The sequence below is a fragment of the Micromonospora sp. NPDC049662 genome (genome assembly GCF_040675055.1).
Lineage (GTDB): Bacteria > Actinomycetota > Actinomycetes > Mycobacteriales > Micromonosporaceae > Micromonospora.
Genome location: NZ_JBFAOC010000019.1, coordinates 1 through 101478 on the forward strand (window position 1 = coordinate 1; position 101478 = coordinate 101478).

At 71.6% G+C, this 101478-nt stretch carries 85 protein-coding genes and 1 pseudogene; 62 read left to right on the forward strand and 24 right to left on the reverse strand.

Annotated features, from left to right (window positions below; all coding sequences use genetic code 11):
- Nucleotides 1–83 precede the first annotated feature (83 nt).
- Nucleotides 84–1598, reverse strand: coding sequence for a cell wall anchor protein (locus AB0J36_RS16525; RefSeq protein WP_357131129.1), 1515 nt, complete (start codon nucleotides 1596–1598; stop codon nucleotides 84–86).
- Between the two features lie 306 nt (nucleotides 1599–1904).
- Between AB0J36_RS16525 and rsmD the strand changes: the two genes are divergently transcribed.
- From rsmD to AB0J36_RS16570, 9 genes are all read left to right on the forward strand, one after another.
- Nucleotides 1905–2468, forward strand: coding sequence for a 16S rRNA (guanine(966)-N(2))-methyltransferase RsmD (gene rsmD, locus AB0J36_RS16530; protein WP_357393003.1), 564 nt, complete (start codon nucleotides 1905–1907; stop codon nucleotides 2466–2468).
- Nucleotides 2465–2953, forward strand: a complete 489-nt coding sequence (gene coaD / locus AB0J36_RS16535; RefSeq protein ID WP_357393005.1) for a pantetheine-phosphate adenylyltransferase — start codon at nucleotides 2465–2467, stop codon at nucleotides 2951–2953. Before rsmD ends, coaD begins: the two co-directional genes overlap by 4 nt.
- 247 nt (nucleotides 2954–3200) lie before the next feature.
- On the forward strand, nucleotides 3201–3698 hold the full coding sequence (locus AB0J36_RS16540) for a hypothetical protein (protein ID WP_234590503.1): 498 nt from the start codon (nucleotides 3201–3203) through the stop codon (nucleotides 3696–3698).
- 111 nt (nucleotides 3699–3809) lie between these two features.
- Nucleotides 3810–4373: a YceD family protein gene (locus tag AB0J36_RS16545; RefSeq protein ID WP_355051548.1), complete on the forward strand. Its 564-nt coding sequence runs from the start codon at nucleotides 3810–3812 to the stop codon at nucleotides 4371–4373.
- Nucleotides 4374–4378: 5 nt separating this feature from the next.
- Nucleotides 4379–4552, forward strand: a complete 174-nt coding sequence (gene rpmF / locus AB0J36_RS16550) for a 50S ribosomal protein L32 (RefSeq protein WP_030335284.1) — start codon at nucleotides 4379–4381, stop codon at nucleotides 4550–4552.
- A 111-nt stretch (nucleotides 4553–4663) separates the two neighbouring features.
- A complete protein-coding gene (locus AB0J36_RS16555; protein WP_357131119.1) occupies nucleotides 4664–5650 on the forward strand; it encodes a phosphate acyltransferase PlsX in 987 nt (328 codons plus the stop codon).
- Complete coding sequence (rnc, locus tag AB0J36_RS16560) at nucleotides 5647–6558, forward strand: ribonuclease III (protein WP_357131116.1); 912 nt, start codon at nucleotides 5647–5649, stop codon at nucleotides 6556–6558. The genes AB0J36_RS16555 and rnc overlap by 4 nt, the downstream gene beginning before the upstream one ends.
- Nucleotides 6551–7408: a bifunctional DNA-formamidopyrimidine glycosylase/DNA-(apurinic or apyrimidinic site) lyase gene (gene mutM, locus AB0J36_RS16565; protein ID WP_357393009.1), complete on the forward strand. Its 858-nt coding sequence runs from the start codon at nucleotides 6551–6553 to the stop codon at nucleotides 7406–7408. The genes rnc and mutM overlap by 8 nt, the downstream gene beginning before the upstream one ends.
- 221 nt (nucleotides 7409–7629) lie before the next feature.
- A complete protein-coding gene (locus AB0J36_RS16570; protein WP_363660825.1) occupies nucleotides 7630–9849 on the forward strand; it encodes an MMPL family transporter in 2220 nt (739 codons plus the stop codon).
- Nucleotides 9850–9929: 80 nt separating this feature from the next.
- On the opposite strand, the gene AB0J36_RS16575 is transcribed toward AB0J36_RS16570, so the two are convergent.
- Nucleotides 9930–10772, reverse strand: coding sequence for an endo alpha-1,4 polygalactosaminidase (locus AB0J36_RS16575; protein ID WP_357131107.1), 843 nt, complete (start codon nucleotides 10770–10772; stop codon nucleotides 9930–9932).
- A 110-nt stretch (nucleotides 10773–10882) separates the two neighbouring features.
- Nucleotides 10883–11974 (reverse strand): CAP domain-containing protein, encoded by a 1092-nt coding sequence (locus tag AB0J36_RS16580; RefSeq protein ID WP_357131104.1) that lies wholly within the window; start codon nucleotides 11972–11974, stop codon nucleotides 10883–10885.
- Between the two features lie 374 nt (nucleotides 11975–12348).
- Between AB0J36_RS16580 and AB0J36_RS16585 the strand changes: the two genes are divergently transcribed.
- From AB0J36_RS16585 to AB0J36_RS16605, 5 genes are all read left to right on the forward strand, one after another.
- Nucleotides 12349–12543, forward strand: a complete 195-nt coding sequence (locus AB0J36_RS16585) for a hypothetical protein (RefSeq protein WP_007456482.1) — start codon at nucleotides 12349–12351, stop codon at nucleotides 12541–12543.
- Between the two features lie 372 nt (nucleotides 12544–12915).
- Entirely contained in the window at nucleotides 12916–16530 is a 3615-nt protein-coding gene (gene smc, locus AB0J36_RS16590; RefSeq protein ID WP_357173264.1) for a chromosome segregation protein SMC, read from the forward strand.
- Nucleotides 16530–17150 (forward strand): HAD-IA family hydrolase, encoded by a 621-nt coding sequence (locus AB0J36_RS16595; RefSeq protein WP_357173267.1) that lies wholly within the window; start codon nucleotides 16530–16532, stop codon nucleotides 17148–17150. The genes smc and AB0J36_RS16595 overlap by 1 nt, the downstream gene beginning before the upstream one ends.
- A gap of 313 nt (nucleotides 17151–17463) precedes the next feature.
- Nucleotides 17464–18519, forward strand: coding sequence for a hypothetical protein (locus tag AB0J36_RS16600; protein ID WP_363660826.1), 1056 nt, complete (start codon nucleotides 17464–17466; stop codon nucleotides 18517–18519).
- An 11-nt stretch (nucleotides 18520–18530) separates the two neighbouring features.
- Nucleotides 18531–19676 (forward strand): hypothetical protein, encoded by a 1146-nt coding sequence (locus AB0J36_RS16605; protein WP_363660827.1) that lies wholly within the window; start codon nucleotides 18531–18533, stop codon nucleotides 19674–19676.
- A gap of 244 nt (nucleotides 19677–19920) precedes the next feature.
- On the opposite strand, the gene AB0J36_RS16610 is transcribed toward AB0J36_RS16605, so the two are convergent.
- The 5 genes from AB0J36_RS16610 to AB0J36_RS16630 all read right to left on the reverse strand — a co-directional run bounded on the left by AB0J36_RS16610 (nucleotide 19921) and on the right by AB0J36_RS16630 (nucleotide 24864).
- A complete protein-coding gene (locus tag AB0J36_RS16610) occupies nucleotides 19921–20442 on the reverse strand; it encodes a DinB family protein (RefSeq protein ID WP_357131092.1) in 522 nt (173 codons plus the stop codon).
- A 45-nt stretch (nucleotides 20443–20487) separates the two neighbouring features.
- A complete protein-coding gene (locus AB0J36_RS16615; protein WP_355051558.1) occupies nucleotides 20488–20982 on the reverse strand; it encodes a universal stress protein in 495 nt (164 codons plus the stop codon).
- Nucleotides 20983–20991: 9 nt separating this feature from the next.
- Nucleotides 20992–22602, reverse strand: a complete 1611-nt coding sequence (locus tag AB0J36_RS16620; protein WP_357131089.1) for an MDR family MFS transporter — start codon at nucleotides 22600–22602, stop codon at nucleotides 20992–20994.
- Nucleotides 22603–22684: 82 nt separating this feature from the next.
- Nucleotides 22685–23125 carry a MarR family transcriptional regulator gene (locus AB0J36_RS16625; protein ID WP_357131086.1) on the reverse strand — a complete coding sequence of 147 codons (441 nt, stop codon included), beginning with the start codon at nucleotides 23123–23125 and terminating at the stop codon, nucleotides 22685–22687.
- 26 nt (nucleotides 23126–23151) lie between these two features.
- On the reverse strand, nucleotides 23152–24864 hold the full coding sequence (locus AB0J36_RS16630) for an alkaline phosphatase D family protein (RefSeq protein ID WP_363660828.1): 1713 nt from the start codon (nucleotides 24862–24864) through the stop codon (nucleotides 23152–23154).
- An 83-nt stretch (nucleotides 24865–24947) separates the two neighbouring features.
- Here AB0J36_RS16630 and ftsY point away from each other — a divergent pair, with 83 nt between their 5' ends.
- From ftsY to AB0J36_RS16735, 21 genes are all read left to right on the forward strand, one after another.
- Entirely contained in the window at nucleotides 24948–26129 is a 1182-nt protein-coding gene (gene ftsY, locus AB0J36_RS16635) for a signal recognition particle-docking protein FtsY (RefSeq protein ID WP_357131081.1), read from the forward strand.
- A gap of 6 nt (nucleotides 26130–26135) precedes the next feature.
- Nucleotides 26136–26999, forward strand: a complete 864-nt coding sequence (locus tag AB0J36_RS16640; protein ID WP_357131078.1) for an aminoglycoside phosphotransferase family protein — start codon at nucleotides 26136–26138, stop codon at nucleotides 26997–26999.
- Nucleotides 27000–27274: 275 nt separating this feature from the next.
- Nucleotides 27275–28684 (forward strand): ammonium transporter, encoded by a 1410-nt coding sequence (locus AB0J36_RS16645; RefSeq protein WP_357131075.1) that lies wholly within the window; start codon nucleotides 27275–27277, stop codon nucleotides 28682–28684.
- A gap of 25 nt (nucleotides 28685–28709) precedes the next feature.
- A complete protein-coding gene (locus AB0J36_RS16650) occupies nucleotides 28710–29048 on the forward strand; it encodes a P-II family nitrogen regulator (RefSeq protein ID WP_007456507.1) in 339 nt (112 codons plus the stop codon).
- Between the two features lie 17 nt (nucleotides 29049–29065).
- On the forward strand, nucleotides 29066–31342 hold the full coding sequence (locus AB0J36_RS16655) for a [protein-PII] uridylyltransferase (protein ID WP_357131072.1): 2277 nt from the start codon (nucleotides 29066–29068) through the stop codon (nucleotides 31340–31342).
- 512 nt (nucleotides 31343–31854) lie between these two features.
- Nucleotides 31855–33033 (forward strand): sensor histidine kinase, encoded by a 1179-nt coding sequence (locus AB0J36_RS16660; protein WP_357393022.1) that lies wholly within the window; start codon nucleotides 31855–31857, stop codon nucleotides 33031–33033.
- Nucleotides 33030–33686 carry a response regulator transcription factor gene (locus AB0J36_RS16665; RefSeq protein ID WP_357131066.1) on the forward strand — a complete coding sequence of 219 codons (657 nt, stop codon included), beginning with the start codon at nucleotides 33030–33032 and terminating at the stop codon, nucleotides 33684–33686. Before AB0J36_RS16660 ends, AB0J36_RS16665 begins: the two co-directional genes overlap by 4 nt.
- A gap of 109 nt (nucleotides 33687–33795) precedes the next feature.
- Nucleotides 33796–35349: a signal recognition particle protein gene (gene ffh / locus AB0J36_RS16670; RefSeq protein WP_357131063.1), complete on the forward strand. Its 1554-nt coding sequence runs from the start codon at nucleotides 33796–33798 to the stop codon at nucleotides 35347–35349.
- Nucleotides 35350–35428: 79 nt separating this feature from the next.
- Complete coding sequence (locus AB0J36_RS16675; RefSeq protein WP_357131060.1) at nucleotides 35429–36508, forward strand: amidohydrolase family protein; 1080 nt, start codon at nucleotides 35429–35431, stop codon at nucleotides 36506–36508.
- Nucleotides 36509–36841: 333 nt separating this feature from the next.
- Nucleotides 36842–38248, forward strand: coding sequence for a proline--tRNA ligase (proS, locus tag AB0J36_RS16680; RefSeq protein WP_357131057.1), 1407 nt, complete (start codon nucleotides 36842–36844; stop codon nucleotides 38246–38248).
- Nucleotides 38249–38322: 74 nt separating this feature from the next.
- Nucleotides 38323–38970 carry a DUF402 domain-containing protein gene (locus AB0J36_RS16685; protein WP_357131054.1) on the forward strand — a complete coding sequence of 216 codons (648 nt, stop codon included), beginning with the start codon at nucleotides 38323–38325 and terminating at the stop codon, nucleotides 38968–38970.
- A gap of 230 nt (nucleotides 38971–39200) precedes the next feature.
- Complete coding sequence (gene rpsP, locus AB0J36_RS16690) at nucleotides 39201–39671, forward strand: 30S ribosomal protein S16 (RefSeq protein WP_355051573.1); 471 nt, start codon at nucleotides 39201–39203, stop codon at nucleotides 39669–39671.
- Between the two features lies 1 nt (nucleotide 39672).
- Nucleotides 39673–39906, forward strand: coding sequence for an RNA-binding protein (locus tag AB0J36_RS16695; RefSeq protein WP_013284588.1), 234 nt, complete (start codon nucleotides 39673–39675; stop codon nucleotides 39904–39906).
- Entirely contained in the window at nucleotides 39906–40463 is a 558-nt protein-coding gene (rimM, locus tag AB0J36_RS16700) for a ribosome maturation factor RimM (RefSeq protein WP_357131050.1), read from the forward strand. The genes AB0J36_RS16695 and rimM overlap by 1 nt, the downstream gene beginning before the upstream one ends.
- Nucleotides 40464–40474: 11 nt before the next feature.
- On the forward strand, nucleotides 40475–41248 hold the full coding sequence (gene trmD / locus AB0J36_RS16705) for a tRNA (guanosine(37)-N1)-methyltransferase TrmD (protein WP_357173285.1): 774 nt from the start codon (nucleotides 40475–40477) through the stop codon (nucleotides 41246–41248).
- Between the two features lie 143 nt (nucleotides 41249–41391).
- A complete protein-coding gene (gene rplS / locus AB0J36_RS16710; protein WP_030335223.1) occupies nucleotides 41392–41748 on the forward strand; it encodes a 50S ribosomal protein L19 in 357 nt (118 codons plus the stop codon).
- A gap of 181 nt (nucleotides 41749–41929) precedes the next feature.
- Nucleotides 41930–42799 carry a signal peptidase I gene (gene lepB, locus AB0J36_RS16715; RefSeq protein ID WP_355051576.1) on the forward strand — a complete coding sequence of 290 codons (870 nt, stop codon included), beginning with the start codon at nucleotides 41930–41932 and terminating at the stop codon, nucleotides 42797–42799.
- A 10-nt stretch (nucleotides 42800–42809) separates the two neighbouring features.
- The gene (gene lepB, locus AB0J36_RS16720; protein WP_357131043.1) at nucleotides 42810–43445 is read left to right on the forward strand and encodes a signal peptidase I; all 636 of its coding nucleotides are present in this window, start codon (nucleotides 42810–42812) and stop codon (nucleotides 43443–43445) included.
- A 55-nt stretch (nucleotides 43446–43500) separates the two neighbouring features.
- Complete coding sequence (locus tag AB0J36_RS16725; protein WP_357173335.1) at nucleotides 43501–44016, forward strand: NUDIX domain-containing protein; 516 nt, start codon at nucleotides 43501–43503, stop codon at nucleotides 44014–44016.
- Nucleotides 44010–44822 carry a ribonuclease HII gene (locus AB0J36_RS16730; RefSeq protein WP_363660829.1) on the forward strand — a complete coding sequence of 271 codons (813 nt, stop codon included), beginning with the start codon at nucleotides 44010–44012 and terminating at the stop codon, nucleotides 44820–44822. Before AB0J36_RS16725 ends, AB0J36_RS16730 begins: the two co-directional genes overlap by 7 nt.
- On the forward strand, nucleotides 44819–45142 hold the full coding sequence (locus tag AB0J36_RS16735) for a DUF2469 domain-containing protein (protein WP_018218957.1): 324 nt from the start codon (nucleotides 44819–44821) through the stop codon (nucleotides 45140–45142). Before AB0J36_RS16730 ends, AB0J36_RS16735 begins: the two co-directional genes overlap by 4 nt.
- A 36-nt stretch (nucleotides 45143–45178) precedes the next feature.
- On the opposite strand, the gene AB0J36_RS16740 is transcribed toward AB0J36_RS16735, so the two are convergent.
- The gene (locus tag AB0J36_RS16740; RefSeq protein ID WP_357173291.1) at nucleotides 45179–46339 is read right to left on the reverse strand and encodes a sulfite oxidase; all 1161 of its coding nucleotides are present in this window, start codon (nucleotides 46337–46339) and stop codon (nucleotides 45179–45181) included.
- Between the two features lie 413 nt (nucleotides 46340–46752).
- Between AB0J36_RS16740 and AB0J36_RS16745 the strand changes: the two genes are divergently transcribed.
- The 3 genes from AB0J36_RS16745 to AB0J36_RS16755 all read left to right on the forward strand — a co-directional run bounded on the left by AB0J36_RS16745 (nucleotide 46753) and on the right by AB0J36_RS16755 (nucleotide 56182).
- Nucleotides 46753–54822, forward strand: coding sequence for a LamG-like jellyroll fold domain-containing protein (locus tag AB0J36_RS16745; RefSeq protein ID WP_363660842.1), 8070 nt, complete (start codon nucleotides 46753–46755; stop codon nucleotides 54820–54822).
- Nucleotides 54823–54855: 33 nt separating this feature from the next.
- Complete coding sequence (locus AB0J36_RS16750; RefSeq protein ID WP_363660830.1) at nucleotides 54856–55302, forward strand: DUF4240 domain-containing protein; 447 nt, start codon at nucleotides 54856–54858, stop codon at nucleotides 55300–55302.
- Nucleotides 55303–55504: 202 nt separating this feature from the next.
- Complete coding sequence (locus AB0J36_RS16755) at nucleotides 55505–56182, forward strand: M23 family metallopeptidase (protein ID WP_363660831.1); 678 nt, start codon at nucleotides 55505–55507, stop codon at nucleotides 56180–56182.
- Here AB0J36_RS16755 and AB0J36_RS16760 read toward each other — a convergent pair.
- The 5 genes from AB0J36_RS16760 to AB0J36_RS16780 all read right to left on the reverse strand — a co-directional run bounded on the left by AB0J36_RS16760 (nucleotide 56103) and on the right by AB0J36_RS16780 (nucleotide 61601).
- Nucleotides 56103–57284: an aminotransferase class V-fold PLP-dependent enzyme gene (locus tag AB0J36_RS16760; protein ID WP_357393027.1), complete on the reverse strand. Its 1182-nt coding sequence runs from the start codon at nucleotides 57282–57284 to the stop codon at nucleotides 56103–56105. The genes AB0J36_RS16755 and AB0J36_RS16760 overlap by 80 nt on opposite strands.
- Before the next feature lie 44 nt (nucleotides 57285–57328).
- Complete coding sequence (locus tag AB0J36_RS16765) at nucleotides 57329–58372, reverse strand: tyrosine recombinase XerC (RefSeq protein ID WP_357393029.1); 1044 nt, start codon at nucleotides 58370–58372, stop codon at nucleotides 57329–57331.
- 128 nt (nucleotides 58373–58500) lie between these two features.
- Nucleotides 58501–59697, reverse strand: coding sequence for a DNA-processing protein DprA (dprA, locus tag AB0J36_RS16770; protein WP_363660832.1), 1197 nt, complete (start codon nucleotides 59695–59697; stop codon nucleotides 58501–58503).
- Nucleotides 59694–61214 carry a YifB family Mg chelatase-like AAA ATPase gene (locus AB0J36_RS16775; protein WP_357173308.1) on the reverse strand — a complete coding sequence of 507 codons (1521 nt, stop codon included), beginning with the start codon at nucleotides 61212–61214 and terminating at the stop codon, nucleotides 59694–59696. The genes dprA and AB0J36_RS16775 overlap by 4 nt, the downstream gene beginning before the upstream one ends.
- Nucleotides 61215–61241: 27 nt before the next feature.
- Complete coding sequence (locus AB0J36_RS16780; RefSeq protein ID WP_363660833.1) at nucleotides 61242–61601, reverse strand: YraN family protein; 360 nt, start codon at nucleotides 61599–61601, stop codon at nucleotides 61242–61244.
- A 146-nt stretch (nucleotides 61602–61747) separates the two neighbouring features.
- Between AB0J36_RS16780 and AB0J36_RS16785 the strand changes: the two are divergent.
- The 5 genes and pseudogenes from AB0J36_RS16785 to frr all read left to right on the forward strand — a co-directional run bounded on the left by AB0J36_RS16785 (nucleotide 61748) and on the right by frr (nucleotide 66735).
- Nucleotides 61748–62921, forward strand: a pseudogene (locus AB0J36_RS16785) (hypothetical protein).
- A gap of 388 nt (nucleotides 62922–63309) precedes the next feature.
- A complete protein-coding gene (gene rpsB / locus AB0J36_RS16790; RefSeq protein WP_357122240.1) occupies nucleotides 63310–64230 on the forward strand; it encodes a 30S ribosomal protein S2 in 921 nt (306 codons plus the stop codon).
- A gap of 134 nt (nucleotides 64231–64364) precedes the next feature.
- A complete protein-coding gene (gene tsf, locus AB0J36_RS16795; RefSeq protein WP_357122243.1) occupies nucleotides 64365–65192 on the forward strand; it encodes a translation elongation factor Ts in 828 nt (275 codons plus the stop codon).
- 162 nt (nucleotides 65193–65354) lie between these two features.
- The gene (pyrH, locus tag AB0J36_RS16800; protein WP_110562390.1) at nucleotides 65355–66122 is read left to right on the forward strand and encodes a UMP kinase; all 768 of its coding nucleotides are present in this window, start codon (nucleotides 65355–65357) and stop codon (nucleotides 66120–66122) included.
- Nucleotides 66123–66177: 55 nt separating this feature from the next.
- Entirely contained in the window at nucleotides 66178–66735 is a 558-nt protein-coding gene (frr, locus tag AB0J36_RS16805; protein WP_204943784.1) for a ribosome recycling factor, read from the forward strand.
- An 82-nt stretch (nucleotides 66736–66817) separates the two neighbouring features.
- On the opposite strand, the gene AB0J36_RS16810 is transcribed toward frr, so the two are convergent.
- Nucleotides 66818–67261, reverse strand: coding sequence for a hypothetical protein (locus AB0J36_RS16810; protein ID WP_357122247.1), 444 nt, complete (start codon nucleotides 67259–67261; stop codon nucleotides 66818–66820).
- A gap of 432 nt (nucleotides 67262–67693) precedes the next feature.
- On the opposite strand from AB0J36_RS16810, the gene AB0J36_RS16815 reads away from it, so the two are divergent.
- The 3 genes from AB0J36_RS16815 to AB0J36_RS16825 all read left to right on the forward strand — a co-directional run bounded on the left by AB0J36_RS16815 (nucleotide 67694) and on the right by AB0J36_RS16825 (nucleotide 71737).
- Nucleotides 67694–69154: a phosphatidate cytidylyltransferase gene (locus tag AB0J36_RS16815; protein ID WP_357173314.1), complete on the forward strand. Its 1461-nt coding sequence runs from the start codon at nucleotides 67694–67696 to the stop codon at nucleotides 69152–69154.
- A 104-nt stretch (nucleotides 69155–69258) separates the two neighbouring features.
- The gene (gene rlmN, locus AB0J36_RS16820; protein WP_357122252.1) at nucleotides 69259–70416 is read left to right on the forward strand and encodes a 23S rRNA (adenine(2503)-C(2))-methyltransferase RlmN; all 1158 of its coding nucleotides are present in this window, start codon (nucleotides 69259–69261) and stop codon (nucleotides 70414–70416) included.
- A gap of 31 nt (nucleotides 70417–70447) precedes the next feature.
- Nucleotides 70448–71737 carry a DivIVA domain-containing protein gene (locus tag AB0J36_RS16825; protein WP_357122255.1) on the forward strand — a complete coding sequence of 430 codons (1290 nt, stop codon included), beginning with the start codon at nucleotides 70448–70450 and terminating at the stop codon, nucleotides 71735–71737.
- Nucleotides 71738–71824: 87 nt separating this feature from the next.
- On the opposite strand, the gene AB0J36_RS16830 is transcribed toward AB0J36_RS16825, so the two are convergent.
- Complete coding sequence (locus tag AB0J36_RS16830) at nucleotides 71825–72049, reverse strand: DUF2631 domain-containing protein (protein ID WP_007456591.1); 225 nt, start codon at nucleotides 72047–72049, stop codon at nucleotides 71825–71827.
- Nucleotides 72050–72247: 198 nt separating this feature from the next.
- Here AB0J36_RS16830 and AB0J36_RS16835 point away from each other — a divergent pair, with 198 nt between their 5' ends.
- Complete coding sequence (locus AB0J36_RS16835) at nucleotides 72248–73828, forward strand: Rieske 2Fe-2S domain-containing protein (protein ID WP_363660834.1); 1581 nt, start codon at nucleotides 72248–72250, stop codon at nucleotides 73826–73828.
- A gap of 198 nt (nucleotides 73829–74026) precedes the next feature.
- Here AB0J36_RS16835 and AB0J36_RS16840 read toward each other — a convergent pair whose 3' ends face one another.
- The 3 genes from AB0J36_RS16840 to AB0J36_RS16850 form a co-directional block, all read right to left on the reverse strand.
- Nucleotides 74027–75622: an NAD(P)/FAD-dependent oxidoreductase gene (locus AB0J36_RS16840; protein ID WP_363660835.1), complete on the reverse strand. Its 1596-nt coding sequence runs from the start codon at nucleotides 75620–75622 to the stop codon at nucleotides 74027–74029.
- 102 nt (nucleotides 75623–75724) lie between these two features.
- Nucleotides 75725–77557, reverse strand: a complete 1833-nt coding sequence (locus AB0J36_RS16845; protein WP_363660836.1) for a HAMP domain-containing sensor histidine kinase — start codon at nucleotides 77555–77557, stop codon at nucleotides 75725–75727.
- Nucleotides 77547–78248 carry a response regulator transcription factor gene (locus tag AB0J36_RS16850; protein WP_357122268.1) on the reverse strand — a complete coding sequence of 234 codons (702 nt, stop codon included), beginning with the start codon at nucleotides 78246–78248 and terminating at the stop codon, nucleotides 77547–77549. The genes AB0J36_RS16845 and AB0J36_RS16850 overlap by 11 nt, the downstream gene beginning before the upstream one ends.
- Nucleotides 78249–78370: 122 nt before the next feature.
- On the opposite strand from AB0J36_RS16850, the gene AB0J36_RS16855 reads away from it, so the two are divergent.
- Genes AB0J36_RS16855 through AB0J36_RS16870 form a run of 4 tightly spaced genes read left to right on the forward strand, consistent with a single transcriptional unit; the run spans nucleotide 78371 to nucleotide 82014 of the window.
- Nucleotides 78371–78964 carry a hypothetical protein gene (locus AB0J36_RS16855; RefSeq protein WP_357122271.1) on the forward strand — a complete coding sequence of 198 codons (594 nt, stop codon included), beginning with the start codon at nucleotides 78371–78373 and terminating at the stop codon, nucleotides 78962–78964.
- Nucleotides 78954–80057 (forward strand): efflux RND transporter periplasmic adaptor subunit, encoded by a 1104-nt coding sequence (locus AB0J36_RS16860; protein ID WP_357122274.1) that lies wholly within the window; start codon nucleotides 78954–78956, stop codon nucleotides 80055–80057. The genes AB0J36_RS16855 and AB0J36_RS16860 overlap by 11 nt, the downstream gene beginning before the upstream one ends.
- 44 nt (nucleotides 80058–80101) lie before the next feature.
- On the forward strand, nucleotides 80102–80800 hold the full coding sequence (locus AB0J36_RS16865) for an ABC transporter ATP-binding protein (RefSeq protein ID WP_357123329.1): 699 nt from the start codon (nucleotides 80102–80104) through the stop codon (nucleotides 80798–80800).
- Nucleotides 80797–82014, forward strand: a complete 1218-nt coding sequence (locus AB0J36_RS16870) for an ABC transporter permease (protein ID WP_357122277.1) — start codon at nucleotides 80797–80799, stop codon at nucleotides 82012–82014. Before AB0J36_RS16865 ends, AB0J36_RS16870 begins: the two co-directional genes overlap by 4 nt.
- Here AB0J36_RS16870 and AB0J36_RS16875 read toward each other — a convergent pair whose 3' ends face one another.
- Complete coding sequence (locus AB0J36_RS16875; protein WP_357122281.1) at nucleotides 82015–82845, reverse strand: YhjD/YihY/BrkB family envelope integrity protein; 831 nt, start codon at nucleotides 82843–82845, stop codon at nucleotides 82015–82017.
- 51 nt (nucleotides 82846–82896) lie between these two features.
- On the opposite strand from AB0J36_RS16875, the gene AB0J36_RS16880 reads away from it, so the two are divergent.
- Nucleotides 82897–83448 carry a GNAT family N-acetyltransferase gene (locus AB0J36_RS16880; RefSeq protein WP_363660837.1) on the forward strand — a complete coding sequence of 184 codons (552 nt, stop codon included), beginning with the start codon at nucleotides 82897–82899 and terminating at the stop codon, nucleotides 83446–83448.
- A 409-nt stretch (nucleotides 83449–83857) separates the two neighbouring features.
- Nucleotides 83858–87808 (forward strand): CARDB domain-containing protein, encoded by a 3951-nt coding sequence (locus tag AB0J36_RS16885; RefSeq protein WP_363660838.1) that lies wholly within the window; start codon nucleotides 83858–83860, stop codon nucleotides 87806–87808.
- Nucleotides 87809–87866: 58 nt separating this feature from the next.
- On the opposite strand, the gene AB0J36_RS16890 is transcribed toward AB0J36_RS16885, so the two are convergent.
- The gene (locus AB0J36_RS16890; protein WP_357122292.1) at nucleotides 87867–88136 is read right to left on the reverse strand and encodes a hypothetical protein; all 270 of its coding nucleotides are present in this window, start codon (nucleotides 88134–88136) and stop codon (nucleotides 87867–87869) included.
- Nucleotides 88133–88375, reverse strand: coding sequence for a hypothetical protein (locus AB0J36_RS16895; RefSeq protein WP_357175076.1), 243 nt, complete (start codon nucleotides 88373–88375; stop codon nucleotides 88133–88135). The genes AB0J36_RS16890 and AB0J36_RS16895 overlap by 4 nt, the downstream gene beginning before the upstream one ends.
- 136 nt (nucleotides 88376–88511) lie before the next feature.
- Between AB0J36_RS16895 and AB0J36_RS16900 the strand changes: the two genes are divergently transcribed.
- From AB0J36_RS16900 to ispG, 7 genes are all read left to right on the forward strand, one after another.
- Nucleotides 88512–89393 carry a helix-turn-helix transcriptional regulator gene (locus AB0J36_RS16900; RefSeq protein WP_357175080.1) on the forward strand — a complete coding sequence of 294 codons (882 nt, stop codon included), beginning with the start codon at nucleotides 88512–88514 and terminating at the stop codon, nucleotides 89391–89393.
- Nucleotides 89383–89574: a DUF397 domain-containing protein gene (locus AB0J36_RS16905; protein WP_357175083.1), complete on the forward strand. Its 192-nt coding sequence runs from the start codon at nucleotides 89383–89385 to the stop codon at nucleotides 89572–89574. The genes AB0J36_RS16900 and AB0J36_RS16905 overlap by 11 nt, the downstream gene beginning before the upstream one ends.
- A 37-nt stretch (nucleotides 89575–89611) precedes the next feature.
- A complete protein-coding gene (locus AB0J36_RS16910) occupies nucleotides 89612–90070 on the forward strand; it encodes a hypothetical protein (RefSeq protein WP_357175086.1) in 459 nt (152 codons plus the stop codon).
- 149 nt (nucleotides 90071–90219) lie between these two features.
- The gene (locus tag AB0J36_RS16915; protein WP_357122308.1) at nucleotides 90220–90861 is read left to right on the forward strand and encodes a Uma2 family endonuclease; all 642 of its coding nucleotides are present in this window, start codon (nucleotides 90220–90222) and stop codon (nucleotides 90859–90861) included.
- Nucleotides 90862–91008: 147 nt separating this feature from the next.
- Nucleotides 91009–92220, forward strand: a complete 1212-nt coding sequence (dxr, locus tag AB0J36_RS16920) for a 1-deoxy-D-xylulose-5-phosphate reductoisomerase (RefSeq protein ID WP_357122311.1) — start codon at nucleotides 91009–91011, stop codon at nucleotides 92218–92220.
- Nucleotides 92220–93470 carry a site-2 protease family protein gene (locus AB0J36_RS16925; protein WP_357175089.1) on the forward strand — a complete coding sequence of 417 codons (1251 nt, stop codon included), beginning with the start codon at nucleotides 92220–92222 and terminating at the stop codon, nucleotides 93468–93470. The genes dxr and AB0J36_RS16925 overlap by 1 nt, the downstream gene beginning before the upstream one ends.
- An 8-nt stretch (nucleotides 93471–93478) precedes the next feature.
- Nucleotides 93479–94651 carry a flavodoxin-dependent (E)-4-hydroxy-3-methylbut-2-enyl-diphosphate synthase gene (ispG, locus tag AB0J36_RS16930; protein ID WP_363660839.1) on the forward strand — a complete coding sequence of 391 codons (1173 nt, stop codon included), beginning with the start codon at nucleotides 93479–93481 and terminating at the stop codon, nucleotides 94649–94651.
- A gap of 104 nt (nucleotides 94652–94755) precedes the next feature.
- Here the strand turns inward: ispG and AB0J36_RS16935 are convergent, their stop codons facing one another.
- On the reverse strand, nucleotides 94756–95343 hold the full coding sequence (locus AB0J36_RS16935) for a PadR family transcriptional regulator (RefSeq protein ID WP_357175093.1): 588 nt from the start codon (nucleotides 95341–95343) through the stop codon (nucleotides 94756–94758).
- 151 nt (nucleotides 95344–95494) lie between these two features.
- Here AB0J36_RS16935 and AB0J36_RS16940 point away from each other — a divergent pair, with 151 nt between their 5' ends.
- On the forward strand, nucleotides 95495–96334 hold the full coding sequence (locus tag AB0J36_RS16940; protein ID WP_357175097.1) for a GNAT family N-acetyltransferase: 840 nt from the start codon (nucleotides 95495–95497) through the stop codon (nucleotides 96332–96334).
- A gap of 65 nt (nucleotides 96335–96399) precedes the next feature.
- Here AB0J36_RS16940 and AB0J36_RS16945 read toward each other — a convergent pair whose 3' ends face one another.
- The gene (locus tag AB0J36_RS16945) at nucleotides 96400–96960 is read right to left on the reverse strand and encodes a hypothetical protein (protein ID WP_357175101.1); all 561 of its coding nucleotides are present in this window, start codon (nucleotides 96958–96960) and stop codon (nucleotides 96400–96402) included.
- Nucleotides 96961–97843: 883 nt separating this feature from the next.
- Between AB0J36_RS16945 and AB0J36_RS16950 the strand changes: the two genes are divergently transcribed.
- Entirely contained in the window at nucleotides 97844–101443 is a 3600-nt protein-coding gene (locus AB0J36_RS16950) for an ABC transporter ATP-binding protein/permease (protein ID WP_363660840.1), read from the forward strand.
- Nucleotides 101444–101478: the final 35 nt, after the last annotated feature.

Sequence of the window (101478 nt, forward strand, 5' to 3'; positions counted from 1 at the left end):
CCAGTTTGTGTACCCACCCCACTCCGCGGGGGGGGCGGGGCGGCGGGGCGCCCCCCCCCCCTCGGGCTTCAGCTCAGGTCAGGTCAGGCGGTGAAGGTCACCCGACGCCGACGGGCGATGACGAAGAGCACCGCGCCCGCGATCAGCAGGGCGACCGCGCCGGCGGCGATGCCGCCCGCCGCCGCACCGGTGACCGGGAGACCCGGCTCGTCGTCGCCGCCACCGCCGCCGCTACCGCCGCAGTTGCCCTCCGGCGTGTAGACAGCTTCCAGCTCCAGGTCCAGGTCCGGCAGGGCGACGAGCGCCGACTCGGCCTTGCCGGCCTTGAAGGTAACCGTCTCCGAAGCGCCGGCCGCGACCGTACGGGTCTCGGTCTTGTCGCCGTAGGTGAAGGTGGTCTTCACCGGCATGCCGCCCTCGGGGTTGGTGACGGTGAGGGCGAACTCCTTGCAGTCGGCCTTGGTGGTGACGGCCGGCAGCGGGCAGTCCTCGGGGCGCGCCCACGAGTAGGTGCCGTTCTCGATAACCTTGCCGTCGACCAGGACCTCGATCTTGCCGGCGTCGGCGGCGGGCACCACGATGCTGGTGTCGGCCTTGCCGGGCGCGACGGAGACCTTCTTGGTGAAGCCGTTCTCGCCCTTGACCTCGAACTCGACGGCGTACTTGCTGATCTTGCCGTCGTTGCTCAGCGACACGGCGACCGAACCGTCGCAGTTGGACGCGAAGGTCGAGGCCGGGGTGACGCAGCTCTTGCTACCGCCGTTGTACCAGCCCTGCGGGCCCTTGGAGCGGTTGCCCGGGGTGCCCGGCGAGCCGAGCTTCTTGTTGTCGTAGCGCTTGCCGCCGTCGACGATCTCGTCGATGACCTGGTCCTTGTCGCCCCAGATGAGGTCGACCTGGGTGTGGCAGTCCGGGATCTCGACGTTCAGCGTGATCTCGGTCTGGGTGGCGCTGACGAAGTCGCTGTCCGGCGTGCCGTACACGTACTGCGGGGTGGCGAACTGCGGCCGCGGCGCGAAGTACGACACCAGCGTGAAGTACTGCTTGCCCTCGCCGCAGAGCGGCAGGTCACCGTCGAGCTTGACGGTGGCGGTGCCCTTCGGGCCGTCGAAGGTGTGGCTGTACTTGGCCTTGTCGAGCTCGACGCACTTCGGGGCCGGAGCGCAGGACTGGTCGGCGGGGATGGTGATGCTGCCGTCGTTGGTGGCTTCCTGGCCGTTCTTCTTCCACTTGCCGAACACCACGAGCTTGGCGCTGGCGGTGTTGCCCGGCACCCGCTGGACGGCCTGCACGGAGCCGGCCTTCTTGATGACGTAGCCCTGCAGCGGCACCGCCTTGGCGCCCTCGACGGGCACGGTCACCGGCGTCGCCGGCTCCGCGGTCACCCGCTGGAGCGTCACGGCCTTGTCGCGCTCGCTGTTCTCCACGTTCCACGTGATCACGCGCTCGCCGGTCTGCTGGTCGCAGTCGACGGTGGCCTTGATCGTGGTGTGGTGCGCGCTGGCTGGGGCGGCCACCGCGACGACCCCGGTGAGGCCGACGATGGCGGCTCCCAGGATGGCCAGCGGTCGCCGGAGCGACAGCTTGGGACGGATCACGGGTACTCCTGGAGTGCTGAAGCGTCAGGGGTGTGGCACGGGAGAGACGGTGGACGGTCACCGCACGTCCGATTCGGAGAGGCGCCCTCCCGAGCCGTGGGCCGGCGGGTTGTCGCCGGCACCCGGCAGACCCTAGCGATATCGCCTCGCGTGAGACAGTGCTCAGGATTTGCTAAGACTGATGTTATGAACTTGAGATCATTGATATACGAGAAGTGATCACATGGTCCGCTTGGTGGTACCGACCGTGTCGGCCGTCGGGTCCGGCTGATCGCGTAGCGTCCTGGTCATGAGCAGGAGGAGACGGTGACCCGGATCGTGGCCGGGACGCTCGGGGGCCGGCGGATCGCCGCACCGCCCGGCGCCGGCACCCGGCCCACGTCCGACCGGGTCCGGGAGGCGCTGTTCAGCGCCGTCGAGTCCGAGGTCGACCTCGACGGCGCGCGCTTCGCCGACCTGTACGCCGGCTCCGGCGCGGTCGGGCTGGAGGCCCTGTCCCGGGGCGCCGGGCACGTCCTGCTGGTGGAGTCCGATCCGCGCGCCGCCCGGGTGATCCGGGAGAACGTGGCGACCCTGCGAGCCGGTGCCGCCGTACGCCTGGTGGCCGGCAAGGTGGCGACGGTGCTGGCCGCCGGTCCGGACGGCGGCGGGTACGACGTGGTGTTCGCCGACCCGCCCTACGCCGTGCCGGACGCGGAGATCACCGCGCTGTTGACGACGCTTGTCGACGGCGGCTGGCTGACGCCCGACGCCCTGGTGGTGGTGGAGCGCTCGCGCCGGACCAGGGACTTCGAGTGGGTGCAGGGGATCACCCCGCAGCGCAGTCGCCGGTACGGCGAGACCACCCTTTGGTACGGTCGCCGATCATGAGACGTGCGGTCTGTCCCGGCTCGTTCGACCCGGTCACCAACGGACACCTCGACATCATCGGCCGCGCCAGTCGGCTGTTCGACGAGGTGATCGTCGGCGTTCTGGTGAACCAGTCCAAGAGTGGCCTGTTCGCCGTCGACGAGCGGATCGAGATGCTCCGCGAGGTGACCGCGTCGTACGACAACGTGCGGGTCGAGTCGTTCCGCGGACTGCTCGTCGACTTCTGCCGGGCGCAGCAGGCGAGCGTCCTGATCAAGGGGCTGCGGGCGGTCAGCGACTTCGACTACGAGCTGCAGATGGCGCAGATGAACATCGGGCTGGCCGGCGTCGAGACGCTCTTCATGCCGACCAACCCCCTCTACTCGTTCCTCTCGTCCAGCCTCGTCAAGGACGTGGCCAAGTGGGGCGGCGACATCTCCGCGCACGTCCCCGACCCGGTCCGCGAGGCCCTCCAGTCCCGCCTGGGCCCCCCACCCCGGACCTGACCCCGGCCCTTCTCCCTCGCGCCGATCTTGCACTTACTGTTCCCGGATCGCCCCGTTTCGGGACGCTTTGCCGCGACCGAAAGTGCAAGATCGCCGCAGCAGGGGCGGGGAGTGACCATGTCGCGACGCGCCGGGTTGGGGTGGTGGGGGCTCGGGTGGGGCGGGCAGGCCATGATGGGCGCAGCGGGAAACCGGCCGTAGCCCGCATCATGGAGGTCGGCCGACGAACGACAGGGGTGAGGTACCGGTGGACCCGCTCGATCGCATCGACGAACTGATCGCCATGGTGGAGCAGGCGCGCTCCGTCCCGATGTCGCGGAACAACTGCATGGTCGACCGGGGCGAAATGATCGCCGCTCTGGACGAGATGCGCGCTGACCTCCCCGCCGACCTGCGTCGCGCCGCCGCGCTCCTGGAGGAACGCGACAAGATCATGGACGCGGGCAAGCGCGAGGCGGACCGGATCATCAGCGAGGGTGAGGCAGAACACGCCCGCCTCGTGTCGGTGAACGAGATCACCGTGTCGGCCGAGCACGAGGGCGCCCGGATCATCGCCGAGGCCCGTGCCGAGGCGCAGCGCCTGCGTGAGGAGGTCGACGACTACGTCGACACGGCGCTGGCCAACTTCGAGCAGTTCCTCACCCGGGCCCTCGCCTCGATAGAGCGTGGCCGCGACAAGATGCACGCGCTGCGGGAGATCGGCACCTTCGGTGGGGATGAGGCGGAACGCCCGCTACCCTTCTGAGCGGCACCTCACCAGCCGACATTCGCGCCTCAGGCGTCGCCCCCGGTTCGACGGCCGGGCGGTCGCCCAGGTAACCTTTTTTGTCGGCCTCTCACCGGCCGGAGTCTTACTATGCCCAAGCACTCGCCATCGACACTCGACCCCAGGTCGCCGCTGGTCCTCGACACGAGGGACCTGCCGCGCCGCCCTGGTGCGTTGCGTGAGGTCCAGCGGGTCGTGCCGGCACCGGTGGACCTCGGTGTGGAGTTGATCGCCGTACCGGAGGGCGCGGACCTCGACCTCGATCTGAGGTTGCAGTCGGTGTCCGAGGGTGTGCTCGTCTCGGGGACCATCACCGGTCCCGTCCGGGGCGAGTGCGGGCGCTGCCTGCGTGAGATCAACGAATCGATGGCCGTGACGATCCAGGAGCTGTACGCGTACGAGAACAGCACCACGGACGCCACGACCGACGAGGACGAGGTGGGCCGGATGCAGGGCGATCTGATCGACCTGGAGCCGGCGCTGCGGGACGCGTTGGTGCTCACGCTGCCGACCAACCCGCTCTGCCGGGAGGACTGCCCAGGACTGTGCCCCGACTGTGGGGCGCACTGGGACGATCTGCCGGCCGACCACAGTCACCAGCAGATCGACCCGCGTTGGGCGGGCCTGTCGCAAATGACCGTTACAGAGGAGTAAGAACCGTGGCCGTCCCGAAGCGCAAGATGTCGCGCAGCAACACCCGGTCCCGCCGGGCGAACTGGAAGGCGACCGTGGTCGCGACCGTCGCGTGCCCGCAGTGCAAGTCCCCGAAGCTGCCGCACGCCGCCTGCTCCGTCTGCGGCACCTACAACGGCCGCCAGGTTCTCGAGGTCTGACCTGGACGCCGAGTGACGCCCCCGACCCCAGGTCGGGCGGCGCGCGCATCCTGGCATTCGCCCGGTGCCCCGGCTCCCTCCGACGCCCGGCCCACTCCGGCCGGCGTACCGGTGGAGCCGGGCACCGCGCGGATCGCCGTTGACCTCCTCGGCGGGGACGACGCTCCCGCCGTCGTGGTTGACGGCGCTCTGCGGGCCATGCGCGCCGACCCTGACCTGCACCTGCTGCTCGTCGGTCCGACCGAGGTCGCCGACGGGCTGATCGCTGCCCTCGCCCCGGCCGAACGGGCCCGGATCACGGTCCGGCCGGTCCGCGCCGCCGTCGGTATGGCCGACCATCCCAGCGCCGCCCGCTCGGAGAGCACCGTCCGGGCCGCCGTCACGGCCGTCCGCGACGGCACCGCCGACGCCCTCGTCTCCGCCGGCGCCACCGGCGCCACGGTCACGGCTGCCGTGCTCGGCCTCGGGCGCTGGTCGGAGATCCGCCAACCCGCCCTGGTCGCCACCCTGCCCGCGGTCGCCGGGCCGGTGGTCCTGCTCGACGTGGGCGGCTCACTGGAGCCCCGCCCCGCCACCCTCGCCCGGCACGCCGTGCTCGGCGCCGCGTACGCCGCGGTGGCCCACTCGATCGCCGCGCCGCGGGTCGGCCTGCTCTCGGTGGGCACCGAGGCCGGCAAGGGCGATCGGGTACGCCGGGCCACCGACCCCCTGCTCGCCGTCGAACCGCTGCCCGGCGGGGCGCGCTACGTCGGGCTCGTCGAGGGGTACGACGTGGCCGTCGGCGCGCGCGCCGATGTGGTGGTCACCGACGGCTTCACCGGTAACGTGCTGCTCAAGGCGATCGAGGGCGCGTACGCGATGGCCGGCGGCCCACCCGCCGAGGGTGGCGCTCCCCGCGCGGCGGCCCTGCTGGGCGTCGCGGGGACCGTCGTCGTCTGTCACGGCTCCGCCCGGGCCGCTGACGTCGCCTCCGGCATCGCCCTCGCCGCTCACCTGTGGCGGCGGCGTGCCACCGATCTGGTCTCCGCGTTGCTCGACGGCGACGCCGCGACGGACCGCACCGACCGCCCCACCGACACCGAGGTACGCACATCATGAGCAACGACAAGCGGCGGCGGGCGTCCGTCGGTCACCTGGAAGCCGCGTTCGGCGTCAGCCTGGAGCCGGACCTGCTGCAACGCGCGCTGACCCACCGCTCGTACGCGTACGAGAACGGCGGCCTGCCGACGAACGAGCGACTGGAGTTCCTCGGCGACTCGGTGCTCGGCGTCGTGATCACCACCGCCCTGTTCCACAACCATCCGGACCTGCCCGAGGGGCAGTTGGCGAAGCTCCGGGCGAGCGTGGTCAACATGCGGGCGCTCGCCGACGTGGCCCGTGGCCTCGGCCCGGACGGTCTCGGCGCGTACCTGCTGCTGGGCAAGGGCGAGGAGACCACCGGTGGCCGGGACAAGGCGAGCATCCTCGCCGACACCCTGGAGGCGCTGCTCGGCGCGATCTACCTGCAGTACGGGCTGGACACCGCCGGGATCGTGATCCACCGCCTCTTCGACCCGCTGATGGCCGAGTCGGCCGGCCGGGGCGCCGCCCTGGACTGGAAGACCAGCCTGCAGGAGTTGACCGCCGCGCTCGGCCTGGGCGTGCCCGAGTACCGGATCGAGGGCACCGGACCGGATCACCTCAAGACGTTCACGGCCTGGGTCGTGGTGGCCGGCAACCGGTACGGCGGCGCGGAGGGGCGCAGCAAGAAGGAGGCCGAGCAGCGCGCCGCCGAGGCGGCCTGGCGGATGCTCTCGAACGAGCACGAGCAGGCCGACCAGGACAACGCGGCCGACCGGGACGCCTCGGCCCAGCACGAGCAGGCCGACCACGGCACGGCCGACCAGGGCGACGCGGCCGGGCCGTTGGAGCGCGCCGATCAGGCGACCCTGGCCGAGGAGGCCGACCACCTGGCGCAGGTCATGCCGGCCGACGTGGCGCAGGAACAGGGGTCCGGTCGTGCCTGAGTTGCCCGAGGTGGAGACCGTCCGGCAGGGGCTGGCCCAGTGGGTCACCGGCCGACGGATCGCCTCGGTCGAGGTCCGGCACCCGCGTGCCGTCCGGCGGCACGTACCCGGCGGCGCGCACTTCGCCGACGTGCTCGCCGGCCGGGCGATCCTGGACGTCCGGCGGCGCGGCAAGTACCTGTGGCTTCCGCTGGACAGCGGTGACGCGGTGGTGGGGCACCTCGGCATGTCGGGTCAGTTGCTGCTCCAGCCGCCCGGCACCCCCGACGAGACCCACCTGCGGGTCCGGTTCCGGTTCGCCGACGACGGACCCGAGCTGCGCTTCGTCGACCAGCGCACGTTCGGCGGGCTCGCGGTGAGCGAGGGCGGCGCCGACCTGCCGGCCGAGATCGCGCACATCGCGCGTGACCCGATGGACCCGGAGTTCTCCGACGCGGCGTTCGTCGCCGCGCTGCGACGCCGGCGGACCGAGGTGAAGCGGGCCCTGCTCGACCAGACGCTGATCTCCGGGGTGGGCAACATCTACGCCGACGAGGCGCTCTGGCGTGCGCGGTTGCACGGCGCCCGACCGACCGACGCGCTCACCGGTCCGGCCGCCCAGCGCCTGCTCGGCCACGTCCGTGACGTGCTCGCCGAGGCCATCAAGGAGGGCGGCACCAGCTTCGACGCCCTCTACGTCAACGTCAACGGCGAGAGCGGCTACTTCGACCGCGCGCTGAACGCGTACGGCCGCGAGGGCGAGCCGTGCCGGCGCTGCGGCACGCCGATCCGGCGGGAGTCGTTCATGAACCGCTCCTCGTACAGCTGCCCGCGTTGCCAGCCCCGGCCTCGGGGTGCCCTTCGGGGATGACCCGGAGCCGGCTCCGGGTCGGTGCCGGCGGGTCGCGGCCGGACGCTCCGGGTAGTTCCCCGGCGTACGTCCGAATCGCGGGTTGATGCCCGCCCGGCGGACCCGCCGCCCCCGGTCGGACGATTCCGGGGCGGGCCGGGGCCGTTCCCCGATGTGACCGCCTCGTCACCCCCCTAACGTCAGCACGGTCGGCAGGGGGTCGACGTGACAGGGGGGCACTGATGGGCAGCAGACCGGTGACGGTGCGGATGGCGCGGTGGAGCGCCGAGCATCCGTGGCGGGCGATCGCGATGTGGATCGTGTTCGTGGCGGTGTGCTTCGTTGGGGGCAACGCCGCCGGCCTCAGCGAGGCCACCAGCGGTGACCAGGCGATCGGCGAGGCCGGGCGGGCGAGCCTCATCATCGACGGCGGGGCCTTCGACGACCCGGCCGTGGAGAACGTCCTCATCACCTTCCGGGGCGGCGCCCTGGACCCGGCCGTGGCGAAGGCGGCCGCCGACGATGCCGCCGCCCGGCTGCGTACGGTCACCGGGGTTGCCGAGATCGGCGCACCCGTCACCGCGCGGGACGGGTCGGCGCTGCTGCTGCCGATCACGATGTCCGGTGACCCGGAGACGGCGTCCGACCGGGTGCAGCCGTTGCGGGACGCCACCGCCGGGGTGCAGAGCGCGCACCCCCAGGTACGCGTCGAGCAGGTCGGCGGGCCGTCGATCGGTCAGGCGCTCGACGACACCCTCGGCAAGGACTTCGAGCGGGCCGAACTGCTGAGCCTGCCGGTGACCCTGGCCATTCTGATCATCGCGTTCGGCGCGTTGATCGCGGCCAGCGTGCCGGTGCTGCTGGCGCTCTCGTCGGTCGCCGCGGCGATGGGTCTGTCCACGCTGGCCTCGCACCTGGTGCCGGCCACCGACACCACGTCACCGGTGATCCTGCTGATCGGCATGGCGGTGGGGGTCGACTACTCGCTGTTCTACATTCGCCGGGAGCGGGAGGAACGCGCCAAGGGCCGCTCCGGCCTGGACGCCGTGGAGATCGCCGCGGAGACCTCCGGGCATGCCGTGGTGGTCTCCGGGGTTGCGGTGATCATCGCGATGGCCGGGCTGTTCCTCGCCGGCGACGTCGTCTTCTCGTCGCTGGCCGTGGGTTCGATCCTGGTGGTGGCCGTCGCGGTGACCGGTTCGCTGACCGTGCTGCCCGCCCTGCTGGCCCGGCTGGGCCGCTGGGTCGACCGTCCCCGGGTGCCGCTGCTGTGGCGCCTCACCGCGCCGCGCACGGGACGGCACGGCGAGGCGCGTACGCCCCGGCTCTGGCCGACGGTGCTGCGTCCCGCGCTGCGGGCGCCGGTGGCGACGCTCGTCATCTCGGTCGGTCTGCTGCTCGCGTTGGCCGCGCCGGCGCTCGGCATGAAGCTGAAGTTCCCCGGCATGGAGGACCTGCCGCGCACCACACCGGCCATGCAGGCGTACGACCGGCTCACCGCAGCCTTCCCGAGCACCGGCACCAATCACGTGGTGGCCGTGCGCGCGCCGGCCGACCAGGCCGACCGGGTGGGCGCGGCCCTCACCGACCTGGCCGCCCGCGCCTCCGCCGATCCGCTGTTCGCCCCCACCGAGGCGGACGGCCCGAAGATCAAGGTGTCGGCCGACCGGCGGGTGTCGGTGCTGGACGTCGCCACCCCGTACGCCAGCCGCGACGACCGGTCGGTGCAGTCGCTGGAGAAGCTGCGCGCCGACCTGGTCCCGGCCGAGCTGCGGGGCATCCCCGGCATCGAGTACGCGGTGGGCGGCAGCGTGGCCGACAGCGAGGACTACGCGGCGCACGTCCGCGACAAGCTGCCGCTGGTGATGGGCTTCGTGCTGGCGCTCACGTTCCTCGTTATGACGCTCACCTTCCGCTCGGTCGTGGTGGCGGCCAGCTCGATCGTGCTGAACCTGCTCTCGGCCGGCGCCGCGTACGGGCTGCTGGTGCTGGTCTTTCAGGGTGACTGGGCCGAGGGACTGCTCGGCTTCACGTCGATGGGGGCGATCGTCTCCTGGCTGCCGCTGTTCCTGTTCGTGGTGCTGTTCGGCCTCTCGATGGACTACCACGTGTTCGTGGTGAGCCGGATCCGCGAGGGGGTACGGGCCGGGATGTCCAACCGGGACGCGGTCTCGTACGGCATCACGTCGTCGGCCGGGGTGGTGACCAGCGCGGCGATCGTGATGGTCGGGGTGTTCTCGATCTTCGCCACGTTGAGCACGATCGACATGAAGCAGCTCGGCATCGGTCTGGCGGCGGCGATCCTGCTGGATGCCACGATCATCCGGGGTGTGGTGCTGCCGGCTCTGATGACCATGCTCGGTGACGCGAACTGGTGGGCGCCGCGGTTCCTGCGCCGGCGTTCGGAGCCTGCGCCCACCGACCCGCCGACCTCCGCCCCGGAGCTGGTGCCCGTCTCCTGAGCAGCAGATCGTTCCCCGTGCCGGGCCGCGACTCGCGGCCCGGCACGTGCCTTACCGGCGTGCACGGGGGCGCCGGGCGGTCACGGCAGCGGGCAGGGCTCCCGCCAGGCGTCCAACTCCCGGTCCTTGCGGATCGACGCGAAGCCGTAGCCGACCGTGGTGACGCAGAAGTCGTCGGTCGTGCCGACGTACTCGACGTGGAAGACCGGTTTGCCGGCGTCCGCGAACGGCAGCAGCTTGGCGCACTGGTCGAGCCGGACGCACTCCTCGTTGACCACGAAGTCGAAGTCGGGTGCCAGGGCCGCGAGCTGCGGCACGTCGTTGACCAGCCCGGGGGAGAGGTCCAGCGAGCGGGCCAGGCGGGCCAGCCGGCGGTTGAACAGCAGTTGATCGTCGAACGCCAGGGGGAAACCACTGCGGTGCGCGTACCCGTCGGCGTCGGCCAGCGCCACCGCGCCGAAGCCCTTGCCCCGGCACAGCCGGAACCGGTCGGTCAGCACCGGCTCCAGCGCGTCCCAGGCCCGTACGTCCAGCCACCGACTGCCGGACTGTCGACCGGGAGCGCCGAGCGCGACGGCGGGCAGTCGGCTGGCGTCCGGGTCGGTCGGGCGCACCGTGCCGACCGCCACCTGGCAGATCAGCCGTCGGTCCCGGGCGCGCAGCTCGGCCGTCTGCGCCGCCGTGGTCGCCACCGGGTCGAGCAGGAAGACGTCCGCGTCCACCGTCTCGTCGAGCGGGCCGTCGAGTTGCCACTGCCACTGCCAGTGGCGGGACTGGGCGGCCGGCCAGGGGGTGGGCGCGCCGGGCGGGGTCAGCTCGCGCCGGCAGCCGTACGCCGGCAGCACCAGGACGAGCGCGACGGCGGCCGACGCGATCCGGCGTAGCGGGCGTGCGGCGCGACGTCGCCGCGGCCGGATCCGCATCGGCAGCTCCCGGGTCCCGGGCGGCCCGTCGCCGCCCCCACCGGCACGCCGCCGTGTACCCCGGCGTACCCAACCGGGTCAACGAGCGCGGGGGCGCGGACGACGCGCGGTCAGCGCGGCGCCGCGAAGACCTGCGTCCAGTACGGCCCGTCGCTGCTGGCGATGCCGACCCCGATCTCGGTGAACGCGCAGTTCAGGATGTTGGCGCGGTGCCCGGAGCTGTTCATCCAGGCATCCATCACGGCGGCCGGCGTCTTCTGGTTCCACGCCACGTTCTCGCCGTAGGTGCGCCACGCGTAGCCGACGCGGTCCAGCCGGACGCCCGTGTCGCTGCCGTCGCTGCCGGTGTGCGTCATCTTGCTGTGGTCGGCCTGGTCCTGGCTGTGCCGCTGCGCGGCGGTCATCAACTTGTCGTCGATGCTGAGCGCCTTGCAGCCGGCCTTGGCCCGCTCGGCGTTGACCAGGTCCACCACCTCGCGGGCCTGGTCGCTGACGGTGCCGCTGGCGGTGCTCGGCGCGGTGCTGCGATCGACGCTGCGGCGGGACGTGGCGGTGGTCCGCGACGAGGCGGGGGTGGGCTTGACGACCTTGCTCGGCGACGGGCTCGGCCGTGCCGGGCTGGGCGAGCTGGTCGCCGACGGTGGGGCCGGGGTGTCGCTGGTCGCCTGCTCGGTGGGGACCGCGGGCGCGGCGGCGACGGTGTCGTCGACGGCGGTCGGCTCGTCGGCCGTGCCGTTGCCGCCGGGCATCGCGAGCGCGCCGACGCCGATGCTCACCACGAGGGTGGCCGTCGCGGCCGCGCCGCCGATCATGAGCGGGCGACGCCAGTTCCGCGGCGAGCGGTGCCGTCCGGTGCCGGTCCGCCCGTCGCCGGCGGCCGCCGTGTTGCGGCCTCCGGTGGGGTACGCGTCGGTCCCGGCGCGCCACCCGTCCGTGACCTCAGTCGCCCGGGTGTCACCGGTCGGTTCGTCGCCTCGGGCGTGTCCCGGCCAGCTCGTGGTCGGCGCGTCCACGGGGGCGGCTTCCCAGCGGGGGGAGGGCTCGGCGGCGTGCCACTCGTCAGCGGGCTGGTCGGGGTCGTCCCCGAACAGGTACGCCGAGCGGGGCTCCGGGCGGTCTGTCAGCCAGTCCGGCTCGTCGGTCGGCCGCTCGGCGCGCCGGGCGGCGCCGTTCGGGTCCATCGGGTCGGTCCAGCCGTACACGCCTCTGCCTCCACGGGGTCGGTTGTGGGCCCGGGTGACGCTACGACTCGCCCGCGACCTGCGGCAACGTGGCTAAGGAAGAGTTAAGAGGAAGTCGGACGCCAAGGCGGTGACTTCCGGGAATACGGGCGTACAGTGAAGGCGTCCGGACAGAGCGTGTCCGTGCCTTGCGGCAGCCCCCCCGACAAGTGGACAGGTCGACGTGGAGATGATCTACGGCCTGCGAGAACTTGACGAAGGAGGGGTTTGCGGCTCAATATATAGGTGTCGCCAGTCGCGCCCGGTCATGCCCAGATACACCTGGAATGACAGCCGCGTACTTAATGGGCGCGCGCTTGGCCGGCCTTTCCGGCAGCGCATATCAAGGAGTCAGCATGGCGAAGGCCCTCTACGGCCACGTAGGTGCAGCGCCCGACCGGCGTCTGCTCGACGAGGTCACCCGACTGCGTGCCAGGGTTCAGGCACTGGAGTTCGAGATCACGCGTCTGCGTGCCGACAATGATCGGCTCGCGGCGGCTGCGGCGGAAGCGGACGACCTGCTCCGTCTCGCCGAGCCGGCGCTGACCTGATCTTCGGGGTTGGAAAACTGAATCGCAGCACCACCGCAAAAATGCGCGCCGACACTCGTGTGCCGGCGCGCAACGCTGTCCGGCCCCTTTCACGGCCGACGATTTATGATCTTGTAACTGGCTCGCTCTCAAGCGCTCCCGCAGTTTCGACAGAACGCCGGCTGGCACCTTTCGATCATGAGCGGTGTTTGTCTTTCCGCCACCGCCGCGACGAGACCAGGGCCACCTCCCGCCTGACGGGGAGCGCGGGTCGTCGCCCCGGCCGGGGCGGGTCGCGTGCCGGGCGGGTGCCGTCACCGGGTTAGTCTGCGGGTTCACCCAGGTCCCCGCAGCCGGCGACGGTACGGCGGCCACCGGACGAGGATCGAGAAGGTGTATCTCAAGAGCCTGACGGTGAAGGGCTTCAAGTCCTTCGCCTCCGCCACGACGTTGAAGCTGGAGCCCGGGATCACCTGCGTGGTGGGCCCGAACGGCTCCGGCAAGTCGAACGTCGTCGACGCCATCGCCTGGGTGCTCGGCGAACAGGGCGCCAAGGCGCTGCGCGGCGGCAAGATGGAGGACGTCATCTTCGCCGGCACCGCCGGCCGTGCCCCGCTGGGCCGCGCCGAGGTCACCCTCACCATCGACAACACCGACGGCGCGCTGCCGATCGAGTACACCGAGGTCTCCATCACCCGCCGGATGTTCCGCTCGGGCGAGAGCGAGTACGAGATCAACGGCAACACCTGCCGACTTCTCGACATCCAGGAGCTGCTGTCCGACTCCGGCATCGGCCGGGAGATGCACATCATCGTCGGGCAGGGCCGCCTGGACGGCATGCTGCACGCCAAGCCGGAAGACCGCCGCTCGTTCATCGAGGAGGCGGCTGGCGTCCTCAAGCACCGCAAGCGCAAGGAAAAGGCGCTGCGCAAGCTCGACGCGATGCAAACCAACCTGAACCGGCTCACCGACCTCACCGCCGAGCTGCGCCGTCAGCTCAAGCCGCTCGGCCGGCAGGCCGAGGTCGCCCGCCGGGCGGCCGCCATCCAGGCCAACCTGCGCGACGCCCGGCTGCGGCTGCTCGCCGACGACCTGGCCACCCTGCGGACCACGCTCGACCGGGAGATCGCCGACGAGACCGCGCTGCGGGAGCGTCGCGAGCAGATCGAGGGCGAACACGCCGAGGTGCAGGGCCGGCTCGGCGAGTTGGAGGCCGCCCTCGCCGAGGACGCGCCGCTGCTCGCGGCGGCGCAGGACACCTGGTACAAGCTGTCCGCGCTGCAGGAGCGGTTCCGCTCGATCGAACAGCTCGCCCGGGAGCGGCTGCGGCACCTCAGCGCCAGCGGCGACGACGAACGGCCCGGCCGCGACCCCGACCAGTTGGAGGCCGAGGCCGAGCGCGTCCGCGAGCAGGAGGAGGAGCTGCGCGCGGCGCTCACCGACGACCAGATCCGGCTGGCCGAGGCGGTCGAGCACCGCCAGGAGCTGGAACGGCAGCTCGCCGCCGCCGAGCGCGAGCTGGTCGCCGCCGCCAAGGCCATCGCCGACCGACGCGAGGGCCTGGCCCGCCTCACCGGCCAGGTCAACTCGGCCCGCGCCCGGACCACCAGCGCCGGTGAGGAGATCGAACGCCTCGCCGTCGCGCACGCCGACGCGCTGGGTCGCGCCGAACAGGCGCAGGCCGACCTGGACGAGGTCGCCGCCCAGTCCACCGAGGCGGACCGGGACAACGCGGACCTGGACGCCCGGCACGCCGAGGCGCTCGCCGTCCAGGAGCGCGCCCAGGCGGCCGTCCGGTCGCTGGCCGACGCCGAGCGGGCCGCGGAGAAGGACGCCGCCACCTGGAAGGCCCGCGAGGAGGCCCTGGCGCTGGGCCTGCGGCGCAAGGACGGCGCCGGGGCGCTGCTGGCCCGCGCCGGGGACGTACCCGGCCTGCTCGGCAGCCTGGCCGGGCTGCTCACCGTCGCGCCCGGACACGAGGCCGCGTTGGCCGCCGCGCTCGGCGGTCTCGCCGACGCGGTCGCCGTCAGCGGGGTGGACGAGGCCGTCGAGGCGATGCGGCTGCTCAAGATCTCCGACGCCGGGCGGGCCGGTCTGCTGGTCGGCAGCCCCGCCGGGCCCGGCATGACCGGATCGGCCGACGCGCTGCGCCCGAAGCTCCCCGACGGCGCCCGCTGGGCTCCCGACCTGGTGGAGTGCGCGCCCGACATCCGGCCGGCGGTGCACCGGGCGCTGCGTGACGTGGCGCTCGTCGACGATCTCGCGGCGGCGGCCGAGCTGGTCGCCGGCAACCCCGAGCTGCGGGCCGTCACGCCGGACGGTGACGTGGTCGGGGCGTACGCGGCGGCCGGCGGGTCGGCCAAGGCGCCCAGCTACATCGAGGTGCAGGCGGCCGTCGAGGAGGCCCGCGCCAACCGGCTCACCGCCGAGCGGACCGGCGCGGAGCTGCGCGACCAGCTCGTCGAGGCGCGCGCCGAGGTGACGACCGCGAAGGAGGCCGTGCAGCACGCCGCCGCCGAGAAGCGGGAGGCGGAGAGCCACCGCAACGCCGCCGCCCGCCGGCTCGCCGAGCTGGGCGCGGCCGCCCGTTCCGCCAAGGCGGAGACCGACCGGCTCGGCGAGTCCCACGCGCGCGCCGAGGCCGCCCGGCAGCGGGATCTCGCCACGCTCGACGAGCTCCAGGAGCGGCTGCGGCTGGCCGAGGAGACCCCGGTCGACGCCGAGCCCTCCACCGAGGAGCGGGACCAGCTCGCCGCCATGGTGCCGCAGGCCCGGCAGAACGAGATGGAGGTCCGGCTCGCGGTGCGTACCGCCGAGGAGCGCGTCTCCTCGATCGCCGGCCGGGCCGACTCGCTCGCCCGGCAGGCCACCGCGGAACGTGCCGCGCGCGAACGCGCCGCCGCCCGGCGGGCCGCGCGCGCCCGGGGCGCGGGCATCGCCCGGGCCGTGGCGGGCGGAGCGCGCGCGGCGCTCACCCGGCTCACCACGTCGATCGCGACGGCCGAGCAGCACCGCGACGCCGTCGCGCGCGAACGCGCCGCCCGCGAGGCGGAGCTTCAGGAGGTACGCGGAGCGGCCAAGCGCCTCGGTGCCGAGCTGGAGCGGCTGACCAGCCAGGTGCACCGCGACGAGGTGGCCCGCGCGGAGCAGCGGCTGCGGATCGAGCAACTGGAGGCGAAGGCCGCCGAGGACTTCGGGCTGGACGTGGAGACCCTCGTCGCCGAGTACGGCCCGAGCCAGCTCGTCCCACCGACCCAGGTCGACGTGGCCGCCGCCGAACGCGACGGTCTGCCGGTGCCCGAGCCGGTGCGCTACGAGCGGCCGGTGCAGGAGAAACGGGCCGCCAAGGCGGAACGCGAACTCGCCCTGCTCGGCAAGGTCAACCCCCTCGCGTTGGAGGAGTTCGCGGCGCTGGAGGAGCGCTTCAAGTTCCTCTCCGAGCAGTTGGAGGACCTCAAGGCCACCCGACGGGACCTGCTCACCGTCGTCAAGGACGTGGACGAGCGGATCCTGGAGGTCTTCGCCAGCGCCTTCGAGGACACCGCGCGCGAGTTCCAGCAGGTGTTCACGGTGCTCTTCCCCGGCGGCGAGGGCCGGCTCATCCTCACCGACCCCGAGGACCTGCTCACCACCGGCGTCGAGGTCGAGGCCCGCCCGCCGGGCAAGAAGATCAAGCGCCTGTCGCTGCTCTCCGGTGGCGAGCGGTCGCTGACCGCCGTGGCCATGCTCGTGGCGATCTTCCGCGCCCGGCCCAGCCCGTTCTACATCATGGACGAGGTGGAGGCGGCCCTGGACGACGTGAACCTGGGCCGGCTCATCACGCTGCTGGCACAGTTGCGGGAGAAGAGTCAGCTGATCGTCATCACGCACCAGAAGCGGACGATGGAGATCGCCGACGCGCTCTACGGGGTGACCATGCGCAGCGGGGTCACCCAGGTGATCAGTCAACGGCTCAACCGAACCGACGAGGACGACCAGCGGCCCGGCCGCGGCGAGGAGAACGGGTAGTGGCTCGGGAACGCGCGAAGGCGCTCCTGCTGGACTTCGACGGCGTACTGCGCCGGTGGGACCCGGCGGTGGCCGCCGACGTCGAGCGGGAGTACGGCCTCTCCGAAGGGGTGCTCACCGAGATCGCCATGCAGTGGGGGAGGCTCCAGCCGGTGCTCACCGGCCAGGTCAGCCACGCCGACTGGGTGAGCAGCGTGGCCGACGCGCTCGCCGAGCCGGCCGGCGGGCCGGACCGGGCCCGCGCGGCCGTCGAGCAGTGGCAGCGCTACCGGGGTGAGGTCGACGAAAAGGTGCTCGACTTCGTCCGGGAGGTGCGCGCCGCCGGCATTCCCGTCGGCCTGGGCACCAACGCCACCGACCTGCTCGACGCCGACCTCGCCGTGCTCGGCCTGGTCGGCGAGTTCGACGTGGTGGTCAACTCGTCCACCCTCGGCGTGCACAAGCCCGCTCCGGAGTACTTCCAGGCCGCCTGCCAGGCGCTGGCCACCCCACCGGCCCGGGTGCTCTTCGTCGACGACGAGGACTGGGCCGTACGGGGCGCCCGCGCCGCCGGGCTGTCGGCCCACCGCTGGGGCGGCCACGCCGACCTGCGCTACCTGCGGGCCGCGCTGGCGGCGTGAGGAACGATCAGCGCAGACCGGGGACCTGGGTGACCGTGAACGGCCAGGCTGGACTGGGCGCGTTGAGCTGACTGTTCCCAGTGCAGACGGCCGACGGTGGTCGGTGACTGCGACCGGCCCCCTCCAGCGGTCAGCCCGGGTACGTGTCCGGGCACGCCGGCAGGAACGGCCGTAGCTCCCGGCCCCGCATTGATTCGACTTGACCCGGTGACGCGGTGAACCTTCGTGATGGGCGCACCGTAGGGGAGTTGGACCCGGCCACCCGTACGAGAGGAGCAGAAACATGCCCCGACGCCCCAGAGCTTATGATCCGATGGCCTACGACGAGGTCATCGCCGACCCTGGCGTCGCCGATGCCCGCCTCGTGATGGCCTGGGCACACGCCTCCGGCAGATTGAATCCCAAAACCAGGAAATACACTGACCTGAACCAGAAAGTGTTGGACGACTTTGCCGATTCTCACGGGCTCCCCTCCGGCTACTACACACTGAAGCGGAAGGGTTCCGAACACCTCCTGCAGGACCATCCTGAGCGTGCCCCTGGCGGCGTCAACCTGGGAGCTGTGGCAGCTCAGCGAATTCGACCGCCCGCCGGATGGGGGCGTGTTTTCACAGCGGCGGCGTATCAGGAGGTCATTGATTTACCTGGGCTCGCCGATCCCCTGCTAGTAGCGGCCTGGGCGCATGAAACGGGTCGTCTGTCCCGCTTGGACATAGCCAGGGTGACTCCGGGGGTGGTGAACGATTTTGCCACCGCACACGGGCTACCCGCAGGCTCGTACACCCTCATCTACAGCGGCGAAGGCTCGGTCTACTCGCCGAAGTCTTACCGGCTGCAATCGAACCCGGATCTTTTTCCCGGCGGCGCGGACCCAAATTCTGCGGCACCCATCAGGATCCGCCCACCCGACGGCTGGGGGCGAAATTATGAAAGGCTGGCTTACGATGAGGTCATCGACAACCCAGAAGTCGCCGATGTCAAACTCCTCGTAAGATGGGCGCGGGCGACCGGCCGACTCCCCGCTTCGGGAACAATCGACAAAGTCGGCCGGGACATGTTGGTGGACTTCGCCGCCGACCACGGGCTCCCCCCGGCCTCATACACCCTCACCTACGACGGTCGCGGCAGCGCCGTATCGACGAAGTCATATCGGCTGCGGGCACACCGCGAGAATTTCCCCAACGGTGCCGATCGAGCGTGGGCAGCGGCGAAGAGGATGCAGTTTTCCCTCGCGGGGGAAAACCCTATGCGCCGGCCGCCTACCTGGACGTCATATTCAGCCCCGGCATCGTCGACGGCCGGCTCGCCTTGGCCTGGGCGCGGGAGACCGGCCGACTCGCTGACCCGAAATCTGGACTGGCGAACTTGAGACAGGGGGTGTTGAACGACTTCGCCACTGCCCACGGATTGCCCAACGGGTATTACACTCTCGCCAAAGTGGGTCGTGAATATTTCGTGGAGTCACACCCGGACCGCGCGCCCTATGGTGCCGACATGACCCAGGCGGCAGCTCAAAAAATTCCCCTGCCCGCCGGCTGGGTGAGAACCTTTACGCCCGCCGCCTACCAGGAAGTCATCGACAATCCATGCATCGTCGATGACCGACTCCTGCAAGCCTGGGCTCGCGACACCGGCCGGCTCGCCCACGCCAGCAGTTCAAACATGACCGTGGCTGTGTTGAACGATTTCACCGATGCCCATGGACTCCCCAGAGGTTCGTACACCCTGCCCAGAGAGGGCGGGAACTGCTTCCTACAGTCACACCCCGACCGCTTCCCCTATGGTGCCAACCCGGAACAGGCGGCGGCGGCCAGGATCAGTCTGCCGGCGGGCTGGCGACCGGGCGTTCCCGCCGAGGCCCGCCAGCACGACCAGGTTCTCGACCCGCTTGGCAACCGGCTGCCCGCACCAGGAGCACCCGCCCTTGCCTATTCGGCGCCCTCCGGGCAGTACGCCGCCGACCCTGCGCCGCAGGGCGACTATGCGCAAAATCCGTACGAGTTTGCGTCCTCGGCGCAATTCCAGTACGCCGGTCCAGGACCGGCAGGACCGGATCTGAGGTACCCGAGCGTAAATCCCTATGCGGTCGAGGCCCAGCCGCCGCTCGCGCTCCAACGATCCCATCCCTCCCACGACGTCAGTGGGTACACATCTGACTACGGGACGAGCGCGTCCTACGGCTTCAACCAGCCCACCACCGATGCCTCCCGATACACCGGATACTCCGAGAGCGGAGGTCCCAACCCTTCCTCCGCCGGCCCGAGCCTGTCCAATTACCACGACTACGCCCGAGTCGTCAGCGCGCCGAACTATCAGTACGGCAGCAGCAGCGTCAACCAGGAAGCCATCAGCTACACGACACAACAGATGGACTCCATGAGCATCACGACCAACAGTTGGCAGCATGACGTGGCAGGCGTCCAGTCATCAGCGCGCCCGGCGAACCAACAGGCCGACTACAGCTTCGACGAAGTGCGGCCACCGACTCCCGAACAGGGGCGCAGAAAACACCGCCGACGCCGTTAGCTGTCGAAGACCGTCGCAGGCGCACCCTGGCGCGGTCAGACGCGCGGCGGCGAGGTCGGGGCTACCCGGCCCCGACCTGGGCTGTCCCGCCGCCCGGACTCCGCCTCGGCTCGACCGCCCTTATGAAACAGGCCCTGGAAGCGGGTGGCTGGGCCCGCCTGGTGCCGACCTACCCGACCCCGCCGGTTCGTCGGTGCTGCCTACGCCGCTGGGCGCGCACACGCTGGCGGCCGGGCGGATGGGGTCACTCGCCGGTGACGCCGTCGATGCGTTCCCGGATCAGGTCGGCGTGGCCGTTGTGCCGGGCGTACTCCTCGATCATGTGCACGTACAACCAGCGCAGGTTGAAGGTGCGCTTCTTGCTGCCGACCTCGATGAACGTCTCGTCGAGGGAGTGCCCGGCGGCGACCGCGCGGGCCAGTGCCACCTCCCGGTGGAAGGTGGCGAAGTCCGCCTCGGCGTCGGCGGCGCTCACGTCGTGGTCGGCGTCCGGGTTCTCGGGCGTGAAGTACGGGTAGTCGACCCGCTCGCCGGCGAAGCACTCCCGGAACCACCACGCCTCCACCTCGGCGAGGTGCCGGACGAGGCCGAGCAGGGTCAGCCCGGACGGCTCGACGCTCGGCGTGCGCAACTGCTCCTCGGTGAGGCCCGCGCACTTGAGCAGCAGTGTCTGCCGGTGGTAGTCGAGCCAGCCGTCGAGCATCGTGCGCTCGTCGCCGACGTACGGTTCGGGGGTCCGGGTGAGCTCCGGTGCGGTCCACGTCATGGCGCGCATCCTGCCCGGGACGTGGGACAACACGCGACGGGTTATTCAGGGCACCACGACGACGGGCCAGTGCCCCTTGCGAACCAGCCGGGTGGCGACCGAGCCGACCAGCCGGTGCCCGGCCTGTTCGGACGCGCCCACCACGACCATGTCGGCCCGGAACTCGTCGGCCGCCGCACACAGCTCGGCGTACGCGTCGCCGCGTCGGCACAGCAGCGTCACCGGAATGCCCAGCTGCTCGGCCCCGCGTCGGCACTCCCGGCGCAGCTCGTCGGCCAGCTCGTCGTGGGTGCGCTGGACCGCGCCGGCGTCCATCCCGGGCACCAGGGAGGTGAGGCCGCTCGCCGAGCTGACGAAGACCACCACGAGCGCGGCGCCCTGGCGGCGGGCCAGCCCTGCGGCGTAGGAGCCGGCCCGCCCGGAGGTGCGGGTGCCGTCGACGCCCACCATGATCACCCTCGGGCCGTCGGTGCCGCGCTCGAAGGGAAGCGAGCTGACCCGGGGGCCGTACTCCTCGCGGTCCGGTGCTCCCACGCCCATGGCTCTACCTCACCTCTGCTCACCGGCGGGCACCGCGCCAGCGCCTACGACAGGATTCGATTCCCGCTCGCCCCCGCCGGAAACCGGGCTGCCGTTGTGCTGCCGCAGCGGCACTTCCTTGATGAAGAGCACGGCGATCAACGCGATCAGCGCGAACGGGGCGGCGGCCAGGAAGATGTCACCGGCGCCGTGGCCGTACGCGGCCTCCACCACCACCCGCAGCGGGCCGGGCAGGGCGTGCACGTCGGGCAGGGTGCCGCCGCTGCCGGAGCTGGACGCGGGGATGCCGAGCTGGGACAGTCCGTCGGCGGTGTAGTCCTTGACCTTGTGGGCGAGGACCGCGCCGAGGGCGGAGACGCCGATCGCGCCGCCCAGGCTGCGGAAGAACGCCACCACCGAGCTGGCCGCGCCGAGCTCGTGCGTGCCGACGGTGTTCTGCACGGCGAGGACGAGGTTCTGCATGGTGAGGCCCAGGCCGACGCCGACCAGCAGCATGTAGACGCTGAGCAGGGCGTAGCTGGTGTCCGCGCGCAGCGTGCCCATGAGCGCGAAGCCGACGGTGAGCAGCGCCGAACCGGCTACCAGGAACCGCTTCCAGCGGCCGGTCTTCGTGATGATCCGTCCGCCCACGGTCGAGGCGACCAGCAGGCCGAGGATCATCGGCAGGGTCATCAGGCCGGCCATCGTCGGGGACTCGCCCCGGCTGATCTGGAAGTACTGGCCCAGGAAGATCGACGCGCCGAACAGGCCCACGCCCACCGCGACGCTGGCGACGACGGCGAGGGTGATCGTCCGGTTGCGGAACAGCCGCGGCGGGATCATCGGCTCGGCGGCGCGGGTCTCCACCCGGATGGCGAGCGCGCCGAGGAGCAGGGCGCCGAGCACCATGGCGACGGTCTGCCAGGACGCCCAGGCGAACTGGTCGCCGGCCAGGGAGACCCAGATCAGCAGCACCGAGACCGCCGCCGTGATCAGGGTGGCGCCCCACCAGTCGATCTGTGCCCGGCGCTTGACCACCGGCAGGTGCAGGGTCTTCTGGAGCACGACGAGCGCGGCGATGGCGAACGGCACGCCGACGTAGAAGCACCAGCGCCAGCCGAGCCACGAGGTGTCCACGATCACGCCGCCGATCAGCGGGCCGCCGATGGTGCCGACGGCCATCACGGCGCCCAGGTAGCCGCTGTAGCGGCCCCGCTCGCGCGGCGCGATGATCGTCGCCAGGATCACCTGGGCCAGCGCGGTGAGGCCACCGGCGCCGACGCCCTGGAGCACCCGGCAGGCGATCAGCTCGCTGGTGCCCTGCGCCAGGCCGGCCAGCACCGAGCCCAAGACGTAGATGCCCAGGGCGAGCTGGACCAGTGTCTTCTTACTGGTCAAATCGGCTAGTTTGCCCCAAATTGGGGTGGTCGCGGTGGTCGCGAGCAGCGCCGAGGTGACCACCCAGGTGTAGGCGGACTGACCGCCGTGCAGCTCCGTGATGATCCGCGGCAGCGCGTTCGAGACGACCGTGGAGGAGAGGATCGCGACGAACATGCCAAGCAGCAGCCCGGAGAGGGCCTCCAGGATCTGCCGGTGGGTCATGTCGACGGCGGGCGCTCGGGACGCTGTCGCCTGGGTCATCGTGTGGTGCCTCCAGCCTTGACGCTTTGGTTGCCTCAAGCAACAACTGGGGAGAAGGTGACAACATTCCCCACGTCACGGGTCATCTCCAGGAATCGTTGAACCGGCCGAGGAGCCGAGCGAACTCCTCCACGTCCCGGGCCGGCCAGTCGTCCAGCGCCCGCAGGAACTCGCCCAACCGGGCGGACCGGGCCACGTCGAACCGTCGCTGGCCCTCCTCGGTGAGGCTGATCTGCGCCGCCCGCCGGTCACTCGGGTCGGGCTCGCGGTGCACCAGGCCGAGTGCCTCCAACCCGTTGATCTGCCGGCTGAGCGTTCCCTTGCCCACGCCGAGCCGCGCCGCCAGCTCGGTCAGCCGGATCGACCCGCTGCGCCGCAACCAGAGCAGCAGCCCGTAGGTGTTCGGTTCGAGGGTCGGGTGCACCTCGCGGGCGATCTCCCAGGAGACCGCCCGCCCGCGACGCAGCAGCGCGGTCAGCTCGTGCTCGACGGCCCGGATCGGTTCCGGCTGATGCTCGCTCACGGCCTAGAGAGTACGGCGAGGCCCGGTCACCCGTCGCCGGAGAGGCGGCGGCTCATCACCGGGCGTAGGTGCCCGTCGCTGGTCGTACCCTCGATGATCACCTCAGCCTGCCGGCCCCGGTGGGTCAGAGTGGCGACCGCATTGCCGAAGTAGGGCCCGGCCAGCTTGCGCCAGCGCACCCCCGGCCGCCGGACACCCGCCGAGCGGGCCAGCGCCCGGGTGGCCCCCGCCGGGCCCGACGACCAGCCCATCTTCATCAGCGGTCGGATGCCGGCCGGCACCTGGTTGTGGATCGGCGAGCAGGTGAGCTGGTGCACCGGCGTGACCACCGCGGGGTCGGCGAACCGGGCCCGGGCCACGTACGAGTGGTGCACGTCCCCGGAGAGCACGCTGATCGACGCCGGTGGGGCGTACGCCGGGCCGGCGCCGACCCGTGCGCCGGGCGCTCTCGGCGTGCCGGTGCCGATCCGGGCGAACGTCTCACCGAGCGCCTCGAAGGACCGTCGGAACGCCGCCCAGTGCTCCAGATCGAGAGCCCGGCGCAGCTTCTCGGCCGTCCGGGCCACCCACGGCCGGCGCGAGTCGGCCAGCTTCTCGTTCCACGCCTCGATGTGGTGGATGCCCTGGGGCAGCAGCCAGGGCAGCGAGGCGCCCACCACGAGGTGGTCGTAGACGCCGTGGGCCTGGTCCAGGAACCACGACCACTCACCCGGCGGCAGCATCGCCCGGCTGCCCGGCTCGAGCACCCGGCTGCACCTGTTGTCGAGCATGACCAGTCGGGTACGCCCCAGGTCGAGCGCGTAGCTCCACTGGTACTGCACGGCCCGCCAGCGCTCGGTGTCGTGTGCCAGGTCGGCCTCCTGGTCGACCCGGTGCCCGAACTCGCGCAGCACGCCGGTGGCGTCCTCGGCGGCGACGACCTTGGCGAAGACCGGGTCGGCGGCGATCTCGTCCGGCGCGAGGTTGCCCAGGTGCTGGTAGACCCAGTACGAGGCCAGCCCGCTGCCGATCCGTTCGGCCCACCACGGCTGCTCGCGCATCTCGGCACGCCACGACGCCGAGGTGTTCCAGTCGTCGATGATCTCGTGATCGTCGAAGATCATCACGCTGGGCACGGTGGAGAGCAGCCAGCGGATCTCCGGATCACGCCACGACTCCAGGTAGAGCTTCGTGTACTCGTCGAAGCTCACCACCTGGTCGGCCGGAGCGCCCTTCGGCCGCCGACGGCGTCGGCGCAGCAGCCGACGCACGGTCGGTGAGGTGACATCGGCGTACACCTGGTCACCGAGGAGCACCAGCAGGTCCGGCAGCGGGTTCGACTCCGGGTCCGCCATCGACCGCCGGGCGTACGCGTCCAGGGCGTCCGGCGGGAGCTTGCGGGTGGTGGCGTGCTGGGTGGTCTCGCGACACGAACCGAAGATCAGGTTGACCGGCTGGTCCAGGTCGTCGACCGCCCGGGTACGGATGACGCTGGGCGGGAAGCCGCTGCTCTCCACGGGCCACACCAACTCGTCGTCGACCAGCACCTCGTACGTGGTGGTGCTGTCCGGGGTGAGGCCCTCCACCACGACGAGGGCGTAGTGGTGGTCGTACGCCGAGAAGGTGGGCGCGGTGCCGGTGGCGCCGTCGGCGGTGCGGACGGTGACCACGGCGGGCGCGGCGGTCTCCACCCAGATCGTCGCCCGAGTGTCGACCACTCGCCGCAGAAGTGGGCCGATCAGGAGGTGTGCGGCGGGCATGACGCGAGCCTACCGCCGGTTTCCGGACACCGGCCGGGTGCGGTGGCTGGGACGGCGTCGCCGGCATCTGACAGGATTCCGGCATGGCCGAATATCTCGTCCTCGCTCTGGTCCTGCTCGGTGTGCTGATCGTCGGCACAGTCGGGCTGGTCGTGCCCCGTCTGCGGCGGCGGCCCGAGCCTCCGCTGCCGCGCACCGAGGTCGACACCCGGGCCGAAGAGGATCTCGCCGGTCCGCCGGTCGAGGCACCAGAGTCCGATCTGTCCACCGGTGTCCTGGTCGAGCCGCCGCCGGTGCTCGAACCGCAGGTCGAGGTCCCCGAGCCGACCGCCGGGCGGCTGGTCCGGCTCCGCTCCCGCCTGTCGCGCTCGCAGAACGTGTTCGGCAAGGGCCTGCTCGGCCTGCTCGCCCGCGACCACCTCGACGAGGACGTCTGGGAGGAGATCGAGGACAGCCTGATCACCGCCGACGTCGGCGTCGACGCGACCCGCGACATCGTCGACCGGCTGCGCGAGCAGACCCGCGTGCTGGGCACCCGCTCGGCCGGTGAGCTGCGCGCGCTGCTCGCCGCCGAGCTGGTCAACGCCCTCGACCCGAGCATGGACCGTTCGCTGCGCACCGCCCCCAAGGACGGCGTGCCGGCGGTCGTGCTGGTCGTCGGCGTCAACGGCGCCGGCAAGACCACCACGTGCGGCAAGGTCGCCCGGGTGCTGGTCGCCGACGGCCGTACCGTGCTGCTCGGCGCCGCCGACACCTTCCGGGCCGCCGCCGCCGACCAGTTGCAGACCTGGGGCGAACGGGTCGGCGCGGAGACCGTGCGGGGCCCCGAGGCGGCCGACCCGGCCAGCGTGGCCTTCGACGCCGTCAAGCGGGGCATCGACACCGGCGTGGACACGGTGCTCATCGACACCGCCGGTCGCCTGCAGAACAAGGTCGGCCTGATGGACGAGCTGGGCAAGGTCAAACGCGTCGTGGAGAAGCAGGGACCGATCGACGAGACGCTGCTCATCCTCGACGCCACGACCGGCCAGAACGGTCTGGAGCAGGCCCGGGTCTTCACCGAGGTGGTCAACGTGACCGGCGTGGTGCTGACCAAGCTCGACGGCACCGCCAAGGGCGGCATCGTGATCGCCGTACAGCGCAAGCTCGGCATCCCGGTCAAGCTCGTCGGTCTCGGCGAGGGCAAGGACGACCTCGCGCCGTTCGACCCGGCGCAGTTCGTCGACGCGCTGCTGGGCACCGAGCCCGCTGGACGGGACGCGTAGTCTCGGGTGACCAGTGACGATCGCGCGTACGCGGGCTGGCGTGATCCCGGCCATTCCTCGCAGCGCCTCGGGAGACCGTACGTGACTTCGCAGGAGATCCCGCTGCACGGCGGGAACGTGAGCACCGTGGTCCGGGTCGGCGACACGGTCCGTCGCAACGCCGGGCCGTGGACCCCGTCTGTGCACGCCCTGCTCCGGCACCTGGAGTACGTCGGCTTCACCGGCGCTCCGCGGGCGCTCGGGATGGACGAGCGCAACCGTGAGGTGCTGTCGTACCTGGAGGGGGAGTGCGGGGAGTACCCGCTCGCCCCGCACTGGGTGACCGACGAGGCGCTGGTCACCGTCGCCACCATGCTGCGGATGTTCCACGACGCGCAGTACGGCTTCGCCCCGCCGACGGGGGCCGTCTGGCGCTCGTTCGGCCCTCCGCCGCCGGACACCGAGGTGATCTGCCACCACGACGCCGCCCCGCACAACGTGATCTGGCGTCCGGACGGCACCCTCGGGCTGATCGACTTCGACCTCGCCTCGCCCGGCGCGCGGATCTACGACGTGGCGTACGCGGCGTGGACGTGGGTGCCGATCTTCGCCGACCGGGACTCGATCACCCTGGGCTGGAAGCACCCGGACCGCCCGCGCCGGCTGCGTCTGTTCGCCGACGCGTACGGGTTGATCCCGCGGGACCGGCACCGACTGATCCGCACCATCCGCAAGCGGATCGTGGATCACGTCGAGGGCATCCGCCGGATGGCCGCCGCCGGTGAGCCGGCGTTCGTCCGGATCGTGCACAAGGGGCACCTGCGGCGTCCGATGCGCGACCTGCGGCTGCTCGACTACGAGCGGCACGCTCTGGAGAACGCCCTCCGCTGAGCGCGGACCGGTCGATGCTCGGCCGGGCCCGTCAAGCGGACCGGTCGATGGGCCTGGCCGGTCAGCCATCGACGTGCGCCGTCCGAACGATCCACCATTGTCCATGCCGCCGACTGTGCGGACTCCGTGACACGTACGAAACAAGCCGTCACGAATTGGAAACCCGCACGGGACCCTGGGTGAAACAGCCGGCAACAAAGCTTCCGCGCAACCGGCCTACGGGCGACGCTGCCCCGGAAAGCCGCGAAGGAGGACTTCACCTTTAGGAGGCCAGCGTGCCTGAAGCACCGACGATCGACGGCGCCAATACTACGTGGCTGCTGGTTTCGACCGCGCTCGTGCTGCTCATGACCCCGGGACTGGCGCTGTTCTACGGCGGCCTCAACCGGGCCAAGGGCGTACTCAACATGATGATGATGAGCTTCTCCGCCATCGGGCTCATCTCTATTCTGTGGTGGTTTTACGGCTTCAGCGTCGCCTTCGGGACCGACGTGAACGGCTTCTGGGGCGACCCGGGCGCGTACCTCGGCACCAAGACCTTCCTCGCCGAGACCGACCTGTGGGGCGCGACGACGGAGAACCCCAGCGGCATCGGCATTCCGCTCTACGTGTTCATGGCCTTCCAGATGGTCTTCGCCGTGATCACCGTCGCGCTGATCAGCGGTGCCATCGCCGACCGGGCCAAGTTCGCCGGCTGGCTGCTGTTCGCGTTCGGCTGGGCCACCCTGGTCTACTTCCCGGTCGCCCACTGGGTGTGGGGCGGCGGCATCATCGGCGGTGACATCCACGCGCTGGACTTCGCCGGCGGTACCGCGGTGCACATCAACGCCGGTGCGGCGGCCCTGGCCGTGGCACTGGTGCTCGGCAAGCGTCTCGGCTGGCCCCGCGAGGGCATGAAGCCGCACAACATCCCGCTCGTCGCGCTCGGCGCCGGTCTGCTGTGGTTCGGCTGGTTCGGCTTCAACGCCGGCTCGGAGCTGACCGTCGACGGGGTCGCCGGTCTCGCCTTCATCAACACCCAGCTCGCCACCGCCGCCGCGGTGCTCGGCTGGATCGCGGTCGAGTGGGTCAAGGACCGCAAGCCGACCATGGTCGGTGCCTCGTCCGGCGCGGTCGCCGGCCTGGTCGCCATCACCCCGGCCTGTGGCTTCATCGCCCCGTGGGCGTCCGTCCTGCTCGGCATCGTCGCCGGCATCGTGTGCGCGCTCGCCGTCAGCCTGAAGTACAAGCTGGGCTACGACGACTCCCTCGACGTGGTCGGCGTGCACTTCGTCGGTGGCTGGATCGGCTCGCTCTGGCTCGGCCTGTTCGCCACCAACTCGGTCAACGCCGCGATCAGCGACGTGGTCGGCGCCTCCGACGGCCTGTTCTACGGTGGCGGCGTGACCCAGCTCGGTCGGCAGGCCCTGGCCGGCCTGATCGTCACCGCCTGGTCGTTCGGCATCGCCTGGGTGCTCGCCTTCGTCATCGAGAAGACGATCGGCTTCCGCGTCAAGAACGAGGCCGAGGTCGAGGGCATCGACATCGCCGAGCACGCCGAGAGCAGCTACGACCTGTCCCCGTCCGGCGGCGGCACGGGTGGCGCGTTCGCGATGGCCGGCATCGGCACCCCCGGTGGCGCGCCGAGCACCGCCGCTCCCGAGACCGACTCCACCGAGCCGGTCAGCGCCAAGGTCGCCGGTTAACGTTCCTTAGATGGAGGGGTTGGACATGAAGCTGGTGACCGCGGTCATCAAGCCGTACCAGCTGGACGCGGTGAAGGAGGCTCTGCACGCCCTGGGCGTGGCCGGGCTGACCGTCAGCGAGGTCCAGGGGTACGGACGGCAGAAGGGGCACACCGAGGTCTACCGGGGTGCCGAGTACACGGTCGAGTTCCTGCCCAAGATCCGGGTCGAGGTGCTCACCGACGAGATCGACGTGGAAAAGATCGTGGACGCCATTGTCGGCGCCGCCCGTACGGGCAAGATCGGCGACGGCAAGGTCTGGGTCACCGGTGTCGAAGAGGTCGTCCGGGTACGTACCGGCGAACGCGGCCTCGACGCCCTCTGATCCGGACCACGACTGACATGACCTCGTTGATCAAGAAGAACGCGTCAGGAAACGCCGAGAACGGTGACGCGAACCTCTTGATCAACGAGGTCGTCGGCGTACCCGGGGGGATCGGGGAGGCCGCCCGAGTGGGGCGGGCGGCCGCGTACGACGAGTTCCTGCGTGGGCTGCTGCCCGCGCGCGACGGTGTCGCGCTGATGGCCGTCGGGGGCCTGGGGCGGCGGCAGTGCGCCCCCTACGGCGACCTCGACCTGGTGCTGCTGCACGCCGGAGTGCCCGGCACGGACGAGTTGGCCGCCTCGGTCTGGTATCCGATCTGGGACGCCGGACTGCGCCTCGACCACTCCGTGCGGACCGTCTCCGAGGCCCTGTCGGTGGCCCAGGACGACGTCAAGGTCGCCCTCGGGCTGCTCGACGCCCGCCTGGTGGCCGGCGACCAGGCCCTGGCCGACGCCCTGACCCGCACCGCCGCCGACCACTGGCGACGGACCGCCGTGCGGCAGCTCCCGGGGCTGCGTGAGATCACCGTCGCCCGCTGGCAGGCGCACGGCGAGCTGGCCTTCCTCCTCGAAGGCGACCTCAAGGAGGCCGCCGGCGGGCTGCGCGACGTGGGGTTGCTGCGCGCGATCTCCGCCGCCGGGATCACCGACGCGCTGCGTCCCGCCGTCCGCGCCGCCCACCTGCGGCTGCTGGACACCCGTGACGCCCTGCACCAGCAGGTCGGCCGCCGGGTCGACCGACTGGTCGCCCAGGAACGCGACGGCGTCGCCGCGCTGCTCGGCCTGGAGGACGGCGACGCCCTCCTGCGGCGGGTGGCCGGGGACGCCCGCACGGTCAGCCACGCCCTCGACGACGCCTTCCGCGCCGCCGACCGGCTGCGCTCGGGCCGCTCCCGGGGTGGGAACGGCAGCCCGGTACGTCGGCCCGTGGCCCGGGACGTGGTCGAGCACGACGGCGAGCTGGTGCTGGCCCGGACGGCGATCGGCGCGCGCCCCGACCCGAGCCTGTCCCTGCGGGTGGCCGCCGCGGCGGCCACCACCCGACTGCCGATCGCGCGGGCCACCTGCGAGTGGCTGGCCGCGTACTGCCCTCCGCTGCCCGCGCCCTGGCCGGCCGAGGCCCGGGCCGCGCTCACCACGCTGCTGGGCGCCGGTCCCGGCCTGGTGCCGGCCTGGGAAACCTGCGACAGGTACGGGCTGGTGGACGGCTGGCTGCCCGAGTGGACCCGGCTGCGCAGCCTGCCCCAGCACAACCCGGTGCACCGATACACCCTCGACCGGCACCTCGTGCAGGCCGCCCACGAGGCCAGCCGGCACTCCCGCGAGGTGGACCGTCCCGACCTGCTGCTGCTCGGCGCCCTGCTGCACGACATCGGCAAGGGCCTGCCCGGCGACCACAGCACCGTCGGGGTGCCGCTCGCCGAGACGGTGGCGACCCGCGTCGGGCTGCCCGCCCCGGAGGTGGCGCTGATCGGCACGCTCGTCCGGCTGCACCTGCTCCTGCCGGACGTGGCCACCCGGCGGGACCTCGCCGATCCGGTGACCATCGCGTCGGTCGCCGAGGCGGTGGGCGACACCGGCACGCTCGACCTGCTGCACGCCCTCGTCCGCGCCGACGCCGCCGCCACCGGCCCGGCCGCCTGGTCGGACTGGAAGGGCCGACTCGTCGCCGAACTGGTCGCCCGCGTCCGTACCGCCCTGGACACCGGTGTGCTGCCCGAGCCCCCGGCCCCGGACCCGGCGCTGCTGGCCGGGCCGCTGCCGGTCGTCCACCTCACCGGAGACCGGGTGGCGGTGGCCGCCGCCGACCGGCGGGGACTGCTCGCCACGGTGGCCGGCTGCCTCGCCCTGCACCGACTGGAGGTGCTCTCCGCCGACGCCTCCGTGGTCGACGGCCGAGCGCTCGTCGAGTGCCGGGTGCAACCCCGCTACGGCCTACCGGCCGACCCGGTCCCGCTCCGTGCCGACCTGCGCCGCGCGGTCGCCGGCGACGTGTCCGTCACCCAACGGCTGCGGGGTCGTGCGCTCGCCGCCCGGGGCAGCGGCGCCGCACCCCGGGTCGTCTGGCACCGCGAGGCGGCCACCGACGCCGTCCTGCTCGAACTTCGCGCGGCCGACGCCGCCGGGCTGCTCTACCGGGTGGCCGGCGCGCTCGACGAGGCGGGTGCCCTGGTCCGGGCCGCACGGATCTCGACCCTCGGCGCGGACGTCGTCGACGCCTTCTACCTCGTGGGCGGCTGGCCGGACGACGCCACCCGGGCCCGCCTGGAGGCCGCGGTCCTGGCCGCCGTCTGACCAGCGATGCGCGCCGTGCGACGGCCAGCGTTGGCAGCGGTCGCCCGCGCTGGCCGTGTTGGGCCCGCGCTGGCCGTGTTGGGCCCGCGCTGGGCGTGTTGGGCCCGCGCTGGCCGTCGTGGGTCGGCGCTCGTCGTGGGCCCTGTGAAGCCTGGGGATGCCCGCGGCCCGCATGCGCCACTTCGCGGCTGATGACTCAGTGGCATCAAGATGCCACTGAGTCATCACGCTTGTTGTAGTGCCCGCTCCCCACACTCCGGCCGCCATACGCCGCGCCCGCTCAGACGCTGCCGGCCCCTCGGGCGCCTGCGGCGTCGCCGCGCTACCGCCAGCGGCGGCATCCGTGCGTCGTCGGCTGTCGGCATCTGTGCGTCGCCGGCTCGCGGGCCCACTCGGCGGCTGGGGCCGGGATTACCTGGGCGGGGTGAGGTCGTGGCTACGTTCGGGGACGTAGCGGCGGTGCCGCTCGTGGACGCACGTCAGGAGACGTCTGCGCGGGCAGAATGACGGCCATGCGAGGGAACGGGTGGCGTGGGCGGGACGCGGTGTCGGACGCCGTGCTTGCCCTCGTGCTGCTCGGCTTCGGACAACTCGCCACCGGGCTTGCCGGGGACAACCAGCCGGGATCGATGCCGGTTGACGCCCTCTGCCGGGCACTGATCGCACTCGCCGCGCTCGCCCTGCTGCTCCGACGGCGTGCTCCCGTGGCGACTCTCGTCGTGGTTACGCTTGCCACCTCGACGTACCTGGTGCTCGGCTACCCGTACGGGCCGATTCTGCTCGCGTTCCTGCTCGCTGTGTACACCGTGGCGGTGCGACTGCCGGTGCGTCCGGCGGCGCTCGCCGGCAGCGGCGCGTTCGTGGTGCTGCTGGCGCATGTCTTCGCCTCGCGCGGCCCCGCGCCGGGCTGGACCGGAGTGCTGCCCGCGTCGGCCTGGGTGGTCGTACCGTTCGCGGTGGGTGTGGTGGTGCGGGTCAGCCGGGAGGCGGCCGCCCGTACCCGAGCCGAGGAGGCCCGTGAGCGTGCCGAGCAGGGTCGGCGGCAGGCCGACGAGGAGCGGCTGCGCATCGCCCAGGAGGTGCACGACGTGGTGGGGCACGGGTTGGCCGCGATCAGCATGCAGGCGGACATCGCCCTGCACCTGCTGCCGAAACGGCCGGAGCAGGCGGAGATCGCGCTGACCGCCATCAGCCGCACCAGCCGGGAGGCGCTGGACGAGCTGCGGGTCACGTTGGGCGCGGTGCGGCGGGGCGCGGAGCGTGAGCCCGTGCCCGGTCTGGCGCGGCTCCCCGCACTGCGCGACCGCCTGGCGGGCGCCGGTCTCGCCGTCGACCTGCGCCTGGCCGGTGACCCACGGGAGTTGCCGGCGGCGGTCGACCTGGCCGCGTACCGGGTGGTGCAGGAGGCGTTGACGAACGTGCTGCGGCACGCCGAGGTGGCGCGTGCCGAGGTGACCGTGACCTACCGGGCCGACGAGGTGACGGTCGAGGTCACCGATCGGGGCGTCGGCGTCCCGGGCCGGCTCGACGCGGCCGGCGACCTCGAACCGGCCGACGGCCGGTCCGGCGGGCACGGGCTGGCCGGCATGCGGGAGCGGGTGACGGCGTTGGGCGGGCGGCTGAGCGTCGGACCGCGCTCGGCCGGCGGGTTCCGCGTGTGGGCCCGGCTGCCGGTGGAGCCGTCCCCGTGATCCGGGTACTGATCGCCGACGACCAGGACCTGGTCCGCCTCGGGCTGCGGGCGCTGGTGGAGAGCGAGGACGACCTGGCGCTCGCCGGTGAGGCCGCCGACGGGTTGCGGGCGGTCGAGCTGGCCCGGCGGGAGCGGCCGGACGTCGTCCTGATGGACATCCGGATGCCGGGCATCGACGGGATCGAGGCGACCCGGCGGATCGTCGCCGATCCCGACCTGACCGGTACGCGGGTGGTGGTGCTCACGACCTTCGAGCTGGACGAGTACGTCTTCGACGCGCTGCGCCACGGCGCGAGTGGGTTCCTCACCAAGGACACCCGGCCGCCGGAGCTGCTGCGGGCGATCCGGCTGGTCGCCGAGGGGGAGGCGCTGCTGTCGCCGTCGGTGACCCGCCGGGTGGTGCGGGAGTTCGCCACCCGGCCGTCGCGGGCACCCCGTCCGCACCCCCGACTGGACACGCTCACCGACCGGGAACGCCAGGTGGTGGGCCTGGTCGGTGAGGGGCTGAACAACGAGGAGATAGCCGCCCGGTTGGTGGTCAGCCCGGCGACCGCCCGGACACACGTCAGCCGGGCGATGGGCAAGCTGGCAGCCCGGGACCGGGCCCAGCTCGTCGTCTTCGCGTACCAATCGGGCTTGGTTCCGGGGTGAGGCCGGGCCGCCAGCGGCCGTGCGGCCGGGCGGCTACCCTAGCGGTGGCCGGACTCCGCAGTGCCGGCCGCGTTGTGCCCGCCGGAACACTGACAAACGGGATGTTCGCGTGTTTGACACCTTGAGTGACCGCCTGTCCGGGATCTTCACCAAGCTCCGCGGCAAGGGACGGCTCACCGACGCCGACATCGACGCCACCGCGCGTGAGATCCGCCTCGCGCTGCTGGAGGCGGACGTCGCGCTGCCGGTGGTCAAGGGCTTCATCGCGGCCGTCAAGGAGCGCGCCCGCAGCGCCGAGGTCTCCCAGGCGCTCAACCCGGCCCAGCAGATCATCAAGATCGTCAACGAAGAGCTGATCAACGTGCTCGGCGGCGAGGGGCGACGACTCCAGTTCGCCAAGCAGCCGCCGACCGTGATCATGTTGGCCGGCCTCCAGGGCTCGGGTAAGACCACCCTCGCCGGCAAGCTGGCCCGCTGGCTCAAGGGTCAGGGCCACCAGCCGCTGCTGGTCGCCGCCGACCTCCAGCGCCCCAACGCCGTCGGGCAGCTCCAGGTGCTCGGTGGTCGCGCCGGGGTCGAGGTGTACGCGCCGGAGCCCGGCAACGGCACCGGCGACCCGGTGCAGGTGGCCCGCGCGTCGATCGAGCACGCCAAGCGCGCCGCCCGGGACATCGTCATCGTCGACACCGCCGGCCGGCTCGGTATCGACGCCGAGATGATGCAGCAGGCCGCCGACATCCGCGACGCCGTCTCCCCGGACGAGGTCATCTTCGTCATCGATGCGATGGTCGGTCAGGACGCCGTCCGCACCGCCGAGGCGTTCCGCGACGGCGTCGGCATCACCGGCGTGGTGCTCTCCAAGCTCGACGGTGACGCCCGTGGTGGTGCCGCGCTGTCGGTTCGCGAGGTCACCGGGCAGCCGATCCTGTTCGCGTCCACCGGTGAGAAGCTGGAGGACTTCGACGTCTTCCACCCCGACCGGATGGCCAGCCGGATCCTCGGCATGGGCGACGTCCTCACTCTGATCGAGCAGGCCGAGCAGGCCTTCGACTCCGATCAGAAGGAGAAGATGACCGCCAAGCTGATGGGCGGCGAGCAGTTCACGCTTGACGACTTCCTCGACCAGCTCATCGCGGTACGGCGGATGGGTCCGATCGCCAACGTGCTGGCCATGATGCCGGGCATGGGTCAGATGAAGGACCAGCTCGCCGAGTTGGACGACAGCCACTTCGACCGGGTCACCGCGATCATCCGGTCGATGACCCCGGGCGAGCGCAACAACCCGAAGATCATCAACGGCTCCCGCCGGGCGCGTATCGCCAACGGTTCCGGAGTCACCGTCATGGACGTCAACCAGCTGCTCAACCGCTTCGCCGACGCGCAGAAGATGATGAAGCAGATGGGCGGCATGATGGGCCTGCCCGGTGCTGGCCGCCGCAAGGCGACCAAGTCGCCGAAGAACAAGCGCAAGGGCACCAAGGGCGGCGGTCGTCCGCGTACCGGCGCCGGGATGCCGGCCGGCTTCCCGGGTGGCATGCCGCAGCTCCCGCCGGGGATGGACCCGAACGACCTGGCGGCTGGCCAGGGCCTCCCGCCCGGCTTCAAGCTCCCGAAGATCGACTTCAACAAGCTCGGCAAGGGCGGCGACAAGGGTCCGCGCTGACGCGGACCTGCCCGCGCTGACCTCCCGGAAGAACGACCTGCTCGCCCCCGACGGGGAGTGATCGGGTAGGACTGTGCGCATGGCCCTTCATGTGCGCGGCGTGCTGCTCCCCGACGACGAGGTCCGGGACCTCTGGCTGGTCGGCGAACGGGTGACCTTCACCCCGGTCCCCGACGCGGAGACCGTCGTCGACGGCGGGTTCGTGCTGCCGGGGCTGGTCGACGCGCACTGCCACCTCGGCATCGCCCGAGGTGGGGCCCCGATCACCTCGCTCGACCAGGCCCGCGAACTGGCCCACATCGACCGGGACGCCGGGGTGCTGGCGATCCGGGACGCCGGCTCGCCGTACCCGTACCCCGAGTTGGACGACGAACCCGACCTGCCGCGACTGGCCCGCGCGGGCCGGCATGTCGCCCCGCCGAAGCGCTACCTGCGGGACATCGGCGTCGAGGTCGACGCCGCCGATGTGGCCGCGACGGTGGCCGCCCAGGCCAAGGCCGGCAACGGCTGGGTCAAGCTGGTCGGCGACTGGATCGACCGTGGCGTGGGCGACCTCGCGCCGGCCTGGGACGCCGACACCCTGACCGCCGCCGTGCGGGCCGCGCACGACGCCGGGGTACGCGCCGCCGTGCACACCTTCTCCGAGGCCGCCGTCGAGATCATGGTGCGCGCCGGGGTGGACTCGGTCGAGCACGGCACCGGCCTGAGCCTCGACCTGATCGACGAGATGGCCCGCCGGGGCACCGCGCTCGTCCCCACAATGATCAACATCGCGACCTTCGGCGGGATCGCCGAACAGGCGCAAGCCAAGTTCCCCGGGTACGCCGAACACATGCTCGCGCTGCGCGACCGCTTCCCCGAGGTGGTGCGGGCCGCCCACGAGGCGGGTGTGCCGATCTACGTGGGCACCGACGCCGGCGGCGGCATCGACCACGGGCTGGCCGCCGAAGAAATGCTGCTGCTGCACGAGCGGGCCGGCATGCCCGCCGAGGACGTACTCGCCGCCGCCTCCTGGGGCGCCCGGGAATGGCTCGGCTTTCCCGGGCTGGTCGAGGGCGGTCTCGCCGACCTGACGGTCTACCCCGAGGATCCCCGCCGCGACCTGCGGGTCGTCCGTGCCCCGTCCCGCACGATCCTGCGCGGCCGAGTGGTGCGCTGACCCGTCTGCGCTGGGCCGTGCTGGGCCGTGCTGGGCCGCGCTGGGCCGCGCTGGGCCGTGCTGGGCCGCGCAAGATCCTCACAGCATCAGGGATATTGCTGCTTCCGGCGTGGCTGAGGCAGCAACATCGGTGATGTTGTGAGGATCTTGGCGTGGGCTCACCACGAGTCGGACGATCGTCGGCGGCGAAGGCCAGCGCGGTCGGATCCGCGCCCGGCAGGCGGTCGCCGGCCCAGCCGAGCAGCGCTTGCAAGGGGCGCCATGCCGCCACGCGGAGGGCGTGACGCCTCCCGGGCGCGGTGACGCCTCGCCCGGCGCATAGGATGTGCGGTCATGGCACGCGTGCTCACTCCCCGTGCGGAGGACTTTCCCCGCTGGTACCAGGACCTGATCGCCAAGGCGAAGCTGGCCGACAACGGCCCGGTCCGGGGGACCATGGTCATCCGACCGGCCGGCTACGCCATCTGGGAGCGGATGCAGGCCGAGATGGATGACCGGATCAAGGCGGCGGGCGCGGAGAACGCGTACTTCCCGCTGTTCATCCCGGAGAGCTACCTCAAGCGCGAGGCCGAGCACGTCGAGGGCTTCTCGCCGGAGCTGGCGGTTGTCACCCACGGTGGTGGCAAGCAGCTCGCCGAGCCGGTGGTGGTGCGTCCCACCAGCGAGACGGTGATCGGCGAGTTCATGGCCAAGTGGATCGACTCGTACCGGGACCTGCCGCTGCTGCTCAACCAGTGGGCGAACGTGGTCCGGTGGGAGCTGCGTCCGCGGATCTTCCTGCGGACCAGCGAGTTCCTCTGGCAGGAGGGGCACACCGCGCACGCGACCCGCGAGGACGCCCGCGCCTACGCGCGGCGGATCCTGCATGAGGCGTACGAGGACCTGATGGTCAACGTGCTGGGCATCCCGGTGGTGGTGGGCCTGAAGACGGCCCGTGAGCGGTTCGCCGGGGCGACCGCCACCTACACCTGCGAAGGCATGATGGGCGACGGCAAGGCGCTCCAGCTGGGCACCAGCCACGAGTTGGGGCAGAACTTCGCCAAGGCGTTCGACATCAGCTACTCGGCCAAGGAAGGCGGCCGGGAGCACGCCTGGACGACCTCCTGGGGCACGTCGACCCGGATGCTCGGCGGCCTGATCATGGCGCACGGCGACGACAACGGCCTGCGCGTGCCGCCGCGGCTGGCGCCCATCCAGGCGTACATCATGGTTGTCAAGGACGGCGAGGGCGTCGCGGAGGCGGCGGCCAAGCTGCGCGACGGCCTGCGCGACGCCGGTGTCCGGGTCGCGCTCGACGACCGGACCGACACCGCGTTCGGCCGCCGGGCCGTCGACGCCGAGCTGCGCGGTTATCCGGTACGCGTCGAGGTCGGTCCCCGCGATCTGGCCGTCGGTAACGCGACGGTGGTTCGTCGTACCGACGGATCGAAGTCTCCGACGCCGGTGGCCGACGTGGTCGGCGCGGTGCTGGCGGCGCTGGAGGCCGACCAGCAGGTGCTGCACGACCAGGCGCTGGCCCACCGCACGTCGCGCACGGTGGAGGTGTCGACCCTGGCCGAGGCGATCGAGGCGGCCGCCACCGGCTGGGCCATGGTGCCGTGGTCGGCGGTCGGCGTGGCCGGCGAGGCCGAGGCGAACGGCCAGGGCGTGACGGTGCGCTGCCTGCTGCGGGCCGACGGCTCGGTGCCGGACTCGGAGGACGAGCCCGACCTGGTGGCCATCCTCGCCCGCGCCTACTGAGACGTTAGGAAGGGCCCCTTCCTACCGTCTGCGGTAGAGGAAGGGCCCCCTGCTTACAGTCCGGAGGTGTTGCCGTGCGGTTTGCACCGGGTCGGCTGATCATGCACCGCAACGTGCGGCACGGCCGGATCGGCTGGGTGCGCCCGGGGCGGGTGGTCAGCGACGACGAGCGGGGCCTGCTGGTGTGGATCGCCCGGGACTCGCCGGTGGCCCACGAGGTCACCGAGGCGGGGCTGAACATGCGGGCGATGCCGTTCGCCCAGTGGGTCTCGTCGTCGTACCGGTTGGCGCACGGCCACTGGAACGGTCCGCCGCTGTTGAAGTTCCTGCCCACGGGCGCGGCGCATTCGGTGTGGTGGTTCCGGGACGCGCAGGGTCGGTTCGCCCACTGGTACGTCAACCTGGAGGAGCCCGGCGTCCGCTGGGACGACGGCTCGGTGGCCGGCGTCGACGTGGTGGACCAGGACCTCGACGTGGTGGTGCGTCCGGACCTGAGCTGGCAGTGGAAGGACGAGGACGAGTTCGTCGAGCGGCTCGCCTTCGGCGACGACTACTGGGTGACCGACGAGAAGGCGGTCCGGGCCGAGGGGGAGCGGGTGATCGCGCTCGCCGAGGCCGGCGCGTTCCCGTTCGACGGCACCTGGGGTGACTTCACCCCGCCCGCAGATTGGGACGTGCCGGACAAACTGCCCCTAGGGTGGGATCGCCCGCCGGTGCGCTGAGAGGTGTTCCGGATCACCGGTGACGTGGTGTCCGGGTCCGATGCGAACGATCGGCGTCGGATCTGGCAGAATGGGTCGCTGGTATCCGGCGCGCGTCCGGCGCCCTCTAACCCGGGCACGTCGCCAGTCCACCGAGTAGTCTCCGGCCCAACCCCACTGTGCCGGTCGGCGCTCACCCATGCACACCGCCCGTAGTGGGCCGGTGAGATCGCAACAGGAGCGAAACAACTGTGGCCGTAAAGATCCGGCTCCTGCGGATGGGCAAGATCCGCAACCCGCAGTACCGCATCGTCATCGCCGACTCGCGCACCAAGCGTGACGGCCGGGCGATCGAGTTCGTCGGGGTGTACCAGCCGAAGGAGGACCCTTCGGTCATCGAGGTCAAGTCGGAGCGGGTCCAGTACTGGCTGTCCGTCGGCGCCCAGCCGAGCGAGGCGGTGCAGCGGCTGCTGGAGCTGACCGGTGACTGGCAGAAGTTCAAGGGCCTGCCGGCCCCGCCGCCGCTGAAGGTCGCCCCCGAGCGGGCCGACCGCAAGGCGGCGTACGAGGCCGAGGCGAAGGCCGCTGCCGGGCTGGCCCCGGAGACCCCGGCCAAGCCGGCCAAGAAGGCCGCCAAGGCCGCCGAGGCGCCGGCCGCTGAGGCCCCGGCGACCGAGGCTCCGGCCGAGACCCCCGCCGCCGACGCCGGTGAGCAGGCCTGACATGCCGCTGCGTCCCGCCTTGGAGCACCTGGTCAAGGGCATCGTCGACCACCCGGACGACGTCCGGGTCCGGATGGTCGATTCCCGTCGGGGCAAGCGGCTGGAAGTCCGCGTGCACCCCGAGGACCTCGGCACGGTGATTGGGCGGTCCGGTCGGACCGCCAAGGCGCTGCGTCAGGTGATCGGCTCCATCGGTGGGCGCGGAGTACGCGTCGACATCGTCGACTCGTACTGATGCAGCTCGTCGTCGGAAGGATCGGCAAGCCGCACGGTGTCCGCGGTGAGGTCACCGTGGAAGTGCGGACGGACGAGCCCGAAGCGCGGTTCGCCCCCGGTACAGTGCTGCGCACTGAGCCGGGGGCGGTTCCGCCGCCCGCGCCGGCGGACGGGCCGGGCGTGGTGTTCCGGGTTCCGGCCGAGCTGACCATCGAGGAGTCCCGGTTCCACCAGGGCCGGATGCTCGTCGCGTTCGACGGGATCCTGGACCGCAACACCGCCGAGGCGCTGCGCGGCACCCTGCTCGTGGTGGACAGCGCCGACGTCGAGCCTCCGGAGGACCCGGAGGAGTTCCACGACCACCAGTTGGTCGGTCTGGCGGTGGTCACCCCGTCCGGCGAACGTCTGGGCGAGGTCGCCCGGATCGACCACGCGCCCTCGTCCGACCTGCTGGTGCTGCGGCGGCCCGAGGGGCGTACCGCGCTGATCCCGTTCGTCCGGGCGATCGTCCCGGAGGTCGACCTGGCCGGTGGACGCGTGATCGTCGACCCGCCGGCCGGACTGCTCGATCTTTAGGACCACCGCGCATGCGCGTCGACGTCGTGTCGATCTTCCCGGAGTACTTCGCCCCGCTGGACCTGTCGTTGATCGGCCGTGCCCGGGCCAACGGCGTACTCCAGCTCGCCGTGCACGACCTGCGGACCTGGACCCACGACGTGCACCGCACGGTCGACGACACCCCGTACGGCGGCGGCCCGGGGATGGTGATGAAGCCGGAGCCGTGGGGTGCGGCGCTCGACGCGCTCGCCCCGGCCGGGGCCGCGCCGCCCCGGCTGCTGGTGCCGTCGCCGGCCGGCGTGCCGTTCACCCAGGCCCTGGCCCACGAGCTGGCCGCCGAGCCGCACCTGCTCTTCGCCTGCGGCCGGTACGAGGGGATCGACCAGCGGGTCCTGACGCACGCCGCCACCCGCATGCCGGTCACCGAGGTGTCGCTCGGTGACTACGTGCTCTTCGGCGGCGAGGTCGCCGTGCTGGTCGTCCTGGAGGCGGTCACCCGACTGCTGCCCGGGGTGCTGGGCAACGCCGGCTCGCTGGACGAGGAGTCGCACGCGCACGGGCTGCTCGAGGCGCCGATCTACACGAAGCCGCCGAGCTGGCGCGGCCACGACGTGCCGGACGTGCTCCGCTCCGGCGACCACGGCAAGATCGCGCGTTGGCGGCGCGAGGAGGGGCTGCTGCGCACGGCGGCCCGACGTCCGGACCTGCTGGCCGCGCTGCCCCCCGAGCGGCTCGACAAACGGGACATCGCGGCGCTGGAACAGGCCGGATTTCAACCACCGCCGGGGGATGTGGCAAAGTAGAGGGGTTGCCGCATCCGTCCGCGCCCGCGGGCGGCTGCGAGGATCCCCGACCGGGGTTGGCCCGCCGACCACCACCCGGGAATCAGAATCACCCATCCGCGCATCGAGTGACGGTGCGCCGTGAGCCTTACGAGGACGCAGCGATGAACATCCTGGACGCCCTTGACGCCCAGTCGAAGCGGACCGACCTCCCCGACTTCCGTGCCGGTGACACCGTCAAGGTGCACGCGCGGGTCGTCGAGGGCAACCGGTCCCGTGTCCAGATCTTCCAGGGCGTCGTGATCCGCCGCCAGGGTGACGGTCTGCGCGAGACCTTCTCGGTCCGCAAGGTCAGCTTCGGTGTCGGTGTCGAGCGGACCTACCCGCTCAACGGCCCGGGCATCGACCGCATCGAGGTCGTGACCCGCGGTGACGTGCGTCGCGCCAAGCTCTACTACCTGCGCGAGCTGCGCGGCAAGAAGGCCAAGATCAAGGAGAAGCGGGAGAAGCAGCCCAGCTGACTTCCCGCTCGCCACGCCGCCTGAGCTGCGCGTATGCCGTACCGACCGGACCGCACTACCCTGGTCGTACGGGCGCAGCCAGGCGGTGGCCCCGCCCACGAGGCGGGCAGCCGTCCACAACCGCCCGTGGAGCCTCGACGAGGCTCCCGGGCGGTGGTGTTTCTGCGGACCGGGGAGTGGCGTGGTGCAGACGCTTGACGAGGACGGCACTGTCGATCCGTGGCGGCGGCGGGTTCGCCGCACCCGGCGTCAGATGCCCCTCTGGCAGGAACTTCCACTGCTGCTGGTGGTGGCCTTCTGCCTCGCGGTGTTGATCCGCACGTTCCTGCTCCAGGCGTTCTTCATCCCGTCCGGCTCGATGGAGGACACTCTCCTGATCGGCGACCGGGTGCTGGTCAACAAGGTCGTCTACGACGTCCGTGACCCGGTGCGCGGCGAGGTGGTGGTGTTCCGGGGCACCGACCGGTGGGCGCCGCAGGTCGACCAGCAGCCCGAGCCCGGGTTCGCCGGCAAGCTCGCCCGGACCGTCGGGGACCTGGTCGGGGTGAGCCGCCCCGGCGAGAAGGACTTCATCAAGCGGGTGATCGGCGTGCCCGGCGACCGCGTCAAGTGCTGCGACTCGCAGGGCCGGGTCACCGTGAACGGGACCCCGCTCGACGAGTCGTACGTGCTCCGCGACTCGCCACTGGACCTGCCGCCCAACCCGCAGGAGTGCCGCTCGCGGCGCTTCGACGAGGTGGTCGTACCCCCGGGTCAGATCTTCGTCATGGGCGACCACCGTGAGGTTTCCCAGGACGCGCGCTGTCAGGGGCCGGTGCCCATCGACAACGTCGTCGGCCGGGCGTTCATGGTGGTCTGGCCCTCGTCGCGCTGGGCGGCGCTGTCGGTGCCGGCGACGTTCGACGACGTGGCCGCGCCGGCCACGGCCTCGTCCGGTGTGCCGCCGACCCGCCCGTCCCCGCAGGGCGGTGTGCTGCTGATACTCCCGCTGACGGTCGCGCTGAGGGGTTCCCGCGCGTTCCGGACGGTGACGTCCGGTCCGGCAACGTAGGCTCCTTGGCGTGATTGACGAGCAGACCGACAAGCCGCGTAGCTCCTTCTGGAAGGAGCTGCCGATCCTGCTGGGTGTGGCGATCCTGGTCGCGGTGCTGGTCCGCGCCTTCGTGCTGCAGACCTTCTTCATCCCGTCCCCGTCCATGGAGAACACTCTCAAGATCGATGACCGGGTGTTGGTCAACAAGCTGGTCTACGACTTCCGGTCACCGCACCGCGGCGAGGTGATCGTGTTCAAGGCCCCCACCGAGTGGAGTGGCAACCCCGACGGCGAGGACTTCATCAAGCGGGTGATCGGCGTCGGCGGCGACCACGTGGTCTGCTGCGACCCGCAAGAGCGCCTGATGATCAACGGCAAGTCGCTCGACGAGCCGTACATCTTCTCCATCGACGGGGTCCAGGACAAGGCGGCCGACCAGGAGTTCGACATCACCGTGCCGAAGGGTCGGCTGTGGGTGATGGGCGACCACCGGTCCGCCTCGGGTGACTCGCTGGAGCACTGGCAGCAGTCCAACCAGAACATCACCGAGGCCACGATCCCCGAGAGCGAGGTCGTCGGGCGGGCGTTCACCGTCTTCTGGCCCGTCAACCGGGCCACCTGGCTGACGGTGCCCGACCAGTTCGACGGCATTCCCAAGCCGTAGAACTGGTGGGGGCGTGGGCGATCGGCCGCCCGTCTGGCAGGCTGGTGCGGTGACCGTGAGGAGTGGGCTGACGAGCCCCACAGACGCGAACGGTGCCGACCGCGTCTACATCCCTCGACGCGCGGCGCGGGTGCTGCTGGTCGACGCGGCCGGTCGGATCCTGCTGTTCCACGGCTTCGACCCGGCCCGCCCGGAGCACCGCTACTGGTTCACCCCGGGCGGCGGGCTCGACAGGGGTGAGTCTCCGGCGTCCGGCGCGGTGCGGGAGTTGGCCGAGGAGACCGGGCTGCGGGTCGATCCGGCCGAGCTGGGTGAGCCGGTCTGGTCCGACGCCACCGAGTTCCCGTTCGACGGCGACTGGTACCGCCAGGAGCAGGACTTCTTCCTGCTCCGCGTCCCGTCGTGCGAGGTCGACACCGTCGGCTTCAACGACGTCGAGCAGCGCAGCATCGCCGGTCACCGCTGGTGGCTGCCCACCGAGTTGGCCGCCAGCGGCGAGCGGTACTACCCACCGGAGCTGCCCGACCTGCTGGCCCGGCTGCTGCCGCCGGCTGCCGAGGCGTCGTGCTGACCCCGCCGCGTACCGTCGTTCGTCGGGAGGCCGGGCTCTACGCGCTGGAGCGGGCGTTGCAGCGGCGCGGCTTCCGGCACGTGGCCGGCGCCGACGAGGCCGGCAGGGGCGCGTGCGCCGGGCCGTTGGTCGCCGCCGCGGCCGTGCTCCCGGAGGGGCGGCGCGGCGAGATCGACGGGCTCGCCGACTCCAAGCTGCTCACCCCGGCCAGCCGGGAACGGGTGTACGCCGAGGTCGTGGACCGTGCCCTGGCGTACGCCGTGGTGATCATCCCCGCCGACGAGGTCGATGCCCGAGGGCTGCACGTGTGCAACCTGGCCGCGATGCGCCGGGCGCTCGCCTCGCTCACCACCCGACCGGAGTACGTGCTGACCGACGGCTTCGGTGTGGACGGCCTGGGGGTGCCGGGGCTGGCGGTGTGGAAGGGCGACCGGGTGGCCGCCTGCGTGGCGGCGGCCAGCGTGCTCGCCAAGGTCACCCGGGACCGGATCATGGTGGAGTTGGACGGGGTGTACCCGGCGTACGGCTTTGCCGAGCACAAGGGCTACATCACCCCGGAGCACAGCGCGGCGCTGCGCGAGCACGGGCCGTGCCGGGAACACCGCTTCTCGTACGTCAATGTCGCGACGGTCTCCGGCCGCGACGGCCGGCCACCGCGCGCTCGGCGACCGGCCGACCCGGGCTCGGACGAGCCGATGGGGCACTCCGGGGCGTCAGGGGGTACCGTCGGCGTGGCGTTGGGCGAGCAGCCTCGGCCTTTGACGCCCGTGGGGGAAGATGTGGTCATGGAAGGCGGAGTGCGATGAGCGCGGAAGATCTCGAGAAGTACGAGACCGAGATGGAGCTGCAGCTCTACCGGGAGTACCGCGACATTGTCCGCCAGTTCTCCTACGTGGTGGAGACCGAGCGTCGGTTCTACCTGGCCAATCAGGTCGACCTGCACGTGCGCAACTCCGACGGCGAGGTCTACTTCGAGGTCGAGATGCACGACGCCTGGGTATGGGACATGTACCGCCCTGCCCGCTTCGTGAAGAACGTCCGAGTGATGACCTTCAAGGACGTCAACGTCGAAGAGCTGGAGAAGCCCGACATCTCGCTGCCCGCCGACTCCGGCTTCGGCAACTGACCGGACCGTCGCGCCCCGGGCCCCCACCCGTGGCGGTCACTCGGCGGGCACCACGACCTCGACGCGCTGCACCAGGTTGTTGGCGAAGCCACCACGATTCCACGGCTGCTCGACCGGCTGGGTCCGCCCGGACGCGTCGGTCGCCCGTGCGCTGAGCACGTACCGGCCCGGCGTCGCCGTCCACTCGTACCGCCACCGTCGCCAGGCGAACTCCCCGCCCGTCGCCGGGTCCAGCTCGGCCTGCGCCCAGCTCGCCCCACCGTCGACGCTCACCTCCACCGCCACCACCGGCGCGTGCCCCGACCAGGCCCGACCGTCCACCGTGCACGGTCCCGCCGGCAGCACCCGGCGGCGCGTCATGAAGTCGGGAAAGCCCGGTGGGCGCACCAGGGCACGCGGCTCGATCCGGGTCACCGGCTCGCCCGGATCGTCCGCGTCACGGCGCAGCCGGTAGGCCACCGCGTTCTGGTAGCCGTCGAACGGCGTGGTCCGCACCTCGATCGAGTGCAGCCACTTGACGTGTGCCATGCCGTACCAGCCCGGCACGATCAGCCGTAGCGGAGCGCCGTGCTGCGGCAGCAGGGGAGCGCCGTTCATCTCGTACGCCAGCAGCACCTCCTCGCGCAGCGCGTCGGCCACCGGCAGCGCCCGCTGGTAGTCCTGCTCGACCCCCCGCTCGACGCCGTGATCGGCGCCGGTGAAGACGACGTCCACGGCGTCCGGGCCGAGGCCCGCCTCGCGCAGCAGGGGCGCCAGCGGCGTACCCGTCCACTCGGCGTTGCCGACCGCCTCGACCAGCCACGGCTGGCTCACCGGCCGGGGGTGCAGCAGGGCCCGTCCGTTGCCGGCGCACTCCAGGGTGACCCGGTGGGTGACCCGGGGCCGCTCGCGCAGCTCGGACAGACCGACGGTCAACGGCCGCTCGACCGCCCCGCCGACGGTGAGCGAGTGCGTCGCCGGGTCCACCTCCGGGATGTCGTAGTGGACCAGCAGGTAGTGCAGCCCGGCGGGGGTGACGTCGTAGCGCAGCGCCTCCAGCGGCAGACCGTGGTTGCGGGCCGCCAACTGCAACTCGTCGGCGCTGATCGCCTCGTCCGGCTCGGCGAGCCGGGACGGGCCGCTCACGTCCGCCACCGTCGGGCCGGAACCTTCGGCGCCGCCCGCGCGGGACGTCGTCCGATCGTCAAGAGTGGTCATGCCGGCCTCCCCGGTACAGACGGCGGCACCCGCCGTACGCGGCCCAGCCTAGGCCTTCCGCCTGCGCCGGAGGACGGATCACCCCTCCGGGGAGCGGGTGGCTCAGCGGCGGATTCGCCGGGCCAGTGACAAACATCATCGACGGTGGGGCTTGCCGATCGACGGCTGTCGTGCATGCGCCGATCTCAAGCGCCGGGTTCGGTCCGCCCGGCCGCCGTCGACCTGCGCAACATCCTTCTTGCGTGTTGCGTTGCCTGGGATTCCCAGACTGCGGCTTAACGTCCTTTTAGGAGCGTTATCGGCGAGCGAATATCCATGATCCGACCTGGCGTCAAGACATTGAAAGCTGTTAACCGCCTTCGTACGCTCCGCTCGCTCACAGAGAGCCAGGAGCGGGGGAGGGTGTCGTGCCGATGCACCGACAGTCACGCGTGTTCATCACGTTGGCCGGGGAGGGCTGCGCGGCGTGGGTTCGTCGCCTGTCGATCTTCTTGATCCTGGCCCTGGTGGCCACGATGGCGGACGTGCCCACCCGCCCGGCGCCGCCGGCCGCCGCCGCGGCGGCACCGACACCCGCACCGAAGCCGAAGTGTCCCGACGACCGTGCCGACGAGGTGTCGGCGGCGATCGCGGCCAAGCTCTGCGCTTCCCGGGTCGAGGTGAAGAACCGCCGGACCGAGACGACCCAGGTCTTCGCCAACCCGGACGGCACCCTGACCGAGGAGCAGGCACTCGCCCCGGTGCGGGTGCGCCGGGGCGACCAGTGGGTGCCGGTCGACCTCACCCTGCAGCGCCGGTCGGACGGCTCGGTGGCGCCGATCGCGCATCCCCTCGCGCTGACGTTCGCGGGCGCCACACCGGGTACCGGCGAGCACGAGGTGGTGAAGATCGGTGAGGGCGCGGACCAGGCAGGGCTGGCCTGGTCCGGCGCGCTGCCCGAGCCGGTGCTCGACGGACGCACGATCACCTACCCCGACGTACGACCGGGTGTCGACCTGGTGTTCCACGCGCACGCCACGGGCTACGAGCAGCACTTCGTGGTCAAGGACCGGGCCGCGCTCGCGCAGGTGCGCAAGCTGTCGGTGCCGCTGCGTACCGGCCAGCTCACCGCCGCCACCGACGGCATGGGGGGACTGCTGCTGAAGGACCGGCGCGGTCGGCAGGTGGGCCGGGCCCAGACGCCGTTGATGTGGGACGCCGAGGTGGCCCCGCAGTCCGGCGAGCGCCTCAACCACGCCCGGGTCGCGTTGCGCGCCGTCGCGGCCGGCAAGGGTCGTACCGTCATGGAGCTGACGCCGGACGCGACGTTCCTGGCACGGCCGGACCTGACCTTCCCGGTGACGATCGACCCACCGACCTCGCTGTCGCCGTCGTTCGACGCCTTCGTGCAGAACACCTACTCCAGCGACCAGTCCGGCTCGGCGGACCTGAAGCTGGGCTACTCGAACGACGGTGGCTCGTTCACCGCCCGCTCCTACCTCCGCTTCAACACCAGCGGTTTCGCCGGCAGCCGGGTGATCTCGGCGAAGCTGCGACTGTGGAACTACCACTCCTGGTCGTGCACGGCGGCGTCCTGGGAGGCCTGGCGCACCGACCTGGTCGACTCGTCGGTGCGGTGGACGGCCCAGCCGACCGCGCGGGCGAAGGTGGGCACCTCCACCGAGACCCGCGGTTACAGTTCGTCCTGCGGCGACGGCTACGTCTACGTCGAGGTCGGCGGGGCGCTGCAGTACGCGGCGGACACCAGCGCGTCCAGCGCGAGCGTGATGCTGCGGGCCACATCCGAGACCTCGACCTCCGGCTGGAAGCGCTTCGACTCGGCCGAGGGCACCCACCCGCCGCTGGTCTCCATCACCTACAACAGCGCGCCGTCGGTGCCGTCGGCACTGGCCGCCGCGCCCTGCTACACCGCCTGCGGATCCGGCGCCCAGACTTCCTCGCTGCGGCCCACCCTGTCGGCGAAGCTGACCGACGCCAACGCCGGGCAGACCCTGCAGGCCGAGTTCGTGGTGCGGAACAAGACCACCCAGGCCGTCGTCTCGTCGTCCGGCCTGCGATCGGGCAGTCCCGCCTGGACCAACGGCTCCACCGCCTCCTGGCAGGTGCCGGTCGACCTGGTCAACGGCGTCCAGTACGAGTGGCAGGTCCGGGCCAAGGATCCGTACGCCTACGGCACGGCGACGGCGTGGACCCCGCTGACCGTGGACACCACGAAGCCCGGTGTTCCCTTCGTGGCGGCGACGATCTACCTCAACGACGCCCAGCCGCACGGCGGCGCGGGCCAGGCGGACACCTTCACCTTCACCCCCGCCTCGGGTAGCACCGACCTCGCCGCCTTCGTCTACAAGTTCGACTACGACACGGCCGCGACCACGGTGGCCGCGACCGGGGCGAAGTCGGTCACGCTCAGCCCACGCGACGGGCACCGCACCCTGTCCGTGCAGGCCAAGGACTCGGCCGGCAACCTCTCCGACCTCAACCAATACGTCTTCGACGCGGGTAACGCCGCGCTGGCCGAACCGCTGCCGGGCGCGACGATCGTCAAGCGGACCAAGTTGCGGATCACCACCCCGGTCTCCGGCTACACCCGGACGTACTTCGAATATCGCCGGGGTCCGGGCGGTGCGATCCTGCCGGTGCCCTCGGCGAACCTGACCTCCGCCACCGGGGCGCCGATCACCGCGACCTCCGCCAGCCCTGTCGGCCTGTCGGCGCTCGGCGGATACGCGATCTGGAACGCCACCGACACTCTCGGCCTGACCGGTGGTGTCGTCGAGGTGCGAGCCCATCTCTACACCGCAACCGGCACGACGCCGGCGTACACCATCCCCTGGGTGCGGGTCTCCGTCGACTCGAGCGGCGACGGCGCCGCCGACGACGAGATCGGCGCCGGTTCAGTCAACCTCCTCACCGGCGACTACTCCATCTCCTCGACGGACGCTGACGAACTGGGACTCTCGGTCGCCCGGGCCACGTCGTCGCGGGACGGGGCCGCCGGCTACCAGCCGATGGCGCAGCGGTTGACCGCCAACCAGCAGCAGATCTCCACCGACCTGACCGGCTTCACCGTGCCGTCCACCTCGTCGGCGGCGCGTTCCACCGCACGTGGCCAGGGCGAGACCAGCCCGGCCGACTCGTTGGAGATCACCCCGGTCACCACCACGAGTAACGACACCTACGTGGCGGTCGGTGGCGACGGTGGGGCGATGCGGCTGAACATGGCCGCCGGCCGGACGTACCGGATGACCGGGTGGATCTTCGTGCCGGGCGCGACCGGGCTGGTGCCGGCCTACGCCCAGCGTGGCCTGCGGATCGTCGGCCTCACCAAGACCGGCAGCACCTACACCGAGACCTCCTCGGCGATGGCCGCCTACACCGACGGCTGGCAGGAGCTGTCGCTCGACATGACCGTCCCGGCCGGCGCGTCCGAGGCGTTCTTCCGGCTCTACAACGGCATGCAGGGCGGCTCCGGCCGCAAGGTCTACTGGGACAACCTGTCGTTCACCGAGATCATCGCCCCATTCGGCCCGGCCTGGACCGGCGGCGCGACCGGCGGCGCAGCGGACATCGAGTACAGCACCGTGACGCTGCCCGAACCGTCATTGGCCAGGGTCAACGGCATCGGTGGCGGCTGGATCACCTTCGCCAAGAACACCGACGGCGTGACCTTCACACCGGAGCCGGGCTCCGAGGGGATGGTGCTGACCAAGGTCGGTACCACCGCCTACCGGCTGTCGGAGTTGGACGGCACCGTCACCGAGTTCACCTCGCAGGGTGGGGTCTGGGCGGCCACGTCGTCCTGGACGCCGGAGTCCGACACCACCTCCCGCTACATCTATGACACGACCGGCAGCCGATTGCTGCTCAAGAAGGTGATCAACCCGGCCGAGCCGGGCGTCGACGACACCAACCACTGCACCACCGCCGTACCGGCGCGGGGCTGCGAGGTCCTGGAGTACGAGTACGCCACCACCACCTCATCCGGACTGAGCCAGACGGTGTTCGGCGACTACACCGACCGGGTCTCCGGAGTGAAGCTCTGGGCCTGGGACCCGGACACCTCGGCGACGACCGCCACCCAGGTCACCCGATACGCGTACGACGACCTCGGCCAACTCCGTGAGGTGTGGGACCCCCGGGCCACCCCGGCGCTGAAGACCACCTACGAGTACGGCGGCGGCCGGGTCACCAAGGTCACCCCGTCCGGCGAGCTGCCGTGGAACTTCGACTACGGCAACCCGGACGTCGACTCCGCGGCACTGCGCTGGGACCTCGACGCCGGCTCGGGCACCGCCGTCGCCGACTCCTCCGGCAGCGGCCGCAACGGCACCATGGCCAGCGGTGTCTCCTGGGGGCAGGGCAACGACCCGGACAACCCGGCCGACCGGGCCTCGGTGTTCACCGGCGGCACCGGCCAGCAGATCAGCGTCGCCGGCACGGCCCTGTCCAACACCGCCTCCTACACCGTCTCCGCCTGGGTGCGGATCAAGGACAAGTCGGTCAACCGCACCGCGGTGTCCAAGGACGGCTCCCGGACCAGCGGCCTGTTCCTGAACTACGTCGCCGCCGAGGACAAGTTCGCGTTCTCGCGGGTGACCTCGGACAGCGACAGCGCGACCCCGGTTCGGGCCATCGCGAACAGCACCGCCGTGGCGGGCAAGTGGACCCACCTGACCGGCGTCTACGACACCGCCAGCGCCAAGATGAAGCTCTACGTCAACGGCGTGTTGCAGAGCACCACCGCGGCCACCGGCGGCTGGAACGCCGGCGGCGCCTACGTGATCGGCCGGGCCAAGTGGGCCGGTGCCGCCTCGAACATCTGGGACGGCGAAGTCGACGACGTCCGCGTCTACGGGAAGGCGCTCACCGACCAGCAGGTCACCCGCCTCTCCGGCGACGAGAACACCGGACGGCTGCTGAAGGTCCGCCGGGCCGCGCTCCAGCAGGGCTCCAAGACCGCCACCGACGGTGAGGTCGCCACGAACGTCGTCTACAACGTGCCGTTGGCCAGGTCCCTCGGCGGTCCGTACGACCTGAACTCGGCGGCCATCTCCACGTGGGGCCAGGTCGACCTGCCCACCGACGCGACCGCCGTGTTCGGCCCCGAGGACAACCCCGGCCGCAACGCCGCCACCCCGGCCAGCCCGGGTAGCAACGGCTACCCGTACGCCACCGTGCACTACCTCAACGCCGGGGGACAGGAGGTCAACACGGCCAGTCCGGGTGGCCACCTCGACACCGCCGAGTACGACAGGTTCGGCAACGTGGTCCGCAGCCTGGAGGCCACCGACCGGGAACTGGCCCTCGGCACGTTCCAGGGCTCCGCTCGCTACCTCGACGAGTTGGGCCTGGCCGGCTCGGACACCGCCAGCAGAGCGCTGGCGCTCTCCACCATCAACACGTACAGCACCGACGGTGTCGACCTCCTCGAATCCGTCGGGCCCACCTCGACGGTGGTACTGGAGAACCCCCTCGCCGATCCGGACGGCACCGGCCCGCTGGAGGCGATCCCGGCCGGCGCGACGGTGATCGGACGGTCGCACGCCGTCAACAAGTACGACGAGGGCAAGCCCGACGGGGCCACCTACCACCTGGTGACCACGGAGAGTGAAGGCGCGCAGATCGTCGGCTATCCGGACGCCGACGTGCGGGTGTCGAAGAACGCTTACGACGCGGAGTACGGCGGCGTGTCCGGCTGGACGTTGAAGTCCCCGACGAAGGTGATCGCGGACGCCGGAGCGGGCGGGCAGAACCTGACCGCGTACGTGGTCCGCAACGCCAGCGGTCAGGTGCTCAAGTCCTGGGGCATCGGCTCCACCGGCTCGGACGCGATGGCTACCGAGGTCATCTACTACTCGACCGGGGCCAACGCTCAGGACGGCGCGTGCGGCAACCGGCCCGAGTGGGCCGGCGAGCCCTGCGTCACCCGGGCGGTCGGAGCCGTCACCGGGCACGATCCGGCTCGGATGACCACCAACCTGCCGGTGCGGAGGATCAACTCCTACACCCGGTACGGCGACGAGGCCGTGGTGTCCGAGACGTCGAACGGCAAGACCCGCACGACCACCACCCAGTACGACGCGGCCACCCGCGTGACCAGCACGCAGGTCAGCTCCGACGAGGGCGCACCGGTGCCGGCGGTGACCACCGCCTACAGCCCGACGTCCGGCGACGTCACCGTCACCACGATGGGCACCTCGACGGTCACCCGCGAGTACGACCTGCTCGGCCGGCTGGCGTCCTACACCGACGCCGACGGCGGCACGACGACCAACGAGTTCGACAGGTTCGGCAAGTCGGTGAAGGTCTCCGACCCCACCGGGTACTCGACCTTCGCCTACGACCGTGCGGCGGAGCCCCGCGGCCTGCTGACCAGCGTCACCGACAGCGTCGCCGGCACGTTCTCGGCGAAGTACTCCCCGGACGGCCAACTCACCGAGCTGAAGTACCCGGGCGGGCTGACCCGGACCGACCGGCTCGACGCGAACCTCCAGCCGGTGGAGCGGACCTACACCCGCGACTCCGACAACGAGGTCATCTACTCCGAGTCGGTCCAGGAGAACACCGCCGGTCAGTGGGTGAACCACACCTACACCGGTGGCAGTAAGGCCTACCGCTACGACCGGCTGGGCCGACTGACACGTGCCCAGCACGACAGCGCCATCACCGACGGCTGCGTCACCCGCACCTACACCTACGACGACCGGACCAACCGGACCGGGAACTCGCGGTACGCGCCGGCAGCCGACGGTACGTGTGACGAGACCGGCACCCCGGTGTCCGGCACGCACAGCTACGACACCGCCGACCGGCTCACCGACGCCGGCTACGTCTACGACGCCTTCGGGCGGACCACCACCATGCCGGACGGCCTGACGAACGCGTACTTCGCGAACGATCTGGTGCAACGGCAGCAACTCGGGGACTCCCGCCAGAGCTGGACGTTGGACCCCGCGCACCGGTTCCGGGCGTTCACCACCGAGACCATGGTCGACGGCAACTGGGTCAACGCCACCTCCAAGCTGAACCACTACGGCGACGACTCCGACGAGCCCCGCTGGATCATCGAGGACACCACGCTGGGCAGCTACACCCGCAACGTGTCCGGCCCCGACGGTGACCTGGCAGCCACCACCTCCGACGCGGGAGACGTCCGGCTGCAGCTGTTGAACCTGCACGGCGACGTGGCCGCCACGATCGACACGGCGTTGCTGGAGCCCGAGTTCCTCGACTACGACGAGTTCGGTGTGCCGGTGGCGGGGCAGGCCGACCAGCGGTACGGCTGGCTCGGCGGCAAGCAGCGCTCCGGCGACGCGGTGGGCGACGTCATCCTCATGGGTGTCCGCCTCTACTCGCCGGGGATCGGGCGGTTCCTCCAGGTCGACCCGGTCGACGGCGGAAACGCCACCGCCTACGACTACTGCGCCGGGGACCCGGTCAACTGCACCGACCTGGACGGCAAGTTCGGCTGGGGCAGCATCAAGAAGGGCCTGTCCAAGGTCGCCAAGGTCGCGTCCTACGCGTCGATGATCCCGGGGCCGATCGGCACCATCGCCGGGGTGGTCTCCGCGGTCTCGTACGCCGCCACCGGCAACTGGCGGGAGGCTGCCTGGGCCATCGGCGGCGCGCTGGCCGCGACCGTGGGGGCGGGCGCGGCGGTCCGCGGAGCCCGCTTCGCCGTCGGTGCCGCGAGGGCCGCCCAGAAGGCCCGCAAGGCCAGCCGGGCACGACGGTTGTACAAGGGCAGGCATCGAAGTCGCTGTAACTCCTTCACGCCGCAGACCCAGGTGTTGATGGCGGACGGGTCATCGCTGCCCATCTCGGACGTTCAACTGGGCGACTGGGTCATGGCGGTCGATCCCACGACTGGCGTGGCCGAGGCCAAGCCCGTCCTCGCCGTGATCGACGGCGTTGGCGCGAAGCACCTGATCGACATCGACCTCGACGAGGGTCAGGGCGGGGCGCTGGAGGCTACGGCTGAGCACCCGCTGTGGGTGGAGGGCGTGGGCTGGACGTTCGCCGAGAAGGTGCGGGCCGGCGATCGGCTACGCGCCGCCAACGGAACGACGGTGCAGGTGGCCTCTGTTGTGGACCGTGGCTGGGTGCCGGCACAGACCGTGTACAACCTCAACGTCGGGGATGTGCACACGTACGCTGTCCGGGTCGACGGTGTCGACGTGTTGGCGCACAACGTCAGCGCGTGCGGTAAACACGGCAACTCACTCGACTGTTCCTGCCCCCACTACGTCTACCGAATCGACAAGAACGGCGAGGTGTACAGGTACGGCGAAGGAAAGGGTGACCGGCTTCCGAAACAGCTCAGGAAGCTCAACCGCAAGAATCCGAATGACAAGTACACCGCTAAGTACCTGCGGCGCGGCATCCCGGGTAAGCGGCGGGCAAAGGCTATAGAAACACGACTGATCAGAGGCTTCTTCCGGATCTTCGGAAAACGCCCTGACGGAAACAAGAACTGGCACTAGTTCGACCTGGTCGACGATTGGTTGAGGATTTCGATGCTTGCAGACGAGGAATTCTGGCGGCTCGTGGCGGTGCTCGGCGGCCAGCCCGAAGTCCAGGACGACCGGCCGTACGAGCGGTTGACCTCCATGCTGTCGGACGAGCCGGTGGAGCGGATCATCGATTTTGCTGAGACGCTCGCCTTCAAGCTCTATCAGTTGGACCGTCGGGTGCTCGCTCAGGCGGTCCCACCGGGCGCTGATCAACTGACTGAGGACGGCTTCCTGTACGCGCGCTGCGCGGTGGTGGTGGCGGGGCCCGCGGCATTCGATGCCGTGTTGGCCGATCCGGCGGCGTTCACCCGCTTCACCACCGTCGAGGCCGCGCACGCGGATTCGATCCTCGACGTCCCCTCGAACGCCTATCAGAGGCTGACCGGGGTGGAGTGGGACCACGTCGAGGAGTACGACTACGAAACCGGTTCCAACGAACAGTGGTGGTGAGCTGACCCGGGCTCGTCCGAGGATGTCGGGTAGGTGAAAGGGCCTACCCGACGCCTCGGCGAGCCCGGCACGCACAGCAGCTCCCCAGCGCGGCATAGCAGATCATCGGCGCCTCCGGGTGGTCGTCCACAGGGCCGTCTGTTGTCCACAGCTTCGCTGGCCGGGCTGGCGGACGACCCGGCCCCGGGCCGAGGCTGCCGGCATGCGATCGCCATCCGCCACCCGTCTCGGCTCGAACCTCCGTACCGTGCTGCTCTGCGCGGCGTTCCCCCTCGCTCTGATCGTGCAGCTCTGCGGTTTTGCGGTACTTGTCGCGTCGGTGCCCGGTCTGCCACCGACGCCGACCGTGCCGATCGCGTTCGAGCCTCCCGCTCCCACCGAGCGCTTCCGCTGGCCGCTCGACGGGCCACCGCGACTGGTGCGCCGCTTCGACCCGCCACCTGAGCCGTGGCTGTCCGGCCACCGGGGCGTCGACCTGGCCGCCTCGGCTCAAACCGTGGTCCGCAGCGCCGGGCCGGGCACCGTCCTCTTCGTCGGTCTGGTGGCCGGCCGACCGGTGGTCACCGTGGGGCATGCCGGAGGGCTGCGAACCACCCACGAGCCCGTGCGACCCGGGGTACGCCCCGGTCAGGCGGTCGCCGCAGGAGCGCCGCTGGGCGAACTGCTGCCCGGCCACCCCGGTTGCCCGGCCGACGCGTGCCTGCACTGGGGCCTGCGCCGAGGTGCGGAGTACCTGGACCCGCTCGCCCTGCTCGGCCTCGGCCCGGTGCGGCTCCTCCCGCTCGACCCGGTGCGCGGGGTCAGCGCTGGGCGAGCAGCGCCGGCAACCGGGTGGCCAGCCGCTCGTACTCGTCGGCGGCGTTGTAGACCTGGCCGGTGAGTCGCAGCCACCCACGGCCGTTCCAGCTCATCACCGCCACCTCGGCGGCGAGCCGCTCGCCGATGCGCGTCTGCAACGCCCGCGCCGCGTCGATCGTGGTGCCCGTCCCGGCCGGCAGCGGGATGAGACGCAGCGACACCCCCGGTCCGCCGGGGTCGGGCAGTTGGGCGGGGGGCACCCCCAGAGCGTCCCCCACCACCCGCTGGCCGTACGCGGCGAGCGCGGCGTTGTGTTCCCGTACCCGGTCGACACCGAGGCTGCGCAGCGTGAACAGCCCGGCGGGGGCAGCCAACCACGAGGTGTAGTCGAGGGTGGCCTGCCATTCGACCCGGGCCGGGAAGCCGGACTCCTGCTCCCACGAAACCACCAGCGGCTCGATCCGCTCGCGCCACTGCGGGGCGACCGCCAGCAGGGCGGTGCCGCGCGGCGCGTACCCCCACTTGTGCAGGTTGCCCGCCCAGAAGTCGGCGCCGATGCTGGCGACCGTGATGGCGAGCATCCCGGGGGCGTGCGCGGCATCCACCAGGACCGGCACACCGTTCTCGTGGGCCACCGCCACGATGGCGGCCGTCGGGAAGAGCTTTGCGGTGGCCGAGGTGAGCTGGTCGACGACGAGCAGCCGGGTCCGTCCCGGGCGCAGGCCGGCCCGGATGGTCTGCACGATCTGCTCGTCGCCGGCGTCCAGCGGAATCGGCAGCACCCGGCTGACCGCGCCGGTGCGGCGGCACTCCCGCCCGATGGCCAGACTCACCGCCCCGTACCCGTGGTCGGTGCTGACGATCTCGTCGCCGGGTCGCAGGCCCATCGACTGGAGCACCACGGCGACGCCGGTGGTGGTGTTGCCGATCAGCGCGCTGCCCTGCGGGTCCGCGCCGAGGAACCCGGCGAGGTGCCGCCGGGTGTGCGCGAGCCGATCGACGAGCCCCTGGGTGAAGAAGCGCAGCGGGTTGGCCTCCATCTCGTCGCGCAGTCGCTGCTGGGCGCGCTGCACGCCGATCGGCACCGCGCCGAACGAGCCGTGGTTGAGGTGGCTGACCGCCGGGTCCAGGGAGAACAGCAGGCGGGCGCCCGGAATCGGCTCGGGAGGCTGCGGGACGCTCACCGGATGATCGTAACCGTCGGGTGGTCCGACCGGCCCGCCAGTGATCAGGCGCGGGGGTGCGCCTGGCGGTAGGCGGCGCGCAACCGCTCTACCGACACGTGGGTGTAGATCTGCGTGCTGGCCAGCGACGAATGCCCGAGCAGTTCCTGCACGGCGCGCAGGTCCGCGCCGCCCTCCAGCAGGTGGGTGGCGGCGGAGTGGCGCAGCCCGTGCGGGCTCGTCCGGGGCAGGCCGGCGGCCTCGGCGTACCCGCCGACGATCTGACGCGCCGTGGTCGGGTTGAGCCGACCGCCGCGGGCCCCGAGTAGCAGCGCGTCGCCCGAGTGCGGGGCGACCAGCGCGGGGCGGCCCCGCCGCAGCCACTCGTCGAGCGCCCGCTGCGCCGGCACGCCGTACGGCACCGACCGCTCGCGGCGGCCCTTGCCGAACACCCGGATCACGCGCCGGGCGTGGTCGACGTCCTCGACGTCCAGCCCGCACGCCTCGCTGACCCGTACGCCGGTGGCGTAGAGCAGTTCCAGCAGCGCCCTGTCGCGCAGCGCCACCGCCGCGTCGGTGGCTCCGTCCGTCGTGGGCTCCCCGCCGGGGGCGGACCCCGTCGCGGGCGTGCCGTTTGCGGGCGATCCTGTCGTGGGCGTGCCGGGTGCGGTTGCCGGGTGCCGGGTCGGCGCCTCCAGCAGCGCGGTGGCCTGGTCGGCGCGCAGGACGCCGGGCAGCTCCCGGTGCGCGCGAGGGCTGGCCAGCGCGGCCCCCACGTCGGCGGCGAGCAACCCGGCGCGGTGTGCCCACGCGCTGAACGCCCGTGCCGAGGCGGCTCTGCGCGCCAGCGACGTACGGGCGGCGCCGGTGGTCCGCTGCCGGGCCAACCAGCTCCGCAGGACCGACAGGTCGACCTCGCCCAGGTCGCGGCAACCCATCCGCACCGCGTGGTCGAGCAGCGCGACCACGTCGGTGACGTACGCGCGGACGGTGTGCGCCGACCGGTTGCGAACCTGGGAAAGGTGCCTGGCGAAGTCGTCGACCGCGTCCCGCAGCGGCGGTGGCAGGTTCTGATGAGTGGCCCGGGTGCCCCGGGCGGACCGGCTCACGGCCGCCGCGCCTCTCGCGGCGTCACCGATGCGGTCCGCCGGGCGGCACGCGCACCTTCGCTGGCAGCAGGCACGGCACCAGCGTACGGCCGAGGGTTGTGCTCCGCCGGCCACGTCGGCGTCCGCGTCTACCGGCGGTCGGCCGGACCCTTGGGTTTGTCGACCGGGGCGAGGGCGTAGCCGTCGTCACGTCGTACCACCATGGACAGTTCTTCGAGCAGGGACAGTTTGCGTAGCGCGGTACGCACGTCCAGACCGGCGCGGGCGGCGAGCTTGTCCACCCCCCGTGCGCCCCGGCGGGGCAACGCCTCCAGCACCGACCGGGCGTCGTCGTCCAGGTCGTCGGTCGGCCGCTGCGGGCCGCGGGCCAGCGGGGCCAGGTCCGCGCCGATCCGGCCCACCTCATCGAGCACGTGTGCGACACCGGTGACCAGTCGGGCCTTTTCGTTCTCGCGCAGCAACTCGTGCGCGCCGACGGACATCGCCGAGGTCACCGGCCCGGGTACCACCATGGCCACCCGACCGGTGTAGATGGCCCGCCGGGCGGTCTGCGTCGCTCCGCTGCGCGCCGACGCCTCCACCACGACGGTGCCCAGCGTGCCGCCAGCGATCACCCGGTTGCGGATCAGGAACCGGGGCCGCAGTGGCTCGGCGCCCGGCGGCCACTCGCTGACCAGCAGCCCGGTGTCGGCGATCCGGTCGAAGAGGGCGGTGTTGCCCATCGGGTACGGCCGGTCCACCCCGCAGGCCAGCACCGCCACGGTGCGGCCCTCGGCGTTGAGGGCGCCCCGGTGGGCGGCGGCATCGATCCCGAACGCGCCACCGGAGACGACCGTCCAGTCCCGCTCGGCCAGCCCGTACCCGAGGTCGGTGGCCACGTGCTGGCCGTAGGCCGTGGCCGCCCGCGCGCCGACCACGGCCACCGAGCGCTCCAACGCCTCACCGAGCGGCCACGCGCCGCGTACCCAGAAGCACAGCGGTGGGGCGGTCTCCACGTCCACGCGACGGGTCAGGTCGGGGAGCCGCAGCGTGCCGAGATCAGCGACCCGGGCCGGCCACTCGTCGTCGTCCGGGGTGACCAGACGCGCGCCGAGTCGATCCGCCCGGTCCAGGGCCTCGTCCGCCGCCGCGCGGGCGTCGCCGGTCGACATCCGGGCGGTCACGGCGGAGGCCAGCCGCCGGTCGGGGCTGCCGCCGTCGAGCAGCAGATCCAGCGTCGCCACCGGCCCCAGCTGCTCGACCAGCGCGTGCACCACGCGGGTGCCGGGCTCGGCCAGCCAGGTCAGCGCCACCCGGGCCAGCCTGCTCTGCTCGTCGGCGCTCATGCCGTCTCTCCTGTCCGTAGCTGGGTCGCCTCTCGGACGTCCTCACGGTCGGGCCGATCCCGTCCGTCCAGGTCCGCGATGGTCCAGGCCATCCGGATCACCCGGTCGAAGCCGCGCGCCGAGAGCGAGCCGGAGTCGAGCCGGGCGCGCAGTTCGGCGGTGACCAGCGCCGGTAGTCGCCAGGGCGGGCGGCGCAGGAACGGGCCGTCCACCTCGGCGTTGAGTCGCCGTCCGAGGCCGGCCCAACGGGTGGCCGCCGCGCCGCGTGCCGCCGCGACCCGGGCGGCGACGGTGGCCGAGGACTCGACGTCACCTCCGGACGCCATCAGCTCCGCCGCCCGTACGGGCATCAGCCGCACCTGCACGTCGATCCGGTCGAGCAGCGGCCCCGACAGCCGGCCCAGGTAGCGGCGGCGGGCCACCGGCGTGCACTCGCAGTACGCGTCGCCGGACGGTTTGGCGCACGGGCACGGGTTGGCGGCCAGCACCAGCTGCGTCCGGGCCGGGTACTCGGTGCCGCCACCGCTGCGGCTGAGCTGGATGCGGCCGTGCTCCAGCGGCTGGCGCAGCGCCTCCAACGCGCCCTTGCTGAACTCGGGGGCCTCGTCGAGGAAGAGCACCCCGCGGTGGGCGAGCGACACCGCGCCGGGGCGGGCCAGCCCGGAACCGCCGCCGACGAGCGAAGGGACGGTCGCCGTGTGGTGCGGCGCCTGGAACGGCGGACGACGCAGGAGCCGACCACCCGGTGGCAGCAGCCCGGCGACCGAGTGCAGGGCGGTCACCTCCAGCGCCGCGTCGTCGTCCAGCTCCGGCAGGAGCGACGGCAGCCGCTCGGCCAGCATGGTCTTGCCGGCCCCCGGCGGGCCCAGCAACGCGAGGTGGTGCCCGCCCGCCGCGGCGACCTCCAACGCGCGCCGGCCCATCTGCTGTCCGGCGACCTCGGCGAGGTCGGGGCCGCCGGTGATCGGCGCCGGGGTGTCCGTCGGTGGCTCGATCAGCGGGCTGCCGTCACGGACGAAGGTGACCAGCCGGTGCAGCGTGTCCACCGCCCGTACCCGGACGCCGGGGATGACGGCGGCCTCGGCGGCGTTGTCGGTCGGCACGATCACGCGCTGGATACCCGCCCGTGCCGCCGCGACGACCATCGGCAGCACGCCGCGTACCGGCCGGACCGTCCCGTCCAGGCCCAGCTCGCCGAGGATCACCACGTTCTCCAGTGGCAGCAGTGGCAGCTCGCCGGAGCCGCCCAGCAGCGCGGCGGCGATGGCCAGGTCGAATGCCGAGCCGAACTTCGGCAGCGTCGCGGGCAGCAGGTTCAGCGTGATGCGCCGGTTGGGCCACCGTTGACCGGAGTTGACGACGGCGGCCCGGACCCGGTCGCGGGCCTCGTGCAGGGCGGTGTCCGGCAGGCCGGAGATCACCACCGCCGGCAGGCCGGCGGCGAGGTCCGCCTCAACCTCGACCAGGTGGCCGGTGACGCCGACCAACCCCACGCAGAGCACCTTCGCGTAGCTCATGACGCGTCCCCCGTTCGTCGGCGCATCTCAGAACGCGCCCTTGAGGTGGTCGATCCGCGCGGGACCGGTGTCGGGCAGACGTACCGACACCACGTCGAACCGCACCTCGTCGGCGCTCGTGCCGGTCTCGGCGAGCCAGCGTGCGGCGAGACCGCGCAGGCGGCGGGCCTTGGCGGGTACGACCGCCTCGGCCGGTGAGCCGAACGCGTCGCCCCGACGCGTCTTCACCTCGCAGAACGCGAGCACCGGCCCGTCCCAGGCGATGATGTCGATCTCGCCTTCCGGGCAGCGCCAGTTCCGGACGATCGGGCGTAGTCCCGCCTCGCTCAGGTGCCGGGCGGCGCACCGCTCGCCGTACGCGCCGACCGCCTGGTTCCGCTTCGTCATGGCCGCGACGGTGCCCCTCGGGGCACGAGGGCCGCGACCCCGAGAGCGCCCGCCTGTGGATGACGGTCGCTCTGTGGACGACCGGACGATCAAGCCCCTGCTGTGCTACGGCGCCAATTGGTGTCGATCAACCCGGCCGGGGCCAAATGGCGCGGGCCTGGCCCGTCGCATACGGTGCCTGACGTGGACGGACGACGGAGCTTTCCGGAAGATCAGGAGTCGCGCTGGTACCCCGACGAGCGGGGGCGCGGGTACGGCGAGCCCGAGTGGCGCGGCGCGGGTGAACCGCGATACCGCGACGGCGAGATCCCCGAGCAGCGCGGCGTCGAGGACGCCCGCTCCGTCGAGGACACCGGAGTCGGCCGACGCCGCGAGCCCGACCCGACCCGCCTGGGCGGCGCGTCAGAACCGGACTCGGGTCGTTTCGGCGCGGTGGACGCGGTCCGCTTCGGGGGTGCCCCGGAACCGGACTCCGGGCGGTTCGGTGTCGTCGACGCGCAGCCGGGGCGGTTGGGGGTCGGCGGGGCAGATTTCGGGCGTGTCCCCGATCCGCTGGGTGACGTCCGCACGGACGCGGACGGCTACCGGCCGACCCGCTCACGCAGGGCGGATCGGGACCCCTCGGAGATCTCTGGTGAGCTGCCCGGCCGCCGGGCCGCCCGAGAGCCACTGACCATGACGACGCCGGACACCGCCCGGGACGCCGGAATGGCCAGCGCCCGGGACGCCGGGCTGGTGACCGGCAGCAACGTCGGCCCGGCCCCCACCGCGGACGTCGGGCCGGCGGTCGCGCTGCTCGGTGGCCCCGGCCTGCCCGGGGAGCAGAGCCAGCCCGTCCCGCTGGCCGAGCAGAGCCGGCCCGCCCCGCTCGCCGGCTACCCGATCGTCGAGCCGACCCGGGGCGGCAGCGGGGAGCACCCGCATCCGTTGGATATGCCGACCGGCCCGATGCCGGGGATCGGCCCCCGCCCCGACCTGGGCGGGGGAGACGCGCCGGCGTACCCCCCAGCCCCGGACGGGGTCTACCGGACCCGCCGGCCGGCGTTGGCGGCCCTCTTCGCCCTGCTGACGTTGATCTTCGAGATCCCCGCGCTGCGGGTGTTGCTGGCCGGTGTGACGGGCGACCCGGTGGACGCGGGCAACGTCGTGGTGGGTATCTGCCTGGTCGCCGGGCTGCCGATCTTCGCAACCGGGCTGTACGGGCTCAGGACGGGCGGACTCGCGCTCTCCGACAGCGGCCGGGGTTGGCTGCGCCCTCCCACGGCGTACCTGACCGTCGGCCTGGTGCTCTTCGTCGCCGCGGCGCTCGCCGCCGGCTGACCCGCCGCCGCCGTCCGCCCGGCGCGGCCGGTCCGCCGTCCGCCCGGCGCGGCCGATCCGCCGTCGGCCCGGCGCGGCCGATGATCCACGCAACAACCAGGAAATAGTGGCCTCTGGTGACGCGGAGGCCACTATTTCCCGGAACTAGCGCGATCTTGTCCGGCGGCGCGGCACCCCGGCACGCCGAAACCGGGGAGGGGCGTACACTGGCCAACTGGCGACCGCCTCGCGCGGTCGACCTCGCGCGCCCTCTTCACGAATCGTCGTGTAGCGACGGCCTCCCTGGTCCCGATCTTGGTCGGGTCCACCATGGGCCGGCGACCAGGCGCCAGGACGCCCGGCCACCGGCCGGGCGTGACAACCAGGGATCTTGAGGAGTACCCACACCATGGCCGTCGTGACCATGCGTCAGCTGCTGGAGAGCGGTGTCCACTTCGGGCACCAGACCCGGCGCTGGAACCCGAAGATGAAGCGCTTCATCATGACCGAGCGCAACGGCATCTACATCATCGACCTGCGCCAGACTCTCGACTACATCGAGAAGGCGTACGAGTTCGTGCGTGGGACCGTCGCGGAGGGTGGCAGCATCCTCTTCGTCGGTACCAAGAAGCAGGCCCAGGAGGCCATCGCCGAGCAGGCGACCCGGGTCGGTCAGCCGTACGTCAACCACCGCTGGCTCGGTGGCATGCTGACCAACTTCCAGACGGTGTACAAGCGGCTCCAGCGGATGAAGGAGCTGGAGGCCCTTGGTGACCTGAGCGGCACCGCCGCCGGTTACACCAAGAAGGAGACCCTGCAGCTCTCCCGCGAGAAGATCAAGCTCACCCGCACGCTGGGTGGTCTGCGGGACATGCAGAAGCTGCCGGCCGCGGTCTGGATCGTCGACACCAAGAAGGAGCACATCGCCGTCGACGAGGCCCGCAAGCTGGGCATCCCGGTGATCGCCGTCCTCGACACCAACTGCGACCCGGACGAGGTCGACTTCCCGATCCCGGGCAACGACGACGCCATTCGCTCGGCCGAGCTGCTGACCAAGGTCGTCGCCGCCGCCGTCGCGGACGGTCTGATCGCGCGTTCCGGCCGTCGCCGGGGCAACGACGAGAAGCCCGAGGGTGTCGCGAGCGACGAGCCGCTGACCGAGTGGGAGCGCGAGCTGCTCGAGCCGAAGAAGGCTGACGAGTCGGCCGCCCCGGCCGAGCAGCCGGCCGCTGCCGCCGCCGAGCAGCCCGCCGCCACCGAGCAGCCGGCCGCCGCCGAGCAGCCGGCGCAGGCCGCCACCGAGCAGCCGGCGGCCGCCGCCGCGGAGTGATCGCATCGTCGCCGCCCTGCCGTCCGTTTTCGCGGACGGCGGGCGGCGACGGTACGACGGGCACGTTCGGCCCGATTCCGGGTAACCGGCACCTCTGACCATCCACACGCCGACTCAACACCGAAGAGAGAGCCATGTCCCAAATCACCGCCGCGGACGTCAAGAAGCTCCGCGACCTCACCGGCGCCGGCATGATGGACAGCAAGAAGGCGCTGACCGAGGCCGAGGGCGACTTCGACAAGGCCGTCGAGATCCTGCGCGTCAAGGGCGCGAAGGACGTCGGCAAGCGGGCTGGCCGTACGGCCGCCAACGGTCTGGTCGCCCACTCCGGCAAGGCCCTGCTCGAGCTCAACTGCGAGACCGACTTCGTCGCCAAGACCGAGTCGTTCATCGCGCTGGCCCAGCAGCTGGTCGAGCACGGCGAGCGTTCCGGCGTGACCAACGCCGAGGAGCTGCTCGCCTCCGAGCTGGACGGCAAGGTCGTCGCGGACCTGATCCAGGAGCAGTCCGCCAAGATCGGCGAGAAGCTGGTGCTCAACCGGTTCGCCACGGTCGAGGGCACCACCGCGGTCTACCTGCACCGCAAGGCCCAGGACCTGCCGCCGGCCGTCGGCGTGCTGGTGTCGTACACCGGCAAGAGCGATGAGGCGGGCGACGCTGACGCCCGCGGCGTCGCGATGCAGATCGCGGCCATGCGGCCGAAGTACCTCAGCCGTGACGAGGTTCCGGCCGACGTCGTCGAGTCCGAGCGGCGCATCGCCGAGCAGACCGCCCGCGAGGAGAACAAGCCCGAGGCGGCCCTGCCGAAGATCGTCGAGGGCCGGGTGAACGCCTTCTTCAAGGACTACGTCCTCGTCGAGCAGGCGTCGGTGGCCGACAACAAGAAGTCGGTGAAGCAGGTGCTGGCCGAGGCCGGCATCGAGGTGACCCGCTTCGTGCGGTTCGAGGTCGGCCAGGCCTGAGCCGCCACCGGGCGCCACGCGCGCCCGTGGGCAGGAGACGTCGAACGAGGAGGCCGCCGGTGTACGTGACAGGCACCGCGGCCTCCTCGTCACATAGGGTCGGCAGCGGCAGGTTCGCGGTAACGCGTCGCCCGGGGCGTGCGCGTGGGGAAGGCGGGGCGGATGACGCAGGTTGTGAGTGACCGGACGCTGGCGATGGACGATCCGACGGCACCGCCGCCCGGACGGGCCCGCCGGGTGGTGCTGAAGCTCTCCGGTGAGGTGTTCGGCGGGGGCGCGATCGGCGTCGACCCGGACGTCGTGCAGGCCATCGCCCGCCAGATCGCCACCGTGGTCCGCCGCGGCGTGCAGGTATCGGTGGTGGTCGGAGGGGGCAACTTCTTCCGCGGCGCGGAGCTGCAGAAGCGCGGGATGGACCGCGCTCGCGCCGACTACATGGGCATGCTCGGCACCGTGATGAACTGCCTCGCGTTGCAGGACTTCCTGGAGAAGGAGGGCATCGAGACGCGGGTGCAGAGCGCCATCACGATGGCCCAGGTCGCCGAGCCGTACATCCCGTTGCGGGCGATCCGGCACCTGGAGAAGGGCCGCGTGGTCATCTTCGGCGCGGGCGCCGGCATGCCGTACTTCTCGACCGACACCGTGGCCGCCCAGCGGGCGCTGGAGATCCGCGCCGACGTGGTGCTCATGAGCAAGAACGGCGTGGACGGCGTCTACACGGCCGACCCGCGGATCGACCCGACCGCCAGCAAGCTCGATTCGATCACCTTCTCCGAGGTGCTGCGCCGCAACCTGCGGGTGGCCGACGCGGCCGCGTTCAGCCTCTGCATGGAGAACGGCCTGCCGATGCTGGTCTTCGGCGCGCAGGGTGACGACACCATCATCCGCGCGGTGGGTGGCGACAAGATCGGCACCCTGATCACCGCTTGAGCCTGACGACTTTCAGCAGAGCCCACGACGAGCACAGAAGGAGGCGAGGAGACCGGTGATCGACGACACCCTCCTCGAGGCCGAGGAAAAGATGGAGCGTGCTGTCGAGCACGCCAAGGAGGAGTTCGGCGCCATCCGCACCGGTCGCGCCAACGCCGCCATGTTCTCCAAGGTCATCATCGACTACTACGGCACGCCCACGCCGCTGACCCAGATGGCGTCCATCGCGGTTCCCGAGCCGCGGATGGCCATCATCAAGCCGTACGACAACTCGCAGATCAACGCGATGGAGAAGGCGATCCGCGACTCGGACCTCGGGGTGAACCCGAACAACGAGGGCAACCAGCTGCGCATCCTGCTCCCGCAGATGACCGAGGAGCGCCGCCGCGACATGATCAAGGTGGCCCGGCACAAGGGCGAGGAGGCCAAGGTGGCGATCCGCAACGTCCGCCGCCGTGGCAAGGAGGAGCTGGACCGGATCGTCAAGGACGGCGAGGCCGGCGAGGACGACGGTCGCCGCGCCGAGAAGGAACTGGACGACCTGACGCAGCGCTACGTCGCCAACATCGACGACCTGGTCAAGCACAAGGAGACCGAGCTGCTGGAGGTCTGAGGCCCGACCCGGCGTCCGCCGGATGAGCAGCCGATGCGAGGCCCGCCCCCGATCCGGGGACGGGCCTCGCGCCGTCCGAGCGTCAGCGGGGGATCCGGACGGTCCGGGTCGTCTCGGTCAGGGTCGTTCCGACGTACGCGTCGTGCAGTTCGAAGCGCACGGTGGCCCGACCCGGATGCAGTACCGGGTCGGCCCGGTAGAAGCCCATCGAGATGCTGGCGGTGCCGCCGTCACAGACGATCTCGCCGGCGCCGAGGCCGCCGGTGGCCCAGAAGGTCGGCAGGCCGTCCTGGGTCAGCGACGCCGACAGGAAGTACACGCCGGTCGGGCAGTTGCGCACCTCTCCCCGGGCGGTGGCGGCCGGGAACGCCGGCCCGGTGCCGTCGGGACTTCCGTCGTACAGGTAAATCTCGCTGGTGCGGTGGTCGATCCTGATGCTGGCGTTCGGTGTCGCCGCAGTGGCCGGTGAGGCCGCCGTCAGGACGAGGGCGGCCATCGTCAGCACCGCCAGGCTGATTCTGCGCACGAACGTTCCTTCCCCGCTGCTGTGGTAGAGACCGCCGGCGGACGCCGGCACCCCGACAGCCGACCACCGACGGGTGTTGCGGGTCATCCCCTGTTCGCCCGGATGCTCGGTCGGATAGGCGTCGATGCGTCTGCGGCGGGCGGGGTTGCTCAGGCCGCCGTGCGCCCGCCGCCGTCGTGGCAGCACGGCGACGCGACTCGCGGGCCCTTGCGCACCGTGACCCGGAGGGGCCCGGCGGTCACGGGTGCCATCGTCCGCCTCGCCCCGGCGGCGGGTGCAGTAGGCTCGTCAGGATTCCCGGCCACCAGCCGGTGCGTACCGGGAATCGACCGACCATCGGGGCGGTCGAGCCAGCGGAACACAGTCGCGCGTGTAGGGGATGCTTGTGGCCTTGCGTCATGTGGTGGTACTCGTGCCGCGTCGCGGTGCGTGATGTCCCACCCCGACCCCTACACCAACGAGCCGCGCGGCTGGGACCGGCCCGAGCGCCCGGCTGCCCTGCCCTGGCCCGAGCAGGAGCTTGAGGCGGGCCAGTGGAGCCGCCGGCCGGCCGCCGGGCCCGAGTTGTACGCCGAGCCCCGCACCCGGCCGTACGCCGATCCGCACCCGGCGGACCCGTACGACGAGCGCGGCCGGCCGGTCCTCCCGGACGACCGCGACCGCTTCGACGACCGGGATCGGCGCGACCGCTTCGACGACCGGGACCGGCGCGACCGCTTCGACGACCGGGATCGCTACGACGACGATCGGAACCAGCCCGACCCGTACGACGACCGGGGTCACCCCGGCCGCTACGGCGACGGCCCGCCAACGGGTGACGCGGTGCCACGTTATGCCGACCCCGGCGCCGGTCAGCGTTACGACGACGGTGACGTGCCACCGCGTTTCGACGACCGTGAGGTTCCGCCCCGCTTCGACGACGCTGCCGGTTTCCCGACGGCGCAGCTCGCGCCCATCGGCGCCGAGATCCTGCCGGACGACGACCCGATCACCGACCCGGAGCCGCCGGTGGGGCGGCGACCGAAGGGACGCCGACGGGCCAGCGTCGACCGACCGGCGACGCAGCAGGTGGGTACCGGACGAGCCGGCCGCAACCTGCCGGCGGCGATCGGTGTCGGCCTCGCCCTGGGCGCGCTGATCGTGGTGCCGTTGGCCGTCTATCCGCCGGCGTTCCTGCCGGTGATCGCCGCCGCCGTCGCCATCGGTATCTGGGAGATGGCTCGGGCGGTTCGGCGCAGCGGCGCTCACCCGCCGCTGGTGCCGCTGCTCGCCGGTGGTGTCCTGACGGTGGGTCTGGCCTGGTTCGCCGGCCCGGACGCGCTCAGCCTCGGGCTGTTGGTGACGGTGCTCGGCACGATGATCTGGCGGTTGGGTGACGGCCCGGCCGGCTTCCAGCGGGATCTGACCGCCGCCACCCTGATCGCCGTCTACGTGCCGTTCCTCGCCGGTTTCGCGGCGTTGCTGGCGGCGGCCCCCGACGACGGTCGGCTGCGCATCCTGGCCACGCTGATCGCGGTGGTCCTCTCCGACACCGGTGGGTACGCGGCCGGCGTCTCGTTCGGCCGGCATCCGATGGCCCCGTCCATCAGCCCGAAGAAGTCCTGGGAGGGGTTCGCCGGCTCGGTCACCGCGGCGGCGCTGGGCAGCGCCCTGCTGCTGTGGCTGATGTTCGACCTGGCCCCGTGGTGGGGCGCGGTGTTCGGGGTGGCCGTCTCCTGCGCGGCGGTCCTCGGCGACCTCGCCGAGTCGATGATCAAGCGGGATCTCGGTATCAAGGACATGAGCAACCTGCTGCCGGGGCATGGTGGCCTGATGGACCGGCTGGACTCGATCCTGTTCGCGGTGCCGACCGCCTACCTGTTGCTGGTGATCTTCGTGCCGGTGGCGGGGTGAGGCATGCGTCACCATGGCCGGAGCGCTGCCGACCGACGCTGGGGGCCGGTTCGACGCCTCCGGACGGGTGCCGAACGCTGCAGGCGTGACACACTGGACCGGCCATGACGAGTCTGCCGCTGATCCCCGCCATCTCGGACGCCCCCACCGCACGCCGGGCCTCCATGCCACCGCAGCACCTTGCTGACCTGGACCTGGCCGGCCGCCAGTCGCTGGTCGCCGGGCTGGGCGAGCCCGCGTTCCGTGCCAAGCAGATCTCCAACCACTACTTCGGGCGGCTGGTACGCGACCCGCAGGCGATGACCGATCTGCCGGCCGCGACCCGTGCGCGCCTGGCCGACGAGTTGCTGCCCACGCTGCTCACGCCGGTGCGTGAGTTGGCCTGCGACGACGGCGCGACCCGCAAGGCGCTCTGGAAGCTGCACGACGGCGCGTTGGTGGAGAGCGTGCTGATGGGCTACCCGGACCGGGTCACGGTCTGCATCTCCAGCCAGGCGGGCTGCGGCATGGCCTGTCCGTTCTGCGCCACCGGCCAGGCCGGGCTGACCCGCAACCTGTCCACCGCCGAGATCGTCGACCAGGCGGTCTACCTGGCCGGGGTGGCGGCCTCCGGCGCGGTCGCCGGCTCACCGCCGCGGCTGTCGCACGTCGTGTTCATGGGTATGGGCGAACCGCTGGCCAACTACAACCGGGTCATCGCGGCGATCCGTCGGCTGGTCAGCCCCGCGCCCGAGGGGCTCGGCCTGTCCCAGCGGCACATCACCGTTTCCACGGTCGGCCTGGTTCCGGCCATCCGCCGACTGGCCAGCGAAGACCTCTCTGTGACCCTTGCGCTGTCGTTGCACGCGCCCGATGATGATCTGCGCGACGAACTCGTGCCGGTAAACCAGCGCTGGAAGGTAGCCGAGGTGCTGGACGCAGCGTGGGACTATGCCGCCCGGACGGGCCGTCGCGTGTCCATCGAGTACGCAATGATCAAGGACGTGAACGACCAGCCGTGGCGAGCTGACCTGCTCGGGCGGCTGTTGGCCGGCAAGTTGACGCATGTGAACCTCATCCCGCTCAATCCGACCCCGGGCAGCCGCTGGGACGCGAGCCCGAAGCCGGTCGAGCGGGAGTTCGTCCGGCGCTTGCGCGACGCGGGAGTCTCCACCACCGTACGGGACACCCGGGGTCGCGAGATCGACGGCGCGTGTGGCCAGCTCGCCGCCGCCGAGGACACCGACACCTTCACCGACCGCGCCGACGAGGCACCGGCGTGACCGGGCGTGGCGAACGACACCAGGAGACATAGTGGCGAGTCAGGGTCAGCGTTTCCGGCGCAAGGCGGTTCGCCGGGGATACAAGGTCGACGAGGTGGACGCCTTCCTCGACCGGGTCGAGGCGACGCTCGACGGCCGACAGGTCGGTGCGCCCGTCGCCTCGCAGGAGGTCCACGACGTCGTCTTCCGGGTCCGCTTCAACGGCTATGACGAGTGGCAGGTTGACCTGCACCTGGACCGCGTCGAGCGACAGCTGGCCGAGTTGGAGGAGCGCAACAGCGCCGGACGCGGCGGCGATCCTCGGATGGGTGACCGGATGGGTCCCCCGGACCGGATGGGTCCGCCGATGCGCGACGACCGTGGCGGCATGGTCCCGCAGCCGATGCCTCCCCGCCCGATGCCCGCCCAGGCCGGTCCGCCGGCCGACCGCTACGGCCGGTACGACGAGCCCACCGGCGCCTTCGCCGGCGGGTACGACGCCCCCCGGGGTGGCTACGACGCGCAGCGCGGCCCTGGCCCTGGTGGCCCCGGTCCCGGCCCGGGGGGTCCCGGCCAGATGGGGCCCGGCGGCCCGATGGGTGGGCACGGCCTGCCGCCGCGTGGCCTGCCGGCCGGTCCGGGTGGGTACGGCCCGCCGGACGACCAGCGGATGCCCGGTGGGTACGGTCCGCCGGACGATCAGCGGATGCCCGGTGGGTACGGTCCGCCGGACGACCAGCGGATGCCCGGTGGGTACGGTCCGCCGGACGACCAGCGGATGCCCGGTGGGTACGGTCCGCCGGACGATCAGCGGATGCCCGGTGGGTACGGCCCGCCCGACGGTCCGCGAGCGCCCGGTGGCTACCCGCAGCCGGACGAGCCGCGCTTCGACGGCTTCGAGGCCGGCCGGCGGGCCCGCGCCGACATGACGGCCGAGATCCGGATGCCCGAGCGTGACCTGCGTGACCTGCGGCGCGGCCCGGGCGGTCCGCCCCCGATGCCGCAGCAGGGCATCGGCGGTCCGCCGATGGCCGGCCCGCCCGCCGTCGCCGGTCCGCCGATGGGTGGTCCGCCGATGGCTGGCCCGCCCGGTAGCGACCTGTACCGGGTCGACCAGATCCGCCGCCGGTTCCAGGTCCGTCGATTCGGCAGCGGGTACGACCCGGACCAGGTGGACCAGTTCTTCGATTCCCTGCTCGGCGGCATGCAGCGTCGCAACCCGATGCCGGTCGACCCGAAGGACCTGGACACGCTCCGGTTCGGTCTGGTGCCCGGCGGCTACTTCGAGGCCGAGGTCGATGCGGCGCTCAAGGACGTGCAGGACATCCTGTTCGGGCGCTGAGCCGGACGCGTACACGAACGAGGGCCCGTCCCCGGGTGGGGGCGGGCCCTCGACGTCTTTCGGCCGGTCGACCGGCGGACGGCTGGGTCAGGAGCGCAGACCGTTGCGGCGCAGCACGGCATCGCCGATCACGATGACCAGCAGCAGCGCGGCGAGGCCGACCAGCCAGATGTCCTCGACCCTGCCTTCGTGGTTGCCGCAGAACGCCATGACGACCAGCGCCAGCGCGGACAGCACGGCGCCGATGCGCCCCGACTTGCGGTGCCCGGGCTTGTGCTGGTCCGGCGACGTTACCGGCTCGCTTCCTGCCACTGTCGGTCCTTCCCTCGCGATCGGATCTTTGGTTAGTCTGGCACGCCTCCCGCCCGAGGCGGTGCGGTGGGGGTTTCCCGGCCGTACAGCCCTGCCCGCCCAGGCCGGACGGCTCTACGGGCGTCGAGGGGTGGCGGTCAGACTCACTCCGGTAGCGTTTGGCGTACACCTGATTGTCTGTTTGAGGGGGACTGTGCGGTGCGAGTGACCGGAACCGGGCACGCCAGCATGCGGATCGACACGGCCGCGGGCAGCATCCTGTGCGACCCGTGGGTCAATCCGGCCTACTTCGCCTCGTGGTTCCCCTTCCCGGACAATTCGCTGCTCGACTGGGAGACGCTGGGCCAGGTCGACTACCTGTACGTCTCCCACCTGCACCGGGACCACTTCGACGCGAAGCACCTGCGGGACCACATCTCGAAGGACGCCACGGTCCTGCTTCCCGAGTTCCCCACCTCCGAGATGGAGGACGAGTTCCGGGCGTTGGGCTTCACCAAGTTTCTGAAGGCGCCGAACGAGCAGGTCGTGGAGCTGCCCGGCGGCCTGAAGATCATGATTCAGGCGTTGACCAGCCCCACCGACGGCCCGATCGGCGACTCGTCGCTCTGGGTCGAGTACGACGGGGTGCGGCTGCTGAACCAGAACGACGCCCGCCCCACCGACCTGAGCGTCTTCGCCGAGCTGGGGCACGTGCACGCGCACCTGCTGCAGTTCTCCGGGGCCATCTGGTACCCGATGGTCTACGAACTGCCGCAGGCGGCGAAGACCGCGTTCGGCAAGCAGAAGCGCGACCGGCAGTTCGACCGGACCTGGCGCTACATCGACGACCTGAAGGCCGATCATGTCTTCCCGATCGCCGGCCCGCCGTGCTTCCTCGACGACGAGCTGTGGCAGTTCAACGACATCTTCGGCGACGAGGGCAACATCTTCCCCGACCAGTCGGTGTTCCTGTCGGAGTACGCCAAGGTCGGCGGCACCAACGGGATCGTGTTGCTGCCGGGCAGCGTCGCCGAGGTCACCACCGAGGGCGCCAGCACCACCCACCCGGTGCCGGTCGAGGAGTTCTTCGCCAACAAGGTCGCCCACCTGGAGGAGATGCGGGAGCGTAAGCGCCCGATCATCGAGGCGGAGAAGGCATCCTGGCGGCACCCCGAGGTGGACGTGCTCGGCGAGATGAAGCGCCGGATCGAGCCGCTGCTCGACGAGTCGATCTACCTGGCCAAGGGGGTCGGCGGTCCGGTCCGTTTCGACCTGGTGGGGTACGACGGCGAGAGCGTCGAGTCGATCGTGGTGGACTTCCCGGGCAAGGAGGTCCGGCCGTACGCGGACGAGAAGGTCCGGTACCGGTTCCGGACCGAGCGGTCGCTGATCGAGCACCTGCTCTTCATCGACGAGGTGGACTGGGTCAACTCGCTCTTCCTGTCCTGCCGGTTCTCGGCGGCGCGGATCGGCCAGTACAACGAGTTCGTCTACGCGTTCTTCAAGTGCCTCTCCGAGGAGCGTCTCCAGTACGCCGAGGGCTGGTACGACGAGCACGAGCGCAGCACCGACGCCGAGGACATCACGTTGGGCGACTGGGTGGTGCAGCGCCGCTGCCCGCACCTGAAGGCGGATCTGACCCGCTTCGGCATCGTCGATGGTGACCAGCTCACCTGCCAGCTGCACGGTTGGCGCTTCGACCTGCCCAGCGGCCGCTGCCTGACGAGCGTCGGCCACAAGGTGAGAGCCCACCGCGTGGACGCGGAAACCCCCGCCCCCGCCGGCGAAGCCCTGAGCTAACCCCGCCCCCGCCCCCGCCCCCGCCCCCGCCCCCGCCCCCCGCGTCGATCATGAACTTGTGGTGCCCGTTTCTCCCCATTAAGTCGTCTCTGTTCACCACCACAACTACATGATCGACGCGGCCGGCCGACGCGGCCGGCCGGCCGGGGGCGGGCGCGGGGGTGGGCGCGGGCGGCGGGGGTGGGCGGGTAGGGCTGGTTAGTGCCCCAGGTCTTTGAGGATCTTGCGGGCGGCGTTGTGGCCGGCGGCGCCGATCACGCTGCCGGCGGGGTGGCAGCCGGCGCTGCCCGCGTACACGCCGTCGATGCCGGTGGCGTAGGGCATCCGGTCGGTGAACGAGACGGTGTTGTCGACGTGGTGGATGTGCCCGCCGGTGATGCCGAAGTGCGCCTCGATGCCCGGCGGGGGCAGCGGCACCGCGTCGGCGATCAGGTCGGCGGTGCCGGGGGCGTACCGTTCGACGATCTCGACGAGTCGGTCGACGTAGCCGGGCAGTTCGGCGTCCCAGGTGGTGCCGGTCAGCGCGTAGGGCACCGACTGGACGAACAGCGCCGACGAGTGGTGCCCGGCGGCGTCGGAGAGCGACGGGTCGACGGTGGTGTGCAGGTACCACTCGATGGTCGGCTCGGCCGGCAGCCGCCCGGCCTGCACGTCCGTCCACATGTCGCGCAGCGCGGTCATCGGCGATGGGGCGTCGCCGCCGACCAGCGACGCGGAGCCGGGCAGCAGGTGGATGGTCGACCCGAACGGGCTCGGCGCGTCGGCCGGCAGGCAGGAGAAGCGCGGCAGGCCGCGCAGCGCCAGGTTGAGCTTGAGGGTGGTGCCGGGCCGGCGGACCGCCGCCATCCGTTCGCCGAGTCGCGCCGGGAGCGCGCCGTCGGGCAACAGCTCCATCAGCCGGTACGGATCACATGCGCCGAGCACCACCCGGGCGCTGACCTGCCGACCGTCGGCCAACACCACTCCGCTGGCCGCGCCGCCGTCCAGGGTCACCGCGCTCACCGGCGTACCGGTCAGGATCCTCGCCCCGGCGGCGCGGGCGGCGTCGGCGAACGTCCGCGAGACGGTGCCCATCCCGCCCTCGGCGATCATCCAGGTGCCGCCCGAGCCGGGTAGCCGGCACATGTTGTGCACGAGGAAGTTGTGGCCCGTCCCGGGGTCGTCGGGGCCGGCGTTGAGGCCGGAGAGGCCGTCGGTGACGGCGTACATGCTGACCAGCAGTTCGGAGCGGAACTCGAAGCGGGCCAGGTAGTCGGCGACCGACCCGCGGACCAGGTCGACGAAGACCTGCCGCAGTGCCGGGCGGACGTGCCGCTCGGCGGTCTCCTCGACGCTCAGCGGCTCGGCCAGCCAGGCGGGGGCGAGGTCCTCGCGTAGCGCGGCCAGCTCGGCCTGCATGGCGTCGTCGGCGGCCACGTCGGCGGGGGAGAAGAACTCGGTGAGCTGCGCCCGGGTGGCGGCGGTGTCACTGCCGAAGAGCAGGTACGGCGAGCCGAGGCCACCCGGTGTGGGCAGGAAGTAGTGCGGGTCGCGGCGCAGCACCGGGATGCGTACGTCGAGGGTGGCGAGCAGTTCCGGCGGCATCAGCCCGAGCAGGTACGAGCCGGTGGAGTGGCGCAGCCCCGGCACCTTCGGGAACGGGTTCTCGGTGCGGGTCGCGCCGCCGATCACGTCGGCGGCCTCGACCACGAGGACGTCCAGACCCGCGCGCGCCAGCAGAACCGCAGAAACCAGACCGTTGTGCCCGCTCCCAACGACGACGACGTCCGCCCGAGCCGGAATCTCACCACTCATGCCGCCGCAGCCTAGTCCCACCACCCCACCACCGCCCGCTGCAACCCGGTGATCAAGAGGTTCGCGTCAGGAAACGCCGTCCGGATGACGCGAACCTCTTGATCACCGGGGGTGGGTGGGGAGGTGGACCGTGAAGGTTGAGCCTTTTTCGGGGGTGCTTTGGGCTTGGACCGTGCCTTGGTGGGCTTCCACCAACTTGCGGACTATGGCCAGGCCCAGGCCGCTGCCGCCGGTCTGCCGGCTGCGGGACTTCTCCGCCCGCCAGAAGCGGTCGAACACCCGGGGCAGATGTTCGGCGCTGATGCCGCTGCCCGTGTCGGCGACGGCGATGGTCACCTTTCCGCCGGCCGCCCCGGCGCTGATCGTGACGCGGCCGCCGGCCGGAGTGTGGCGTACCGCGTTGGCGACCAGGTTGCCGACGACCTGACGCAGTCGCACCGGGTCGGCGTACACCTGCGGGTCGGCGTCGAGGAGCACCGACAGTGTCACGCCGGCCAGGTCGGCCTGCACGCGGTACGCCTCGGCCACCTGGCCCAGCAGGTCGGCGAGGTAGACCGTCTCGGGGTGCAGCCGCAGCGCGCCCGCCTCCGCCTCGGCGAGATCCTGCAGGTCGGCGATCACGTGTTGCAGCAACGTCGCCTCCTCCAGCAGCGACGACACCAACCTCCGGTCCAGCGGCGCGATGCCGTCCTCGGCGGCCTCCAACCAGCCCCGGATCGTGGTGACCGGGGTGCGTAGCTCGTGGGCGATGTCGCTGACCATGGCGCGACGGAGCTGTTCGAGGCGTTCGCGCCGCTCGGACATGTCGTTGAACGCCTCGGCCAGCCGGGCGATCTCGTCCCGCCCGGTGACGCGGACCCGGGCCGCGCCGTCGCCGTCGCGCATCCGCTGGGCGGCGCCGGTCAGCGCGTGCAGCGGACGGGTCAGCCGGACACCGGCCAGCACCGTGACACCGACGGTCACCAGCAGCACGAGACCGGCGACCGCCACGATCCGGGCCTGGTTGACGCGGGACAGGTCGAAGGTCGTGGTGGGCCGACCACCCGGGTCGGAGACGAACAGGGTCGCCGCCGGGGCGACGTACGGGAGAAGCTGTTCCCTGCGGCTGGTGCCCAGACAGGCGTTGACCGCCTGGCTGTGGTCCTGGTCGGCCTCGGTGACGTCCGCGCGGCTGCTCCGCGTGGGGGCGGGCTGCGTCTTCCACGTCCAGTCCAGGTCGACGCTCACGGGCGCCAGTTTGCGACGGGCCAGGCAGGTGTTCACCAACGCGTTGAGCTGGGCCAGGCCCTTGCGTTCGGTGGCCGTCGGAGTCGCCAGGTCCGCCCGTGGCTCGGCGCAGACGGGGTTGTCGCTCAGGTCGGCGCCGGGGGTCTCGATCCGGGGGCGGCCGGTGGGCTCCTCCCGCACGACGGCCGCGATCCTGGGCCGTACCCGCAGGCACAGCACGGCCTGGTCGGCCCGGTCGAGCAGCGTGCGGCGCTCGTCGGGCGGGAGCAGGTACGGGCCGGCGGCGCGGGGGTCGATCCGCGCGGCGTCGACGACCCCGGGGGAGCCCAGGGTCAGCGTGGTGTCGACGGCGAGCGCGTCGATGGTCGCGGAGGGCTTGGTGGGCAGCGGACCGGCCTGCGGCGCCGAGTCGGCGAGCGGCGTACCCGACTCGGTGGTCAGGGTGATCCGCCGGCCCACCTGCTCGGCGAGCGGTCGCAGGGCGGTGTCGACACCGGCCCAGCTCGGGTGGGTCGCCGCGTAACCGATCAGGGTGTCGTAGATGCGGGCGTCGTCGGCGAGCGCCTGGCCCTGTTCCTGCCGGATCGCCCCGGTCGTGGTGCGGACGGCCAGCCAGGCCGTGGCGGCGATCGAGCCCACGGCGATGAGGACGGCCAGCGCGAGCAACCGGAGCAGCAGGCTGCGGTGCAGCGGCACCTCACGCCGCATGGTGGCTCGCCTCCGCCAGCTTGTAGCCGACGCCGTAGACGGTCAGCAGGCGGACCGGTCTGCGCGGGTTCGGCTCGATCTTCCGGCGCAGGTTCATGACGTGGACGTCGACGGTCCGGCCGGTGATGTATTTGTCGAAGCCGTGCAGGTGGCCGAGGAGCTGGTCCCGGGTGAAGGCCCGTCCCGGCTGGGCGGCCATCGCCTGGAGGAGGTGGAACTCGCCCGGCGTGCAGTCGACGCGTCGTCCGTCGACGCGTACCTCGTGGCGGATCGGGTCGACGTGCAGGTCGCCGACCCGCAGCACGGGGTCGGTCGGGTGCGTCGTCCGCTGGCCCCGGCGCAGCAACGTCCGTACCCGGGCCACCAGCTCGCGGGGGCTGTACGGCTTCGTCAGGTAGTCGTCGGCGCCCAGGTCGAGGCCGAGCAGCAGGTCGTCCTCGGTGGCGCGGGCGGTCAGCATGAGCACGGGCAGGTCGGATTCCCGGCGCAGGATGCGGCAGACGTCCAGCCCGTCGACCTTCGGCATCATCACGTCGAGGATCAGCAGGTCCGGCGGGCGTTGGCGCAGGTGCTCCAGGGCGGCCCGCCCGTCGCCGACGACGACGACCGTGTGCCCCTCCCGCTCCAGGTAGCGGCGGACCAACTCGGCCTGCTTCTCGTCGTCCTCGGCTATCAGCACCCGCGCGGTCACGGCAGCGACTGTACGTGTCGCGGGCCGTCCTGAACCGCCCTCGGCGACGCCCGTGAGCTGGGGCTACCGGATGAGGACCGCTTCCTGACAGGTCTCTGACAACTGTTCGTGAGGCTGCCGCCATGACGAACGCACCACGACGAGTCGGGTTCGCCGCGCTCACCCTGTTCGCCACGGTCCTCGCCGGCTGCGACGGTGCGAAGCCCGCAGCCGAGGGCGCCGCCGACGTCGCCTCCCTCGCCACGACGTCCGCCACGCCGAGCGCCGCCACGTCCGGCGCGGCCACGATCGGTCGGCCGCAGTTGCGGCTGGACACGACCGACGAGGAGGAGAACCGGCTCTGGTACGCGTACCACCTCTGCCTGCGGGATAACGGCGTGAAGGAGAACAAGGGCCGCTCGGCCGGTGCTACCGGGAGCGGACCGGGCATCTCCCTCGACCAGAGTGGCGAGCCGAAGGCGGCGTACGTGGCGTGCGCCAACAAGCTGCCGCTTCAGCCGCCGGAGCTGGACGAGAAGAGGAACCCGAACTACGAGAGCCAGTGGAACGACTACGTGCAGTGCCTACGTGGTCGCGGTATGAAGATCCACTCGCTGCCGGACGGCTCCGGCTGGACGTACGACGACGGGGTCGCCGACCCGTCGGGCGGCTTCGACGGTCCGGCGCTCTCGAAGGTGGAGCGCGAGTGCACGATGGAGGCCTTCGGTGGACGGTAGGCCGAAGCGGCGAACCGCGATCGTCGTGGCCCTGGTGACCGTGGTGGTCGCCGTCGGCGCGGGCGTCACGGCGCTGACCCTGCGACGACACGACGACGGTACGGCGAGCGCCCCGCCGCCGGTGACGACGGCCACGGTGACCCGCACCGACCTGTCGGACAGCCGCTCTCTCGACGGAACGCTCGGCTTCGGCCCGGAGCGGGTGGTCAAGGGCGCCGGCGAGGGCGTCGTCACCCGCCTGCCGAAGGTCGGTGACACGGTGGCCCGTGGCAAGCCCCTGTACTGGGTCGACGACCGGCCGGTGCCGGTGCTGTTCGGCGGCACCCCGCTGTTTCGTACCCTCGACAAACCCGGCCTGGTGGGCAGCGACGTGCTGATCGTGCGGGACAACCTGAAGGCCCTCGGGTACGCCGTCGGCACGCAGCCGACCCGCGCGAAGGACGGCACGAAGATCGGCTCGGGTCGGGCCCTGCTCACCGACACGCTGGTGGCCGCGATCAAGAAGTGGCAGCAGGCGCTCGACCTGGAGCCCACCGGCCGGATCGAGGTCGGGCAGGCGGTCGTACTGCCGGGGCCGGTCCGGGTGAGCGCGGTGAAGGCCCTGCCCGGTGACCCGGTCGGCGGTGAGTTGGTGGCCGTCACCGAGAAGGTCAAGCTGGTGACCGTCGCGGTCGAGGCGACCGAGGTCGGCAGCATCCGGGTGGGCGCCACTGTCGCGATCACCCTGCCCGACACGACCGAGGTCCCCGGTCGGGTCGCCTCGATCTCCCACACCGTGCAGGGCGCAGGCGCGGACGCGGGGACCGGTCAGGCCGGCCCGCCCAAGGTGGACGTCCTCGTCACGCCGGCCAAGGCGGCGGACGTGGGGAAGCTGGACGCGGCGTCGGTCCAGGTCACGTTCACCACGAGCGCCCGCAGGAACGTGCTGGCCGTACCGGTCGGCGCGCTGGTGGCGCTCCGCGAGGGCGGGCACGCCCTCCAACTGCCCGACGGTGGGCTGCTGGCCGTGCAGACCGGGATGTTCTCCCGGGGGCTCGTCGAGGTCAGTGGGGACGGTGTCACCGAGGGGCTCACGGTGGTGACCGCCGCGTGAGCACGGTCATCCCCTTCCCGGTCCGGGACGCGCCGACCGAGGTGATCCCGGCGTACACCGAACCGGTCCTGCAGCTCGACGGGGTGAGCCGGACGTACCCGGGCGACGTCACCGCCCTGGACGACGTCTCGCTGACCGTACGCGCGGGAGAACTCCTCGCCATCGTCGGACCGTCCGGGTCCGGCAAGTCGACCCTGCTGAACATCATGGGCACGCTCGACCTGCCCACCAGCGGCCGGGTACGCGTCGCCGGGCAGGAGGTGACGGACCTGTCCGACCGGCGGCTCTCCGCGCTGCGGGGCCGGTGGCTCGGCTTCGTGTTCCAGCAGTTCCACCTCGTCGGAGGGCTCGACGCCGCCGAGAACGTCGCCACCGGGCTGCTCTATGCCGGTGTACCCCGTCGTCGCCGTCGCCGCACGGCCATCGACGCGCTGGCCCGGGTCGGCCTGGCGCACCGGGTCGACCACCTGCCGCACCAGCTCTCCGGCGGGGAACGCCAGCGGGTCGCCATCGCGCGGGCGCTGGTCAACGACCCGGCGCTGGTCCTGGCCGACGAGCCGACCGGCGCCCTGGACACCGCCAACGGCGAGGCGGTCCTGGCGCTGCTGCTGAGCCTGCACGCCGAGGGCACCACCATCGCCATGATCACCCACGATCGGGACCTCGCCGCCCGTACCCCTCGGCAGGTGGACATCCGCGACGGGCGGATCGTCTCCGACACCCTCGACAGGACCCACCGATGAGCACACCGACAGCGGCACCCGGCGGCCGGCCGCCCCGGCTCGCCCCGAGCGACGTACTCCGGCTCGGCCTGCTCGGGCTGACCAGCCGGCGGATGCGGGCGGCGCTGTCCGCCCTGGGCATCTCCATCGGCATCGCCACGATGATCGTCGTGGTCGGCATCCCGGCGTCCAGCCAACGCGACCTGATGGACCAGCTCTCCGCTCTCGGCACCAACCTGCTGCGCGCCGAACCCGTGCCGGACCAGGACCCGCCCGTGCTGCTGCCGGCGGAGTCGGTGGCGATGGTGGACCGGATCGGGCCCGTCGAGACGGTGAGCGCGGTCGCGAACACCCACGTCGCGGTCCGCCGCAACGACCTGGTGGACCGCTACGACACGTCGGGACTCACGACCCTCGCCGCGCGCCCGGATCTGCTGGACACCGTCAACGGACGGGTCCGCGTCGGCCGGTTCCTGGACGACGGCACGGCCCGGCTGCCGACCGCCGTCCTCGGCTACGTGGCCGCGAGCCGGCTCGGGTTCGCCACCGTCGACCCGGCCCGGCCGCCCCAGGTGCTCGTCGGTGAACGGTGGTTCACCGTGATCGGCGTACTCGATCCGCTGCCCATCGCCCCCGACCTGGACCGGTCGGTGCTGGTCGGCTGGGACGCGGCCCGAAACCTGCTCGGCTTCGACGGGCATCCCACGGTCGTGTACGTGCGGGCCCGCGAGGCCGCGCTGGAGGACGTGCGTGCCGTGCTGCCGGCCACCCTCGACCCGCAGTTGCCCGGGTTGATCCAGGTCAGCCGCCCCTCGGACGCGCTCGCCGCCAAGCGGGCCACCGAGAACACGTTCTCCGCGCTCTTCCTCGGGCTGGCCGCCGTGGCGCTGCTGGTCGGCGGGATCGGGGTCGCCAACACCATGGTCATCTCGGTGCTGGAGCGCCGCCGGGAGATCGGTCTACGCCGGGCGCTCGGCGCGAACCGGGGGCAGATCCGGGTGCAGTTCCTCACCGAATCGGTGCTGCTGTCCGTGCTCGGCGGAGCCGCCGGAGCGGTGCTCGGCGTGCTCGCGACGGTCGGGTACGCCAGCTACCAGGGCTGGCCGCCGACGATCCCGGTGACCTCGGTGGCCGGTGGCATCGGCGGCGCGATGCTGGTCGGGATGGCGGCGGGCGTCTACCCGTCGATCCGCGCCGCCCGCCTCACCCCCACCGAAGCGCTCGCCAGCGCATGATCAGCTCGGCCGCTGGGCACGCCACCGCGAGAGTGCCAGGGTCGCGGAGTAGCCGGCCAGGACGATCACGTGGAACACGTACAGCCACAGCAGCACGGCGACGCCCGCGCCGATCGGGTCGAAGCCGCCGAACGGCACGCCGAGGTCCAGCGGCAGGGACGCGAACAGCACGAAGCCGTGCAGGAACCCGGAGAGGTTGGCCGCCGTGAACGAACCGATCGCCAGGGTGGAGAGCCAGTCCGGCGACGCCGGCCCGACCACCCGGAACACCCACACCAGCACCGGTGTGAGCACCAGCCAGACCGCCAGGAAGGACAGCACGATGCCCAGCGCGCCGACCCAGCCGCCCTGGCGGACCAGGCGGGTGGTGAGCGGTAACGCCAGCAGGATCGACAGCAGCAGCGCGGGCGCCGGCGCGAGCAGCGGCAGCAACAGCAGCCGACCCCGCCACCCCACCAGGTGCTCGTCGGTGCGTGGCGCCGCCACCGACACGAACGCCCGGCGCAGCCCCTCGCCGTACAGCGACGCGGGCAGCAGGGAGGCGAGGGCCAGCAGCGGGGTCAACTGCACCCCGGCGTCGACCAGCGCGGCCACCGCCCGGGGCGCGCCGATCGCTGTCGGCAGGGCCTCCACGGCGTACGACGTGAGCCGGCGTACCCGATCGGCGCCCGCGACCAGCGAGGTGAGCCAGAGGGCCAGCAGCGCCACCGGGACCACGGCGATCGCCCCGTAGAAGGTGATCGCCGCGGCGTGCAGCGACAGGTCGCGTCCGCGCACCGGACGGAACGCGGCACTGGTGATCCGTTTCGCGCGCTGCCAACCGCTGCCCATCGGCTTCTCCTTCCCTGTCGTCGGGACGGTCACTCCTTAAGATCGCCGGTCATGACTGTTATCACCACCGAACGCCTCATCCTGCGCGATTGGACCGACGAAGCGGCGGACCTGGCCCGGATCTACGACATCTACCGGCGCCCGGAGATCACGCGCTGGTTGGGCGTGTCACCGGGTCTGCCGATGGTGGAGTCGGGTCAGGCCGCGGAACGGCTGCAGATGTGGCGGGACCGGCACGCCGCCGACGGCGGTCGCTACGGCACCTGGGCGATCGAGGTACGCGAGACCGGCGTCGTGGCGGGTACGGCGCTGCTCAAGCCGCTGCCGGGGCGCGACGAGAGTCAGCTCACCGACGACATCGAGGTGGGCTGGCACCTGCACCCCGACTCGTGGGGCCACGGCTACGCCACCGAGGCGGCGCGTGCGCTCATCGTCCGGGAGTTCGCCACCGGCACCTCCGAGATCTACGCGGTCGTGTCGCCGGGCAACGAGCCGTCGATGGCGGTCTGCCGGCGACTCGGCATGGCGCACGTGGGCCGGCGCACCGACTGGTACGGCGGCGAGGTGCTGGAGACCTTCGTCCTGGCGGCCCCAGCGGCCTGATCGTTCCGGAATCACCTGACGCAAGATCCGTACAGCTTCGGGGAAGGTTTCGCCTCCATTCGTCGGGGGTGGCGCCTTCCCTGATTTGTGCGTGGATCGAGGTGCGCCAACAGTGGGCAACTCCGTCAATAGTCACGGTGGTCGAAGTATTGACGCTCTCGTAGCACGTCAGTAACCTTTGGTCAAAGTTACGCAAGAACTAGACAAACGCGTGCACGATTCTGTGCATGCTCGCGGAAGATTCAACGGGCCTCCTGGGGAGGCCCGTTGATGGTCGTACCCCTCGAACGCCGGCCCGCCTCACCGGTCGGCGACGCACCGCCACCCACCCCACCGTGGTCACCCCCGCCCGCGGCAACCGTCCCCCGACGACAGGACAGTCATGAGACGACGAGCGACACTGTTCAGGATGGTGGCGGCGACAGTCGCGACCACGCTGATCGCGACCGCCCTCGCGAACCCGGCCCTCGCCACTCCGGCCTCCGCCGCCCGCCCCGCCGACCAACCGGCCGCCGCCAGCAGCGCCGTCGCCGCGGCGGCCACCAACCTCGCCCAGGGTCGTCCCACCCAGGAGAGCGGGCACGCCGACGTCTACGACTCGTCGAAGGTCGTCGACGGCAACGCGGGCAGCTACTGGGAGAGCGTCAACAACGCGTTCCCCCAGTGGGTACAGGTCGATCTCGGCTCGTCACAGTCGGTCAACCAGGTCGTGCTGAAGCTGCCGACCTCGGGCTGGGGCACCCGCACCCAGACGTTGAGCGTGCGGGGCAGCGCCGACGGCTCGTCGTTCACCGACCTGGCCGGGTCGCAGACGTACACCTTCAACCCGGCGAGCGGCAGCACCGCCACGATCAACTTCAGCGCCACCGCCACCCGCTACGTCCGGATCACCATCACCGCCAACAGCGGCTGGCCGGCCGGGCAGCTCTCCGAGCTGGAGGTGTACGGCAGCGGCGGCACCACCCCCGACACCACCGCGCCGAGCGCGCCCGGCAACCTCTCGTACACCCAGTCGGGCACCACCATCAGCCTCGCCTGGGTCGCGTCCACCGACAACTCCGGCGGTAGCGGTGTCGCCGGCTACGACGTCTACCGCAACGGCGCGTTCCTCCAGTCCGTCGGGACCGTGACCACGTTCAACGACACCCAGCCCACCACGGCGACCGTGTCGTACTACGTCCGGGCGCGCGACGCCGCCGGCAACGTCTCCGGCAACAGCAACACGGTGACCCGCACCGGCAGCGGTGACACCACCGCGCCGAGCGTGCCGGGGACGCTGTCGCAGAGCACGTCGGGCAGCACGATCACGCTCACCTGGGGCGCCTCCACCGACTCCGGTGGCAGTGGCCTGGCCGGCTACAACGTCTACCGGGGCGGCAGCCTGATCGCGACGCTGGGCACCGTCCTCACCTACCAGGACACCCAGCCCACGACCGCGACCGTCTCCTACTACGTCCGCGCCCGCGACGGCGCGGGCAACCTGTCCGGCAACAGCAACACCGTCACCCGGACCGGCAGCAACCCCCCGGCCTGCACGAACGTGGCGCAGGGCAAGAGCATGACGGCGAGCGGCTCCACCTTCACCTTCACCCCCGACAAGGCGAACGACGGGCAGCTCGGCACGTACTGGGAGGGCGCGGCCAGCTACCCGCAGAACCTCACCGTGGCGCTCGGCGCGAACCACTCGATCTCCGGCGTCACCGTGAAGCTCAACCCCGACTCGTCCTGGGGCACCCGTACCCAGACGATCCAGGTCCTCGGCCGCGACCAGGCGTCGTCGTCGTACACCAGCCTGGTGTCGGCGGCGGCCTACCAGTTCGTCCAGGGCGTCAACACGGTGACCATTCCGGTCAGCGCGACCACGGCGGACGTGCAGTTGCGGTTCACCGGCAACACCGGCGCTCCGTCCGGCCAGGTGGCCGAGCTGGAGGTCTGCGGCACGCCGGCCCCCAACCCGGACCTGGTCGTCAGCTCGCTGAGCTGGTCGCCGACGTCGCCCAGCGAGGTCTCCGCGATCACGCTCTCGGCCGTCGTGCAGAACATCGGCAGCGCCGCCGCGGCGGCCACGACGGTGAACTTCAGCCTGGCCGGGGCGCTCGTCGGCAGCGCCACGGTGGGCGCGCTCGCCGCCGGCGCCTCGACGACCGTGTCGTTCAACGCCGGTACGCGACCGATGGGCAGCTACGCCGTGTCGGCGGTGGTCGACCCGACCAACACGGTCGTCGAGCAGAACAACGGCAACAACAGCCTCACGGCGGCGTCGCCGCTGGTGGTGGCGCAGGCGCCGGGCCCCGACCTCCAGGTGCTCAGCATCGCCTCGAACCCGCCGAACCCGGCCGTCGGGGCGTCCGTCACCTTCACCGTGGCGGTCCGCAACCGGGGCACCACCGCGACCGGCGCGACCACCGTCACCCGACTGGTGGTGGGTGGCACCACGCTCAACACCAACACCGCCTCGATCGCCGCCGGCGCGACGGCCACCGTGGCCGTCAGCGGTAGCTGGACCGCCACCAGCGGCGGCGCGACCATCACCGCCACCGCCGACGCCACAAACGTGGTCGCCGAGACCAACGAGAGCAACAACACCTTCAGCCAGTCCATCGTGGTCGGACGCGGCGCGGCGGTGCCGTACGTCTCGTACGAGGCGGAGGCCGGCCGTTACTCGGGCACGCTGCTGGAGGCCGACCCGCTGCGCACCTTCGGGCACACCAACTTCGCCAGCGAGTCCTCGGGCCGCAAGTCGGTACGCCTCACCGGCACCGGCCAGTTCGTCGAGTTCACCTCGGCCAACCAGGCCAACGCCATCGTGGTGCGCAACTCCATCCCGGACGCGCCCGGTGGCGGCGGCATCGAGGCGACCATCAGCCTCTACGTCAACGACGTCTTCTCCCGCAAGCTGACCCTGTCGTCGAAGCACAGCTGGCTCTACGGCGACACCGACGGGCCGGAGGCGCTGACCAACACCCCGCAGGCCGACGCCCGACGGCTCTTCGACGAGTCGAACGCGCTGCTGTCGCAGTCGTACCCGGCGGGCACCCGGTTCAAGTTGCAGCGCGACTCGGGCGACACCGCCTCGTTCTACGTCATCGACATGATCGACCTGGAGCAGGTGGCCCCGCCGCTGAGCCAACCGGCCGGCTGCACGTCGATCACCCAGTACGGCGCGGTCCCGAACGACGGGCTCGACGACACCGCCGCCATCCAGCGGGCGGTGACCGACGACCAGAACGGCGTCATCAGCTGCGTCTGGATCCCGGCCGGGCAGTGGCGGCAGGAGCAGAAGATCCTGACCGACGACCCGCTGAACCGGGGCATGTACAACCAGGTCGGCATCAGCAACGTCACCATCCGGGGCGCCGGCATGTGGCACTCGCAGCTCTACACGCTGACCGAGCCGCAGAACGTGGTGGGCGGCATCAACCACCCGCACGAGGGCAACTTCGGCTTCGACATCGACAAGAACACCCAGATCTCCGACATCGCCATCTTCGGCTCCGGCCGGATCCGGGGCGGTGACGGCAACGCCGAGGGCGGCGTCGGTCTGAACGGCCGGTTCGGCACCGGCACCAAGATCAGCAACGTCTGGATCGAGCACGCGAACGTCGGCGTCTGGGTGGGCCGCGACTACGACAACATCCCCGACCTGTGGGGGCCGGCCGACGGGCTGGAGTTCAGCGGCATGCGGATCCGCGACACGTACGCCGACGGCATCAACTTCAGCAACGGCACGCGCAACTCGCGGGTGTTCAACTCGTCCTTCCGGACCACCGGCGACGACGCGCTCGCCGTCTGGGCCAACCCGTACGTCAAGGACCGCAGCGTCGACATCGCCCACGACAACCACTTCGTCAACAACACCGTCCAGCTGCCCTGGCGGGCCAACGGCATCGCCATCTACGGCGGCTACGACAACTCGATCGAGAACAACCTGATCTACGACACCGCCAACTACCCGGGCATCATGCTGGCGACCGACCACGACCCGCTGCCGTTCTCCGGCACGACGCTGATCGCCAACAACGGGCTCTACCGCACCGGCGGCGCGTTCTGGAACGAGGACCAGGAGTTCGGCGCCATCACGCTGTTCCCCTCCACCCGGGACATCACCGGCGTCACCATCCGGGACACCGACATCGTCGACTCGACGTACGACGGGATCCAGTTCAAGAACGGTGGCGGCAACATGCCGAACGTCGCCATCACCAACGTACGGATCGACAAGTCGAACAACGGTGCCGGCATCCTTGCGATGAGCGGCGCGCGCGGTAACGCCAACCTGACGAACGTGACCATCACGAATTCGGCCGACGGCAACATCGTCATCCAGCCGGGCTCGCAGTTCGTCATCAACGGCGGCTGAGGCTAACCCGCCGTTTCCGTGAAATCGGGGTGTCCGCATGCAGCGGACACCCCGATTTTCATGAACCCGAGTCGATCGTCGCCGCGCAGGGGCCGTCGTGGGCATCGGGTCGCCGGCACCGGCCGGCCTCGCCCAGCCGGGCGTCACAGAACACTCGGGTACGCAGGAACTGCGCGTCCTCCTCGCTGAGCGTGGTCTCGCCGAAGTCGACGACGGCGAGGTGACCGAGCGAGTCGCGCAGTGCCACGGCCAGGGCGGTCACCTCGTCGAGGCTGGTCAGCGTGGTCGGCAGGTGGATGATCCAGCGGGGCTCGGTTGCGACGCTCATGGCAGGACCACCGTTCCGCCGTCCACCAACGTCTGGATCTGCCCGTCGGTCAGGCCGCGCTCGTGCAGGACGCGACGGCCCCAACGGTGCAGTCGGCACGGGTGCCGGGCGTCGTCCCTGCGGCAGCGCTCGCCGTCCGGTCGCCGCACGGGGGCGTGCACGCTGACCGCCCGCAGCGCGAACACGACGTCCTCTTTGGTCACGTAGGGCGGCAATGGCAGGTCGTCGGTCGTTTCCATGGCCGTCCTCCGGTGGGATTTTCGCGGTCGCCGTCATCAATGAGGGTCATTCCACTGATGGTTCAACACAATGTTTCGGAGCAGAATCCGGACCGAGGGACGAGGCGGCTTACGCGACGACAGTCAGGGAGATGACGTGGACGACTCCGGCAGCACGGTTCCGCGGAGGCAGCTCGGCAGATATCTGAGAGAGCTTCGCGAAAACGCGTACGTGACCGTTTCCGCGGCGGCCAAGGAATTGGAATGGTCGGCACCCCGGATCTGGCGGTACGAGACCGGGCAGGTCTCCATGCACCCGAACGACGTGGCGGCCATGTGTCGCGTCTACGGCGCGTCCCCGGAGACGATCGAGACGATGCGGGCGCTCGCTCGGGAGACCAAGGCGCACGGTTGGTGGCACAGCTACGGCGAGGCGATCAAGGACTGGTTCAAGCTGTATGTCGGCCTGGAGGCCGCCGCCACCCGCATTCGCAAGTACGAGGCGGACCTCATCCCCGGGTTGTTGCAGACGATCGAGTACATGACCGAGGTCATCGCGACTGACCACCCGCAGATGAGCGAGGCGGATCGACGGGCGAAGGTGGACGTGCGGCTGCGCCGGCAACGGTTGCTGGTCCGAGCGATACCGCGCGCCCCGCGCCTCGACGTCATCCTGGCTGAGGCGGTGCTGCGCCGGCCGCTGCGGGATCGCGCGGCGATGGGCCGGCAACTGGATTCGCTTGTGGTGTCGTCGCGACAACACAACATCGGTATCCGGGTGCTGCCCCTCGACGCCGGCCTGGTGCGCTGGGCGCAGGCCGGCACCTTCACCATGCTCGACTTCCCGTCCGACGTCCGCGAGCCGGAGCCGACGACGATCTACATGGACGGCCCGTGCGGCGCGGTCTACCTTGACAAGACCCACGAGATTGAGATCTACGAGGACGCTTGGCGCTCCCTCGGCGAGCGGGCGCTCAGCGCCGACGAGTCCCGTGAGCTGATCGTGGCCATAGCGAAGGAGATGACCGATGGAGCGTGACGGAGTCTGGCGCACGTCGACCCGATCCGGCGGCGAGGGCGACTGCGTCGAGGTGGCCGGCTTCGCCGAGGTGGTCGGCGTACGCGACAGCAAGGACCGGCAGGGACCGACGCTGACCTTCACACCCTCGGCCTGGGCCGCGTTCGTCCAGTTCACGGCGGTGCACCAGCCCGTGCAATGATCACGGCCGGCTCGCTCGCGGGAGGCTGAGAATCACGATGGGTGTCGTCGCGACCGGGCTCTGCCTCGCCGTACCCGCTCTGTTCGTGCTCTGGCTGTGGGGCGGACCTCTGCTCACCGGCAGGTGGAAGACCCCGGGCTGGTTCGTCGCGACGGCCGGGCTTTCGATCGCTGCAGCCGTCGTCACCTGGTTCGTCGGGGCGTTCGCGGGTTCCTCCATGAGCTCGGAGGAGTCCTGCCGACAGGCCGGCGTCAGCTACGACAGCGCCTACCGCGCCGTGCACTGGCGTGAGTCGTCGCGATGGTTCCCCCTGCACGATCGATGCAATGCCACCTACGACCTGGTGCCCGTCTGGGTCAACCCGGCCCTGGTGCTGCTGTCCCTGCTTGCCGTCTCCTGCATCGGCGCAGCGGTCTGGCTGGCCGTCGTACGGCACCGGACCACGACGAGCCCGGGGTCGGCCCGCAGATCTTGGAAAGTTTCCGTTCGGCCATGACGGAAAGTGTCCAAGATCTGCACCGCCACGCGCGGAGGCTGCGGTGCGGTCATTTCGGATAGACGGACCATGTGTGCGGCGACGCACATCGTGGGCGGCGGTGGCTAGGCTGACCTGAGAAGGATGGTCCGCTGAGGGGGTGAGCCCGAATGGCCCAGGCAGCGTTCGCGCCGGAGCCGGCGCCGCAGCACACCGAGCCGTCGTTCGACGTGCTGCGGTGGCACGACGAGCCGTGGACCGCGCAGCTCGCCCTCGACCTGTTGCCGGAGACCAACGGCCCCAAGGTTGAGGTCCTGAGCGGAAGCGTGATCGTGACACCACATGCGGGGATCGACCATCAGTCGGTCGAGCGGGAACTGCCCTACGTGCTCCACCGTGCAGCGCGAAAGGCTGGCTTCTGGGTCTATCCGGAGATCAACGTCCTCTCCGGGGATGATCTCTTCATTCCAGACATCGTTGCGCTGCGCAGCTCCGGGGGTGGCCGCACGACGGTACCCATCGCCGAGGCGGTACTACTCGGGGAGATCGTTTCGCCGGGCAACCGACGCAAGGACGTGATCGACCGGCCCCGGGAGTACGCGGCTGCTGGAGTTCCGTTCTTTCTCCGAGTGGACCTGCGCAATCGGGTACCGACGCTGGCTCTGTTCGAGCTGGTCAACGGGGAGTACCGGCCGATGGCCGCCGCAGCAGCGGGCAGCACCTTCGCGATGCGCGAGCCCTTCGAGTTCTCAATCGATCCGGCCGAACTGCTGGACGAGGAATCGGTCCCAGACGAGTCCGGCACCGCTTGATCGACACGGGTTCGGTGACGTCGGGGTGTCCGGGAGCTGCGGATACCCCGAGATTGGCGAACTCGTGTGGATCAAGGCCGGCGGCGGCGGGCGGGGTGGGCTGAGGCTCCCAGCGGGCACACAGCGGCGGTGGGGGAGAATGGCCCGGTGACTTCCCCCCGCGATCTTGTTCTGCTCGGGTCCACCGGTTCGATCGGCACACAGGCCATCGACATCGTCCGGCGCAACCCGGACCGGTTCCGGGTGGTGGCGATCGGGGCGGGTGGCGGCAACGTCGAACTGCTCGCCGCGCAGGCCCTCGAGCTGGGCGTCGAGGCGGTCGGGGTGGCCAAGGCGTCCGCCGCGCAGGACCTGCAACTCGCGTTCTACGCCGAGGCGAGCCGGCGCGGCTGGGCCACCGGGGACTTCAAGCTTCCCAAGATCGTGGCCGGCCCGGACGCCATGACCGAGCTGGCGCAGTGGCCGTGCGACGTCGTGCTGAACGGGGTGGTCGGCTCGCTGGGCCTCGCTCCTACGCTGGCCGCGCTGCGCGGTGGTCGTACTCTCGCGTTGGCCAACAAGGAGTCGCTCGTGGCCGGCGGCCCGCTGGTCAAGGCCGCGGTGACGCGGCCGGGGCAGATCGTTCCGGTCGACTCGGAGCATTCGGCGCTCGCGCAGTGTCTGCGGTCCGGGTCGCGCGGTGAGGTGCGGCGGCTGGTCGTCACGGCCAGCGGCGGCCCGTTCCGGGGACGGCGGCGCGACGAGTTGACGCAGGTCACACCCGAGCAGGCGCTCGCGCACCCGACGTGGAACATGGGGCCGGTCGTCACGATCAACTCGGCGACCATGGTCAACAAGGCGCTTGAGGTGATCGAGGCGCACGAACTGTTCGACGTGCCCTACGCCGACATCACCGTCATGGTGCACCCGCAGTCGGTGATCCACTCGATGGTCGAGTTCGTGGACGGGTCGACGATCGCCCAGGCCAGCCCACCGGACATGCGGCTGCCGATCGCGCTCGGCATCGGCTGGCCGGACCGGGTGCCCGAGGCCGCCGCCGCCGTCGACTGGACGGCAGCGCACAGCTGGGAGTTCGCGCCGCTGGACGACGAGGCGTTCCCGGCCGTGGCGCTCGCTAAGGCCGCCGGGGAGGCCGGACGCTGCCGCCCGGCGATCTACAACGCGGCGAACGAGGAGTGCGTGGCGGCGTTCGTGGCCGGACGGCTGCCGTTCCTCGGCATCGTCGACACCCTCGAGCGCGTGTTGGAGGACGCTCCGGACTTCGGCGAACCAGGTACCGTCGAGGACGTGCTCGCGGCCGAGTCGTGGGCGCGCGCGCACGCGCAGGAGATCATCGCGGGTTCGGTGGAAGGAGCTTGATGTCTAACCTGCTCGGGGTGGTCCTCTTCGCCCTGGCCATTCTCATCTCGGTCAGCCTGCACGAGGCGGGTCACATGCTGACCGCCAAGGCGTTCGGGATGAAGGTCACGAAGTACTTCGTCGGTTTCGGCCCCACCATCTGGTCGTTCCAGCGGGGCGAGACCGAGTACGGACTCAAGGGCATCCCCCTCGGCGGCTTCTGCAAGATCGTCGGGATGACGCCGAACGACGACGACGTCGACCCGGCCGACGAGCCGCGCGCGATGTGGCGGTTCCCGGTGTGGAAACGCACGATCGTCATGTCCGCGGGCTCGATCACCCACTTCGCGCTGGCGCTTGTCACCATCTGGCTGGCGGCCGTCACCCTCGGCCTGCCCAATCCCAAGTTCCCCACGAACGACGCGCAGGTCCGGCAGGAGCCGGCGGTGATCGCGCTCTCCGACTGCGTGATGCCGAAGATCGACCAGCGCGCCTGCGCCCCGGGTGACCCGGCCAGCCCGGCAGCCCAGGCCCAGCTTCGCGACGGCGACCGGATCACCGCACTCAACGGCAAGCCGGTGAACAACTACGGTGAGATGCTCACCGGCCTGCGCGCGCTGAAGCCGGGCGAGACCGTGAAGATCGGGTACGTCCGCGACGGCCAGCCCGGCGAGACCAGCACCGTGCTGGCCCAGACGGAGCGTCCGCCGCTCGACAACCCGAAGGGCACCATCGGTCCGGTCGCCGCGCTCGGCGTCGGGCTCACCATCACCACCCCGAACCTCGTCACGTACGGTCCGGTCGCCGCGTTCGGCGCCACCGGCGACTTCACCCGCGGGCTGGCCGTCGGCACCGTCGACGCGTTGCAGCGGCTGCCGCAGAAGGTCCCCGCGCTGTGGACCGCCATCACCGGCGGCGAACGTGACGTGGACACCCCGATCAGCGTGGTCGGGGCCAGCCGGCTCGGCGGCGAGGCGGTCGCCCACGGGGCCTGGCTGATGTTCGTCTTGCTCTTCATCTCGCTGAACTTCTTCATCGGCGTGTTCAACCTGCTCCCGCTGCTCCCCCTGGACGGCGGCCACATCGCCATCGCCTGGTTCGAGCGGGCCCGCTCCTGGCTCTACGCGCGGATCGGCCGGGCCGACCCGGGTCGGGTGGACTATCTCAAGCTGATGCCCTTCACGTACGCGGTGATCCTGATCGGTGGCGTGTTCACGCTGCTGACCATCACCGCGGACGTCGTCAACCCGATCACGCTCTTCCCAAGGTGAGTGCTGAAGTGACCGCTATCAGTCTCGGCATGCCCGCTGTGCCGCCCCCGCCGCTCGCACCCCGCCGGGCCAGCCGCCAGATCATGGTCGGCTCGGTGCCGGTCGGTGGCGGCGCGCCGGTGTCGGTGCAGTCAATGACCACGACCCTCACCTCCGACGTCAACGCGACCCTGCAGCAGATCGCCGAGCTGACCGCGTCCGGCTGCCAGATCGTCCGGGTGGCGGTGCCGTCCCAGGACGACGTCGAGGCGCTGCCCGCGATCGCCAAGAAGTCGCAGATCCCGGTGATCGCCGACATCCACTTCCAGCCCAAGTACGTCTTCGCCGCCATCGACGCCGGCTGCGCGGCCGTCCGGGTCAACCCGGGCAACATCCGGCAGTTCGACGACAAGGTCAAGGAGATCGCGCGCGCGGCGGGGGACGCCGGCGTGCCGATCCGGATCGGCGTCAACGCGGGCTCACTGGACAAGCGGCTGCTCACCAAGTACGGCAAGGCCACCGCCGAGGCGCTCGTCGAGTCGGCGCTGTGGGAGTGCTCGCTCTTCGAGGAGCACGGCTTCCGCGACATCAAGATCTCGGTGAAGCACAACGACCCGGTCGTGATGATCCGGGCGTACCGGCAGCTCGCCGAGCAGTGCGACTACCCGCTGCACCTCGGCGTCACCGAGGCCGGGCCGGCCTTCCAGGGCACCATCAAGTCGGCGGTCGCCTTCGGCGCGCTGCTCGCCGAGGGCATCGGCGACACCATCCGGGTGTCGCTCTCCGCCCCGCCGGTCGAGGAGATCAAGGTCGGTAACCAGATCCTGGAGTCCCTCGGCCTGCGCGAGCGCGGCCTGGAGATCGTCTCCTGCCCGTCCTGCGGCCGTGCCCAGGTGGACGTCTACAAGCTCGCCGAGGAGGTCACCGCCGGCCTCGAAGGGCTGCCGGTGCCGCTGCGGGTCGCCGTCATGGGCTGCGTCGTCAACGGTCCGGGCGAGGCCCGCGAGGCCGACCTCGGTGTCGCCTCCGGCAACGGCAAGGGCCAGATCTTCGTCAAGGGGCAGGTCGTCAAGACCGTGCCCGAGGGCCAGATCGTGGAGACGCTTATCGAAGAGGCGCTGCGCATCGCCGACGAGATGGGTGCCGATCTGCCCGAGGAGCTGCGCGGGCTGGTCACCGGCCCGACGGTCACCGTGCACTGAGCCAGTTCCACGAAAGCGGGCCGTTCCCCCTCGGGGAGCGGCCCGCTTTCGTTGCGGCGCGCCGTTCCCCCTCGGGGAGCGGCCCGCATTCGTTCTGGCGGGTCTCACTCGGATTCGGCGAGGATCGCGTACAGCTTGCGTCGGGTCTCGTCGAGGACCTGGGCGGCCCGCTCACGCTGGTCGTCGGTGCCGTGCATCATCACCTGCCGCAGGGCGTTCATCGCCTGCGCGCCGGAGTCGCGGATGTCGTGCCAACTGCTCACGGTGTCCTGGGCGACGTCCGCCCAGGGTGGCGTCTGCGCGGCGGCGGTGGCCTCGGCCTGACCGGCCTCGGTGACGGTGAACCGCTTCCGTCCGCCGCTGGGCTCCTCGGTGCTGGCGGCGATCACACCCTCGTCCTCCAGGAGCTGGAGCGTGGGGTAGATCGAACCCGGGCTGGGCCGCCAGGCCCCGCCGGTACGGGAGTCGATCTCCTGGATCATCTCGTAGCCGTGCATCGGCCGCTCGGTGAGCAGGGCCAACACCGCGCCGCGGACGTTGGGGCGTCGCCCCCTGCCGCGGCCGTGCCCGCGACCACGGCCGCGCCCGCCGTGCTCGTGGCCGTGCTCGTGGGGGCCGGGCGGGACCGGCGGGAAGCCGAATCCCCGCATCCGGGCCTCGTGCATCGGGTGGTGCTGTCGATGGAACCGCATCGGGTTCTCCCTCTCTACGTACTGTCGCTGATGCATCAACGATATATCGGCAATGCATCGCCGACAAGTAGCGGTGAGCAATTCGGCCCTTTGCGGTCCGCCTCGCCACTCGGCCGGCGGGGCGAGGGGTCGATCTGGCAGGCTGGTAGTCGTGCTTACGGTGCCGGTACGGCAACTGGGGGAATCGGAGCGCCGCGCGGTCGAGCGCCTGCTCGACCGTGACCCGTTCGCGGGCGCGCAGGTCGCCGAGCGCATCGCCGCGCGCGGACTGTCCTGGTGGCGGGCCGAAGGGCGGATCCTGGGGTACGGCGCCCGCCGCAACCTCGAATCACTGTGCTGGCTCGGCGGCAACCTGACGCCGGTGCTCGCCAACGACGCCGCCGTCTCCGCCTTCGCCGACCTGCTCGCCGGGGAGGACCGGCTCTGCTCCTCGATCGTCGGCCGCGCGGACGCCGTCCTCGCCCTCTGGGACCGGCTCTCCCACACCTGGGGTCCGGCCCGCGACGTCCGCCCCAACCAGCCGCTGCTGGCCACCGACACGACGCCGGCCGGACCGGCCGATCCAGAGGTACGCCGCGTCCGCTCCGGCGAGGTCGACCGACTCTTCCCGGCGGCGGTCGCCATGTACACCGAAGAGGTGGGCGTCTCCCCGCTCGCCGAGGACGCCGGCCGCAGCTACCGACGCCGGGTCAACGACCTGGTCCGCGCCGGCCGCGCGTACGCCCGGTTCGTCGACGGCAAGGTCGTGTTCAAGGCCGAGTTGGCCGTCGTGACGAAGCGGACCGCCCAGGTCCAGGGCGTCTGGGTCGCCCCGGAATGGCGGGGCCGGGGCATCGCCGCCGCCGCCATGGCCGCCGTGGTGCGCGACGCGCTGGCCCGGGTCGCTCCCACGGTCAGCCTGTACGTCAACGACTTCAACCTTCCGGCCCGCCGAGTCTACGAACGCTGCGGCTTCCAACCGGTCGGCACGCTCGCCACGGTCCTCTTCTGAAGCATCTTGCTGGACGTACGGCGATGGCCGGCACCCGTTGTCGGGGTGCCGGCCATCTGTGTGTGTTAGCTGTTCCAGTTGTGGGCGACCAGGTCGGTGGCCTGCTGCTCCCACTGCGCGTACGCGTCCGGGTACGCCGACACCTGCACGGTCTGGGCGGCGTCGGTCAGCGGCATGTCCTGCCAGCCGTCAACCTGACGCAGGCCCTTGAGGAACGCGGTGGTGGAGTACTCGGGGTTGGTGATCTGCTCCGGGGTGCCCCAACCGCTGGTCGGGCGCTGCTGGAACAGACCCAGCGAGTCGTGGTCGTTGGCGTCGCCGAGGTGACCCAGGTTCTCCAGCTTCGACTCCTGCAGGCTCGTCGCGATCGAGATGACCGCCGCCCGCTCGGGCAGGCCGGCCTTCTTGGTGGCGGCGATGATGGCCTTGGCGTTGGCGGTCTGCTCGCCGTTGAGGTCGATGTGCGACTGGTCGCCCTGCGGCTTGGGTGCGGCGGTCTGCACCGCGGCGGCGGCGGGCTTGGCGTCGACCGGGTTGGCGTGGGCGGCGATGGGGCCGGCGAAGACGCCACCGGCGAACGCGAGACCAGCGATGGACAGCATGCTCTTGCGGAAGATCGTGTTCATGGGGGTTGCTCCTTCGGGGGTAGGAAACACCCACCTGTCACCAGTGCGGGGGATCGGTGACGGGGGTGTCAGCACCTCGTCCGGGCGCTCAAAGACTGGGGGGCGGCCTACGAGCGGGGGGGGGGGGGCTCGTGGCGGCCGGTCCGGGTGTAACGACCCGGGGGGCGGGGCCATTCCCCGGGGGGCTGACGATCCGCGGTGAGCGGGCTCGCCGTGCCGGGAGGGTGTGTAACGACCTGCGGTCCGGGGCCATTCCCGGGGGCTGACGATCCGCGGTGAGCGGGGCTCGTCGTGCCGGGACCGGGTGTAACGACCTGCGGTCCGGGGTCATTCCCGGGGGCTGACGATCCGCGGGGAGCGGGGCTCGCCGTGCCGGGACCGTGTGTAACGACCCGCGGTCCGGGGTCACTCCCGGGGGGCTTGGCTCCCGCGGGGGCGGGGGGCTCGGCCGTGGTCCTGCGATCGTCAGGCTGTGTAACGACCTGCGGCCCGCCGCGATTCCAGCCCAGCCGTGCGTCCGGTCACCCCCGCGAAGACCCGGTGACCGGACATATCGCCCAGCGGGCGCGAACGGCGTGGCGGGTGCCAAAGCATTCGGGTCGTGATCGACTCGACATCGCCGAAGTTGGGGTATCCGAGGCCGGATGACACCGCGATATCGGTGATGTCGAGTTGATCATGGCCGTTCGGGGCCGGTTGATGCCCCTGGATCGGCGATGCCGAGTCGATCATGGCTGTCCGGGGGCGGGCAGGTCTCGCGCTCCCGTTGTCGGCGCGCCGGGCGATCGGGGATGACCTGCTCAGGGCGGGTAAATCGGTTGAGGGGACCGGGGCGCTGCCGGCACGCTGGGTGTTCCGCCACCCACGTCCGGAGGAACCTCCCATGCGCCTGCTCCGTGATCTGTGGGCCACCTCGCCACGCCGTATGACGCTCGTGGCCATCCTGATCGTGCTGGGCGCCGCCGGTCAGGCGGGCGCGTCCGCGCTGGCCGGCGCGGTGCTCGTACACCGGTCGGCCGTTTCCTTCACGGTCCTCGCCGCCGCGTTGGCCGCCGTGGTGCTCAGCGACCTGGTGGTGAGCCTGGTGATGGCCGGGCTGACCGCCGACTGGTCCGCCGACGTCCGTCGGCGGCTCTGCCGGGTCGCGCTCGGGCAGGATCTGCCGAGCCTCGAGACCACCCCGGTCGGCGAGCTGCTGGACCGCATCGACGGGGATGTCTACCAGGTGGCGTCGGCGGTTCGTAACCAGGGTTCGCGGCTCGCCCAGGGGCTCTGCGTCGGTCTGCTGTCGATGGTCGTCGCGCTCGCCGTGTGGTGGCCGGCCGGCATCGCGATGCTGCTGCTGACCGTGGTGCTCGGGGTGGGGCTGCGCCGACCCACGGCACGGATCGGCCCGGCCCGGATGGTCGAGGAAGAGGCATGGTCCGACCTGGCCGCCGTGATGGAGGAGGCGGTGCACGGCCAGGACGACGTGCGGACCAGCCTGGCCCAGCCGTACGTGCTGCGGCTCTATGCCCGGCGGGCCGCCACCGTGCTGTCCCGCGGCCATCGGGTCTGGGTGCTCTCGGCCAAGGTGGCGACGGTCGCCACCGCCACGATCCGGGTCGGCGTCGGCGCGGTGGTGCTCGGCGGGGCCTGGGCCCTGGCCACCGGCCGGGTCGACGCCGCCCGGCTCACCGCCATCTGGCTGCTCGCCCTGGCCTTCGGGGCCACGGCGGAACACGTCGGCCGGATGGTGCCCGAACTACAGGAGGCCCTCGGCGCGTGGGCCCGCGTGCAGCTGCTCCAGAAGGTTCGGCAGGAACCGGTCGGCGGGGCCACCCCGGTCGAGGGCGACCTGCGCATCCGGGACCTGACGTTCGGGTACGAGGTGAGCGGCCCGGAGAGTGGACGAGGTCCGGCCCTGCGCGGGCTCAGCCTCACCTTCGCGCGGGGACGCTCGTACGCTCTGATCGGGCGTACCGGGTCGGGCAAGTCGACCCTGGCGAAGGTGCTCACCCGGGCCGTGGACGTGCCGCCGGGCACCGTCTTCCTCGGCGGCACCGACCTGTGCGACCTCGACGTGGAGGAGTTGCGCCGCTGGGTGGCGCTGGTGCCGCAGCGCACCGAGATCGTGGCCGGCACGCTCGCCGAGAACGTCGCGCTCTACGACCCGGACCTGCTGGACGCCGCCGCCCGAGCGCTCGACGAACTGGGCCTGGCCGGCTGGATCGCCGAGCTGCCCGACGGATTGGCGACCCGGCTGGGGGAGGGCGGACACGTGCTCTCCGCCGGGCAGGAACAGTTGGTGGCGTTCGCCCGGATCCTGGTCCGGGACCCGCACGTGGTGATCCTCGACGAGGCCACCGCGCGGTTGGACCCGGTGACCGAGGCGCGGGTGCAGCGGGCCACCGAGCGACTGCTGCGCGACCGGATCGGCATCGTGATCGCGCACCGACTCTCCTCGGTGCGCCGCTGCGACGAGGTGGTGGTGCTCGCCGACGGCGCGGTGGTCGAGGCCGGTCCGTTGGAGACGTCCACGCGGTTCGCCGAGTTGCTGGCGACCAGTCACGCCGCCGTCTACGCCGGCGGGGCGTCGACGTCCCGCACCGGCGGCGGCACCGACCTCCTGACCGGCCCGAGCACCGCCGGCACCGACCTGCTGGCCGACCCGAACACGGCGGGCACCGACCTGCTGGCCGGTCGGGACACGGCCGGCCCGAACACCGCCGGTCGGGACACCGCTGGTTCGGTCGATGTGGCGGCGGTGGCGGGGGCCGGGTCGGCGTCGGCGTCGCGTACCGACCCGCCGCCGTTGCCGCCGACGCCGCCGGCGCGGACCTTCCGGGAGATCATCCGGCTCTGCACCAACGATCCCCGGTACGGAGCCGCCGCGATCGCCCTGTTCCTCGGACTCAGCCTGCTGGGGCTGGACGGTCCGCTGCTGCCGTGGCTGTGGGCCGACCTGGTCGACGGCTCCGGCAGTCCGTACCTGCCCGCGTTGGGCATCGTGGCCGGGCTGCTGGTCACCCTGCCGCTGCCGTTCTACACACACGTGTGGTTTCCGCACTGGTGGGTGCGGCAGATGCTGCGGATCGGCCTGCGGCTGGTGCACGGCCAGACCGGCCCTCGCCGGGTCAGCTCGCACAGCCCGGCGGAGGTGGTGGCCCAGGGCGGCGACACCGAGCGGGTGGTGCAGCTCGCCGACAACGTGTTGGACCAGACCGTGGCGGTGGTGCTGGTGGTGGCCATGACGGCGGTCACCGGCAGCGTCGTACCGGGGCTGTTCTTCCTCGGCACGATGGTGGTCTCCGGCCTGGCCGCGACGTTGTTCGGGCCGAAGCTGGAGCGCGCGGCGCGGGCGACCGTCGCGGCGCGGGCCGCCTTCGCCACCGCGTTGGTCTCCGCGCTCTCCGCGGCGCGGACGGTCAAGCTCGCCGGCGCGACGTCAGCGGTGCTGCGTCACCTGTCCGACCTGGACGTGCTGCGCAGTGACCGGCAGCGCCGGGAGATCGCCGTGCAGGTGTGGTCCCGGTCGACGCCGGCGGTGGTCAGCGGGCTGCTGCCGATCGGCGCGTGGGCCCTCTACCTGGGCGGCGAACTGTCGGCCGGCACGGTGCTGGTGGCCGTCTCCACGCTGGGCGCGGCCCGGTGGTTCGCCTGGACCACCGCGTCGTTGATCTCCCAACTGCCGTCGGCGCGGGTGTGGACCCGGCGGACGGTGGCGATGACGGGCGTGGGGGCGTACTCGGTGGGGGTGCCGGCGGTCGACCTGGCCGGCGGCACCGCGCCCGCGCCGACGCCGCCGCCGCGCCGCCCGCTGCGCCGACTGGAGCTGCGCGGCTTCTCGGTGGTGCACTCCGACGGCACGGTCGCCGTGCGCGACGTGGACCTGACGGTCCAGCGCGGGCAGTTGGTGCTGGTCGTCGGGCCGGTCGGAGCGGGCAAGTCCTCGCTGCTGCGGGCCCTCGCGGGCATCGTGCACCACACCGGCGAGCTGCGGTGGAACGGTGACACGGTCACCGAGCCCGAGCTGTTCCTACGCCCCAACCAGGTCGGTTACGTCGGTCAGCTACCCCGGGTGCTCTCCGGCACGGTGGTCGAGAACATCGCGCTCGGCCACCAGGTGGACGCGGCGGACGCGGTCAGCACGGCGCAGCTCGACCACGACCTGGCCGCCGCCGGGGGTGGGCTGGGCCTGCTCATCGGGCACAAGGGCACCCGGCTCTCCGGCGGTCAGCTCCAGCGGCTGGCCCTGGCCCGGGCGCTGGCGCCGCGTACCGAACTGCTGGTCGCGGACGACGTGTCGTCGGCGCTGGACGTCACGACGGAGCTGGCGCTGTGGCAGGCGCTGCGGGCGCACGGCGTGACCGTGGTGGGGTCCACCGCCAAGCGTGCCGCGTTGGTCCGGGCCGACCACGTGGTGGTGTTGGGGGAGGGCACGGTGGCGGCCCAGGGGACCTGGCGCGAGCTGGAGGGCGACTGGTCGCACCTCGCCGGCTGAGAGCCGGGGTCGGGCGGGGGGCGGGGGGGGGGGGG

Bases quoted from the DNA above. Each gene is read 5' to 3' on its own strand.
- coaD (WP_357393005.1), top strand. From the start codon at position 2,465: ATGAGACGTGCGGTCTGTCCCGGCTCGTTCGACCCGGTCACCAACGGA.
- AB0J36_RS16545 (WP_355051548.1), top strand. From the start codon at position 3,810: ATGCCCAAGCACTCGCCATCGACACTCGACCCCAGGTCGCCGCTGGTC.
- rnc (WP_357131116.1), top strand. From the start codon at position 5,647: ATGAGCAACGACAAGCGGCGGCGGGCGTCCGTCGGTCACCTGGAAGCC.
- AB0J36_RS16570 (WP_363660825.1), top strand. From the start codon at position 7,630: ATGGGCAGCAGACCGGTGACGGTGCGGATGGCGCGGTGGAGCGCCGAG.
- AB0J36_RS16575 (WP_357131107.1), bottom strand. From the start codon at position 10,772: ATGCGGATCCGGCCGCGGCGACGTCGCGCCGCACGCCCGCTACGCCGG.
- AB0J36_RS16585 (WP_007456482.1), top strand. From the start codon at position 12,349: ATGGCGAAGGCCCTCTACGGCCACGTAGGTGCAGCGCCCGACCGGCGT.
- AB0J36_RS16600 (WP_363660826.1), top strand. From the start codon at position 17,464: ATGGCCTACGACGAGGTCATCGCCGACCCTGGCGTCGCCGATGCCCGC.
- AB0J36_RS16610 (WP_357131092.1), bottom strand. From the start codon at position 20,442: ATGACGTGGACCGCACCGGAGCTCACCCGGACCCCCGAACCGTACGTC.
- AB0J36_RS16615 (WP_355051558.1), bottom strand. From the start codon at position 20,982: ATGGGCGTGGGAGCACCGGACCGCGAGGAGTACGGCCCCCGGGTCAGC.
- AB0J36_RS16620 (WP_357131089.1), bottom strand. From the start codon at position 22,602: ATGACCCAGGCGACAGCGTCCCGAGCGCCCGCCGTCGACATGACCCAC.
- AB0J36_RS16630 (WP_363660828.1), bottom strand. From the start codon at position 24,864: ATGCCCGCCGCACACCTCCTGATCGGCCCACTTCTGCGGCGAGTGGTC.
- ftsY (WP_357131081.1), top strand. From the start codon at position 24,948: ATGGCCGAATATCTCGTCCTCGCTCTGGTCCTGCTCGGTGTGCTGATC.
- AB0J36_RS16650 (WP_007456507.1), top strand. From the start codon at position 28,710: ATGAAGCTGGTGACCGCGGTCATCAAGCCGTACCAGCTGGACGCGGTG.
- AB0J36_RS16655 (WP_357131072.1), top strand. From the start codon at position 29,066: ATGACCTCGTTGATCAAGAAGAACGCGTCAGGAAACGCCGAGAACGGT.
- AB0J36_RS16660 (WP_357393022.1), top strand. From the start codon at position 31,855: ATGCGAGGGAACGGGTGGCGTGGGCGGGACGCGGTGTCGGACGCCGTG.
- AB0J36_RS16675 (WP_357131060.1), top strand. From the start codon at position 35,429: ATGGCCCTTCATGTGCGCGGCGTGCTGCTCCCCGACGACGAGGTCCGG.
- proS (WP_357131057.1), top strand. From the start codon at position 36,842: ATGGCACGCGTGCTCACTCCCCGTGCGGAGGACTTTCCCCGCTGGTAC.
- AB0J36_RS16695 (WP_013284588.1), top strand. From the start codon at position 39,673: ATGCCGCTGCGTCCCGCCTTGGAGCACCTGGTCAAGGGCATCGTCGAC.
- rimM (WP_357131050.1), top strand. From the start codon at position 39,906: ATGCAGCTCGTCGTCGGAAGGATCGGCAAGCCGCACGGTGTCCGCGGT.
- trmD (WP_357173285.1), top strand. From the start codon at position 40,475: ATGCGCGTCGACGTCGTGTCGATCTTCCCGGAGTACTTCGCCCCGCTG.
- rplS (WP_030335223.1), top strand. From the start codon at position 41,392: ATGAACATCCTGGACGCCCTTGACGCCCAGTCGAAGCGGACCGACCTC.
- AB0J36_RS16735 (WP_018218957.1), top strand. From the start codon at position 44,819: ATGAGCGCGGAAGATCTCGAGAAGTACGAGACCGAGATGGAGCTGCAG.
- AB0J36_RS16740 (WP_357173291.1), bottom strand. From the start codon at position 46,339: ATGACCACTCTTGACGATCGGACGACGTCCCGCGCGGGCGGCGCCGAA.
- AB0J36_RS16745 (WP_363660842.1), top strand. From the start codon at position 46,753: ATGCACCGACAGTCACGCGTGTTCATCACGTTGGCCGGGGAGGGCTGC.
- AB0J36_RS16750 (WP_363660830.1), top strand. From the start codon at position 54,856: ATGCTTGCAGACGAGGAATTCTGGCGGCTCGTGGCGGTGCTCGGCGGC.
- AB0J36_RS16755 (WP_363660831.1), top strand. From the start codon at position 55,505: ATGCGATCGCCATCCGCCACCCGTCTCGGCTCGAACCTCCGTACCGTG.
- dprA (WP_363660832.1), bottom strand. From the start codon at position 59,697: ATGAGCGCCGACGAGCAGAGCAGGCTGGCCCGGGTGGCGCTGACCTGG.
- AB0J36_RS16775 (WP_357173308.1), bottom strand. From the start codon at position 61,214: ATGAGCTACGCGAAGGTGCTCTGCGTGGGGTTGGTCGGCGTCACCGGC.
- AB0J36_RS16780 (WP_363660833.1), bottom strand. From the start codon at position 61,601: ATGACGAAGCGGAACCAGGCGGTCGGCGCGTACGGCGAGCGGTGCGCC.
- rpsB (WP_357122240.1), top strand. From the start codon at position 63,310: ATGGCCGTCGTGACCATGCGTCAGCTGCTGGAGAGCGGTGTCCACTTC.
- tsf (WP_357122243.1), top strand. From the start codon at position 64,365: ATGTCCCAAATCACCGCCGCGGACGTCAAGAAGCTCCGCGACCTCACC.
- pyrH (WP_110562390.1), top strand. From the start codon at position 65,355: ATGACGCAGGTTGTGAGTGACCGGACGCTGGCGATGGACGATCCGACG.
- AB0J36_RS16815 (WP_357173314.1), top strand. From the start codon at position 67,694: ATGTCCCACCCCGACCCCTACACCAACGAGCCGCGCGGCTGGGACCGG.
- rlmN (WP_357122252.1), top strand. From the start codon at position 69,259: ATGACGAGTCTGCCGCTGATCCCCGCCATCTCGGACGCCCCCACCGCA.
- AB0J36_RS16840 (WP_363660835.1), bottom strand. From the start codon at position 75,622: ATGAGTGGTGAGATTCCGGCTCGGGCGGACGTCGTCGTCGTTGGGAGC.
- AB0J36_RS16845 (WP_363660836.1), bottom strand. From the start codon at position 77,557: ATGCGGCGTGAGGTGCCGCTGCACCGCAGCCTGCTGCTCCGGTTGCTC.
- AB0J36_RS16855 (WP_357122271.1), top strand. From the start codon at position 78,371: ATGACGAACGCACCACGACGAGTCGGGTTCGCCGCGCTCACCCTGTTC.
- AB0J36_RS16870 (WP_357122277.1), top strand. From the start codon at position 80,797: ATGAGCACACCGACAGCGGCACCCGGCGGCCGGCCGCCCCGGCTCGCC.
- AB0J36_RS16875 (WP_357122281.1), bottom strand. From the start codon at position 82,845: ATGGGCAGCGGTTGGCAGCGCGCGAAACGGATCACCAGTGCCGCGTTC.
- AB0J36_RS16880 (WP_363660837.1), top strand. From the start codon at position 82,897: ATGACTGTTATCACCACCGAACGCCTCATCCTGCGCGATTGGACCGAC.
- AB0J36_RS16885 (WP_363660838.1), top strand. From the start codon at position 83,858: ATGGTGGCGGCGACAGTCGCGACCACGCTGATCGCGACCGCCCTCGCG.
- AB0J36_RS16890 (WP_357122292.1), bottom strand. From the start codon at position 88,136: ATGAGCGTCGCAACCGAGCCCCGCTGGATCATCCACCTGCCGACCACG.
- AB0J36_RS16895 (WP_357175076.1), bottom strand. From the start codon at position 88,375: ATGGAAACGACCGACGACCTGCCATTGCCGCCCTACGTGACCAAAGAG.
- AB0J36_RS16905 (WP_357175083.1), top strand. From the start codon at position 89,383: ATGGAGCGTGACGGAGTCTGGCGCACGTCGACCCGATCCGGCGGCGAG.
- AB0J36_RS16910 (WP_357175086.1), top strand. From the start codon at position 89,612: ATGGGTGTCGTCGCGACCGGGCTCTGCCTCGCCGTACCCGCTCTGTTC.
- AB0J36_RS16915 (WP_357122308.1), top strand. From the start codon at position 90,220: ATGGCCCAGGCAGCGTTCGCGCCGGAGCCGGCGCCGCAGCACACCGAG.
- AB0J36_RS16925 (WP_357175089.1), top strand. From the start codon at position 92,220: ATGTCTAACCTGCTCGGGGTGGTCCTCTTCGCCCTGGCCATTCTCATC.
- AB0J36_RS16935 (WP_357175093.1), bottom strand. From the start codon at position 95,343: ATGCGGTTCCATCGACAGCACCACCCGATGCACGAGGCCCGGATGCGG.
- AB0J36_RS16945 (WP_357175101.1), bottom strand. From the start codon at position 96,960: ATGAACACGATCTTCCGCAAGAGCATGCTGTCCATCGCTGGTCTCGCG.
- AB0J36_RS16950 (WP_363660840.1), top strand. From the start codon at position 97,844: ATGCGCCTGCTCCGTGATCTGTGGGCCACCTCGCCACGCCGTATGACG.